Origin of the sequence: Pantoea phyllosphaerae (assembly GCF_051025595.1) — a bacterium.
Classification (GTDB): domain Bacteria; phylum Pseudomonadota; class Gammaproteobacteria; order Enterobacterales; family Enterobacteriaceae; genus Pantoea.
In genome coordinates this window covers 1-91,606 of sequence record NZ_JBPFDE010000017.1, presented here as the reverse complement: position 1 = coordinate 91,606, position 91,606 = coordinate 1, and the positions used below count along the sequence as shown (strand labels likewise).

The following is a 91,606-nucleotide window of genomic DNA, read 5'->3' as shown; positions in this document are numbered from 1 at the left end:
TCGTTAGCTCAGTTGGTAGAGCAGTTGACTTTTAATCAATTGGTCGCAGGTTCGAATCCTGCACGACCCACCATCTTTAACGCAGGCTTCAGGTTTGCGGGTTGTAAGCCCCGAGCGGGTCGTTAGCTCAGTTGGTAGAGCAGTTGACTTTTAATCAATTGGTCGCAGGTTCGAATCCTGCACGACCCACCAATTCAGAAAGAAGCGCCCAATGGGCGCTTTTTTCGTTTTTACGCTGTGTCGTTCTTAAAGCCATTCCTTAGTCATACTGGTGCGGGGCTAACGGGTCTGAAGAGCAAAGCGTCCGAGCCAGGATGGCGAGGCCGACCTACAGGGATGTAGGTCTTCTTTGCGATCGGACCCGTTAGCCCTGCGCCACGCACGCTCTCTAAAGCAACTCCGCCAAAACCCTCAACCAAAACTTTAACGCGTTTCGCATCTATTTCACTTTCGCAGGCGCCAGATTCTCCCAGATATGCATCACCGCGTAGCTGCGCCACGGACGCCACTGCTGCGAACGCGCCTCCGCCTCGGCGGGCTTCAGGCCGCCCAGATTATTACGAATGGCGATATCTTCCTTGGGGAAGGCGTCCGGCCAGCGCAGGGCGCGCATCGCAATATAGTGTGCCGTCCAGGGGCCAATGCCCGGCAGCGCCACCAGCTGCTTCATCACCGTCTCCGGCGACTGCGTGGCGTTAAAGCGCAGCGAACCTGCGGCGCACGCCTGCGCAAAGGCGATAATGGCGCGCGAGCGCGCGCTCACGATGCCGAGCGGCGCCACGTCGTCCACCATCAGGCTGGCGACGCGATCCGGCAGCGCGGCGTAGCGCGTCAGATCGGCAAAAGGAGTCACGCAGGGCTCGCCAAAGGCGGCGGCAAAACGGCTGCTCACGGTGGTTGCGGCCTTCACCGTCACCTGCTGCCCGATAATGGCGCGCACGCCAAGCTCAAAGGCATCAAATGCGCCTGGCACGCGCAATCCCGGATTGCGCGCCAGGCTCGGCGCCAGCAGCGCATCCTGCGCCAGCCGGGCGGCGATAAGCTGTGGCTGCGCGTTAAGATCGAAAAGATCGCGCAGGCGGCGCAGCAGCAGCGGCAGCACCGGCGTCAGCGAGATGGAAAAGGTCAGCTGCAGCGCGCACTTCTGCGGCAGATGTGACACGCTAATCCAGCCGCGACAGCGGCCCAGCGCCACGGTGCGCCGGTAGGCACCATCCTGCACCGCCTCGACCTCTTTCATCAGATGGGTCTGTAAAAAAGCCAGCATCGCCTCCCAGTCGTAGGGCGGACGATAGACCATCAGCAGAGAGGTGCTGTCGCCCGGCTGCGCGCGCGTCGAGGCGCTAACGCCCTTGCGCAGCGCGCTCGGCGTCATACGGTAGCGCGCCTGAAACACATCGTTAAAGCGGCGCAGGCTGCTAAAACCGCTGGCATAGGCCACATCGGTCACCGGCAGCTGCGTCTCCGTCAGCAGCTGCTTCGCCAGCAGCATGCGCCGCGTCTGCTTCAGCTCCAGCGGCGACACCCCCAGCTCCTGCTGCACGATGCGGCGCAGCTGGCGCAGGCTAACGCCAAACTCAGCGGCAATCGCCTCCAGTCCTTCGTTTTCCTCCAGCATGCCCTCCTCAATGCGCTGAATCAGCCTGTCCGCCACGCGGTGAGGCTGATCGACCGGCGCGTTGCCCGGCGCCAGCTCGGGGCGACAGCGCAAGCAGGGGCGGAAATGGGCCTTCTCCGCCGCTTCGGCGCTGGCGAAAAACAGACAGTTCTTCTGCTGCGGCGCTTTCACCGGGCAGACAGGGCGACAGTAAATGCCGGTCGAAGTAACGCCGACGAAAAACACCCCGTCAAAACGGGTATCGCGTGAGGTGAGCGCCTGATAAGCAATCTCAGGATCGAACATAGTGACTCCTGCAAATAAACAGAGCCTATACCCGCTTTCTGATGCAGACTCGCTGTTTTCGGACAGCAAAGCAGTTTAGTCTGATGGCCGAAAACGGCCAGCGCGCCGTGGCCAAAATGCGACAATAACGGATGTCTCAAACAGGGAGAACAACATCATGTATCACTACAAACTTGTCTCCACGCCGGTGGGCGAGCTGAAACTGGTGGCGAGCGATCGCGGACTCGCAGGCATACTCTGGAAAAACGATGACCCGCACGGCGCGCGCTTTCTGCCGCAGACGCACGACGAATCACATCCGCTTCTGCTCGAGGCGGAACGCCAGCTGCGGGAGTACTTTGCCGGCGAGCGCCGCTGCTTTACGCTGCCGCTCGATTTCGTCGGCACCGAATTTCAGAAAAAAGTGTGGAACGCGCTGATGACGATCCCCTTCGGCGAAACGCGCAGCTACAGCGAAATCGCCCGTCAGATCGGCCATCCGCAGGCGGTGCGCGCGGTCGGCGCGGCGAACGGCAGAAATCCAGTCTCTATCGTCGCGCCTTGCCATCGCGTCATCGGCGCCAATGGCAAGCTGACCGGTTTTGCTGGTGGTCTGGAGGTCAAAGCCTTCCTGCTGGATCTGGAGATGCCGCAAAAGGCGGTCGTGCTGCCGCTATTCGCCGAGGAGCCTTCACCGCCGCACGCCTAAAAAAGAGCACGACACCGCCGCGCGTTTCCGCTATCGTGTTTAGCATATAAAACACGATGGCGGAGTGAACGTCCTTTTTCGCCGTCTTAAGCAATTTTCGTTCATTTGATAAAACGAGAGCGGTGTGATGAGTGCTTTATTCGATACAGACAGCGTGGCCTGGCCCTTTCCCGCAAAACCTGCGCGTCTCAGCGACGATGAAAAAGAATGTTACCTGAGTAAAATCAAAAGGCTGCTTAAAGAGCGCGACGCGGTTATCGTGGCGCATTACTACACCGACCCGGAAATCCAGGCGCTGGCGGAAGCGACCGGCGGCTGCGTGGCGGACTCGCTGGAAATGGCGCGCTTCGGCAGCGCGCATCCAGCGTCGACGCTGCTGGTGGCGGGCGTGCGTTTTATGGGCGAAACCGCCAAAATCCTCAGCCCGGAGAAAACCGTGCTGATGCCAACGCTGCAGGCGGAGTGCTCGCTCGACCTCGGCTGCCCCATCGACGAATTTAACGCCTTCTGCGACGCCCATCCCGACCGTACCGTGGTGGTCTACGCCAACACCTCGGCGGCGGTCAAAGCGCGCGCCGACTGGGTGGTCACCTCCAGCATCGCGGTAGAGCTGATCGACCATCTCGACAGCCTGGATGAAAAAATCATCTGGGCGCCGGATCGCCATCTTGGCCGCTATGTCACGCAGAAAACCGGTGCGGACGTGCTCTGCTGGCAGGGTGCCTGCATCGTCCATGACGAATTCAAAACCCAGGCGCTGCTGCGCATGAAAGCGCTCTATCCCGACGCGGCGGTGCTGGTGCATCCCGAATCGCCGCAGGCGGTGGTCGATCTTGCCGACGCGGTCGGCTCCACCAGCCAGCTGATCCAGGCGGCGCAGCAGCTGCCGCATCCGCAGATGATCGTGGCGACCGATCGCGGCATCTTTTACAAAATGCAGCAGGCGGTGCCGGGAAAAACGCTGCTGGAAGCGCCGACCGCAGGCGAAGGGGCGACCTGCCGCAGCTGCGCGCACTGCCCGTGGATGGCGATGAACGGCCTGAAAGCTATCGCCGAGGGTCTGGAGCAGGGCGGCGCACAGCATGAAATAGAGGTTGATGCCGCGCTGCGCGAGGCGGCATTATTGCCGCTCAACCGCATGCTCGCTTTCGCTGCGGATCTCAAACTGAAGGTAAAAGGGAACGCCTGAGGAACCAATGATGGATTTTTTCAGCACAAGCAATATCCTGGTCCATATCCCGCTCGGCGCAGGCGGCTACGATCTCTCCTGGATTGAGGCCATCGGCACGCTGGCGGGTCTGCTCTGCATCTGGCTCGCCAGCCTGGAGAAAGTGATTAACTATCCGTTCGGCCTGATTAACGTCACGCTGTTCGCCGCCATCTTCTTCCAGATCCAGCTCTACGCCAGCCTGCTGCTGCAGATCTTCTTTTTCGTCGCCAACGTCTATGGCTGGTACGCCTGGAGCCGGCAGACCGACGATCGCCAGGCGGCGCTGAAAATCCGCTGGCTGCCGCTGCCGAAGGCGCTGGGATGGGGCGCGGTCTGCGTCGTCGCCGTTGCGCTAATGACGCGCTATATCGACCCGGTCTTCGCCTTCCTGACGCAGACCGCCGTGTCGCTGATGAACGCGCTCGGCCTGCAGGTGGCGATGCCGACGCTGCAGCCCGACGCCTTCCCGTTCTGGGACGCCAGCATGATGGTGCTCTCCATTGTGGCGATGATCCTGATGACGCGTAAATATGTCGAGAACTGGCTGCTGTGGGTGGTTATTGACGTGATCAGCGTGATGATCTTCGCGCGCCAGGGCGTCTACGCCATGGCGCTGGAATATCTGATTCTGACGCTGATCGCACTCAACGGCTCGCGCCTGTGGATCGCCAGCGCACGGCAGCACGGCTCGCGCGCGCTGGCGCGTCAGTGATGGTGCGCCTCTTCACCGTGATGATGATGGTGATACGCCGTCGCTGAGCCGCCGTCGACGCCCAGCTCGCAGTCGGGCGTGGCGCACGGCTGATACTCCATCTGCACTGTGGCGTGCCCAACTTGATACTTCTGGTGCAGATAGCTGTGGATGCGCTGCAGCAGCGCATCGTGGTCGTATGGCGGGATCACATGCACATGCAGCGTCACCACCGGCTTCTCGCCGACCTGCCAGACGTGCACATGGTGCACGTTGCGCACCTCTGGAATGTTCAGCGTCAGGTCGCGCGTCAGCTTCTGCACATCGATCACCTCCGGCGCGCCCTCCAGCAGTTCGTGCAGGCTCTCGCGCAGCAGCGACCAGGCGCTGCGCAGCACCAGCAGCGACACCAGCAGCGACAGAATCGGGTCGATGGGCGTCCAGCCGGTATAGAGGATAATCAGCGCGGCGACAATCGCGCCCACCGAACCCAGCAGATCGCCCATCACGTGCAGCGCGGCGGCGCGCACGTTGAGGTTTTTCTCTTCGCTGCCGTGGTGCAGCAGCCAGAACGACAGCATATTGGCCAGCAGGCCCGCAACCGCGATGCCGAGCATCAGGCCGCCGGTCACCGGCTGCGGCTGGTAAAAGCGACGCAGCGCCTCCCAGACGATGAGCGCGGTAATCACCAGCAGGGCGATGGCGTTGACGAAGGCCGCCAGCGTGGTAAGGCGCAGCAGCCCGAAGGTATGACGGGCGTTGGGCTTGCGCTGGGCGAACTGCACCGCCAGCAGCGCCATCAGCAGCGCGGCGGCGTCGGTAAGCATGTGCCCGGCATCGGCCAGCAGTGCCAGCGAGCCGGAAATCCAGCCGCCGACCGCCTCCGCCAGCATAAAGAGTGCCGTCACGGCGAATGCGGCCGCGAGGCGTTTGCGATTGCCCGCCGGCGCGCTGTGAGCGTGGTTATGAGCCATAAGAGTCCAGTTTTATCAGTAACCTGTTGGTGAGTAATAGTAGCAAATCCCATTCATCCGGCGCGTCCTGCTGCGCGTTGGCCCGATCCGCCAGCCGCTGGCTGAGTTCGGCGCCTTGCTCCAGGCCGATAAGCAGCCAGCTTCCCTTCATGCGGTGCGCTGCTTCCGCCAGCTGCGGCCAGTCGCGCGCCGCGCGCGCCGCCGTGATACGCGACACGTCGTTGTTCAGCGTGTCGCGCAGCGTCTGGCTAAGCCGCGCCAGAAACTTCTCGCTGCTCTGCGCCAGCTGGCGCAGGTTGCTATCCAGCGGCGCCAGCGGATCCCGATCGAAATGCGCCAGCAGCGCGGCGAGATCGCCTAGCTGCACCGGCTTAATCAGCACGCGCTCGTTCGCCTGTAGCGGCAGGCTGAGCAGCTGCGCGTCGGCGGAGCAGAGCACCCGCATCGCCGCTCGCTGACGCTGACGATCGCGGCGACGCAGCAGCCGCAGCAGCAGCTGGCCATCCGGACGCGGCATCATCTGATCGATAAACAGCAGATCGTAGGGGTGTTCAGCATCTGCGCGCAGCAGGGCGCGCCCGTCGGCAAAGCACTCCGCCTCGACGGCGAAGCGCGCCAGCTGCTGCTGCAGCACCATCAGATTGGCCGGATGGTCGTCGACGATGGCGCAGCGCAGCGCGGCGTAGCGGGGCAGCACGGCGCTCTCCTGCGGCGCAGCCTCGCAGCGCTCCAGCGGCAGCGTTACCGTGACTTCGGTGCCGTGGCCGGGCTGTGAGCGCAGCGCGATATCGCCACCCATGCGCTGCACAATCTCCCGGCAGATAAACAGCCCCAGGCCGCTGCCCTGCACCGACACCTTTTTGCCCGACGGCGCCTGATACCAGGGATCGAACAGCTTTGGCTGCTCTTCCGGCGGAATGCCGCTGCCGCTGTCGCGCAGGGTGAAAATCAGCTGCTCATCGACGGCGAGCGTCAGGCGTATTTCGCCCTGGACGGTAAACTTTAGCGCGTTGGTCATCAGGTTATTGATCACCTGCTGTAGTCGATCCGCGTCGATCAGCACGCGATCGGGCAGCGGCGTGAGCGCCTCGACGATCAGCGTCGGGCCGCCGGTGCGCATCAGCGGATGGTAAAAGCGCTGCTGCTGCGCCAGCCACGGCTCCAGCGCCAGCGGACGCGGCGCGAGGGTAAAGCTGTTGCTCTCGATGCGCGCATGATCCTGCAGATCGTTGAGCAGCGTCAGCAGCGAGCGGGCGCTGCTGTAGACCAGCGACAGGTTGGCGGAGCGCGCTTTTTCCAGCTCCAGCAGCCCGAGGATCGCCTGCATCGGCGTGCGCAGCTCATGGCTGACGGTGGCGAGGAACTGGCTTTTCATCGCGTTGGCGCGCTCGGCCTGCTGACGCTGAAGGCGTTCGCGCCGCTGCTGCCAGTAGCGGCGCGCCAGCAGCAGCAGCAGTACAACGATGGCGGCGCCCGCCGCAGCCAGCACCAGCTGAGGCAGGGCGCGCATCGTCATCGCATTGCCTGGCTGCGGCGGCGTCAGCCAGCCGTCGCGCATCTGCCGCTGCGTATCGATGGGTATCTGCTGCAGTGCACGGTTGATGAGCGGCCGCAGCAGCGGCTGGTCGGCGGCGACGCCCAGCGCCACCGGCCAGGCGATATCGCTGGCGGCGAAGGCGAGACGCAGCCGATCGCCGTAGCGCGCGGCGATGCGCCAGCGCGCCGACAGCACGTTATCCGCCAGCGCGTCAATCTGCCCGTTCGCCAGCGCGTCGTACAGGCTGGCGCGATCGGCAAACACCTGCGGCGTCACCTCGGGCGGCAGCAGCCGCGTCGCGACGTCATCGCGCAGTATGCCGACCCGCTTGCCCGCCAGATCGTGCCAGCGGCTGAAGCTGGCGTCGCGGCGGCTGTAGATGCCCCACAGGGCGCGCCAGACCGGCAGCGTGGCGTTTTGCGCCGCGTCGCCGCTGAGCGGCTGCGTCAGCCGCAGCATCACCTGACGCTGCGCCAGCAGTTCGTCCGCCTGCTGCGGGCCAGCGACCCAGCGCGGCGCGAAGCGCACGCCGCTGCTCTGCGCGATGGCGTTAAGCAGATCGACGCTGTAGCCGCGCGCCGCGCCGTTGCCGTCACGGTAGCTCCAGGGAGCGTTATCGCTCTCCGCGGCATAGTCGATCACCGGATGGGCGCTCAGCCAGGCGCGCTCCGCCGCGCTCAGCATCAGGGTTTGCGTATCCTGATAGCGCGGCAGCGGGGCGCCCCAGCGCGACTGCAGGCTGGTCGCCAGTTCGGCGGGCAGCTGGCGCAGGCTCAGGTTGAGCCAGTCAATCAGCGCGGCGTCGCGGGCGAAGGCGCGCAGCGTCAGCTGGCCGACATCCAGCTGCGAGGCGATCTGGTAAATCTCGCCCTGCTGCAGCTGACTGAGCAGAAAGCTGGCGCTGATCTCATCCGCCACCACGTAGTCGTTTTGCTGATTAAGCAGCGTCGAAATCGCCTGCAGATCGTTGCTGTAGGTGCGCCAGCGGTGCTTCTGCGCCACCGTCGCCGGCAGCTGCGCCAGCGTGACCTGGCTGATGGCGAGCTGGGCGTTCTCGCTGTTGAACATCACGGCGCGCGCGTTGCGCTGGCTGCGATAGATGCGCAGCGGACTGCTGAACCAGCTTTCGCTGTGCAGCACGCCCGCCGGTAGCGGGTTCGGCAGCGCGCCCAGCGCAAAATCGATCTGGCCGCTCTGCAGCGCCGCCATTAGCTGCGCGCGATCGGCGAACAGCCTGAGCGCGAAGCGGGCGCCGGTGAGCTGATGCAGTGCGGCCAGCGCGTCGGCGTCAAGGCCATAGAGCTCGTCACCGACGCGCATCGTCCAGGGCGCGTTGCTCTCCTCCAGCAGGCCGACGCGCAGCGTCTTGCCCTGCATCGCGTCGGCGCCGCTGACCGGCATCATCATCGGCAGATCCAGGCTGCTGACGGGCCGCAGTTCGGCCCAGGTCAGGGGGGGCGTCAGAAAGAGCAACAGCAGCAGCAGGAAGCGCCTCACTGCTGCGCTTTCCACAGGTCAGCCAGCTCCACCACCGAGCGCGCGCCGGTTTTTTCCAGAATGTTCTTTTTATGGGTGCTGACGGTTTTATTGCTGATATGCAGCTGCTCAGCAATCTGCAGATTTGAGAGGCCCGTAGCCAGCAGCGCCAGCACCTGCTGCTCTTTGCTGGTGAGCGGCAGGGCGGAGGCGGTCACTTCAGGCGGGAAGGCGAGCTGACCGCCCAGCACCGCGAGGATCGCGCTCAGCAGCTGCTCCATACGCTGGCTTTTAACCACGTAGCCCGCCGCGCCCAGCGCCTGCGCGCTGCGCACATAGTGGCTGCTCTGCTGTGCCGAATAGATCAGCACGGGGATCTGTGGAAAATGGATTTTAAGGCGGCGCAGGATTTCCAGCCCGTCGCCGTCCGGCAGGCCGATGTCCAGCACGATAATGTCGGTGGGCTGCGTCAGCAGCTGGCGCGCCTGCTGTTCGCTGGCGGCGGAACGTAAAAGGATGGAGAAGGGGGCGCGATCGAGCGCCGCTTCCAGCGCCACTTCGACCAGTGGATGATCGTCTATTAACAACAGCGAGGCCATGAACGTTTCCTGACAGAATTCATTGCCCCAGCATAGCGGAAGTTAACCCAGAGAAAAATAATGGAGAGCCGAAGCTCTCCAGAGGATATTACTGCGAGGTGCCGTCCGTTTTGCGGTCGACGGTGCCGCCGCCCTCTTTGGTTTGCACCTTGCTGTTAATATCGGGGCATTTGCCGTCTTTGCACTGGCTATTCTGGTCCATCTCATTGGCGGACATATTGCTGCCGCTGGTGCTGCCGCCGTTGGCCGCAGGATTGGTGTTGGTGCCGGTATTATTGATATTGCTGTTGTCGACGTTATTCGGCGGCAGATTCTGTTTTGCGCCGCCCGCTGCCGCGCCTGCTTCAGCCGCCTGGTTAGCCGTGCCATTGTTGTCGGCCATTGCCGCGCCGCTGCCTAAAGTCATTGCTGCCGTCAGAAAGATAAGTGCAAACTTATTCATCATTATGCTCCTGTAATCAATGATAGCTGCTGTTTTGAACCCGATGCTGTAGTTTGACGTAAAGCGATTCCGGCGAAATTTAATTTCACCCAAAGGTCGTCCGGAAGAGATAAATAATGTAAGCGAAGCGTTCCTCAGTGCTTACATATAAAAGCCTAGCTGAGAACCCTATAAATGCAAATCTCATGCAAGCCTCTAAGAGGCGTCCTGAATTTACACTCCGGGCGCAACGGGATAAATTGGTTGGGTTGTGCCCGACGCGCGTTGGGCCAGGAATAAATGGAATGATTTATGAATTACCAGAATGATGATTTACGTATTCGGGATATTAAAGAGCTGCTGCCTCCCGTTGCGCTGCTGGAAAAGTTCCCCGCTACCGATAATGCCGCGCGCACCGTTGCTCGCGCGCGCGACGCTATCCATCAGATTTTGCAGGGCGATGACGATCGTCTGCTGGTGGTGATCGGCCCCTGTTCAATTCACGATCCGCAGGCGGCGAAGGAATACGCTTCGCGCCTGCTGGCGCTGCGCGACGAGCTGAAAGGCGAGCTGGAAGTGGTGATGCGCGTCTATTTTGAAAAGCCGCGCACCACCGTCGGCTGGAAAGGGCTGATCAACGATCCCTATATGGACGGCAGCTTCCAGCTGAATGACGGCCTGCGCCTGGCGCGCCAGCTGCTGCTGGAGATCAACGACAGCGGCCTGCCGGCGGCGGGCGAGTTTCTCGATATGATCACGCCGCAGTATGTGGCGGACCTGATGAGCTGGGGCGCTATCGGCGCGCGCACCACCGAGTCGCAGGTGCATCGCGAGCTGGCGTCAGGGCTCTCCTGTCCGGTCGGCTTTAAGAACGGCACCGACGGCACCATCAAGGTGGCGATTGACGCCATCAACGCCGCCGGTTCGCCGCACTGTTTCCTGTCGGTGACCAAGTATGGTCATTCGGCGATTGTCGAAACCAGCGGCAATGCGGACTGCCATATTATTCTGCGCGGCGGCAAAGAGCCTAACTACAGCGCGCAGCACGTTAGCGCGGTGAAAAGCGGGCTGGAGAAGGCGGGTCTGCCGCCGCAGGTGATGATCGACTTCAGCCACGCCAACAGCAGCAAGCAGTATCAGAAGCAGCTGGACGTCGCGGATGACGTGTCGGCGCAGATTTCCGGCGGCGAGCGCGGCGTGATCGGCGTGATGATCGAGAGCCACCTGGTCGAGGGCAACCAGAGCCTGGAGAGCGGCGAGCCGCTGGTCTATGGCAAGAGCATCACCGACGCCTGCATCGGCTGGGCTGACACCGACAAGGTGCTGCGCCAGCTGGCTGCTGCGGTGAAACAGCGCCGCGGCTGATTAAAAGCGAAGGACAGCAAGGTGCTGACGTGGCAAGCATGGACCGATCGCAAAGTCCATTGCATCCATGCTCGCTCGGCCCGCGCGGATACGCACCTCATCCCTGAGGTGCGCCCGTAAACGGGCCAATGCGCTGCGTTGTTCAAAAACGCTCCTGGCGTTTTTGTCCATGGCGCGGGACGCTTTGCTCTTTGGTCCATGCTTGCCGCGTTTTGAATGCCGTGCGTCTTTATAGTGTTCAACATTCAATTCGCAGCCATAAAAAAGGCCAGACAGTGTCTGGCCTTTTTACCTTTCAGCTTGCGCTTACTTTGCTTTACCCTGGTTCGCGACGGCGGCGGCTTTCGCTGCAATCTCGTCGGCATCGCCCAGATAGTAGTGTTTGATTGGTTTGAAATTCTCGTCGAACTCATACACCAGCGGTACGCCGGTCGGGATGTTCAGCTCAAGGATCTCATCTTCGCTCATGTTGTCGAGGTATTTCACCAGCGCGCGCAGGGAGTTGCCGTGCGCCGCGATGATCACTTTCTCACCGCTCTTGATGCGCGGCAGAATGCTCTCGTTCCAGTAAGGGATAACGCGATCGATGGTCAGCGCCAGGCTCTCGGTGGTCGGCAGCTGCTCAGCGCTCAGCTTCGCATAGCGCGGGTCGTGGCCAGGGAAACGCTCGTCGTTGCGATCCAGCTCCGGCGGCGTCACCGCGAAGCCGCGACGCCACTGTTTCACCTGATCGTCGCCATATTTGGCCGCGGTTTCCGCTTTATCGAGCCCCTGCAGCGCACCGTAGTGACGCTCGTTCAGACGCCAGGATTTCTCTACCGGCAGCCAGGCCTGATCCAGCTCATCCAGAACATTCCACAGCGTGTGAATGGCGCGTTTCAGTACGGAGGTGTAAGCGAAATCAAAGACGAAACCTTCTTTTTTCAGCAGCTGACCGGCTGCTTTGGCTTCGGTACGACCTTTATCAGAAAGATCCACGTCATACCATCCGGTAAAGCGGTTTTCCTGGTTCCACTGACTTTCGCCGTGGCGGACCAGAACCAGCTTAGTTACGGCCATAGTTAACTCCTTAACTCTTTGATGTTTCTACGATAATGGAAACCTTGCTGCAACCAACCCGGCGCGCGCGCCCGGCGGCACATGGATAGCGCCATACCATAGCGGAAAACGGCGCAGGGTGTAAGCCTGTCGGCGACGCACTGCGCGTTTTTCAGGCGGCTCAGCGCGGCGTAAAGCGGTAGCGCGTCACCGACTCCCAGCGCTCGCCCGGCTGCAGCCAGCATGAGGGCTGGGGCCACTCAGGATGATTCGGCGAATCGGGTAAAAATTCGCTCTCCAGCGCAATGCCCTGGAAAGCAGTATAGCTTTCCTGTTCCCGCGCGCGCGTTCCCGCCAGATAGTTGCCGGTATAGAACTGCAGCGCGGGCGCGGCGGTGGTCACGGTCAGCTGCAGTTCGCCGTCGGCAGACCAGAGGTGCGCGGCGGGCTGGCTGGCGTCACCGGCGCTGTCGAGCAGAAAGGCGTGATCGTAACCCTTCACGGCCTGCTGGTCGGCGTCGGCGAGAAAATCCTGCGCCACAATTTTGCCTGCGCGAAAATCGAAGCTGGTGCCCGCCACCGCTTTCAGCGGCGCGCTGGGAATGCCCTCGCTGTCGACAGGCAGATACTGTTCGGCCAGCAGTTGTAAGCGATGCTGGCGCGCGTCGCCATGATGCGCATCAAGATTAAAGTAGGCGTGGTTGGTGAGATTGACCGGACAGGGCCGATCGACCTCTGCCTGATAGCTGATCGACAGGCAGTTGTCGTCGTCCAGCTCATAGCGCACCTGCGCCAGCAGGTTGCCGGGATAGCCCTGGTCGCCATCCGGCGAGTCCAGGCGGTAAACCACGCTGCTCTCGCTCTGGCTGACGATCTGCCAGCGGCGCTTGTCAAAGCCCTGCGGCCCGCCGTGCAGCTGGTGCTCGCCCTGATTCGCCGCAAGCTGAATCGCCTGCTGCGTCAGCGTCGCCTGGCTGATGCGGTTGGCGTAGCGTCCGATGGTGGCGCCGAGATAGGCGTCCTGGTGCAGATAGTCAGACGGCGTGGCGCAGCCGAGCAGGGTTTCGCGCACGCTGCCGTCGCGCATCGGCACGCGCGCCGACAGCCAGGTGGCGCCCCAGTCCATAAAGGTCGCGACCATGCCGCTGGCGTTGCGCAGCACGGTAATGCGCCAGGGCTGACCGTCTGGCGCATGTGAATTCACGTCGCTTAGCATTGGCCCGCTCCTTCTGAGGCGGTGCAAACGTAAAAGGTCTCTTTGATGCCCGTTTTCGCTTCGTATTTTTCCGCCACCGCGGCTTTCACGCGATCCACCAGATCGAACGGCATCAGCGCCACCACGCAGCCGCCGAAGCCACCGCCGGTCATGCGCACGCCGCCGCGATCGCCGATCTCCGCCTTGACGATCTCGACCAGCGCGTCGATCGGCGGCACGGTGATTTCGAAGTCGTCGCGCATTGAGGCGTGCGATTCCGCCATCAGCTCGCCCATGCGTTTCAGGTCGCCTTTGCTCAGCGCGTCGGCCGCCTCCAGCGTGCGGGCGTTCTCCGTCAACACGTGACGCACGCGTTTCGCGACCTGCGGATCCAGCTCATGCTCCACCGCTTTGAACTGAGCGATATCCACGTCGCGCAGCGCTGGCTGAGCGAAGAAGCGCGCGCCGGTTTCGCACTGCTCGCGGCGCGTGTTGTATTCGCTGCCGACCAGATTACGGCGGAAGTTGGAGTTGATAATCACCACCGCGACCTCTTTCGGCATTGAAACCGGACGGGTGCCGAGGGTGCGGCAGTCGAGCAGCATGGCGTGATCTTTCTTGCCCAGCGCGGAGATCAGCTGATCCATGATGCCGCAGTTGCAGCCCACGAACTGGTTCTCCGCCTCCTGACCGTTGACGGCGATGGCCGCGCCGTCGAGCTTCAGGTGATAGAGCTGCTGAAACACGGTGCCGACCGCCACTTCCAGCGACGCCGACGAACTGAGGCCCGCGCCCTGCGGCACGTCGCCGGCGATGACCATATCAACCCCGCCGAAGCTGGCGTCGCGCTGCTGCAGGTGTTTCACCACGCCACGCACGTAGTTGGCCCACATTGGCTCTTTCACGCTGAGGATCGGCGCGTCGAGCGAGAAGCTGTCCTGTTGATTATCGTAATCCACCGCCACAACGCGCACCTGACGGTCGTCGCGCTTCGCGCAGGCGATAACGGTCTGGTAGTCGATGGCGCACGGCAGCACGAAGCCATCGTTGTAGTCAGTGTGTTCCCCAATCAGGTTCACGCGGCCCGGCGCCTGAATGGTGTGGGTTGGCGCATAGCCGAAGGTCTCGTTGAAAATCTGCTGCGTGGTGGTTTTTAACATTGTTGTGCCTCGCGGAAATGAATATCGCTAACGGCACGCAGACGCTCTGCCGCCTGTTCCGCCGTTAGATCGCGTTGGGTTTCAGCCAGCATTTCGTAGCCGACCATAAATTTGCGAACCGTAGCCGAGCGCAGCAGCGGCGGGTAGAAGTGCGCGTGCAGCTGCCAGTGGTCGTTTTCTTCGCCGTTGAACGGCGCGCCGTGCCAGCCCATGGAGTAGGGGAAAGAGCACTGGAACAGGTTGTCGTAGCGGCTGGTCAGCTGCTTAAGCGCCTTCGCCAGATCTGCGCTCTGTTCTGGCGAAAGATCGTTGAGGCGCTTGATATGGGCTTTCGGCAGCAGCAGCGTTTCGAACGGCCAGGCCGCCCACCAGGGCACCACTGCGAGCCAGTGCTCGGTCTCGACCACGGTGCGGCTGCCGTCGCTCAGTTCGCGCGCGGCGTAATCCACCAGCATCGGCGAGCGGTGCGCGGCATAGTAGGCGCGCTGATGCTCATCTTCGCGCTGCGCCTCGTTAGGCAGGAAACTGTTGGCCCATACCTGGCCGTGAGGATGGGGATTGGAGCAGCCCATCGCCGCGCCCTTGTTTTCAAAAACCTGCACCCAGGGATAGTGCTGGCCGAGCTCGGCGGTCTGCCCCTGCCAGGTTTTTACCACCTCTTCCAGCGCGGGCAGCGACATTTCCGGCAGCGTTTTGCTGTGATCGGGCGAGAAGCAGATCACCCGGCTGGTGCCGCGCGCGCTTTCGCAGCGCATCAGCACGTCGCGGCTCTCCGGCGCTTCCGGCGTATCGGTCATCAGCGCGGCGAAATCGTTAGTGAAAACGTAAGTGCCTTTATAATCGGGGTTTTTGTCGCCGGTGACGCGCGTGTTGCCCGCGCAGAGAAAGCAGTCGGGATCGTGCGCCGGCAGCGTCTCTTGCGAAGGGGTTTCCTGCGCGCCCTGCCAGGGACGTTTGGCACGGTGGGGCGAAACGAGGATCCACTGATCGATCAGCGGATTGTAACGGCGATGCGGATGATCGACCGGATTAAATTTTTCCATGTTGAGTCCTGGTTAACGTCAAAAAGCCAGACAGGCAGGGTTAAAAAGTAGCACATCATCGCGCGGTAAAGCGTGATCAAGTCTGGATAAATGGAATCGTTTACACAAGCTGAAAATTCTTATTCAAAGCCTTTTTCTTGAGAAGAAGAGGGTGAAAAGGGCAGAACAATGGTAGCGGTTACATCTTCAGGCTAACGAGGGAAAGCGGACGCCGCCTGGCGGCGTCGCGAATGTTAATCCAGACGCGCCTGCTGACAGGCGTAGCCCTCGGCGGCAGGTACAAAGCTGAGTCGATGGGTGATGCAGCGCGGCGCGTCTTCCGCGTGGTGCGAAACGAACAGCAGCTGGGTGCGCCCTTCGCCGATCAGAATATCGACGAAGCGGCGCACCAGCTGGCGATTGATGGGATCCAGTCCCTGCAGCGGTTCGTCAAGGATCAGCAGCGCCGGATGCTTCACCAGCGCGCGGGCGATCAGCACCAGCCGCTGCTGGCCCCAGGAGAGGCTATGGAAGGGCGCGTCGGCCAGCGCGTTATCCATACCGAGCAGCGCCAGCCACTGCCGCGCCAGCGCCTTCTGCCGCTCCGACGCCGCCTGATAGAGGCCGATGGAGTCGAAGAAGCCGGAGAGGATAACGGTGCGCACGTTGACGCTGACGCGATATTCCAGATGCAGGCTGCTGCTGACGTAGCCGATATGCTGTTTGATATCCCAGATGGTTTCACCGCTGCCGCGTTTAATGCCGAACAGCCAGAGATCGTTGCTGTAGCCCTGAGGATGATCGCCGGTCACCAGGCTCAGCAGCGTCGATTTTCCGGCGCCGTTCGGCCCGACAATCTGCCAGTGTTCGCCTGCATTGACCTGCCAGTTCAGCCCGTTGATTATCGCCTTGTCGTTGTAACAGACCATGCCGTTGCGCAGGATGACGCGCGGCGTATCCTGCGCCAGCGTCGGCAGCTGGTCGGGCGTATCCGCTTCCGGCAGGGCCATGCCCTCCAGCCGTTCGCTGTGCGCCAGCTGCGCCACCAGCGCTTCCGCCAGGATCGCCTCGCGCGCGCCAACGTGGGTCAGGGTGCACTCCGCCAGCACGCCGACCTGCTGAATAAAATCGGGGATGTCGTCAAAGCGGTTAAGCACCAGCACCAGCGCGACGTCGGGCTGCTGCAGGTTCGCCAGCGTCTCCGTCAGGCTGGCGCGCGAGGCGACGTCGAGGCCTTCGAAAGGCTCGTCGAGGATCAGCAGGTCGGGCTGTTTCATCAGCGCCTGGCAGAGCAGCACCTTGCGCGTCTCGCCGGTTGAAAGGTATTTAAAGCGCCGATCGAGCAGGTAGCCGATGGCGAAGCGCTCCGCCAGCGCCAGCGCGCGCGCCGCGTCCTGGACATCATCCTGGATAATCTCCAGCGCGGTGCGGCCGGTATCGGTTTCGCCTTCGCTCAGCAGATCGGTGTTGTTGCGTTCCCATTCGTCGGCGACCAGCTTTTGCAACTGTTCCAGCGACAGGCGCGTCGGGCGCGCGAACCGGCTGGAGAATTCCCCTTTTTCCGGCGCCAGCTCGCCCGCCAGCGCGCGCGCCAGCGACGATTTGCCGCTGCCGTTGGCACCGACGAAGGCCCAGCTCTGGCCGCCCGTCAGTCGCAGATCGTTCAGGTTGAGTAATCGGGTGTCGCTAAGACGAAACGTGCCTTGCGAAATTTGCAATAATGCCATGATCTGTTCCACTTTATGCACTGTAATACCGGGTTGTACCCAGTGCCGTCAGGGAAGTCAAATCATGGCGCGCAGGTCAGAGCAGCGTAGCGATAATCGCGTGTTCGGCATTAAAACTTGCCGTGACGGCGTCGCCCGGCTGCAGATTCTGCTGCTGCACCTGCTGGTTAGCGAGGGTGGCGCAGAGCGTTTCGCCGCTCGGCAGCGTCATCAGCACTTCGCTCATCTGCTCGCCGGGTTCAATCTGGCTCACCTGCGCGCGCAGCTGGTTATCCGCCTGTGACGCCTCCCGGCTGACCTGAATCCATGGCGCTTTGATCAGCACCAGCACCTCTTTGCCCGCCTCAAGCTGCAGGCGCGCCACGCTGCGCTCGGTCAGCGCCACGCTAAGCTGGGTGTCGCCATCGGCGAGCCGCACCTGGAGATGCTGCACCACGTGCTGCTGGTCATGGGCCACTACGGTGCCGAACAGCTGGTTGCGCGCGCTGGTCTGCAGGGAGAAGCGCGCGATAGTCGCCAGCAGACTGTCGAGCGGCACGGCGTCGTTTTGCAGCGCGTCGAACGCCTTTTGCTGAATCTGCTCCAGCAGCTGAAACAGCTGGATAAGCCGCTCGCCGTAGCGCGTCAGCTGTGCGCCGCCGCCGCCTTTGCCACCGGTCACGCGCTCGACCAGCGTGTCGTCAGCCAGCTGGTTCATCTCATTGATCGCGTCCCAGGCGCTTTTGTAGCTGATGCCCGCCAGCTTCGCGCCCTGGCTGATGGAGCCGGTTTCGCGGATGCGTTTCAGTAGCGCGATACGGCGCGGATCGGCGAACAGCTTCTGCTGCAGCCGGATGGAGAGGGAAAGTTCAGCCTGCATGGTGGCGTCTCCAGAACGTGTGAATGCCACGATCATAGCGGGGAGCAACGTAAAAAGTAAAAGCACGAAAAGGGCAGTGCGTTTTTTTCCTCAGACGTTACAATCACTTTTTTGCTTTGCTGAGTGAGACTTCCATGCTGGAACTGTTAAAAAGCCTTGCTGTAGCGGTGATTATGGTGCCGGTGGTGATGGCGATTATGCTGGGCCTGATTTATGGCCTGGGCGAGGTGTTCAACGTCATCTCGAAATTTGGCCGCCGCGAACACGCTTCACGCTCTACCCGTTAATTCCCTGACGCCCGCCTGAGCGGGCGTTTTTATTGGGATTGCGCTAACGCGAGCGAGAAGGCTCGATCGCAAAGACGCAAAAACGGCATCCCTGCCAGCTCGACCCGCGACATCCTTGTCGCGGGACGCTTTGCTCTTCGAGCCATCTCGCCCGCGCGCTGGCTCTGTTTGCCCACCGACGCCCGCCTGAGCGGGCGTTTTTATTGCGCCTGCTCAACCTTCTCCGTCTCCTGCCGATAATTTTTATTACGCCATCCTGCGCGCGTTGTATCATTGGCTACACAACGCATAACTGGAGAATACCCATGTCATTTCAACCCTGTCGCTGGGGCCTTGCTGCCGCGCTGAGCATCACGCTGGCCGGTCAGGCCGCCGCCGCTGAGAAAGTCACCGTCTTCGCCGCCGCGTCGTTGACCAACGCGCTGCAGGAGATTGCGACGCAGTATAAAAAGAAAACCGACGTCGAGGTGGTGTCGTCGTTTGCCTCCTCCTCTACGCTGGCGCGTCAGATTGAGCAGGGCGCGCCCGCCGATCTCTTTATCTCAGCGGACCAGCAGTGGATGGATGACGCCGTCGCCAAAAAGAGCATGGAGGAGGCCACGCGCGTGACCCTGCTCGGCAACGAACTGGTGCTGGTGGCGCCGCGCGGCGACAGCGCGAAGCCCGTTACGCTGAATCAGCAGACCGACTGGAAAAGCCTGTTGAAAGGCGAGCGTCTGGCGGTCGGCGATCCCGATCATGTGCCTGCGGGCATTTACGCGCAGGAAGCGCTGCAAACGCTGGGCGCCTGGGAGCAGGTTTCGCCCTCGCTGGCGCGCGCCAATAACGTACGCGCCGCGCTGGCGCTGGTCGAGCGCAATGAGACGCCCTACGGTATCGTCTACGGATCGGACGCAGTAGCCAGCAGCAAAGTGCAGGTTGTCGGCACTTTCCCGGCTGCCAGCCACAAGCCGGTGGAATATCCGATGGCGATAGTCAAGGCGCATAACAACGCTGCGGTGAAGGCGTTTTATGACTACCTGAAAGGGCCGGAAGCGGCCGCGGTGTTCAAACAGTACGGATTCTCTCCAAAAGCATGATACTCAGCGATCCCGAATGGCAGGCAGTGATGCTTAGCCTGAAAGTCTCCAGCATCGCGGTGCTGTTCAGCCTGCCGTTTGGCATCCTTATGGCCTGGATCCTGGTGCGCTGCCAGTTTCCAGGCAAATCGCTGCTCGACAGCCTTATTCATCTGCCGCTGGTGTTGCCGCCGGTGGTGGTGGGCTATCTGCTGCTGATCGGCCTGGGTCGACGCGGCATAATTGGCCAGTATCTCTACGACTGGTTCGGCTTTAGCTTCGCCTTTAGCTGGCGCGGCGCGGCGCTCGCCTCCGCTGCCATCGCCTTTCCGCTGATGGTGCGCGCCATCCGGCTGGCGCTGGAGGCGGTGGATATGCGGCTGGAGCAGGCGGCGCGCACGCTCGGCGCCGGGCGCTGGCGCGTCTTTTTCACCATCACGCTGCCGCTGACGCTGCCCGGCATTATTGTCGGCACCGTGCTGGCCTTCGCCCGCTCGCTGGGCGAGTTCGGCGCTACCATTACTTTCGTTTCCAATATTCCGCAGGAGACGCGCACGCTGCCGCTGGCGATGTTCACCCTGATTGAAACGCCAGGCGCAGAGGGCGCGGCGGCGCGGCTCTGCGCTATCGCCATTGCGCTGGCGCTGCTGTCGCTGCTCCTCTCCGAATGGCTGGCGCGCTGGGGCCGTAAAAGGATGGGTGCCTGATGCTGACGCTGAACTTTTCGCAGCGGCTGGGTGAGCACCAGCTCGATATCGACGCGCAGATCCCAGCGAAGGGGATTACTGCGGTATTCGGCGTCTCCGGCGCCGGCAAGACATCGCTGATCAACGCCATCAGCGGGCTGACGCAGCCGCAGCGCGGCACGATTGCGCTTAACGGGCGTGTGCTGCTCGACGTGGAGAAGAGGGTGATGTTGCCGCCGGAAAAACGCCGCGTCGGCTATGTGTTTCAGGATGCGCGGCTGTTTCCGCACTATCGCGTGCGCGGCAATCTGCACTACGGCATGTCGCCCGCGATGAAAGGGCAGTTCGACGCGCTGGTAGCGCTGCTGGGGCTGGAAAAGCTGCTGGATCGTTTTCCGCTGTCGCTCTCCGGCGGTGAAAAGCAGCGCGTCGCCATTGGCCGCGCGCTGCTGAGCGCGCCCGATATTCTGCTGATGGACGAGCCGCTCGCCTCGCTCGATCTGCCGCGCAAGCGCGAGCTGATGCCCTATCTGCAGAAGCTGGCGAAGCAGGTCGAAATCCCGGTGCTCTACGTCACCCACAGCCTTGATGAAATTTTGCAGCTGGCGGAAAACGTGCTGGTGCTCGATCGCGGCGGCGTCAAAGCGTTCGGCCCGCTGGAAAAAGTCTGGAGCAGCAGCGCGATGCGCCCCTGGCTGCCGGTAAGCGAGCTGACCAGCGTGCTGCGCGTGCAGGTGCTGGAGCATCATCCCGACTATCCCATGAGCGCGCTGTCGCTCGGCGACCAGCATATCTGGGTGAGCCGGGTTAACTATCCGGTGAAAACCCCGCTGCGCATCCGTATTGCCTCGGCGGACGTCTCGCTGGCGCTGCAGCCGCCGCAGCACAGCTCGATACGCAATATCCTGCCAGCGCAGGTGGTGGAGCTGCTGGAGGTGGGCGATCAGGTCGAGGTGCGTCTGCGCATCGGCGTCAGCGAACTCTGGGCGCGCATTTCGCCCTGGGCGCGGGATGAGCTGGGCATTCGGCCCGATCAGTGGCTCTATGCCCAGATTAAAAGCGTATCGGTTGCCGCCTGATTAAAGCAGCTGCTGCGCAATCACCTCGGCGATGCCCGGCTCAAGGTTGGTGCCGATCACCCGTTTCGCGCGCGCCTTGATCGCCTCGTCCGCATTGCCCATCGCCACGCCCAGCCCGACGGCCTCCAGCATGCTCAGATCGTTATAGTTGTCGCCGAAGGCGATGACTTCCTGCATGGAGAAGCCGAGCGAGGCGACCCACTCCGCCAGCCGCTTGCCTTTGCTGTTGCCGCGCTGCGCGATATCCACCTGATCGTGCCACGACCATTCGCACGCCAGCCCCAGCTCCGCTTCCACACGCGTCGCAAACTGCTGCAGTTCGGCCCTGTTTTCATGGGAAAGCGCGAACTTCCAGATCGCCTGCGCGTCGCGCGCCGCTTGCGCCAGGTCCGGCACCTGAACAAACAGCGGGCGCTGATGCGGCGGCAGTGATTCTGCCCATTTCAGGGTGCGTATTACGTGGCCGGTCGGCGTCTGATAGAGCATCGCATCGTCGACGTAGAGCAGGCCGTGAATCTGGTGTTCCTCCAGCATCTCAATCACGCGCAGCGCCTGGTCTTTATCCAGCGGGTCGGCAGCCAGCACCTTTTTCGCCTGATAATCATACAAATAGGTGCCGTTGCAGCAGATTGCGGGTGTGTCGAGTTCCAGCGCCTGATAAAAAGGGTGAATGGCGCAGTGGTGACGGCCGGTGACGATAGCCACCTTGACGCCCGCCTGACGGGCACGCTTCAGCGCCTCGATGGACTGGGGCAGGATGGTTTTCGCGGGCGTCAGCAGGGTGCCGTCAAGGTCGAGGGCGATTACGCGATAGCTCATGACTTATTCCGTGTGAAAGCATTGAGGCACCGAGTCTACACCCGGGCGCGGGCCTGAGACAAAAAGCAGGGCACAAATGATTCCGGCGCACCGTGGCAAAACAGGCTACAGTGAGCCACAGACAAAAAACTGACAGGCTGCGAACAAGGAGAATGCATGAAACAAGTCGTTTATACCGCCAGTCCCGAGAGCCAGCAGATCCACGCGTGGCGGTTAGATGAAGAGGGCGCACTTTCGCTGTTGCAGGTGACGGACGTCTCCGGCCAGGTTCAGCCAATGGTGGTCAGCCCGAAGAAAGATTTTCTCTACGTCGGCGTGCGCCCGAACTTTCGCGTGCTGGCGTTCCGCATTGCCGCCGACGGCACCCTGAGCGAAGCGGGCGATGCGCCGCTGCCGGGCAGTCCGACCCATATTTCCACCGATCGCGCCGGTAACTTTCTGTTTTGCGGCTCCTATAATGACGCCTGCGTCAGCGTCAGCCCGATTGGCGATGACGGCCTGCCACAGGCACCGTCACAGGTGATCCGCGAGCTGGAGGGCTGTCACTCCGCCAATATCGACAACGCCAACCAGACGCTGTTCGTGCCGGCGCTGAAGCAGGATCGCATCTGCCTTTACTCCCTGAGCGCCGACGGCACCCTGGCGCCGCGCGAGCAGGCGCAGGTCAACACGGTAGAGGGCGCGGGCCCGCGTCATATGGCGTTTCATCCTAACGGCAGCTACGCCTACTGCGTCAACGAACTCGACAGCACCGTCGACGTCTGGGCGCTGAGCAACACGCGCGGTGACGTTGAGCGCGTGCAGTCGCTGGACATGATGCCGCCGGGCTTTAGCGAAACGCGCTGGGCGGCGGATATTCATCTGACCCCCAATGGCCGCTTCCTGTACGCCTGCGATCGCACCAGCAGCACCATTACGGTATTCAGCGTCAGCGAAGATGGCGGCTTGCTCGCTATCGAGGGCTACCAGCCGACGGAAACCCAGCCGCGCGGCTTCAATATCGATCACAGCGGGCGTTATCTGGTGGCGGCAGGTCAGAAATCGCACCATATCGAAGTGTACCGCATCAGCGAGCCGCAGGGACTGCTGACTCCGCTGGCGCGCTATGCGGTGGGCCAGGGACCGATGTGGGTAGTGATCCACCCGCTCGATTAGGAAGAGTGCGCAGGCGCAGCGGGGGCGCGGCCCCGCTGCTTTAGCGAAAAAGCAGGACACTGCTCTGAGATCAATATCGAGCTTTTCTGGCTGTGACAGGATAGGCGGATCTTTTTTTCGGAGTCAGGAACGATGAAGAAGAAAAACCGCACGTCTACCCCGCACGATGCTACGTTCCGGCAGTTTCTTACTCAGCCGGAAATCGCCCGCGATTTTATGTTGATCCACCTTCCGCCTGAACTGCGCGACGTCTGCGATCTCAACACGCTAAAGCTGGAGTCCGGCTCTTTTGTCGAGGATGACCTGCGTCAGTATTTTAGCGATGTGCTCTACAGCCTGAAAACCCTCGCGGGTGATGACAGCTATGTTCATGTTCTGATTGAGCACCAGTCTACGCCGGATAAACATATGGCATTCAGGCTGCTGCGTTATGCGGTAGCTGCTATGCAGCGCCATCTGGATGCCGGCCATAAAAAATTGCCGCTGGTGATACCGGTGCTGTTTTACGTGGGCTAGCGCAGCCCCTATCCCTGGTCAACCTGCTGGCTGGATGAGTTTAGCGATCCGGCACTGGCGGCAAGGCTCTACGGCACCGCTTTTCCACTGGTGGACGTCACCGTCATTCCTGACGAAGAGATTGCCGGTCATCGCACCATGGCTGCGCTGACGCTGCTGCAAAAGCACATTCATCAGCGCGATTTAGGCGAGATGCTGGACAAGCTGGCGTCTATCCTGCTGGCCGGTTATCTCTCTTCATCGCAGTTAATATCGCTGGTACACTATATTCTTCAGGCTGGCGAAGCCTCGGACGGCAAAGTTTTTGTTCGCGAACTGGCACAGCGGATGCCGCAACAGGGGGACGAATTGATGACCATTGCAGAACAGCTTAAACAGGAAGGTCTTGAAAAAGGTATGCAGCTTGGCCGTCAGGAAGGCCGTAACCAGGGTAAACTGGAAGTCGCTCGACGCCTGCTGGAGATGGGCATGCCCAGCGAGTCGATACAGGAAGCGACCGGCCTGAGCGAGGCGGAGCTGGCGCAAATCTGCCATTAATCGCTGGCGTAGCGGCGTCGCCTTTCGCGCGCCGCCTTCAGGCTCCGTTACGAATAGTTTACCGTGATGCTGGCGCTCGCCAGCGCATGAAAATGCACGTTAAAGCCGACCATCGCGCCGCTCGCCTCGGCGTCCACCTCGATTGTGTCAACATCCAGCGCATGCACGGTAAAAATATAGCGATGGCTTTCGCCCTGCGGCGGCGCCGCGCCGCCGTAGCCGGCTTTGCCAAAATCGGTGCGCGTCTGCAGCGCCCCCGGCGGCAGCGTCGCCAGGCCGGAACCGGCGCCTTGCTCCAGCAGTTGGGTGCTGGCGGGAATATTCACCACCACCCAGTGCCACCAGCCGGAGCCGGTCGGCGCATCGGGATCGTAGCAGGTTACTACGAAGCTTTTGGTGCCTTCCGGCGCATCGTCCCACGCCAGATGCGGGGAGATATTGTCGCCCTGATAGCCCATGCCGTTAAACACCTGGCGCTCCGGCATCTTGTCGCCGTCGTTAAAATCATTGCTGTAAACGCGCATCTTCTCTCCTCGGTTGTGATAAACCTTCAGTATCAACGTCTTCCATCTTAGCGAAAAAAGACGACGGTTCCAGCCGTTAGCGACAATCAGGCGCTAAAGTGCGCCTCCCGCGTCAGCGCTTCCGCAATCGCCTCGGTCAGCTGGCGCAGCGCCTGCGGCGTGATGATATAGGGCGGCATCAGGTAGATCAGACGGCCAAACGGACGGATCCAGACGCCGCGCTCGACAAAAAAACGCTGCAGCGCGGCCATATTGACCGGACGGTGCGTCTCAATCACGCCGATTGCGCCCAGCACGCGCACATCCGCTACCTGCGGCGCGGCGCGCAGCGGCATCAGCTCTTCGCGCAGCTGCCGTTCGATGCGCGCCACCTGCTGCGGCCAGTGGCCTTCGTTAAGCAGAGAGAGGCTCTCTGCGGCCACGGCGCACGCCAGCGGATTGCCCATAAAGGTCGGCCCGTGCATAAAACAGCCCGCCGGGCTGTCGCTGATGCCGTCGGCGACGCGGCGCGTAGCGAGGGTCGCCGCCAGCGTCATCATACCGCCGGTCAGCGCCTTGCCGACGCAGAGAATATCGGGCGTCACTGCTGCATGCTCGCAGGCGAAAAGCTTGCCGCTACGGCCGAAGCCGGTGGCGATCTCATCGGCAATCAGCAGCAGATCATAGCGATCGCAGCACTCGCGCACCCGCTGCAGATAGCGCGGATGATAGAAGCGCATGCCGCCCGCGCCCTGTACGATCGGCTCGAGTATCACCGCCGCAAGCCTGGCGTGATGCAGTTCGATCAGGCGGACAAAGTCATCCGCATCGCGCTCGTCCCAGTCATCATTAAAGCCGCACTGCGGCGCCGCGGCAAAGTGGTGCTCCGGCAAGTAGCCGCGCCACAGGCTGTGCATCGAATTATCGGGATCGCAGACCGACATCGCCGCAAAGGTGTCGCCGTGATAGCCCCGCGCCAGCGTCAGAAACTGCTGGCGCGTTTCGCCGCGTCCGAGCCAGTACTGCATCGCCATCTTCATCGCCACTTCCACCGCGACCGAGCCGGAATCGGCGAGGAACACGCACTCCAGCGCGGCGGGCGTCATCGCCACCAGCTGGCGGCAGAGCGCGACAGCGGCAGGATGCGTAATACCGCCGAACATCACATGCGACATCTGCGCCATCTGATCCTGCATTGCCTTATTGAGACGCGGATGGTTGTAGCCGTGGATTGCCGCCCACCAGGAGGACATGCCGTCCACCAGCTCGCGGCCGTCCGCCAGCTGCAGCTGCGTGCCCTGCGCCGCGACTATTGGGTAGCAGGGCAGCGGATCGCGCATTGAGGTATAGGGATGCCAGATGTGCTGGCGGTCGAATTCAGCGTCCTGAGAGGTAAACATGGTAGTTGTAAACCAAAATAAAAAGATTTAGTTTACAAGTATAACCACGTTAACTGTCGGGATGACACCCTTTTTTGGAGTAGGCAATGGCACAACACTGGACGCTGGCGCAGGCGCAGGCGCTGTTTGATAAACCCTTTCTTGAGCTGATGTTTGAGGCGCAGCAGGTTCACCGCCAGCATTTCGACCCGCGCCAGGTGCAGGTCAGCACGCTGCTGTCGATCAAAACCGGTGCCTGCCCGGAGGACTGCAAATACTGCCCGCAAAGCGCCCGCTATAAAACCGGCCTGGCGTCCGAACGGCTGATGGAGGTGCAGGAGGTGCTGGCGTCGGCGCGCAAAGCGAAAGCGGCGGGATCGAGCCGCTTCTGCATGGGGGCGGCGTGGAAGAACCCCAACGACCGCGATATGCCTTACCTGGAGCAGATGGTGCAGGGCGTGAAGGCGCTGGGAATGGAGACCTGCATGACGCTCGGCACGCTAAGCGAGCAACAGGCGCAGCGCCTGGCGGGCGCCGGGCTCGATTTTTACAACCATAACCTCGACACCTCGCCGGAATTTTACGGCAGCATCATCACCACGCGCTCCTATCAGGAGCGGCTGGATACGCTCGGCAAAGTGCGCGATGCCGGTATCAAAGTCTGCTCGGGCGGCATCGTCGGGCTGGGCGAAACCGTCAGCGATCGCGCCGGGCTGCTGGTGCAGCTGGCGAACCTGCCGACGCCGCCGGAGAGCGTGCCGATCAATATGCTGGTCAAGGTCAAAGGCACGCCGCTGGCAGATAACGACGACGTCGAGCCGTTTGACTTTATTCGCACCATCGCCGTGGCGCGCATCATGATGCCGACCTCGCACGTGCGCCTTTCGGCGGGCCGTGAACAGATGAGTGAGCAGACCCAGGCGATGTGCTTTATGGCAGGCGCCAACTCGATTTTCTACGGCTGCAAACTGCTCACCACGCCGAACCCGGAAGAGGACAAAGACCTGCTGCTGTTCCGCAAGCTGGGCCTCAATCCTGAACATACCCACACCACGCACGGCGATAACGAACAGCAGCAGCAGCTGAGCGAGCAGCTGTTCCATGCCGACACCGAACAGTTCTACAACGCGGCGCTGTAATGAGCTTCTCCACGCGTATGGCGCAGGCGCTGGAGGCGCGCCGCGCCGCTGACGGCTGGCGGCAGCGGCGGCGGGTCGCGCGCAACGATACCCGCACGCTGCAGGTCGCGGGCAAAACCTACCGCCACTTCTCCAGCAACGACTATCTCGGCCTGAGCCAGCATCCGGCGGTGCTCGCCGGCTGGCATCAGGGCGCGCCGGGCGCCGGCGCGTCGGGACACGTCACAGGCTACAGCAGCCGCCACGCCGAGCTGGAGGCGCAGCTCGCCGACTGGCTCGGCTACGCGCGCGCGCTGCTGTTTATCTCCGGCTTCGCCGCTAATCAGGCGATCGTGCATCTGCTGGCGCAGAAGCAGGATCGCATTATCGCCGATAAGCTGGCGCACGCGTCGCTGCTCGATGCGGCGGGCCATACGCCCGCCGCGCTGCGCCGCTTTCACCATAACGATGTTGAGAGCCTGATGCAGCGGCTGGCGTCGCCGTGCAGTGGCGAAACCCTGGTGATCACCGAAGGGATCTTCAGCATGGACGGCGACAGCGCGCCGCTGGGGGCGATCGCTGCCGCCACGCGTGGCGCCGACGGCTGGCTGCTGGTGGATGACGCCCACGGCATCGGCGTGGTGGGCGAGCAGGGGCGCGGCAGCTGCTGGCGGCAGGGCGTGAAGCCGGAGCTGCTGGTAGTGACCTTCGGCAAAGCCTTTGGCGTCAGCGGCGCGGCGCTGCTGTGCGATGACGCGACCGCTGACTATTTCCTGCAGTTCTCGCGCCACCTCATCTACTCGACGGCAATGCCGCCCGCCCAGGCGAGCGCGCTGCTGGCGGCGCTGCACGAGATTCAGGGCGGGGACGCGCTGCGTCAGCGGCTCAGCGACAATATTCAGCGCTTTCGCCGCGGCGCGGCGGGCTTGCCCTGGTCGCTGATGCCGTCGGAAAGCGCAATCCAGCCGCTGATCGTCGGCGAAAATGGCGCCGCGCTGGCGCTGTCGCAGCGGCTGGCGCAGGCGGGCTGCTGGGTCAGCGCCATCCGGCCGCCGACGGTGCCGCCCGGCACCGCGCGGCTGCGCATTACCCTGACCGCCGCCCACCAGGCGGATGATATCGACGTACTGCTGGAGGCGCTGCATGACGCTGCAGGTTAACAAAGCGGCGGTGGCGCGCGCCTTCGGCCGCGCGGCGGGCCACTACGAACAGCACGCCGAGCTGCAGCGCCGCTGCGGCGATGCGCTGCTGGCGCTGGCGCCGCCGCTGGCCGCTGGCGACCTGCTCGATGCGGGCTGCGGCACCGGCTGGTACAGCCGTCTCTGGCAGCAGCGCGGGCAGCGCGTCGTGGCGCTCGATCTCTCGCCGCAGATGCTGCGGCAGGCGCGCAGCCTTGATGCGGCGAGCGGCTATCTGGCGGGCGACATCGACGCCTTGCCGCTGGCGAGCAGGAGCGTTGACTGCGTCTGGAGCAATCTGGCGGTGCAGTGGAGCAGCGACTTGCGCACCGCGCTGCAACAGTTCGCCCGCGTGCTGCGCCCTGACGGCGTTATGCTCTTCTCGACGCTGCTGGCCGACTCGCTGCAGGAGGTGCACGACGCCTGGCGGCCACTCAGCCTCGGGGAGCATGCTAATCGCTTTCTGACCGAGGCGCAGGTGCGCGCGGCGGGCGCCGGGCTCAACCTGCGCTTTATCCGTCAGACGCAGGTGATGCATTTTCCCAACGCCCTGAGCGCAATGCGATCGCTAAAGGGCATCGGCGCCACGCATCTGCACCAGGGCCGGGAGGGCGCGCCGCTGACGCGGCAGCGGCTGGCCCAGCTTGAGGCGCTGTGGCCGCGCGATGCGCAGGGCTGTCGCCTGACCTATCAACTGCTTTTTGGAGTGACGCAACGATGAAATGGTTTATTACCGGCACCGACACCGAGGTGGGCAAAACGGTCGCCAGCGGCGCGCTGCTGCAGGCGGCGGGCGCGGCGGGCTATCGCACTGCCGGCTATAAGCCGGTCGCCTCCGGCTGCGACGTCACGCCGGAAGGCGTGCGCAACGGCGACGCGCTGGCGCTGCAGCGCTACAGCAGCCTGACGCTGCGCTATGAACAGGTTAATCCGCTTGCGTTTATCGAGCCGACCGCGCCACATATTGTCAGCGCAGAAGAGGGCAGGCCCATCGCGTTTGAAAAGCTTTCACAGGGGCTGCGCGCGCTGGAGGCGCAGGCGGATTGGGTGCTGGTAGAGGGCGCAGGCGGCTGGTACACGCCGCTGTCGGAGACGCAGACCTATGCCGACTGGGTGGCGGAGGAGCAGCTTCCGGTGATCCTGGTGGTCGGAGTCAAGCTGGGCTGCATCAACCACGCCATGCTGACCGCCGATGCGGTGCTGGCGCGCAAGCTGCGGCTGGCAGGCTGGATCGCCAACGATATCGAGCCGCCGGGTAAGCGACATCACGCCTATATGGCGACCCTGAAACAGCGCATTCCCGCGCCGTTTCTCGGCGAAATTCCCTGGCTGCCCGATTCGGCGGCGCAGGCGGACTGCGGCCGCTTTATCACGCTGCCGCGCTAGCGTTCAGCTCACCGTCAGCCACTTATTGACGGTGAGATCGTCCAGCTGCGCTACGCGCCCCTGTGCGACGTTGCGGCCGCGATGCAGCAGCAAAAAGTAGTCGGCGACGCGGCGGATCAGGGAGACGCGCTGCTCCAGCAGCAGCACGGTCAGGCCGTAATCGAGATTCAGGCGGCGAATCAGGTTGCCCATCTCCTCTTCCAGCCACGGCGACATGCCGTCGGTCGGCTCGTCGAGGATCAGCAATCTGGGCCGCAGCACCAGCGCGCGCGCCAGCGCCAGCTGCTGCTGCTGATCTATGGGCAGCTCGCCGCTGCGCTGCTGCCGCAGCGAGTAGAGCGCCGGAAAGAGATCGAACACCATCTCAGGGATGACGTGCGGTTTGTCGCTCTGACCGCTGCCCGCCAGCAGGGCGATCAGCAGGTTATCCTCTACGCTCATCTGCGAGAAGATATGGCGCCCCTGCGGCACATAGCCGATCCCCATGCGCGCACGCTGTTCGGCCGGCTGCAGCAGCAGATCGCGCGGCGGAGCGCCATCTTCCTGCCAGGTCATCGATCCACTGTTAATCGGCAGGCGTCCCATTATGCAGTTCACCAGCGTGGTCTTGCCCATGCCCGGGCGGCCCAGCACGCCAGTGCAGGTGCCGGGCGGCAGGTCGAGATCCACATCCCACAGGATATGGTTCTGCCCGTAAAACTGATTCACCGAACGTAAACTCAGCATCTGACTCTCCTCTTACAGATCTTGCCTGAATGCTTCCGCTCTTTGACGTCTGGCAAACAAGTCTCATCGGTGGCGGTTGCGCGCATGTCGCCATGCCTGACTTTCCCCAACCCTCTCGCTGGACGCTGCAATTACCGGGCCAGAATGACTTTTCCGGCCAGGAAGCGTTGTCAGAGTGCCGTTGGCCCGAAAAAGATGAAAAATGCTTAACAATTGCATCGGGTAATCAGAGCGCTGCACTTTCACGGTGCTGATGGCTTAACGTTTCTGGTGCAACGGGGCTGCGGCATGGCAGCTTGTTGAATTTAGCTGGTCTTAAACGCGGTCGCGGCTGGGCGAAAATTCAGCGGCGGGCTGAAAAAGCATAGTTAACCGCCACGTTTGCGACAGGAATTTAAGCGGAAAAATTTTTTTTTCACGCGGGCGGCTTAAGAACAAAAAATTATGCACAGCCGATGGCGAAAGGGCTGCCTTTAGTTATCCACCATTCCTGTGGATAACCTTGTGTATTAGACAGTGAAAACAGAGCGCAAGCGAGGAAACACGCGGCCTGGTTACATAATGCTGAGAAACTGGGCTTTTGCCTTATAGTTTTACAAATCAGATAGTTAATAAAAAACAAGCCTGCGAATTTTCTGCGCCGTAACAGAGCTGAAATTTAATGACGGTCTCTTGACAAATGTTATAAATCCGCTTCGGCTGGGGATAACCTTGCGCAACAGCGAAAATGTTGTGGCGTTGTTACAGCCAACGCGAAACCACGCCGCGTCAGCCTCTCACTGTGCCGCGTTACTGTTGATTTATCCAGTATTATTTTCTGGCAAAATCGCCAATGCAGAGTAAAATGACTCGGCTAGCCGCCGCATTCTTCAGCAGGAACCGCATCTCATGAGTAAAGTCTTTAAACTAAATTCCGCTTTTCAGCCTTCCGGCGACCAGCCAGAGGCGATTCGTCGCCTCAAAGAGGGGCTGGAGGATGGCCTTGCCCATCAGACGCTGCTCGGCGTAACCGGCTCCGGCAAGACCTTTACCGTTGCCAACGTGATTGCCGATCTTAACCGGCCTGCGATGGTGCTGGCACCGAACAAAACCCTGGCGGCGCAGCTCTACGGCGAGATGAAGGAGTTTTTTCCCGACAACGCGGTGGAGTTCTTTGTCTCCTATTACGACTACTATCAGCCAGAAGCCTATGTGCCGAGCTCCGACACCTTTATCGAAAAAGACGCCTCGGTAAACGAACATATCGAGCAGATGCGGCTTTCGGCCACCAAGGCGCTGCTGGAGCGTCGCGACGTAATCGTGGTGGCGTCGGTTTCCGCTATTTACGGCCTGGGCGATCCCGATCTCTATCTGAAAATGATGCTGCACCTGACGCGCGGCATGCTGATCGACCAGCGCAGCATTCTGCGCCGTCTGGCGGAGCTGCAGTATACGCGCAACGACCAGGCGTTTCAGCGCGGCACCTTCCGCGTGCGCGGCGAAGTGATCGATATTTTCCCGGCGGAGTCGGAAGATACCGCGCTGCGCGTTGAGCTGTTTGATGAAGAGGTCGAGCGGCTGTCGCTGTTCGATCCGCTCACCGGGCAAATCTTGTCTACCGTGCCGCGCTTTACTATCTATCCCAAAACGCACTACGTGACGCCGCGCGAACGTATTCTGCAGGCGATGGAAGATATCAAAGTGGAGCTGGCGGATCGCCGCCGGGTGCTGCTGGAGAACAATAAGCTGCTGGAAGAGCAGCGCCTGACGCAGCGCACCCAGTTCGATCTGGAGATGATGAACGAGCTGGGCTACTGCTCAGGCATCGAAAACTACTCGCGCTACCTCTCCGGGCGCGGGCCGGGCCAGCCGCCGCCGACGCTGTTTGACTACCTGCCCGCCGACGGTTTGCTGATCGTCGATGAATCTCACGTCACCATTCCGCAAATCGGTGGGATGTATAAGGGCGACCGCGCGCGTAAGGAGACGCTGGTGGAGTACGGTTTCCGCCTGCCTTCCGCGCTCGATAACCGTCCGATGAAGTTCGAAGAGTTTGAGGCGCTGGCGCCGCAGACCATTTACGTTTCGGCCACGCCGGGCAACTACGAGCTGGAAAAATCGGGCGGCGAGGTGATCGATCAGGTGGTGCGTCCGACTGGCCTGCTCGATCCGCTGCTGGAGGTGCGTCCGGTGGCGACGCAGGTGGACGATCTGCTGTCGGAGATCCGCAAACGCGTCACCCTCAACGAGCGCGTGCTGGTGACGACGCTGACCAAGCGTATGGCGGAAGATCTCACCGAGTATCTGGAAGAGCATGGCGAGAAGGTGCGCTACCTGCACTCCGATATCGATACCGTCGAGCGTATGGAGATCATCCGCGATCTGCGTCTTGGCGAGTTTGACGTGCTGGTGGGGATCAACCTGCTGCGCGAAGGGCTGGATATGCCGGAAGTGTCGCTGGTGGCGATCCTCGATGCGGATAAAGAGGGCTTCCTGCGTTCAGAACGCTCGCTGATCCAGACCATCGGGCGCGCGGCGCGTAACGTTAACGGCAAAGCGATCCTCTACGCCGACAAGATCACCAACTCCATGGCGCGCGCCATTGAAGAGACTGAACGCCGTCGCGAGAAGCAGCAGAAGTACAACGAGGAAAAAGGCATTGTGCCGCAGGGGCTCAACAAGAAGATCACCGATATTCTTGAGTTGGGCCAGAACGTCATCAAGACGCGCGGCAAGGCCAAAGCCAGCAGCCGCGGCGCCGCCGAGGCGGATGCCAGCTATCTGGCGCTGACGCCGCAGGCGTTGCAGAAGAAGATCCACGAGCTGGAGTCGCAGATGCAGCAGCACGCGCAGAACCTGGAGTTCGAAGAGGCGGCAAACGTGCGCGACAAGCTGCATCAGCTGCGCGAACTTTTTATCGCCGCCTCGTAGCGGCTTAGCTGAACCGCTGAATGGCGTGTTCCAGCGCCAGGCGCAGCAGCTGGCGGTCGTGACGATAGGGAATATCGGCGGCCTCCAGCGGCTCGCGTACAATCAGGCGGTTCTCCACGCCAGCGGTGTCGGCGGCGGGGCTGACCACCACCGCGTCAATCACCCGCTTGCCGATATATTTCTCCATCATTGCCAGCTTATCCGCCACCGTCAGGCTGGCGGCGGCGGGACTCAGCTCGCGTCCCAGATTGCCGATAAACACCATGGTGGCGGGCGTACGGCGCAGCGCGCGCGCCATCTCCTCCATCAGCAGGCTCGGCATCAGGCTGGTGTAAAAGCTGCCGGGGCCGATCAGAATCAGGTCCGCTTCGGCAATCGCCTCCAGCGCCTCGCGGGTCGGCGCCACGTTCGGGTGCAGCATCAGCTCTTGCGGCGGCTGGGTCATGGCGTCGATATCGGTTTCGCCGTAAACCATATTGCCTTCGCTGTCTAAGGCCACCAGATCGACCGGCTGCTCCGACATCGGGATCAGGAAGGCGTCGACCTTGAGCAGGTTGCGAATGATATTGATCGCCTCCAGCGGCCGGACGCTGAGGTGATCCAGCGCTTTGAGCATCAGGTTGCCCAGGTTGTGGCCGGCGAGCTCGCCGTTGCCAGCAAAGCGATACTCAAACATCGCCGACGCGACGCTTGGCTCAGTAATCAGCTGGTTGATGCAGTTGCGCATATCGCCCCAGGCGATGCCGCCTTCGGAACGGCGTATGCGTCCGGTAGAGCCGCCGTTATCGGTGGTAGTGACAATGCCGGTCAGGCGCGAGCCGAGCGGCGACAGGGCGGACATTACGCGCCCCAGCCCGTGTCCGCCGCCCAGCGCCACCACGCGATCGAGGTCTGCCAAAGTTCGGTTCATATTTCCTCTTTATACCCGCTGCCGTCTTGCCGTACCGGCGTTCTTTTCTGCGGGTGATGTTAACCTTAATGCCGCGAAAATGCGGCGAAAAAACGTTATGTATCAATATATATAGCGAAATTAGTGGATGGCAGAGCGGCAAAATTCGCGCTACCATTTGCCAACCATGTCGTCCATGTGGGCGACATACACTCAAAGCCTGAACGCCTAAGTCAAACGATAGGGGGTTCAGGCCGCAGCCGACGCGCTGCCAGGGTGCAGAAAGAAATGCCTGCATCTCCCGTATTTGGAAAAGGTGTTCTGGTGTCACAATTTACTGATGCATTTGCACGTCGGTTTTATTACCTGCGTCTCTCGGTGACGGATGTCTGTAACTTCCGCTGCACCTACTGCCTGCCCGATGGCTACAAGCCGCAGGGCGTGAGCAACAAAAGCTTTCTCTCGCTCGATGAAATTCGACGCGTCACGCGCGCCTTCGCCGCGGCCGGCACTGAAAAAGTGCGCCTGACCGGCGGCGAGCCGTCGCTGCGTCGCGATTTTACCGACATTATCGCCGCCGTGCGGGAAAATCGCGCCATTCGGCAGATCGCTGTCACCACCAACGGCTATCGGCTGGCGCGCGACGTCGGCGCGTGGCGCGCTGCCGGGCTCACCGCGCTGAACGTCAGCGTAGACAGTCTCGACGCGCGCCAGTTCCACGCCATCACCGGACAGGACAAGTTCCATCAGGTAATGGCGGGCATCGATGCCGCCTTCGACGCGGGCTTCCAGCAGGTCAAAGTCAACAGCGTGCTGATGCGCGACCTCAACAGCCGCAGCCTGCAAACCTTTCTTGACTGGATCCGCACGCGCCCGATTCAGCTACGATTTATCGAGCTGATGGAGACGGGCGAGGGCGGCGCGCTGTTCCGCGACCAGCACGTTTCTGGCGCCCTGATCCGCGACCAGCTGATCGCCCAGGGCTGGCAGCGCCGCGAGCGCGGCCGCAGCGACGGCCCGGCGCAGGTCTTTTACCATCCAGACTACGTCGGCGAGATCGGCCTGATTATGCCCTATTCGCGCGATTTCTGCGCCAGCTGCAACCGTCTGCGCGTCTCGGCGCACGGCAACCTGCACCTCTGCCTGTTCGGCGACAGCGGCGTGCCGCTGCGCGATCTTTTAACCTCTGACGATCAGCAGGCGGAGCTGCAGGCGCGCATCGCGCACAGCCTGGGCGCCAAGAAGCAGACGCACTTCCTGCATCAGGGCAATACCGGCATCACGCAGAACCTTTCCTTCATCGGCGGTTAATCTCAGGAGCGAGTCAATGGGCAAATCTACGGGTGAATTTATTCCGGTCAACCTGGCGGTGCTGACCGTTTCCGACCGGCGCGACGCCAGCAGCGACACCTCCGGCGACTATCTGCGCGGCGCGGCGCACGAAGCCGGGCACGTGGTGGTGGATCACGCCATCGTCGGCGAAGATCGCTACCGCATTCGCGCCATCGTGTCGCGCTGGATCGCCAGCCTGGATGTCCAGGTGGTGGTGATCAACGGCGGCACGGGGTTCAATGCGAAAAACATCACGCCAGAGGCGATTGAGCCGCTGTTCGACCGCAAAATAGAGGGCTTCGGCGAGCTGTTTCGCATGTTCTCCTGGGAGGATATCGGCGGCTCGACGCTGCAGTCGCGCGCCGTCGCCGGCATCGCCAACGGCACGCTGATCTTCGCGATGCCCGGTTCCACCAGCGCCTGCGAGAGCGCCTGGGAGCGCATTATCGCCGACCAGATCGACGCCCGGACCGGCCCCTGTAATTTCGTCTCACATTTAAAGAAGCTGTAAGCCATGCAACTGACACATATTAACGCCGCGGGCGAAGCCCATATGGTCGACGTCTCCGCCAAGGCGGAAACGGTGCGCGAGGCGCGCGCGGAAGCGCTGGTGCTGATGGCCGCCGAAACGCTGCAGATGATCGTCGACGGCAGCCACCACAAAGGCGACGTCTTCGCCACGGCGCGCATCGCCGGCATTCAGGCCGCCAAACGCACCTGGGAGCTGATTCCGCTCTGCCATCCGCTGATGCTGAGCAAGGTTGAAGTCAATCTGGCAGCCGAGCCGGAGCATCAGCGCGTGCGCATCACCTCGCTCTGCCGCCTGAGCGGCAAAACCGGCGTCGAAATGGAGGCGCTGACCGCCGCGTCGGTGGCGGCGCTGACCATTTACGACATGTGTAAAGCGGTGCAGAAAGATATCGTTATCGACCAGCTGCGCCTGCTGAGCAAAAGCGGCGGCAAGTCCGGCGATTTTCAGGCGGTGGCCCATGATTAAGGTGCTGTTTTTCGCACAGGTGCGCGAGCTGGTGGGCACCAGCGCGCTGGAGGTGCCGGCTGACTTTCCCGACGTGGCGACGCTGCGCGACACGCTGGCGCAAAAAGGCGATCGCTGGGCGCTGGCGCTCGACTCAAGCAAACTGCTGGCCGCCGTCAATCAGACGCTGGTGCCGATGTCCCATGCGCTGAAGGCGGGCGATGAAGTGGCCTTTTTCCCGCCGGTCACGGGAGGTTGAGATGACAACGCAGATCCGCGTTGGCGCGGCGCCCTTCAGTATGGCCGACGAATACGCCTGGCTCTCAACCTCCGACGCCGACGGCGCAGTGGTGACCTTTACCGGCAAAGTGCGCAATCATAACCTGGGCGACAGCGTCGCCGCGCTCACCCTTGAGCACTATCCGGGGATGACGGAAAAAGCGCTGCAGGAAATCGTCGACGAGGCGCGTCACCGCTGGCCGCTCCAGCGCGTCAGCGTGATCCACCGCATCGGCGAGCTTTTTCCCGGCGATGAGATCGTATTCGTCGGCGTCACCAGCGCGCACCGCGGCAGCGCCTTCGCCGCCGCGGAATTTATCATGGACTACCTGAAAACCCGCGCCCCCTTCTGGAAGCGCGAAGCCACCGAACAGGGCGATCGCTGGGTGGACGCCCGCGACAGCGACCATCAGGCCGCGCAGCGCTGGGATTAAGGCTTACTGAGCTGCTCCGCCGGACCGAAATGGGTCTGGCCGTGAGCGTGCTCGCCGCCGCCTGAAACGCGTTTCAGCTGGATCACCTCGCCGCGCTGCCAGGCGTTAGCGCCCGGCAGCACCGGCTGGGTGACGATATCGGCGCGTGACGCCCGCAGCTTGCGGCTGTCGATATCAAAACGTTTGTCGCGATCCGCCAGCAGGCGATTGTCAAGCTGACCGTCGGCGGTAAAGCCCATCATCAGCGCCGGAATGCCAATCGGCAGAGTTTTGTCGCGATCGGTATGCCAGGTGTGCCAGGTTTTGCCGTAGGTGTTGGCGATGCGCGCCATCAGCGCGTGATCCGCCGCCTGTGGCAGACCTGGCGCAATCAGCGTGCCCGATTTCACCTCGTAGTCGTGGCTGTGCCACAGCTTTTTCTCTTCCGGCGGCAGGCTCTGATAGAGCCGCGCGCTAATGATATACTCCACCCCCATCAGCCGCGCGTCTTTGGTATTGCCGTCGTAAATCACCGCCTGCATCACGTCGTCGTTCAGCACCGTCACATAGTGGTGCGCCTCCATCTGGCCGTTCTGATCGCCACTGTAGAAGTGAAAGCCGTCGAGATAGGTATTAATCGCCTCGATGGGCGGACGCGACTGCAGCAGGTCTGCGCCGGTGGCGAGCGCTTTCATTTTTGCCGAGGTGGGCGCGCCGGGGGAGGCGACCTGCGCGGGCGTGTTATTTGCGCCGCAGCCGCTGAGCAGCAGGGCAAAGGCGGCACCGAGCCAGAGTTTTTGCATAACTATTTCCTTTTACGCGAGAAAACCTCAGCCTGGCTGAGAAACGCCGATACGCAAGCGCGACGGCAGCGCGGGAATTTACGCCTCGTCTGATGGTTTGTCCGCGCTTCGGTGCTAAGGTAAGGGTTTTGTTTTCCTGCAAGGACCGCTATGTCAGTTTCCGCATCGCTCAAATCGTTCTCGCTGCTCGCCGTGCTGGTGCTGGCGGGGTGTGGCACCAAAAAAACGCCCGAGGCGCCGGTGCGTCAGCCGGCCGACGTCAAGGCGCAAATTCAGCGTCTGCTGCCCGCGCACGTCAGCGACAAACCGGGCTGGGCCACCGATATCTATACCTCGTTCCGCACCCAGCAGATCGACCCCAGCGTCAGCAATCTGTGCGCCGCCATCGCCGTCGCGGATCAGGAGTCGAACTTCAGCGCCGAGGCGGCGGTGCCCGGCCTGCCGAAAATCGCCTGGGGCGAGATTGACCGCCGCGCGGCGAAGGTGCACGTGCCGGCGTTCCTGGTGCGCACCGCGCTGATGATTAAATCCTCTAACGGCGAAAGTTATGCGGCGCGGCTCGACAAAGTGCGCAGCGAAAAAGAGCTGAGCGCCATTTTCGACGATTTTATTGATATGGTGCCGATGGGGCAGACGCTGTTCGGCAATCTGAATCCGATTCATACCGGCGGTCCGATGCAGGTCAGCATCAGCTTCGCCGAGGCGCACGCCAAAGGCTATCCCTGGCCGATCGACGGCTCGATCCGCCGCGAGGTCTTTACCCGTCACGGCGGCATGTACTTCGGCATTATGCATCTGCTGGGCTATCCGGCGGACTACAGCAAGCCGATCTACCGCTTCGCCGACTTTAACGCGGGCTGGTACGCCAGCCGCAACGCGGCCTTTCAGGCGGCAGTGGCGCGCGCGACCGGCATGAAGCTGGCGCTCGACGGCGACCTGATCCTCTATGGCTCAGACAAAGCGGGCGCCACCGAGCTGGCGGTGCGCACCCTGGCGAAGCAGATCGACATGAGCGACAGCGCCATCCGGCGCGATTTAGAGAAAGGGGAGCAGGCGAGCTTCAGCGACAGCACGCTCTGGAAGCAGGTCTTCGCGCTGGCGGATAAGATGGCTGGCCGCCCGCTGCCGCGCGAGATGCTGCCGGGCATTAAGCTGGAGAGCCCGAAAATCACCCGCAATCTCACCACGGCCTGGTTCGCGCAGCGCGTTGACAGCCGCTATCAGCAATGTTTATCGCGCCGCTGAGGCGCGCATTGTGGGGCAGTTAAGCCATGCTGTGCCACAATTAGGCATATCCGTCGGCTTGCCGACGCCTTTTCACTTACATGAGGTGCATCATGGATCGATATCCACGCAATGATTCTCTGGTGCAGCCCGCGACGAGCGGGTTGCAGGCTTTTATGGCGCAGGTTTACGGCTGGATGACCTGCGGTCTGCTGCTCACCGCCTTCGTCTCCTGGTATGCGGCGGGCAACGAGCGCATCATGTTCTTTATCTTTTCTAACCGCATGACCTTCTTCGGCCTGATCATCGCCCAGCTGGCGGTGGTGTTCGTGCTCTCCGGCATGGTGCATCGTCTGAGCGGGGCGCTGGCGACCGGGCTGTTTATGCTCTATTCGGTGCTGACCGGCCTGACCATGGCCAGCATTTTTCTCGCCTACACCTACACCTCCATCGCCAGCACCTTCTTCGTGACGGCGGGGATGTTCGGCGCCATGAGCTTCTACGGCTACACCACCAAACGCGACCTGAGCCGCTTCGGCAGCCTGCTGTTTATGGCGCTGATCGGCATTTTGCTGGCGTCGCTGGTGAATTTCTGGCTGAAGAGCCCGGCACTGATGTGGGCAATTACCTATATCGGCGTGGTGGTGTTCGTGGGGCTGACCGCCTATGACACCCAGCAGCTGCGTCAGATGGGGGAGCAGATTGACGTGCGCGATCGCGAGTCGCTGCGCCGCTATTCGATTATGGGGGCCCTGAAGCTCTATCTCGACTTCATCAACCTCTTCCTGCTGCTGCTGCGCATCTTCGGCAACCGTCGCTAGGAAATAAGGGGCGCCATCCCGGCAGGGATGGCGCGTCTGTTCGCTACGAACTCTTCTGCAGTTTCTGTTCATTCCTGGCGCGCAGATGCTTCGCGCGGCTCTCCAGCATCAGATAGAGCACCAGCGCCAGCAGCAGCGGCAAAATAAAGTAAAGCACGCGATAGGCGAGCAGCGCCGCAATAATGGTGCCGTGCGAGGCGTGCTGTCCGCTCAGCAGCGCCAGGAACACCGCCTCCAGCACGCCGATCCCGGCCGGAATATGAATAATCACCCCCGCAATGCTGCTGATCAGCAGTACGCCGAGCACGATGGGGTAATCGACCTGCCGCGCCAGCAGTAGCCAGATGATTGCGCCCATCACCAGCCAGTTGGCGGAGGAGACCGCAAACTGAAACAGCGCCATGCGCAGCGACGGCAGCTGCAGCGTCTGACGCCGGATGGTCCACTTGCGGCGCTTTGAAAAGGCGCAGGCCCAGAGAAAAATCGCCACCACCGCCAGCAGCACCACGCCGATAATGCGCAGCGTGGTCTCGCCGATAAACCAGCCGCCGGGGATCGGCACCATGCCCGCGCTAAAGACGATGCCCGCCAGCAGGATATAGCCGAGCCAGTTGGTGGCGATGCTGAGCGAGAAAATGCGCGTGATGGTGGCGCTGTCCAGCCCCAGCCGCGAATAGAGCCGGTAGCGCATCGCCACGCCGCCGACCCAGGTGCTGAGCGTCAGGTTGAAGGCGTAGCAGATAAAGGAGACCAGCATCACCTGCCGCTTCGCCAGCTTATGGCCGCAGTAGGCGCGGCCGATCAGGTCATAGCAGCCGTAGGTGAGGTAGCTGACGATCACCAGCGCGACCGCACTCAGCACCGCCAGCCGGTTATAGTTGACGATAACGTTGTAGACATCTTCCCAGTTCACTTTGCGGGCGTAGATCACCAGCAGCACAATTACCGCGATGAAAAAGAGCCAGGTCAGCACCTTCTTCGCCCGCTTCCATTTAAGATGTTTTTCCGCCATCAGGATTTCGCCCCTTCATTGTCTGTTTCGACACGGTCCTGCGTTTCCATTTCTGGCTGAACCGGCGGGTCAACCTGCGCAATCAGCGGCGTATGCGCGGGCAGCCAGCCGGCGATAGCCGGGAAATGGCGTAAGAAGTGAAACACCACCACGCTTTTGGTGAGCTGCCACCAGTTGCGCGGCGGCAGGCGATCTTCCTGCACGCGCTGGCAGTCCTTCGCCAGCAGCTGCTCCAGGTTATCGCGCAGCGTCTGGTTAAAGTCGCGATCGTAGATAATCAGATTGGCTTCGAGATTGAGCGACAGGCTCAGCGGATCGAGGTTGCTGGAGCCGACGGTGGACCACTGGCGATCCTGCACCGCCACCTTGCCGTGCAGCGGGCGGCGGATATATTCGTAGACCTCGACGCCGGCATCCACCAGATAATTATAGAGCAGTTCCGCGCCGACTTTGACGATCGGCATATCGGGTTCGCCCTGCACGATCAGCCTGACCCGCACGCCGCGCTGCGCCGCGCTGCGCATCTCGCGCAGCAGGCGATAGCCCGGGAAAAAGTAGGCGTTGGCGATAATCACATCCTCTTTCGCGGTGTGCAGCATATCGAGATAGTGCTTTTCGATATCGTCGCGGTGGTCATCGTTGTCGCGATAGACAAACAGCACCTGCGCGTTGCCGGGCGCGGCGTTGACCGCCGGGCGATGCGAGCGGCCGCCCCACCAGCGGCGCGTCACCGCTTCGCTGCCCATCGCCTCGCGCACGTAGCGGGTGATATCCTCGACGATGGGGCCTTTGACCTCGACGGCATAATCCTGCTTCGCCTCGGGGCCGTAGCTGGTGTTGTGCTCGGCGGAGAAGTTAATGCCGCCGACAAAAGAGATGACGTCGTCGACCACCACAATTTTCCGGTGCAGGCGGCGGAAGACGTTGGTGCGCATCCCCAGCACCAGCGGACGCGGATCGTAATAGATAAAGCGCACGCCTTCCGCCGTCAGGCTGTTGACGAATGTGTCGGAGAGATCCGGCGAGCCGTAGCCATCCACCATCACCTCAATCTTCACGCCGCGCTGGGCGGCGGCCAGCAGCTCGCGGTGCAGCGCGTTGCCGACCTCATCCTCAAACAGGATAAAGGTTTCCAGCATCACGCTGCGCTCGGCGCGCTGGATCGCGCCGAACACGCGTGGGAAAAATTCTTCGCCGTTTTCCAGCAGACGCAGACTGTTGCCTTCTCGCCATTCAAAATTCATAGGTGGATCTCCACGGCGAGCGGGGCGTGATCCGACAGGTGCGACCAGGGCTTGCGCGGCAGCGCCCAGGGATGACTGACCGTAGCGTTGCGGACGTAAATACGATCGAGCCGCAGCAGTGGGAAGCGGGCAGGGAAGGTGCGCGCCGGGCGACCGTGTTTCATGCTGAAAACCTCTTTGAGTCCTGCGCCATGCTTCAGAATGTGATTGGCGCGCAGCTGCCAGTCGTTGAAGTCGCCCGCGACCACCAGCGGCGCGTCCTGCGGCAGCGAGGCCACCATCTCGCACATCATCTTCATCTGGGCGTGGCGGTGCGCCTCTTTCAGACCCAGATGCACGCAGATAACGTGCAGGGTGCCGTGCGGCTCTGGCAGGCTGATTTTGCAGTGCAACATGCCGCGGTTTTCACTTCCTGCAACAGAAATATCGCGATTTTCGTACTCCTGAATGGGAAACCGTGACAAAATCGCGTTCCCGTGGTGTCCCTCTGGATAAACGGCGTTGCGGCCATAGGCAAAGTCGTTCCACATGGTGTCGGCGAGAAACTCGTAGTGCGGCGTGTCTGGCCAGTTCTCGTGGTGCAGCGGGTGTACGGCATGTGTGCCCATCACCTCCTGCAAAAAAACGATATCGGCTGAGGTGGCACGCACCGCTTCGCGCAGTTCCGGCAGAATGAAGCGACGGTTAAAGGTAGTAAATCCCTTATGGGTATTGATCGTCAGGACTTTAAGGGAAAATCCTTGCTTGGTTTGTGGCATACTCTCGACGCACTCCTTTTCATCAGCAACAAAAGTAAAGTGTAGTCTTTGTCACAAACGGGTGCGGTCAAGGAGGGAAATTTAGGGCGTTATCCGAAAATTGCTTTACATTGAGGAAACCGTTACCGGCCTGTGCCGGTTGCACTTGGGCGACCTGTTGGGTCTGCCAGGAGAAAAGAATGAAATGGTCTAATCGTGTTCAAATCATCACTGGACAAACCTGCGTGCATATTGCCATGCACGCGCTGGTGATTGCCGCGCTGATCTGGGGCTGGAAGCACAAAGCTCTGATCGAAGTGTGCAGCACGCTGGTAGCCGCCTATGCCGTGGTGTTTATCGCCATGCTGGTCCTGCAGCGTAGTGTTCGTTTGCGTCGCATCGGTGATTATCTTGAAGAAGCGACTACCACCTACTATTTTGGCGCGGCGATGATGACGCTGTTTATCGTCTCGCGCTACATTCACAACGCCCTGCTGATCGGTATGCTGGGCGTGGTGATGCTGGTAGGGCCGGCGCTGGTTTCGCTGCTGGCGAAAGAGCCGGCAGGGCGCATCCAGAAGAAGCGCAGCTAAGCTTCCGGGTTCGCTATCAGGGGCTGCCGCAAGGCGGCCCTTGTTATTTCTGCCTTTCTCGCACCCCGCGACGAAAGCTGCTACACTGCCTGCCTTACGCATCGTAGTTTGTGCCCTTTTCACACGTTAGCCCTCGGCTGGCGCCACTTTCCCTCCTGAAAACTACACCGTGAATCACGGTCAGGGCGGACCGGAGTAACACACTTAATGTCTTTTGACTCTCTCGGCCTGAGCGCCGATATTTTGCGTGCGGTCGCTGAACAGGGCTACCGTGAACCTACGCCTATCCAGCGCCAGGCGATCCCGGTGGTGCTTTCCGGGCGCGATCTGCTGGCCAGCGCGCAGACCGGTACCGGCAAGACCGCCGGCTTTACGCTGCCGCTGCTGCAAAAACTCTCTACTCAGGCTGCCACGGGCCGCGGTCGCCGTCCGGTGCGCGCCCTGATCCTGACCCCGACGCGCGAACTCGCCGCCCAGATCGGCGAAAACGTGCGCGACTACAGCAAATACCTGTCGCTGCGTTCGCTGGTGGTGTTTGGCGGCGTCAGCATCAACCCGCAGATGATGAAACTGCGCGGCGGCGTCGATATTCTGGTCGCCACGCCGGGCCGCCTGCTCGATCTGGAACACCAGAACGCGGTCGACCTCTCGCAGATTGAAGTGCTGGTGCTGGACGAAGCGGATCGCATGCTCGACATGGGCTTTATCCACGATATCCGCCGCGTGCTGGCCAAACTGCCGGCGAAGCGTCAGAACCTGCTCTTCTCCGCAACCTTCTCCGACGACATTAAAACGCTGGCGGAAAAACTGCTGCACAACCCGGAGCAGGTCGAAGTGGCGCGCCGCAACACCGCCTCCGAGCAGGTATCGCAGCAGGTGCATTTCGTCGACAAGAAGCGCAAGCGGGAACTGCTCTCGCAGCTGATCGGCGAAGGCAACTGGCAGCAGGTGCTGGTGTTTACCCGCACCAAGCACGGCGCCAACCACCTGGCGGAACAGCTGAATAAAGATGGCATCACCGCGGCGGCGATCCACGGCAATAAAAGCCAGGGCGCCCGTACCCGCGCGCTGGCCGATTTTAAAACCGGCGCGATCCGCGTGCTGGTGGCAACCGACATCGCCGCGCGCGGCCTTGATATCGAAGAGCTGCCGCACGTGGTGAACTATGAACTGCCGAACGTGGCGGAAGATTACGTGCACCGTATCGGCCGTACCGGCCGCGCCGCCGCCACCGGCGCCGCGCTCTCCCTGGTCTGCGTGGATGAGCACAAGCTGCTGCGCGATATCGAGCGCCTGCTGAAGCGCGAGATCCCGCGTATGGCGGTGCCGGGCTACGAGCCGGATCCGAGCATCAAGGCGGAGCCGATTCAGAACGGTCGCGGTCAGCAACAGCAGCCGCGCGGCCGCGGTCGCGGCCAGGGCGGCGCGCCCTCATCTGCACGTCCGCAGGGCGACAAACGCGCGCCGCAGCCGCGCCGTCAGGGCCAGCCTGCACAGGGCGACAGGCCTGCGCGTCCGTCGCGTCGTCCGGCTGCGAAGAAAACCGGAACCGCGTAACGCCATGCGGGTGTTGCTTGCCCCGATGGAGGGCGTGCTGGATTCGCTGGTGCGCGAGCTGCTGAGCGAGGTCAACGATTACGACCTCTGCGTCACCGAGTTTTTGCGCGTGGTGGATCAGCTGCTGCCGGTAAAATCGTTTTACCGGCTCTGTCCCGAGCTGCGCAATCACAGCCGCACGCCTTCGGGCACGCGGGTGCGTTTGCAGCTGCTCGGTCAGCATCCTGAATGGCTGGCGGAGAACGCGGCGCGCGCCGCCGAGCTGGGTTCCTGGGGCGTCGATCTTAACTGCGGCTGCCCTTCGAAGCTGGTGAACGGCAGCGGCGGCGGCGCCACGCTGCTGAAAGATCCCGAGCTGATCTATCGCGGCGCGAAAGCGATGCGCGAGGCGGTGCCGTCGCATCTGCCGGTCACGGTGAAAGTGCGCCTCGGCTGGGATTCCGGCGAGCGGCGCTTTGAAATCGCCGACGCGGTGCAGCAGGCGGGCGCCAGCGAGCTGGTGGTGCACGGCCGCACCAAAGAGGATGGCTACCGCGCCGAGGCGATTAACTGGCAGGCGATCGGCGAGATCCGTCAGCGGCTGCGCATTCCGGTGGTGGCGAACGGCGAGATTTGGGACTGGCAGAGCGCGCAGGCGTGTCTGAACGCCACCGGCTGCGATGCGGTGATGATTGGCCGCGGCGCGCTTAACGTGCCGAACCTCAGCCGGGTGGTGAAGTACAACGACGCGCCGATGGCCTGGCCGGAGGTGGTGGCGCTGCTGCAGAAATATACGCGGCTGGAGAAGCAGGGCGACACCGGCCTCTATCACGTCGCGCGCATCAAGCAGTGGCTCGGCTACCTGCGCAAAGCCTATCCGCAGGCCGACGGCCTGTTCACCGACATCCGCGCGCTGAAGCACTCCTCGGCTATTGCCGAGGTAATTGATAATATATTAATTTCTAATAATTGAATAAACTTTTTAAACTCTTATTCATCCTATTTATGGTATGAGTATTTTACTAGCTCTCATTTTTATCTCTTTGCTTTTATACTATATATTGAATAATGTACTACCAATATATTTAGGTGAGTATTTATGCCTTCCACTATTGTTGGTTATTCTTAAGGAGGCGAATCCCGACATCAATCTATGACCTATCCATCTAACATCAATAACTTTTTCACCTGATTTTTCATTTAGTAGTAATAGATAGCCCATGAACTTTATCCATTGAGATAAAGTTAATAAATGTGTGCCATAAGCATGAATTGAGCGGCCGCTATCATAAATATTTAAATTCATGTTCCAGGCGTGTGAGAGCTCATAAGATAAATCAATGCTTTTGCTTGAACGTTTTTTTGATAAAAAATCTATCATTGGTAAATGATAAATGGTTCCATTTACGTTTATTTTTGATAATACAGATAATTCTTCAGAAGCATCTAAAGAAGATATTATTTCTTCTATCTTTTCATGATTCAAATTTTTCTTGCTTACCTCAATGGTTATTCTTTCTGACGAAAAAGGACTGTCTTTATATTTGCTAAAATAAAAAAATACATGATGGTGCGAGGCTAGTATTGGATCTAGTCTCGATAAGGAAATAATGTCATTAACAGGAGATCTTGAGTTGACTGTATTCATTATTTCACCTTAATTCCTGCTAAGGATTGATAAAGTTCAAGTGCGTATTGATCTGTCATTCCAGATATGAAATCGATAATAAGATGAGCTCTAAGGTTCCATTCTGTAAATTTTTCGTGTTTTTTTATTTCCAACTGTTCTTTATAAGATTTTACACATTTTTTGGGTAATGTTCTGCTTAGTCTGGCTGCAACCTTACTAGCATTGCTTTTTTCATCATTAATTAATTTCAAAAATTCATCAGCTTTTAATTCTAAAATAGGAGTGTAGCAGTTCAGTAATCCTGTAAGGATACTATGGCCTGACAACTCTATTAATTCAACATCGGAGTTATTGAATATATGCTCTCTGGTAAATTTTTTCACCAGGCAAAGGAGGAAAAGAATGTCTTCGCTTTCTAAATCTTCTTTCAGAAGCGGTGAGTGAAAACCAAACTGCATAATTAAGCAAAAGTTCTCAGAGAAAATGGACGCTGCTTTTTCGACCAGTTTTGACGATAGCTTAGTTTTAAATTCAGTAAAGGCCGATATTTTGTGATTTGTTCTAATCCCTTTGCAGATTTGGACAATGTCAAATATATCCTGATTTTTAAGTATAGATGGTGGAGTATGAGTTGTAATATATTCAAAGAAGTCTTTTTCGGTGACAACTTTATTTTCTATTCCATCGTCAATATCACTTGTGCAATAAGAGATATCATCTGCTGCTTCCATTATAAAGGTCAGAGGATGCCTTCCGTTTTCAGGCATTCCTAGTTCATCCCAAACTTTTTCTACAATTTCCTGTTCGGTTGAAAAGTACCCGAGTTTAGATGTTAGATGGTTACTTTTGTTTTTGGAGTAATTTTTCCCACCATGAGTGTACTTTAAAGAAGCTGCAATCTGTGTAAAAGTAAAGTTTAGACCTGTTAGTCCATCCTCACCTTGAAGTTTTGTGGCAATCCGCAATGCTTGCGGATTGCCATCAAACAAAATAAAATCTTTTATAGATAATTTATCTTTTACGCAATCGCATATATTTTCTTTACCATTGGTTAATCCTGCCTTAGCAATTATATTGCTAAGGCGTACATCATTTTGAAACCATTCTGAAATGGTTGACTCACCAAAATGGCCAAAAGGAGGGTTACCAATGTCATGCATAAGGCAAGTTGTTTCAACAACAGTATTGATAGATATTTCATTATCTATCCAAAATTTCATGTCTTCATTTTTATTTTCATTTTGTTTGATTTTTTTTGTGATGGCATGAGAAATATATGCTCCAATGTGAGCCACCTCTAATGAGTGTGACAATCGGCTTCTTACAGCTGAGTTGCTTTCAAGAGAAAATACTTGTGCTTTTTGTTGCAGTCGTCTGAACGGTGCTGAATATATTAATCTGCCTTTATCACTAAGAAATGCATCAAATAATTCATATTTTGATCTGTTATCGACTTTTTTTGAGGTTATTAATCTAGATAAAGTGCAGGTTGCCATAAGTTACCTATTTAAACAGGGTTGATGTTTACAATTTCATGATACAATAAAAAAAAGATATGTTTCTATTAATAAATGACTTCCAATAATATTTTTTTAAGCCTATCCGCAGGCAGACGGCCTGTTCACCGACATTCGCGTGCTAAAACACTCCGCCGCTATCGCCGAGGCGATCGACCGACAGGCCCTCTCCCTGACCCTGTGACAAAAATTCAGGCGACCCGTTAGCAGGCTAAGCGTATAGTGAAAGCCATTTTTCACAACAAGCCAGCCTGCTATGTCTGATGTCGCGGTACTGACTAACGGTCAACTCAACAAACGCATTCTCTCTGTTCTGATCTTCACCTTCTTCTGCTATCTCTCCGTGGGGCTGCCGCTGGCGGTGCTACCGGGCTTCGTGCATAACCAGCTCGGCTTTAGCTCGTTTGTGGCGGGGCTGATTATCAGCCTGCAATATTTCGCCACGCTGCTGAGCCGTCCGCAGTCGGGCCGGCTGGCGGATCGCCTGGGGCCGAAGCGGGTGGTGATGCTCGGCACGCTGCTCTGCGGCATGAGCGGCGTAATGACCATTATCGCCGCCCTGTGCCGCGACTGGCCGCTGGTCAGCCTGCTGCTGCTGGCGGCTGGACGCCTGTTTCTCGGCGTCGGCGAAAGCTTCAGCAGCACCGGCTCCACGCTGTGGGGCATGAACATCGTCGGGCCGCTGCAGACCGCGCGCGTCATCTCCTGGAACGGCGTCGCCACTTACCTGGCGATGGCGATCGGCGCGCCGCTCGGCGTGATGCTGAACCAGGGAATGGGCATCAGCGGCTTTGCTGGCCTGGTGGCGCTGATGGGCGTTGTCGGTTATCTGCTGGCGAGCCGCAAACCGGCGGTCGAGGTGAGTCAGGGACAGCGCATTCCGTTTCATCGCGTTTTTTCGCGCGTCTGGCTGTTCGGCCTGGCGCTCGGCTTCGGCACCATCGGCTTCGGCGTTATCTCAACCTTTATTACCCTCTACTTCGCCAGCCGCGGCTGGGGCGGCGCCGCCTTCGCGCTGTCGCTGTTTAGCCTTGGCTTCGTGCTGTTCCGCCTGCTGTTCAGCCGCGCCATTACCCGCTTCGGCGGGCTGCGCGTCGCTATCGTCTCTCTGCTGCTGGAGTGCGCCGGGCTGCTAATTATCTGGCAGGCGGAGAGCAGCCTGCTGGTGGATCTCGGCGCGCTGCTGACCGGCTGCGGCTTTTCGCTGATTTTCCCGGCGCTGGGCGTAGAGGCGGTGAAGCAGGTGGAGCGGCAGGATCAGGGCTCGGCGCTCGGCGTCTACTCGGCATTTCTCGATCTGGGACTCGGCCTGACCGGCCCGGTGGCGGGGCTGCTGATTGGCTACTGGGGCATGCAGTCGGTCTACCTGGCGGCGGCGATAATGGTGCTGGGCGCCTTCGCCATTACGCTGCGCCTGATGCAGCGCGACAGCGGCGCGGCGTAACACCGCGCCGACGGCCACTAGAACTGCGAGAAGAGGGCGTAGAGTCCGGCGGCCAGCAATACGGAAACCGGCAGCGTCAGGATCCAGGCCATCGCCAGATTGCGCAGCGTGGCGAGCTGCAGGCCGGAGCGGTTGGCCGCCATGCTGCCCGCTACGCCGGACGAGAGCACATGGGTGGTGGAGACCGGCAGGCCGAAGCTGTCCGCCGCGCCGATGGTCGCCATCGCCACCAGCTCCGCGCTGGCGCCCTGGGCGTAGTTAAGGTGGGTTTTGCCGATGCGTTCGCCCACGGTCACCACGATGCGGCGCCAGCCGACCATGGTGCCGAGCCCCAGCGCAATCGCCACCACCACCTTCACCCACATCGGAATAAAGCGCGTGGCGCTGTCCAGCTCCTGCTTGATCGCCGTCAGATTGCGCTGCGTCTCTTCCGGCATCGCCACTTTATTGGTCTGGATATGCTTAATCGACTCCGAGGTCAGGTACATCTGGTTGCGGGTATTCGACACCGCCTGCGCCGGAATATTCTCCATGGAGCCGTAGCGGCGGATCTGCTCGCTGATATCGCCTAGCGTCAGCGCCAGCGCGGGCAGCACGTTGGGGTTCATCTGATTGGTGCGCACATAGTCGGTCAGCACGTCGCGCGCTACCGGCGGGCGGGCGCTGGCGGGCTGGAGCTGCAGCAGCTGGTGTTCCGTCACCTGGGCCAGCGCCGCCACGCGCGGGATCTGATCCGGCGGCAGCGAACGGTTCAGCGCATAGGCGATCGGCATGGTGCCCACCAGAATCAGCATAATCAGCCCCATGCCTTTCTGGCCGTCGTTGGAGCCGTGGGCGAAGGAGACGCCGGTGCAGGTCAGGATCAGCAGGCCGCGGATCCAGACCGGCGGTGGCTCGCTGCTTTGTGGCGCTTCATAGAGATCGCGGTTGCGAATAAACGCCTTCATCGCCAGCAGCAGCAGCGCGGCGCAGACAAACCCCACCAGCGGCGAGAGGATCAGCGAATAGCCGATCTTAATCGCCTGATCCCAGGCCACGCCGCTCATGCCGCTGCGGCCGTGCAGCAGCGCATTGGCGACGCCCACGCCGATAATCGACCCGATCAGCGTATGGGAAGAGGAGGAGGGCAGGCCGAGATACCAGGTGCCCAGGTTCCAGATAATGGCGGAGAAGAGCAGCGCATAGATCATGGCGAAGCCGCCGCCGCTGCTGGTCTGCAAAATCAGCTCGACCGGCAGCAGCGAGATAATGCCGAACGCCACCACGCCGCTGGAGAGCAGCACGCCAAGAAAGTTGCAGAGCCCGGACCAGACCACCGCGACGCCGGGCGTTAGCGAGTGGGTGTAGATCACCGTCGCCACCGCGTTGGCGGTGTCGTGAAAGCCGTTAACGAACTCAAACCCCAGCGCGATCACCAGCGCCAGGCCGAGCAGAAAGAAAGGAACGTAGCTGGTGACCGGCGTGTCGGTCTCCTGCACGTCGCTGAATAAGTTGAACCCGGCAAAAGAGAGCCCGGCGACCAGCAGGATAAGAAACAGCGGTTTTGAAAAGCGGTTACGCTTGCCAGTCAGGTTGGGACGCCCGGCAACCGATGGGGATGACGATAAGCTGTTTTCGCTCATAAACACCTCGGTGGGTAGTGGCGGGCGCGCCCTGTCCGCACCCATTACTGGCAGGGATACGCGCTTTATATGACAGAACAATGATGTTGCCTGGTCGCTGTCATTATTCTGTCATCACTCTGCATCAGGCTGTGGATCTGGTCCGCTCTGATAGTTACGCCATCCATGGTTTCTGAGCTCTTGCTTGCGCCTGATAAACCCGATTTCGACGACGAGGTCGCCGGTTTAATCCACGGCTACCTGATGTCGCCCGACGCGCCGCCGCGCCGCCTGAACGCGCGCGAAGCGGTGCGGGCCGGAGAGCGCCCGCGCCGCGACGGCGAGTTTCTCTGGCTGCATATCAACCTCAATCACGCTCGCGCCCAGCACTGGGTTCAGAGCCATTTTCAGGTTGATGAAGATTTCTTCGAAGAGATCCATTCCGCCTCGTCGCGCACCCGGCTGGCGGAGCAGGGGGAGGCGCTGATGGCGATCCTTAACGACGTCACCTTTAGTAAAGAAGAGCCCAGCGCGCAGAACGCCACGCTCTGGATCTGGTGCCGTCGCCAGCTGCTGGTCAGCGCGCGCTATCGTCAGGTCGCGATGATCGAACGCATGCACCAGCGCCTGCAGTCGTGCGCCTTTCGCAACGCCGAGGAGATGCTGCTCAGCCTGCTGGGCGAGCAGGAGCGGCAGCTTGAGCAGGTGGTGCGGCGCACCAGCCTGGCGGTGGACGCGATTGAGGAGCGGCTGCTCAGCCCGGCGATCAAGGCGAACCGCAGCGAGCTGGGGCAGCTGCGCCGCATGCTGCTGCGCATCCAGCGCCTGCTGGCGCCAGAGCCCGCCGCGCTGTTTCGCCTGCTGAATCGTCCGCCCGCCTGGCTGAACCGCGATACCCTGCGCGAGCTGCGCGCCTTTACCGAGGAGTTCAGCGTGGTGCTTAACGACCTCGCCAGCCTGATGGAGCGCATCCGGCTGCTGCAGGAGGAGATCGCCGCGCGCCTGATGGAGCAGAGCAACCGCACGCTGTTTCTGTTAACCGTGATTACCGTGCTGGCGCTGCCGATCAATATCGTCGCCGGCTTCTTCGGCATGAACGTCGGTGGCATCCCGCTGGCGGGCAATCCGCACGGCTTTTTGATTCTGGTGCTGGTGGTGCTGGCGTTTACCGTTGTGGCGGGCTGGCTGGCGCTGAGAAGGCCGCGGAGGTGAGGGGCCGTACCTGAAAATTACGTCTGACGACGCGCTTCAAACCAGGGCGTAATCAGCATGTGGGGGATAGCCAGCGCGGCAAGGGCGGCGAACAGCGAGCGCATGCCTGCGCTGTCTGCAGGCTGCATTATAAAGAGCGTTGCGGTGCCCAGCACAATCGCCCCGCTCAAAACAGGCCAGACGGCACGCAGATAGCCGCCATAGCTGGCGCAGCTTAACTGCTCGCGCCGCAGCCGAGTTTGCGGCAGCGCATGCAGAATAAGAAAGCCCAGCGAAAATCCAACCAGCGGGGGAAGGACCAGCAGAGCCACCATTCCAGCCACCAGGCGTCTGTCGCGGCGAAGAACACCGGCGATCGCCAGCGCAGTGGCGCAGATTCCCCCTACGAAAGCCATGCCTGAAATGGCTGCGTCAGGTATGGATGAGCTTAGTCCCGCCTGACGCAGAATAGTGTCGTACGCGGACAGGTGAAGGGCGGCGGGCGCTGCTATCATGCTGACGCCACGGGCCAGGCGTTCCGTTATCGTGCCCTGTGGAGCATCCTCCAGTGCAAAATGGCAGGCCGAGGCCAGAAGAAATCCCGGCAGCGCCACGGCCGGATCCCAGTGCCACCAGAGCAAGCAGAGCACAATGACCAGCCCATAGCCAGCCAGAAACAGCTGCTGACGATCGCGCTTTACCACCGCCAGATCGCTGGCGCCGTGCGCCATGCCGATAATGCCTGTGGACGCTACCGCAAAAGCCAGCTGCACGAAGAGTGGGCTCAGAGAGGCCGCCAGTGCGGCTCCCCCGAGCAGCCACCTGCCGATCCGCAGCCCCTGGCTCATTAGCGCAGCGCACCCGGCTGCTTGCCGTTGCGCAACGCTTTTTCCAGGTTCGCTGCCGCATAAAAGGCGTAAAACACCTTAGCGATGATATCCAGAACTAAAAATGCCCATACAGAGGTCGGATCGGTGATGATTTTAAGGCCCTCCGGCCCGACCAGAAACACGATGGGATAGATAAACCATACCAGGGTGAGTAGCGCCACGTTTTTGTTATAGGCCGCCGCCAGCGCGTTCCCGCGTGCTGCCGCCATCGCACGCAGCGGTCCCCATAGCAGGTAGATTACACCCAGAAAAGCCGCGCAGGACCAGAGATACCAGATCCACTTCGCTGTCGCGGTCTCAGCCAGCGAGGAGATCAACCCGGTAATGATCATCATGACATCCAGCACGATAATGGCAGTAAGAAAGCCGCCCATCTCGCCCGGCTTCCCCTGCTCGTGAAAAGCCAGCATCACCAGCCCGGCAAGTAAAATCGGCGTGGTAATACTCCAGTCAGCGTAGCGCGCCAGATAGACCGTGCTGCCGTTGTCTGACAGCAGGTTGCCGAATCCAAATGCCATCGCCAGGTAGGCGGTAGCGGCAATAAAGGGCACCGCCGCGTGCATCAGGGTATGGTGACGAGCGGGAAAATTTTTGCCCCCCGTCGCGTAAATAACCAGCGACGCAATGGCCATGACTGAGAAGCCGATTAAAAATGCGGTTTGATCCATGTTAATTTCTCCTGTATTGCGACGCTGTCGTGGCGACAGCTGCGCTGCCATAGATAAAATTTGAAATCAGGTTCTATTCCGTCAGGGAATAAGGTCAAAGTATATGAAATAATAGACAGCACGCTAATTTCACCGTCTCGATTTTTTTTGAGCGATATACGATGAAACAAATTATCGGCTCGGTTAAGGGATGCGCTTGCCAGCAGGGGGTTATATTGTAAATGTCTGTTCTTTTACGTTTCGCTGTTATAACTTTACTTGTCCTTTTTATCGGCCAGGTAGAAGTTAATATGCATCTTTATCAGCAACTTATAAATAATCCCCTCTCAGGATATGCACAATGCATAAATAAAGAAAAGCGCGTTAATTATATTTACCGGCTAGACATTGCATTCACCTGTGCTATGAAAAGGAAAAAGAGAGGGGGGCAATTGGGGGCAGGCATAAAAGAAGAAGAAGCCACGGGTGCCAGACATAAGGCGAAAGGGCAAAGCAAGCCTAAGCGCTGCTGCGTTTAGTCATTAAGTTGTTTAATTAAGGATCGCTGGCGGAAGGCTAAATAAAACGGAATAAGCGTCAAAGAGGGAATGATATCCCGTAAGCCAATAAAAAAACCCGCTAAAAGCGGGTTTTTAACGGTGGCCGGGGATAATACTACGAAGGATTATTAACCGGAGCCGGAGCCGGAGCCGGAGCAACAGGCTGCGCCTGCGATGCAGCATTCGGATCGACCATGTTCGCGCCCTGCGGCGTCACCGGCGTCATCGGCGCTTCTTTCGGCTGCGCGTTCGGCGCTTCCGGCACTTCCGTTGGCGCAGTCTGCACGCTGTCGGCAACGCCGTTCACTTTAGTCGGCATACCGGTACGGCTCTGAATCGCCGCGTTGACCTGATCCTGGCTGACGCTGGCGTCGGTGATCACTTTGGTCACCGCAGAGGTCAGGGTGATCGGCACCACTTCGCGCGAGTTGAACTGCTCTTCGGTGGTCGAGAGCGGGTTGTGCACCTCTACGTAGCGCGAACCGTCCGGCTCCACCGTCGCTTTAACCGGCTGGTCGATAAACTGCACGCGCGTGCCGACCGGCACGTTCTCAAACAGCCATTTGATATCGTCGGCGCGCAGGCGCACGCAGCCGTGGCTGACGCGCAGGCCGATACCGAAGTTAGCGTTGGTGCCGTGGATGGCGTACAGACGACCGATATAGAGCGCATAAAGGCCCATCGGGTTGTCCGGACCGGCCGGGAAGACCTCCGGCAGGTTCTCGCCGCGCGAGGCGTACTCCGCGTGCATCGCTTTGGTCGGCGTCCAGGTCGGGCCCGCTTTCTTGCGCTGTACCGAAGTCGTCCAGTTAATCGGCGTGTCTTTGCCTAGCTCGCCGATACCGATCGGCAGCACCACAACGGTTTTGGTGCCTTTCGGATAGTAGTAAAGACGCATCTCCGCGCTGTTGATCACAATGCCTTCGCGCGGGGCGTCAGGCAGGATCAGCTGCTGCGGAATGATCATTTTTTTGCCAGCCTGCGGCAGGTAGACGTCCATGCCCGGGTTGGCTTCCAGCATATTGCTGAGGCCCATCTGGTACTGCGCTGCAAAGGCTTCCAGCGGCAGTTTGTTGTCCTGAGGGACGGTAATCTCAATATTTTGCCCAACCAGACGGCTGTTGGCGGCTGGTAAAGGGTAAACCACAGCGAAGGCGGACTGACTGAATGCAGCCAGCGCCAGAGCCATTGAAGCGAACGCGCGAATCATTTTCATATTTTACAAGTCGTTATGGCCTGTTAGCAGGCTTGTCAGTTTATCGAACCCGTACCGGTCAGCGTGGCCGGCTGCACATTATATGGGCATTGTTTCGATGTTGTGAATCAGGATTTTAGCAGCCATCGCAGACTTTAGGTATCCAGCTGTGTTATCGGGCCTCCCTGCCGCGATAACAAAGCCGGTCAGGGCTGCCATAAGGTCACTTCGCCGCTCAGCTTGCGATTGAGAAAAAAAGCGGCGCTGATCAGGGCCAGATGGGTCAGCGCCTGCGGCGTATTGCCCAGCGCGCGGCCGTGACTGTCGAACTCCTCGGCGTACAGGCCCAGCGGATTGGCATAGCTCAGCAGCTTCTCAAACTCGAAGTGCGCCTCGTGGATGCGTCCGGCGCGCGCCAGGCACTCCACATACCAGAAAGAGCAGGCGCCGAAAGAGCCCTCCGAACCGGTCAGCCCGTCGGCAGGCGTCTCATCAATATTGTAGCGGCGCACCATGCCGTCGCTCACCAGCTCGCGCTTGATGGCGTCGAGCGTCGACAACCACTCGGGATCGGTCGCGCCGACAAAGCGCACCAGCGGCATCAGCAGCATCGAGGCGTCGAGATGGTCGCCGTGGCGCGTCGAGACGAAATGGCCGCGCTCGGCGTTCCAGAAGTTTTGCCAGATATCGGCGCGGATCTCGCTGCGCGCGCTGTCCCAGCGGGCGTAGGGCATCGGCAGCGATCGCTTCATGCCGAGGCGCAGCGCACGGTCCAGCGCCACCCAGCACATCAGGCGTGAGTGAAGGAAATGCTCAGGTTCGCCACGCATCTCCCAGATACCGGCGTCGGGCTGGTTCCAGCTTTCGCACACCATATCGATCATCTGCGACACGTGCTGCCAGCCGCGCTCTGAGATCGCCTCGCCATACTTGTTCGCCAGGTAGACCGCATCCATCAGCTCGCCGTAAATATCGAGCTGCGTCTGCTGCCAGGCGTCGTTGCCGATGCGCACCGGCCGCGAGTCGGCGTAGCCGGAGAGGTTAAGCAGTTCCATCTCATGCAGCTCAACGCCGCTGTCGAGGCGATACATCACCTGCAGGCGCATCTCGTCGTGGTGGCTGTTCTCCACGCAGCGGCCCACCCAGCGGGTAAAATGTTTCGCCTCGTCGACGTAGCCGAGGCGCATCAGCGCGTACATGCTGAAGGAGGCGTCGCGGATCCAGGAGGCGCGATAGTCCCAGTTGCGCTCGCCGCCCAGCTCTTCCGGCAGGCCGAAGGTGGCGGCGGCGGCAATCGAACCGTGCTGGCTGGAGGTCAGCAGCTTTAGCGCCAGCGCCGAGCGCTGCACCATCTCCTGCCAGCGTCCGCTGTAGGTGCTTTTTTTGCTCCAGCGACGCCAGTAGTTGATGGTCTCTTCAAAGCAGATTTCCGTGGCGACGTCGCCGATGCGCGCGTCTTCCTGGTTGCCGAATTCAAATTCGACGTGCTCGCCCGACTGGAGTTCAAAGCGTGCCGTCGCCGCGTCCGCCTCACAGGTCAGCGGCACGGTGGCGGCGAGCCGCAGCGTCGGCTGGTTCTCGGCATAAAAGTCGATACAGTCGCCTGCGGCCTGCGCGCGGGTTTCGGCGCGGGCGTAGTCGTGACGCGGCGCGCAGCGCATGTTAAACCAGGCGCTGCCGCGCACCATTTTGATACGGCGCACCAGGCGCGGCTGCTTTTTGGCGTCGTCGCAGATCGGCATATAGTCGGTGATCTCCGCGACCCCCTCCGCACCCAGCCAGCGCGTCTGCAGAATATTAGTATCCGGCAGATAGAGCTGCTGGCGCCGCACATTTTCCCACTCCGGCGCCAGCGAAAAAAGCCCGGCGTCGTCACTGTCGAGCAGCGCGGCGAACACCGACGGGCTGTCGAGCGCCGGCCAGCAGAGATAGTCAATGGTGCCGTCGTTGGCGATCAGCGCGCAGGTGCGCAGATCGCCAATGATGCCGTGATCCTCGATCGGGCGTTTTATCGTGCTCATCCTCATCTCCGTAGCGGGCAATCTGTTAACTATAGACAAAGCGGCAAAAGCGGCTGCGGCTGGACATAGCGGGATTGCTTCTATACTTCAGCTTACCCGATACCCTGAGGAGGCACTCATGACCACACCAAAGAACAACGTCGCCGTTGTTACCGCATCAGACTCCGGCATTGGCCGCGCCAGCGCGCTGATGCTGGCGGAGCAAGGCTACGATCTTGGCATCACCTGGCGTTCCGATGAAGAGGGGGCGCAAGAGACGGCGCGCCTGGTGCGCGACAAAGGCCGCCGCGCAGAAATCATTCACCTCGACCTTGCCGATCCGCAGGAGGGGGGCCGATCGCTTTCGGCGCTCATCGACAAGCTGGGCCGCATCGACGCGCTGGTCAACAACGCAGGCGCGAACGCCAAATCGCCCTTCCTCGACACGCCGTTTGAGGAGTGGCGCAAGGTCTTCAGCGTCGATGTCGACGGTGCCTTTGTCTGCGGGCAGATTGCCGCGCGCAAAATGGTGGAGCAGGGCGACGGCGGGCGCATTATCAACATTACCTCGGTGCATGAGCATACGCCGCTGCCCGACGCTGTCGCCTACACGGCGGCGAAGCACGCTATGGGCGGCCTGACCAAATCGATGGCAATCAGCCTGATCAAACACAATATTCTGGTGAACTCGGTGGCGCCAGGCGCCATCGCCACCCCGATGAACAAGATGGGCGACGGCGACGCGCAGAAGATTAAGACGCCGGAGATCCCGATTGGACGGCCGGGCGACGTGCGTGAAATCGCCAGCCTGGTGGCCTGGCTCTGTTCAGAGTGGGCCAGCTACACCACCGGACAATCCTTTATCGTCGACGGCGGCTTTATGCTGGCCAATCCGCAGTTTTACGGCGGAAAAGATATCTAACCGGCGCGGCGGGTGTTCCAGCGACGGATCACCCAGCGCAGCGCGAAGGCGAAGAGCACCGCCGCTGCCAGCCACAGCACCGGTTTCAGGTGCTGGTCGAGCTTATGCAGCCACGGGGTGATAACGCCGCCGGCAAAGTAGCCCAGGGCGACGAAAATCGTCGCCCAGATCGCCGCGCCGATAATATTGAGCAGCAGAAACTTAAGCGGCTTCAGGTGGCTGGCGCCGATAATGATCGGGCCGATAATGCGAAAGCCGTACATAAAGCGCACGCCGATCACGAACAGGCTGGGATGGCGCTGGATGAGCCGGTTGGCTTTACGCACCTTGTCCTGATGTTTTTTCAGCTTGCGCAGAATTTTTGTGCCGTAGCGACGGCCGATCCAGTAGAGCAGCTCATCGCCGATCACGCCGCCAGCCATCGCCGCCAGCACCACGCCGACAAAGTTGAGCAACCCCTCATGCGCCGCCACGCCGCCCAGCAGCGTAAAGGTTTCCCCCTCGGCGATACAGCCAATCAGCAGCGCCAGATAGCCATATTGCGTAATTAATCCGTTGATATCGAAATGCAAAAGTAAACTCCCTGTTCAGTCAGCGATGCATACATTCTATACCGCTTCGGCCAATCCTTCAGGCAGCCGGCTCGTCTGATCACAATTTTTCGTCGGATCCCCTGGCGCTGCCTACAAAAGCAGCAATGCCGTTTATACTTCAAAGAATGCTGCCTGAGGGATCGGCGACGCGGATTCTGGGCGGCCTTTCGCATCTGCGAGGTGATGATATGAATCATGTCTGGGGTCTTATGGCGCATCCCGATCGGGAAATGCGCGATATCAAGCAAGAGAATGAAAGCGTTTCGCACCATTACACCCACCACGTCCTGCTCATGGCGGCGATCCCGGTGATCTGCGCCTTTATCGGCACGACGCAGCTGGGCTGGAATCTGGGGGAAGGGCAGTTTGTTCAGCTCAACCTGTTAACCGGCATTGCGCTTGGCGTGCTCTTTTACCTGGTAATACTGGGCGGCGTAGCGGTGATGGGCCGCGTTATTCACTGGATGGCGCGCGACTACCCGCAGCGGCCCAGCGTGCAGCGCTGTACGGTGTTTGCTGGCTATGTCGCCACGCCGCTGTTTCTGAGCGGCATTGTGGCGCTCTATCCGCTGGTCTGGCTCTGCGTGCTGGCGGGCGCGCTGGCGCTGGTCTATACCGGCTATCTGCTCTATATCGGCATTCCGCTGTTTCTGAATATTGACCGTGAAGAGAGCCTGCGATTTTCCGGCTCGACGCTGGCGATTGGCGTGCTGGTATTTGAAGTGCTGCTGGCGCTGACCGTGGTGCTGTGGGGCTACGGGCCGCGGCTGTTCTAACCCTCCGGCCAACCGCGCCAGCGGCGGATAACGCGCTCCGCCGCGCAAAGCGTCCTGCGACAGCCATGTCCAGGACGTTTTTTTAACGCCCGGAAACATTCTCGCCAGGAAATTTCTTACGCTTCCGCGTATTATGCTGCTGCCAGCCTCCGCGTGGTCGGCTCTGCGGCGGGCGGCCTGTGTAAAACACGGCGTACTATCTTAATCGGTCTTTTTATAAGATGCCTGTAACCATTCGCTATTCACTGCTTTCGCTGGCGCTGCTGTTCGGCGGCCAGGCGGCTATCGCGCCCGCGCAGGCGGCTACGTCACTCTCTCAGCTCGCGCCGGTCGCCGAGCCGCAAATCGCCTCCGGCAGCGCAATGATCGTCGATCTCAACACCGGCAAGGTGCTCTTCTCCAGCCACCCCAACCGCGTACGGCCTATCGCCTCCATCACCAAGCTGATGACGGTGATGGTGGCGCTGGATGCGAAGCAGCCGCTCGATGAGCGAATTTCGGTAGATATCAGCCACACGCCAGAGATGCGCGGCGTCTTTTCCCGCGTCAAGCTCAACAGCGAGATCAGCCGCCGCAATATGATGCTGCTGGCGCTGATGTCGTCGGAAAACCGCGCGGCGGCCAGCCTGGCACATCACTATCCTGGCGGCTACGACGCCTTTATCCGCGCCATGAACGCCAAGGCGCGCGCGCTGGGCATGACCCATACGCGCTACGTCGAGCCGACCGGCCTGTCGACGCAGAACGTCTCCAGCGCGGAAGACCTGGTTAAGCTGCTGCGCGCCACGCGCGACTATCCGCTGCTGGGCGAGCTGAGCACCACCAAAGAACAGACCGCGGTCTTCACCCATCCCAGCTATGCGCTGCCGTTCCGCAACACCAACCATCTGGTCTATAAAAACAACTGGCGCATCCAGCTCACCAAAACCGGCTATACCGACGAAGCGGGCCACTGCCTGGCGATGCGCACCACGATCAATAACCGGCCGGTGGCGCTGGTGGTGCTCGACGCCTTCGGCAAATATACCCACTTCGCCGACGCCAACCGTCTGCGCGACTGGCTGGAAACCGGCAAGGCTGCGCCGGTGCCGGCGGCGGCGCTCGCCTATAAAAAGCAGAAGGCGGGGCTGGTGGTGAACAACGTCCACGGCGCGGCGGTAGTGGAATAACCCTTTACCGGCGTCCGCGCGCGGACGCCGCAACCTGTTCAACGATAACGGCCAGCATTCCTATAGTTTCCCGGTGCGCCTGGCCCTAAACTACGCGCCAACGCGATGGTCGTTCGCCTGAATTTGTGCTGGAACCCCTATATGTTTACGTTACGCCTCTTTTTACCGCTGCTGATGCTGCTGACGGCGACGCTGTTCCCCGTCTGCGGTATGGCAGACGACGACGCGGCCGATGCCGCGCAGCAAGCTGACGCCGCGCCCAAAGTGAACGCGGCGGTTGAGCTGCCGAAAATGCAGAAGGTCCTCGACAAGATCAAAGGTCAGGTGTCGGGGCAGACCAACGAAAACCAGCTGACGCAGCTTAACGAACTGGCGCTGGAGCTGTCGGGCAACGCCGATACGCTCGCGCAGGCGCTGCAGCCGCAGCGTCAGCAGCTCGACGCGCAGCTGGCGGTGCTGGGCCCTGCGCCAAAAGCGGACAGCGGCGTGAAAGAGACGCCAGAAGTGACCCGCAAGCGCAGTTCGCTGGAGGCGCAAAAGAGCAAGCTGGACGATCAGATCAAGCAGGCGGAAGGGATTAAGAACAGCGCCCTGATGCTTTCGTCGCAGATCACCAACCTGCGCCGCGATCTGATGAAAACCCAGCTGGCGCTGAACTCCGGCAGTATTCTCGGTCCGCGCTTCTGGGCGCCGCTCTTTGTAAAGCAGGATCTCGACAACGAGAAGATCGACGGCTTCCTGCAGGATTTGCAGGATACCGCCGCGCTGTCGTGGGAGCCAGGCTACCGTTTCGGCACCGTCGCCTGGCTGCTGGCGGCAATACTGGTGATGACGCTGGGGCGCCGCTACAGCGAAGAGTTTCTCGCCTGGATCAGCATCCACAAGATGCCGGAAGGGCGGCTGCGCCGCAGCTTCCTCGCGGCGGCGATCGCCCTGACCACGCTGGCGGCGGTGGTGCTGACCTTTAACTTCACCGCGCTGGCGTTCGCGCGCCGCGATGAGGTCTCCGGCGACGTGCAGGATTTCGTGTTCAGCCTGGTGAAGCTCAGCGTCTTCTGCGGTCTGATCGCCGGTCTGGGGCGCGCCTTTCTCTCTACGCGTCGCCCGAGCTGGCGTCTGCCCGCCATCTCCAACCGGGTGGCGACGGCGCTGAAGCCATTCCCGCCGATTACCGCCGCGCTGGTGTTTATTTTTCAGACGGTAGAGAACTTTAACTACACCGTCGGCACCAGCCTGAACACCACCATTTTCGCCAACGGCCTGACGGCGCTGCTCATCGGCAGCACCGCGCTGGCGATCAGCATGCGCACCAACCGTGTGCGCCGCCGCATGGTGCAGGAGGGCAATGCGCCGGAAGCGCGCTCAACGCTGGTAGGGCTGATTCAGATGGCGCTGACGCTGACGGCGGTCGCCATTCTGCTGTCGCTGATTATCGGCTACGTCACCCTGGCGCGCTTCCTGAGTTACGAGGTGGTGTGGTGCGGCATTCTGTTCGGATCCTTCTACTTTCTCAGCCATCTGATCAATGACGGCTGCGAAAGCCTCTTTTCCGTCAACAGCCTGACCGGCCGACGGCTGCAAACCTCGCTCAATATCGACGAGCGCCACCTGCAGCAGGCGGCGACGCTGCTGGCCGCGCTGGGCAAAACCCTGCTGATCGGCATTGTCGCGCTGGCGCTGCTTAACGGCACCTTCGCCTCGTCGACGCCAATCGAGCTGCTGCAGAAGGCGATTGAGTTCTGGGGCGGAAAAGGGCTGGAGTCGCTGAACATCGTGCCGGCGCACATGGTCAACGCGATTATCTGTTTGGTGGTGGGCATCTACGTGCTGCGCAGCGTGCGCCGCTGGCTCGATAACGATTTCCTGCCGAAGACCACCATGGATGCCGGCATGCGCGTATCGCTGATCACGCTGTTCAGCAATATCGGCTACGTGCTGGTGATCCTGCTGACGCTGTCGATAATGGGCCTGCAGTGGAACAAGCTGGCGTGGATCGTCAGCGCGCTGTCGGTGGGTATCGGTTTCGGCCTGCAGGAGATTGTGAAGAACTTTATCTCTGGCCTGATCCTGCTGACCGAGCGGCCGGTGAAGGTGGGCGATCTGGTCACTATCAGCGGTATTGAGGGCGATATCCGCCGTATCAACGTGCGCGCCACCGAGATCCAGCTAGGCGACAAGTCGACGGTGATCGTGCCGAACTCGCAGTTTATCTCGCAGAACGTGCGCAACGCCACCATGGGCAACGCGCAGGGCGTGGTGACCATTACGCTGACTTTCCCGCTCAATATCGATCCGGTGCGGGTGCGCGAGCTGCTGCTCGAGGTCTATAACGAGAATGAACGTATTCTCGATACGCCGGAGCCGTCGGTCTCCTTTAAGGATCTGACAGCGCAGGGCATCATCCTGAGCGTGACCGGCAACGTCGCCAGCCAGCGGCAGATTTCGGGCGCGAAGAGTGACCTGCTGTTCGATATTCTGACGCGCCTGCGCAAAGAGGGCATCGTGCTGTCGACGCCGCAGACCATGATTATCGAGCGCCGCCAGCAGATGGCGCAGCAGGCGGACGAACCGCTGCCGTAATTCACACGCAAAAAAGGCTTCCAGCAGGAAGCCTTTTTTATCCTCTGTTCAGAGCGCTTCCACCCGGCTAAATCGCTTGCCGTCAGGGCTAAGGGTGCGGACCTTTACCGAACCGGCGACGGAGGGGCGCTCGTCAGGCGAGTAGCGCCGCCAGCTGGCGCCGTTATCGGTACTGTATTCGAGCGCCAGCCCTGGCAGGGCAACGTTCATTTCCAGTACGCCGTCGACGATTCTGGCGCCCGGCTGCGGCAGGTGCCAGGCGATGCCAGCGCGCTCAAGCTTCGCCAGTTCGCGCTGCCCCAGCAGGCTGGCGAAGCGCTGCCACTCTTTTCGCAAAAGATGTTGATCGACCCACTGCGTTTTGCCGCCGATAAATTCGCGGCCGGGCTGGTAATCAAGCTCCCACTCGGCGCGATGCCAGGCGCGTTCGGCCGCCGCCAGCAGCCGGGGATAGAGCATATATTCCATTTCGGCATCCGTGCGCACCGTTTCGCTCCACAGCTGAGTAGAGAGGCCGTAAGCGCCGGGCCAGGGCTTGTCGGATTTGGCGCTGAAGAACTGGCCGTCACGGTCTACGGAGGTTTCCGCATTTTGAGGCAGGTTGTCTGGCGCGAAGCTAAACACCTTCCGCTCATCGCTGTAGCGTGTACCCCAGTAGTAGCCGCGCTCAAGAGGATTCACTTCGCTGGGGAAATCGAGGTAGAGATAATCGGGGCTGGAGACTACGACATCGTAACCTTTTTGCGCCCAGTCGGCTGCGCTATCGTATCCGCCCCAGTAGAGCGTATCCCAGAAATTAACCGCAACGCGCGAGGTAGCGAAAGCCTTTGCGTCTTCTGCGTCTTTCAATCCATCCTGCCAGGCCTGCATGCCGGCAATGCCGTGCTGGCTGACCAGCTGACTTACTTTCAGCGCGAAGTGGCTCGGCAGATGTTCAAGATCTTTTACCGTGCCCGCCTTCACCAGGGCCTGACAGGCGGCAGATTTAGCCCAGGGTTTATCTTGTTTGCTCCAGTCCTGAATGCCGGTGCCGGGCTTCGGTGCTCTGCTGTCGCTGTAGCCTGCGCCAAAGCGGATATTTTTAGCCTCGTCGCCGCCAAAGTGCCAGGTTGAGAGCGGCTGACCCGCTTCGCGATGCATCGCCTGAAATTCACTGATGATCTTATCGACGAAGCGGGTGGACGATTCGAGGCAGGGATTGAGATAGCTGGTGCGATCGTACAGCTGCACGGAGGTCGTACTGGAGCTGTCTGTAGGATCCTGCAGGCGAAACTCCTGAGCGCCTGCCGTATCGCCCGCCTGCATCAAACGTAGATAGCGCGCTTCCATTGAGATTACGGCCGCCCGCGCATGGGCGGGCATATCGATCTCCGGTATGACGGTGATATGGCGGGCGCTGGCGTAGCGGACTATCTCAATGTAGTCGGCGCGGCTAAAGTAGCCGCTGCCGTTATTGTCGCTGAACGGACCGGAGCCAAGCTGCGGCAGCAGGCAGCGCTGTTCGCTCAGATCGTGGCAGCGTTTGCCGCCGACCTCAGTCAGTTCTGGCAAGCCAGGAATTTCAATACGCCAGCCTTCGTCATCGCTGAGATGAAAGTGGAAGCGGTTCATTTTCCAGGCGGCCATCTCATCCAGTAAACGTAATACGGCCGCTTTACTGTGGAAGTTGCGCGCCACGTCCAGAAATGCGCCGCGGTAGGCAAAGCGCGGCGCGTCGCTGGCCGTCAGCGTGGCGATGTGCGGCGCGCCCTGCGCAGGCAGCAGCGACAGAATCGACATTGCGCCGTAGAACAGTCCGGCAGGATCAAAGGCGATAATCTGCGCGCCACGCTTTTTGATCTCCAGCTTATATGCGCCGGAGCGAGCCAGCGCGCCGCTAAACGCGTCGGCCCGAACGTCTCCCTTGATCGCATAGCCAGTCGGGTTTTCCGGGGCATTGAGCCGGGCGAAACGATGGCTGAGCGCCGTGCGGCTCTCCGCGCTAAGGCCGTTGAGCTCCAGAGCGATACCGCGGCTGAGATCGGCATCCGCCTCATGCACCTCTAATTTGAGCGGCGTGGGGGTAATCTGCCCGCGTAGCGCCGCGACGGGCAGGGCGGTGATGTCGCGGTTTTTATCAAAGCGGCTGGCAGGCTGCATCAGCACGTTCTGGTCGTCGGCGGTGCGCTTCCACTGCGCGTCAAACGGCTTGACGAATCGCGTTAGATCCTCGGTATCGGTGCTGTGGATGATTTTGGGCGCAGCATCGCCAGCGGTGACATACCAGCGCGGCATAACGTCGGTGATAAAAAGCTGCCAGTACTCATTGATAATCGGAATCGATATCGACTCGCCAGCAGCGATACCTTTAAATTTGCTGGTGGGCTCCAGCCGGGTTAAGTCGCCGACCAGATGCGTCATTTTGAACTGTTCGTTATCAACGCGCAGCGTCTGATGGACGTTGCTCATGTAGATCGCCCAGTTTTTGCTGGTTAGCGCAGGGCCGTTATTGGTCAGCGTAATGGTGGCGCGGTTGCAGGCGGCCCAGTCAGCGCCAAGCGCGGCGCAATCGACGCCGTGGCTTGCCGCCTGGTTATCCGTCACCTTATAGCTGACGCCGAATGCGCTGATTTGATCGACGATCTGCTGGTCTGGCGTACTGCTGTAGGCCGTCAGGCTAAGCAGGCTGACGGCTATCGCGCTAAGTGTTGCTGTTTTCTTCATCTTCTGTCCTTAGACGTTATGGGCCGACAGGCCTCAGAGCAGAGTAAAAGGCGCTATCACCATAAATTTCACATCATGTTCATCCTGGAAGATATTGCCGTAGCCGCCGCTGTAGCTGGGAAGGCTGGAGTGATTGTCGTAGCGGGTATAGTGAAGTTTGAACTGCGTGTCTCTGGCGCGACCTTGCTGGATGACATAGGCCAGGTCGAGATTCCAGGCCGACTCGCGCAGGCGCTGGCGTTGGTCGAAAGCAGGATTGCCTGATGGCCTGGCGTCCCAGCCCCAGGCGTAAGAGGTGCCAACTTTCCAGCCTTCAAGGCGCCAGGGCGCAAGATCCAGCATGACGCCTGCGAACAGCGCTTTTTCGCCATTGGCGTTCCAGTCAGAACGGGCATCCCACCAGATATCGAGACGTCCGTTGGAGCTGGCATAGCCGGGCGTCATGCGCTGTAAAAAGAAGCCCTGATTGCCTTCCGCCTTGACCCAGGTGCCTTCCAGCCGCAGATCAACCGGCCCCAGGGTGTAGCCGAACGTCATCGCCTGCAGCCAGGCCAGTCCGTCATAGACGCTGTTGACGCTGTTTGCGCCGCCGTCAGCTTTATCGCGCGCGCCGTAAAACTGATAGCTGGTGCGCAGCTCGTTGCCCGCCAGCGGAAGGTGCCAGGCAAGTTTGCTGAAATATTGATCCATATAATGCGCGGCCTGACCAAATGCGCCCTCCAGCGATAGCCTGTTGCTAAAGGCATATTTGGCACCGATGGAGTGCAGATAGCTGACGCCGGTTTTACCATCGGCCTGACGAAAGTTATACAGGCGCGTATACCAGGGAGCTTTATATTTATCGCTCCACATATAGGAAAGAGAGAGTGCGCCAGCCTCTGCAAAATCATATTTCGCGCCCGCTTCTATGCCGCGATAGGTGCCAGGCAGAAAACTCCAGTGAGGGGCCAGCAAGGTTTGACCGGTCGGCTGAATATAACCTGCGTGAAGCCAGTAGTGGTTATATTTCCCTTTCAGCGCCGCTTTATAAATGCTGGCGCCGTTTTTATCGCCGCTCCATTTTTCATCCCAGCGCGTGCGCGCATCGCTAAAACCTATTTCATTGGGCGCCGCAGGACCGCCGTTAAACATTTCTAACGCGCCGAAAACGCCGACATCGACACCGATGATGTCGGCCGCAAAGCCCGACTGAAAATCCAGCGCGGCGTTAAGGGTCGCGTGATGAAGATTTTGTTGGTATTTGCCGTAATGCGGGCTGTCGATTAGCAGATCTTTTCTGTCGCGCTGACGCTGCCAGTAATAAAGCGTTCCTGTAAGTGAGGAAGCTTCAATAAAGCCGGTTGCCGGAGCAGGCGAGGCTGAAACAGACGTGTTGAAGATAAGAAAGAGAAAAATAAAATGCATGACGCAGTTTTTATAAGAGGCAGCCATAATAATTCCTTCCTGGAATAAAAATAAGAAATAGCCTGCTTTAGATTCGTGCTGATACTATTTTTCGCGGCGCGAATTATCAATTAATGGGGAGGGTTGCTGTGAGCGAGGGCACAAAATAAAAAGGGTTAAAACAGGCAGCCATGTTAAATATATGTATTTTTTCGGGCTTTTTTTTTCCAGTTTCACACATTGATAACGGCGGGAAGAGAACGTTAATTTATCGCACAGAATAAGTTGTCGCGTATCAGCTGACGGCATTAAATAAGCCTCTGGCATGAGGCTTATCGAGAAAAGTAATAGCTAAGGCTGCTTCACCGCCCAGCCTTTTCGCTTGCTGGTTTTGCCAATCCCCGGATTAAAGGTATTGGTGGGATCGAGCCGACGGTAGAAGTCCGCCAGCTGCGGCTTCGCGCGATAGAGATGGCCGACGTTATGCTCCGCCGGATATTCTGCGCCGCGCGCCGCTAAAAGCGCCAGCATCTGCTCTTTCAGCGCATGCGCATCCACCCCTTTTTTCACAATGTAATCCTGATGGAAAACGTGGCAGAAGAAGTGGCCATAATAGAGGCGATGGCTGAGCGACCGGGTGATGTCCGGCGGCAGGGTTTCAAACCAGTCGCGATCGTTGCGGCGCAGCGCGATATCGAGCGCCAGGATATCCTCTACCTCGTCGGCGTGCACCGCGTGATAGCGCACCGCCGCGCCCGCCGCGGCGAAACGGTGTAGAAAGGCGTGCGCGCCCTCTTTGCCTTCGCACTCGAAAAAGGCGCCGCCGCCCTCGCGAAAATAGTCTTTCAGATAGTCGCGCGCCTCCTCGACGCCCGCGCCGGACATCTTCAGCAGCAGGTGATGCGCATATTTATCGCGATACTGCTTCATGCGCTTCGGCAGATGGGCCGGGAAGAGGGCGCTGACGCGCTGCAGCAGGCGATCGGTCAGGTGCGGCTTAACGAAGCTCAGCTTCGCCAGCCAGGCGTCGACGCGGCCCTTCAGGGTAAAAAACAGCGGCATCTTATCGGTGCCCAGCTTGTCGATCATCAGAAAGGTGTCTTTGCCGTAGACCTCGGCGATGTCGTAAATATCGCGATGCATATATTCGGCCGCCACCGGCAGATGGTTGAAGTGGGCGAGAATATGGCGGCGAATATCGCTCAGCACCGCTGGATCGTTGGTGCCGATATAGAACACCTGCTGCTGCGGTTCGCAGGGGAAGGTGTCCAGCCGTACCGCGAACACCGCCAGCTTGCCCGCGCAGCCGGAGGCTTCAAACAGTCGGCGCGCATCGGCGTTGAAGCGCGCTGGCGTATCGGCATCAACCTGCCGCACGCGGTCGGCATAGTCAGGGTCGGAGGCGTGACGTCCGTCGTGCTGCACATCCTCCGCTCGCCAGCGCTCATCGTCCAGCCGACCGAGAATCTCTTCCGGCGACGCGCCGAGATTGATGCCGAGATGGTTCACCAGCTTCAGCTTGCCCTGCTCGTCCACCTGAGCGAACAGCGCCATCTCGCTGTAGGCCGGGCCGCGTTTAATCAGCGAACCGCCGGAGTTATTGCAGACGCCCCCCAGCACCGAGGCGCCGATGCAGGAGGAGCCGATCACCGAATGGGGCTCGCGATTAAGCGGCTTCAGCGTTTTCTCCAGCTGGTAAAGGGTGCTGCCGGGAAAGGCGAGCACCTGTTTGCCGTCGTCGATCAGCTGCAGCTTATCGAGACGCCGCGTGCTGATAATCACCACCGGTCGATCGTAGTCGTTGCCGCTGGGCGTCGATCCCTCCGTCAGACCGGTATTGGCCGCCTGCATCAGGATAACGGCGTCGGCGCTGACCAGGGTTTGCAGCACGCGCCACAGCTCCAGCAGGGTGCCGGGAAAGACCACCGCCAGCGCCTCGCCTTCGCCGGAGCGAAAGCCTTTGCGGTAGCGCGCGGTCTGCTCCCGATCGGTAAGCAGGTGGGAGGGGCCAACGTGGCGGCGCAGATCGGAGAGTAAAGCGGAATGAGACGCTGGATGGATCATGTGCAATTCCCTTGTCATTACATGGCGCCATTACTGTAGCACGTCAGGGAAAAGCACGGCGCAGTGTGACGCTGGCGGCTACCTGCTATCCTCAACTTGTGGCACACTGCCGCCTGTTTATTCGATATTGCGCAGTTACTTAAGAGAACCCGACCTGATGAAATGGATTTACTCTGTTAGTCTCGCTGTCTCACTCGCTCTGCAACCCGCGCTGGCCGACGAGCTGACGGGACCGCATCCCATGAACGCGCAGGCGCGCGACGCTTTCGTTAATCAACTCCTGACCAAAATGACGCTGGACGAAAAAATCGGCCAGCTCAGGCTGATTAGCGTGGGGCCGGACACCCCGAAATCGGCAGTGCGCGACATGATAGAGAAAGGTCAGGTCGGCGCGATTTTCAATACCGTGACACGTCAGGATATTCGCGCCATGCAGGATCAGGTGATGCAGCTCAACCGCCTGAAAATTCCGCTGTTTTTCGCCTATGACGTGGTGCACGGCCAGCGCACCATTTTCCCTATCCCGCTGGGGCTCGCCGCCAGCTGGGATCTCGACGCCGTCAGCGAGGTCGGGCGCGTCTCAGCCTATGAAGCCGCCGACGACGGGCTGAACATGACCTGGGCGCCGATGGTGGACGTCAGCCGCGAACCGCGCTGGGGCCGCATCTCCGAAGGGTTCGGCGAAGACACCTGGCTCTCTTCGCAGATGGGCAGCACCATGGTGAAGGCGATGCAGGGCAAAAGCCCCGCCGATCGCTATGCGGTCATGACCAGCGTCAAACACTTCGCCGCCTATGGCGGCATTGAGGGCGGCCGCGACTACAACACCGTGGACATGAGCTCGCAGCGCCTGTTCCAGGACTATCTGCCGCCCTATAAAGCTTCGCTCGACGCCGGCAGCGGCGGCGTGATGGTGGCGCTTAACTCGCTTAACGGCGTGCCCGCCACCGCCGACGGCTGGCTGCTGAAAACGGTGCTGCGCGACCAGTGGAAATTTAAAGGCATCACCATCAGCGACCACGGCGCGATCAAAGAGCTGCTCAAGCACGGCGTGGCGACCGATCCTGAAGATGCGGTGCGCGTCGCCCTGAAGTCGGGCATCGATATGAGCATGAGCGACGAATACTACAGCAAATATCTGCCGGGCCTGGTGAAGCGCGGCGCGGTGAGCATGGCGGAGATTGACGACGCGGCGCGCCACGTGCTGAACGTCAAATATGATATGGGGCTGTTCAACGATCCTTATAGCCATCTCGGCCCGAAAGAGAGCGATCCCCAGGATACCAACGCCGAAAGCCGCCTGCACCGCGCCGAAGCGCGCGACGTGGCGCGGAAAAGCATCGTTCTGCTGAAAAACCGGCTGGAGACCCTGCCGCTGAAGCGCGCTGGCACCATTGCGCTGATTGGGCCGCTGGCGGATAGCCAGCGCGATATTATGGGCAGCTGGTCGGCCGCGGGCGTGGCGAAGCAGTCGGTGAGCCTGCTGCAGGGCATGCGTAATGCCACTGCGGGTAAAGCGACGCTGCTCTACGCGAAAGGCGCCAACATCAGCGACAACAAGGGCATTCAGGCCTTCCTCAACCTCTACGAGCAGGCGGTGTCGGTGGACGCGCGCTCGCCGCAGGCGCTGATCGACGAGGCGGTGGAGAAGGCGAAACAGGCGGACGTCATTGTCGCGGCGGTCGGCGAGGCGCAGGGGATGGCGCATGAGGCCTCCAGCCGTAGCGAACTCTCTATTCCAGCCAGCCAGCAGAAGCTGCTGGCGGCGCTGAAGGCCACCGGCAAACCGCTGGTAATCGTACTGATGAACGGCCGACCGCTGACGCTGGTCAATGAAGATCGCATGGCGGACGCGCTGCTGGAAACCTGGTTTAGCGGCACTGAAGGCGGCAACGCCATCGCCGACGTGCTGTTCGGCGACTACAACCCGTCCGGCAAGCTGCCGATCACCTTCCCGCGCTCGGTGGGGCAGATCCCGCTCTACTACAACCATCTGCCGACCGGCCGTCCCTATAACTTCGCTAAGCCGAACAAGTACACCTCGCACTACTATGATTCGGTAAACGGCCCGCTCTATCCGTTTGGCTATGGGCTGAGCTACACCCGCTTTAGCGTCTCGCCGGTGAAAATGTCGGCGGCCACGATGCCGCGCAACGGCACGGTCAAGGCGAGCGTAACGGTGACCAATACCGGCGATCGCGACGGGGCGACGGTGGTGCAGATGTACCTGAACGATCCGGTTGCCTCAATGAGCCGTCCGGTAAAAGAGCTGCGCGGCTTTAAGCGGATTATGCTTAAAGCGGGCGAATCGCAGACGGTCAGCTTTAAGATCGACGTGGACGCGCTGAAGTTCTGGAACCAGCAGATGCAGCAGGTGGCAGAGCCAGGCAAGTTCAACGTGATGATCGGGCTTGATTCGGTACGCACCCAGAACGCGCAGTTCGACTATCTCTGACGCTGCACGACACGCCTCTCCCGACCTGGCGGCCGGGAGAGGTGGCACACCAGGTTAACCGCAACCTTATGAACAGCATTCGCAACCGTATCCAGAACCAGATTTTCCGCGTTAACGGCCTGGCGCTCAATGAGTTTGATATTTCGCAGCCGCCCGGCGATCCCGGCCTCTTCGGCCCCGACAGCGTGATCTGGCGCGTGCACGGCGACTTTCCCGCTATGCTGTGCGGCGGTATCAGCGCCTTGCTGTTACAGATGCTGCATCCTTCCGCGCTGGCAGGCGTCTGGGATCACTCCAACTTTCGCCAGGATATGATGGGCCGCCTGCGGCGCACCAGCCAGTTCATTGCCGTAACCACCTTCGGCAATCGTCACGATGCCCGCCTGCTGATTGAGCGCATTAAAAACATTCATCTGCGCGTCAGCGGCATCGACAATTACGGCCAGCCCTACGCCGCCAGCGACCCGCATCTCCTCACCTGGGTGCACGTCGCCGAAACCAGCGCCTTTCTCGCCGCGCATCTGCGCTTTAAAAATCCGCGGCTCAGCCTGGGGGAGCAGGATCGCTACTACCAGGAAGCGGCGCTGATTGCCGAGGCGCTGGGGGCCACCGGCGTGCCGAAAAGCGTCGAGGCGGTGGGGCGTTACCTGCAGGATATGCGCGGGGAGCTGCGCTATGACGAGCGCACCGCCGAGGTGACGCGCCTGCTGCGCGCGGCGCCTGCGCCAGGCTGGCAGGCGAAGCCGGCGATGAAGGTCATGCTGAATTCGGGCATGGCGCTGCTGCCCGGCTGGGCGCAGCAGATGTCCGGCTACCGCTTCAGCCCGCTGTCGCGCGCGCTGCTCGACGCCGAGATGCGGCTGCTGGCAAAAACCCTGCGCTGGTCAATTACGCGCGGCGCATACCATCGCGCGATGCTGCGCATGGGACGCCAGCCTTAACGCTTTCTTAACCTTTTCTGCAGGCAGGCCTGTCGACGCTGCGCCGCCGCTTAACAGCGCGGCAGCGGGAAAGATAAACGAAGATTAATGATGAAATTCGTCGTGCGGCCGCGTATAGCTGCGCGGCGTGCGCCTCAGCCGCTGCTGCACGGCACGACGCTGCTGCAGGTGGTGCGCCAGCAGGCCGAGTCCGGCACCGATGGCAGCCAGCGACAGCAGGTCAGAGAGGAGATCGACCGGCAGCGCGATAAGCGCCCCCAGGCCGACCGCCATCAGCGTGGCCGCCAGCGTAGGCGAGGTATGGCGATAGAGAAGCCAGAGAAAAAGCGCGAAAACCGCCAGCTCATGCCAGGTGAAACCGGTAACGGGCTGCATCATGCATCTCCGATAAAAAAGGTCACTCGACCTTAGCACGCGGCTGCGCCTCAGAAACGCGAATAGCGTTTCACCATCCGGACCGCCCACGCTTTAGCGGCGCTGCGCTTTTCCGCGCCGCGCCGCGTGCGCCGCTTTACTTTTGCTTACCCTTGCGCGGGCGCACTGCGCCGACTTTGAGAGTTTTACCCTTGTCTCACGTGGCGGCAGTAAGGATCCTGCTCTAATCTCGGGGAAATGGATCCCTAAGCTTTGTCGAGGCGCTATGACTTACCAACCTCTGATTGCTGAGGTCCACAATCAGCAACATACACTGACGGCGATTGTCGAACAGGATGAGCGCACCGCTTATTTCTACATCTGGCCGACAGATCTGTTCCGCAGCCAGTATGCGGTGCGCGGCTGCTGGCTGCGCAACCTGTTGCCGGCGCCGGCGCAGGAAGATCGCGCGGCGATGGAGCAGGGCATTGCGCCACTGCTCAGCGCCGAGTATTGCCGCACGCTGGAAGCGGAGCCGCCGCTCGATCCGGCGGGCCTGCAGGTGCTGTGGGAGCCGAGCGATGACGGCGCGGCGCTGTGGTATTACGGCCAGCTGCTGGCGGTGATCCCCGGCTGGAGCCTCTACCAGGATAAGCAGGTCAGCTTCTCTGCTGGCTGCATCAAAAAAAACCGGCTGACCGCGCCGCTCGGCTCCGCCTCCACCAACGACTACTACGCGCGCGCGGAGCATCAGCGTCAGTTCTGGCGCGACTGGCACGACGGCAATGAGTGGGATCGGGTGCAGCAGGCGCTGCTGCAGCGCTATCAGGCGCAGTTTGGCGAGTCGATGAAGTATTACGCCATCGATCAGGGCAGCTGGCCGCCGATGGCGATCTCCCAGCACTGGCATCAGGGCGTGTGGTATTTCCTCACCCTCGGCATGAGCATTCGCCCGATGCCGCAGGTGGACTATCTGTTTGACGAACTGGCGCCGCAGTATCGCCGCGTCGAGCTGGCGATGGCGGTGGATGGCGAAGTGATGACTGAAGGCAACGCGGTGCAGATGGCGAGCGCGCTGGCGGAGTTCGCCCATCTCCCCTGGGCGCGCCTCACCTGGCTGGGCGAAGGCCATACGCTGGCGTCGGAGGTGGCGCCGGTCGGCTTTGAAAGCTTCCTGCTGGCCAACGCGCTGGCGGACGACAGCGCCCAGTTTAACCTGCCGAAGCGCGACGGCGATCGGCCTAACCTGCTGTGGGCAACGCCGATCACCGAGGCGGAGCGCCAGTTTGCGCAGGCGGATGAGCTGGGCGGTCAGCAGCTGGCGGAGCTGCTGATGGCGGCGGGCAATAACCATATCTTCCGTCCGCGCCAGCAGGTAGTGGAGAGCGAAATCTGACGGCGGCGCGCTGTTTGCCCGGCGCGCTACCTGGTCGTTAGCGACTAAATAATCACCTTTCTCAACGAGTTGTTAAATTTGTGATCTCGCGCATCTCAAGTTAGCTTTTGCCGCGCCGTTAACCCTGATCAGGCAATCGCGCCGTTTCTGCCAGGGGAAAGCAGATGCTAAAAACAACACAATCCCGCTTTACTGCGGTTCTTGTACTCTTTTTTCTCGTTTTGATGCTGATCACCGTGGTGGTGATTAAACAATTTATCGCGCCGCAGCTGACCGCTAACCAGAGCCAACTGGTGCGCTATCAGGTTGACGCGCTGGCGACCGGTATCGTGGAACAGATGAACCGCGTGCAGGCGCAGCAGCGCGCTATTACCGAAGCCGCGAGCGTTATGGAGAGTTCCGCCATCGACCAGATGCTGCCGGCGCTGGTAAACCAGTATCAGGACAGCAACGTCTTTGGCGGCGGCATCTGGCCGCTGCCTAACCGCCGCGATCCGGCGAAAGAGAAAGACAGCAGCTTCTTTGCGCGCAATGCCAGCAACCAGCTACAGGTCAACACCTACTGGAACTCTGACGCCGCCGACAAATACTGGGAGCAACCCTGGTACAAAGACGGCATGGCCGCGCCGAAAGGGCAGTGCGCCTGGGCGAAAGCCTACCAGGATGCCGCCAGTCCGCAGCCGCGCACCAACTGCGCCATGGCGATCTATCGCGACGGCACCGTCTGGGGCGTTGCCACCATCGACGTCACCCTCGGCTTTTTCAACCATCTGGCGAAAGAGATGGGCGACGCTATTCAGGGACGCGTGCTGATCGTCGAGGCCGACGGCAAAGTCGTGGGCAATGCCGCGCTGGTGGATGGTACGCCGAAGCTGGAAAACCTGACCGATCTGCAGCTGCCGATGGCGGCGCCGCTAAAAGGTCTGCTGAGCAGCGCGGGCACGCAGCCTACCGAGACGACCTTTGACGGAGAGGATGGCGAACACACGCTGTTCCTGCAGGCGATTCCGGGCAGCCCGTGGTATCTGGCCAGCGACGTGCCGACCAGCCTGCTCACCGCGCAGACGCACGACATGCTGACGCGCCTTGGCCTGGTGCAGATCCCGCTGGCAATCGTGCTGCTGCTGGTGCTGCTGGGCTTTATTCGTTCAATGATGAAGCGTCTTAACGCGCTGCACAGCAATATCGACGCGCTGGCGCAGGGCGGGGCCGATCTGACCCAGCGTTTGCCGACCAGCAACAGCCCGGAGTTCAACGCCGTGGCGCAGAGCTTCAACAACTTTATCGGCTATCTGCAGGGGCTGATGCGTCAGGTCGGCGACAGCGCGCTGGCGATCACCGCCGCATCGCGCGAGATCGCCAGCGGCAACGCCAACCTCTCGTCACGCACCGAAGATCAGGCCAGCTCAATCGTCGAAACCGCTGCCTCTATGGAGCAACTGACCGGCACGGTGCGCCAGAATGCCGATAACGCCACCCACGCCAACCAGCTGGCGGGCAATGCGTCGCAGGTGGCGGCGCGCGGTACGGAAGTGGTGCGTCAGGTGGTAAGCACCATGGGCGAGATCCATCACTCGTCACGTAAAGTGGTCGATATCATCAGCGTTATCGACAGCATCGCCTTCCAGACCAACATCCTGGCGCTCAACGCCGCGGTAGAGGCCGCGCGGGCAGGCGAGCAGGGCCGCGGCTTCGCGGTGGTCGCCTCTGAGGTGCGCAATCTGGCACAGCGTTCGGCCAACTCGGCGCGCGAAATCAAAAAGCTGATTGAGGAGTCGGTGGCCAACATCGATGCCGGCAGCCAGCTGGTGGAGCAGGCGGGTGAGACCATGGATGAACTGATGCAGGGCGTCAGCAGCGTCACCACGTTGATGAGCGAAATCATGTCCGCCAGCCGCGAGCAGAGCATGGGCATTGAGCAGGTGAACGTGGCGATCACTCAGCTCGACGGTACCACGCAGCAGAACGCCGCGCTGGTGGAGCAGGTTTCCGCCGCCGCCCAGGCGATGGAAGAGCAGAGCGTGCAGCTGGAGCAGGTGGTGCAGAGCTTCCGCCTGTAAGCGTCATCCACGGGCTCGCGCAGGCGAGCCCGTTTTTTTGCGGCAAACCGCACAAATTCACGCGGCATGAAACGGCAGGGATGTGCCAGAATAGTCAGAGTTATCTTAAGGAATCCTCATGTCTGCTATCGAAGTTATTCTCGTCGACTATCTCGATCGTCCCACCGGTAAAATGGAAAAGCTGGAAGTGCATGAGAAGGGACTGCTGCATCGCGCGGTCACGGTCTACGTATTTAATTCGTCTGGCGAACTGCTGCTGCAGCGCCGCGCCAGCGGCAAATACCACTGCGGCGGGCTGTGGAGCAACACCACCTGCGGGCACCCCTGTCCGGCGGAGCCAACGCAGCAGGCAGCGGAGCGCCGCCTGTACGAGGAGATGGGGCTGGCGCTGTCGCTGACGCCGGTCTTTGAGCTGAGCTACAATCTGCCGCTCAGCAACGGCCTGATCGAGCATGAGTATGGCCATGTCTATTTCGCCGTCAGCGATGAGCCACCGACGCCCGACCCCCAGGAAGCGGACGACTGGCGCTATCTCTCGGTGAGCGACATCCAGCGCGCGATGCTTGAGGAGCCGCAGCAGTTTACGCCCTGGTTTCTCTACACCTTTCCACGCATCCCCGCCTATTTAAATGCGTTGAGTATGCCGGCATAAAGACGCACCGTCTGTAGAACTTCTTACAGCTGGCACTTTGCCTGCAAGCGGAAGAGAGAGGCCGAAGAGCAAAGCGTCCCGCCTCAGGAAGAGGCGGGACGAGCTGGCAGGGATGCCGCTTTTGCGTCTTTGCGATCGGCCCCTCTCTTCCGCGTTAGCACTCAGCCCGACCGAGTTTTTTAACGTCCGGCAAAATCTTCCGCGTCCACATCGTAGCCCGACGGCTCCCAGCGGATCGCCAGCAGCGCCAGCAGACCGGCCAGCGGCGCCAGGAAAATCACCCAGAAAACGCCGGTGCCCAGCGCGGCGACCAGCACCGGAAACAGAAACAGCGAAACGGTTGAGCTGCCGCGCATCAGCGTCTGGTTAAAACCGACGCCGACGCCGCGCAGCGAAGTGGGGTAGCTGAGTGACGCAAAGGTCATGGTATGCGAACCGGGGCCAAAACCCTGACCAAATAAGAACAGCGCCAGCATCGCGATGGCGATGCCCGCCTCCTGACCGCCTTCGGGACGCCCAATCAGCGCCAGTCCCAGCAGCGCCACGCACTGGCAGGCGTAGCCTGTCACCGACATCTTCCACGCGCCCAGACGCGGCACCAGGCGTACCGCCAGCACACCGCCAACAAAGGCGAACAGCAAATTGAGCGCCAGCGACACCAGAATCGTGGTCAGCATCGACTGCGCGAAAAAGCTGGTGATGATCACCGGCAGGCCAAAGGCCACCGCGTTATAGGCGAAGGAAGAGGCGACGGAGATAATGGTCGCCAGCAGCGTGCGGCGCAGGTAGACGCCGCGCAGCAGCGCGCCGTAGTTGCGCCAGCTGGCGCGGCGCGCAGGCTGGACAGGCGCCGCTGACGCCTCCTCCGCCACCTGAGCGTTGATATTCCAGCCGCTGCGCAAAATGGCGGCCGCGCCTTTCAGATCGCCCTGACTGGCCGCCCAGACCGGCGACTCGCTCATATAGCGGCTGCGGATAGCGATAATAATCAGCGCCGGCACCGCGCCGAAGCCGAGGATCAGGCGCCACAGCCAGCCGGTGTGGCTCTCCGGCAGCACCGCGTAGAGCAGCAGCACCAGCAGATAGGAGATGCTGATTGCCGCATACCAGGTAGGACACCACATCGCCACGCTGGCCGCCTTGTTGCCCTTGCCGCGCAGGCGGGAAAACTCGGCGAGAAACGCCATCGCCACAGGCAGATCGATACCGACACCCAGCCCCATCACAAAGCGCGCACCGCCCAGCACATACTCGTTAGGCGCGAAGGCGCAGGCGAGCGCTGCCACCACGAAAAAGAACATATCCGCCATAAAAACGCGATAGCGGCCGATCTTATCGGTGAGGTAGCCGCCGATCAGCGCGCCGACAATGGCACCAAAGGTAATCGCCGAGGCGACCATGCCGGTGCCGGTTGGGGAAAGGTTAAACTCGCGCGTCACATCCTTGATGCCGAACGCCAGCGCGCCAAGATCGTAAGCATCGAGAAACACCCCGCCCAGCGCGATTGCCACCACGATACGCGCGTTATTGCGCGCGCCATCGCCGCTGTTGATCAGGCGCGAGACGTCAGCCGCGCTGCGGATCCACTCCGTTTCCCCTTCGGGCCGGTTCCCTGTTAACGCCACGTGGGCGGAAGATGAAGTCATGTCGGTCATAATGTTGTCTGTAATTATTGTGAGTGAATGGACAGCTTACCGTCCAGACGTCTGGACGTAAATTCTTTTCAGTTATAACCAGGCCGATAACAGTATGAAAAAGTTGAGGCGCGACACTTCACGCTTCAGGCAATGTATTTCGCGATGCAGGACGAAACGACTATTCTCTATAAGCACCTCACAAATAACCGAATTAAAGGAACACCTCATGGCAAGGTCTGGTTTTCTGGCATTGACGGCAGCCGCGCTGCTGCTGGCAACAGGCGCGGCGCAGGCCGCCGATCCCGTGCGCGTAGGTTCGAAAATCGATACGGAAGGTTCGCTGCTGGGCAATGTCATCCTGCAGGTGCTGGAAAAGCACGGCGTGAAAACGGTGAATAAAATCCAGCTCGGCAACACCCAGGTGGTGCGCGGCGCCATTACCGCCGGTGAACTGGACATCTATCCCGAATATACCGGCAACGGCGCGTTCTTTTTTAACGATGAAAAAGACGCCGCCTGGAAAAATGCGCGTCAGGGCTATGAGAAGGTGAAAAAGCTCGACGCCGACAAAAATCAGCTGGTGTGGCTGACGCCTGCGCCAGCGAATAACACCTGGACCATCGCGGTGCGTCAGGATGTCGCCCAGCAGAACAAGCTCAGCTCGCTTGACGATCTCAGCAGCTACCTGAAAAAAGGCGGCACCTTCAAGCTGGCGGCCTCGGCGGAATTTATCGAGCGCGGCGACGCTCTGCCAGCCTTTGAAAAAGCCTATGGCTTTAAGCTAAAACAGAGCCAGCTGCTCTCGCTGGCGGGCGGCGACACGGCGGTAACCATTAAGGCGGCGGCGCAGCAAACCTCCGGCGTCAATGCGGCGATGGCCTACGGCACCGACGGCCCGGTGGCGGCGCTGGGTCTGCAAACCCTGAGCGACCCTCGAGGCGTACAGCCAATTTATGCGCCGACGCCGGTCATCCGCGCCGCGGTGCTGAAAGCCTATCCCGACATCGAAAGCTGGCTGAAGCCGGTCTTCAGCAAACTGGATGAGAAAACCCTGCAGCAGCTCAACGCGAAGATCGCGGTCGAAGGCCAGGACGCCAGCAGCGTGGCGAGCGAATGGCTGCAGCAGCAGAAGCTGCTGTAAACCATGGCGCTATCGCGGGATGCGATGCTGGCCGCGCGCCGCCAGCCGGTTGCGCTGCTGCTGCTGTTGCTGCTAAGCCTGGCGCTCTACTGGCTGCCCTTTCTCAGCTATGCGCCGAACCGGCTGGTTTCCGGCGAGCCGCTGATGCTCGGCCAGGTCAGCGACGCAGGCTGGCTGGCGCTGCCGCTGGCGGCGCTCTGGCTGCTGCTGTGGGCGCGCCCGACGCGCCCGGCACTGGCGCTGATGCTGATCGCCTGCGACGCGCTGCTGACCGGCATGGTCTGGCTGAGCGGGCATGAGGCGGCGCGGCTGGCGGCGCAGGGCAGTGCGCTGGCGCGCACCAGCTTTGGCGGCGGCCTGTGGCTGGCGTGCGGCGTCACGCTGCTGCTGGGTGCGGAGCTGGCGCGCACGCTGACGCGCAATAGCCTCTGGCGCCTGCTGCTCAATCTGCAGATCTGGCTGCTGCCGCTGCTGATGCTCTTCAGCGGCGAGCTGAACACGCTGTCGCTGCTGAAAGAGTACGCCAACCGCCACGCAGTGTTTGACGCGGCGCTGGCGCGCCATCTGGCGCTGCTCAGCGGCACGCTGCTGCCTGCGCTGCTCATCGGCCTGCCGCTCGGCATCCTGCTGCACCGGCGTCCGGCGTGGCAGAGCGGCGTTTTCAGCGTGCTGAACGTTATTCAAACTGTGCCATCGGTGGCGCTGTTCGGCCTGCTGATCGCGCCGCTGGCCGGGCTGGCGAGCGCCTTTCCCTGGCTGAAAAGCTGGGGCGTCAGCGGCATCGGCATGGCGCCGGCGCTGATCGCGCTGACGCTCTATGCGCTGCTGCCGCTGGTGCGCAGCGTGGTGGCCGGGCTGCAGCAGGTGCCGCGCGACGTGCGCGAAAGCGCGCGCGGTATGGGCATGGGCCAGCTGCAGCGCTTTTTTGCCGTCGACGTGCCGCTGGCGCTGCCGGTCTGGCTCGCCGGGCTGCGCGTGGTGGTGGTGCAGACGCTGGGCATGGCGGTGATCGCTGCGCTGATCGGCGCAGGCGGCTTCGGCGCCATTATTTTTCAGGGACTGCTCAGCAGCGCGCTCAATTTGGTGCTGCTGGGGGTGATCCCGGTGATTGCGCTGGCGGTCGTGATTGACGCGCTGTTCCGCCTGCTGATTTCCCTGCTGGAGAGAACCCATGATTCACTTTAACGGCGTCAGTAAGCACTTCGCCGGCAAAGCGGCGGTGAAGGATCTATCGCTGCAGATAGGCGAGGGCGAGTTTAGCGTGCTGCTCGGCACCTCGGGCTCCGGCAAATCGACCACGCTGAAGATGATCAACCGCCTGGTGGAGTTCGACGAGGGCGAAATCCTGTTCGCGGGCGAGTCGATCCGACGGCTTGACGCGCGCGACTTGCGTCGGCGCATGGGCTACGCCATTCAGTCTATCGGTCTGTTTCCCCACTGGACGGTGGAAAAAAATATCGCCACCGTGCCTGCGCTGCTCGGCTGGCCGAAAGCCCGCATCCGCGCACGGGTTGAGGAGCTGCTGGCGCTGCTCAGTCTGGATACGCATCTGGCGCGGCGTCTGCCGCATCAGCTTTCCGGTGGCCAGCAGCAGCGCGTCGGCGTGGCGCGGGCGCTGGCGGCGGACCCGGAAGTGCTGCTGATGGATGAACCCTTCGGCGCGCTCGATCCGGTCACGCGCGGCGCGCTGCAGCAGGAGATGCTGCGTATTCACCGCCTGTCGGGCCGCACCATCGTGCTGGTGACGCACGACATCGACGAGGCGCTGACGCTGGCGGATAACATCGTGCTGATGGATCAAGGGGAGATTGTGCAGCAGGGCAAGCCCGCCGTGCTGCTGACGCAGCCAAAAAACGATTTTGTGCAGGACTTCTTCGGCAGAAGCGAGCTGGGCGTGCGTCTGCTCTCGCTCGGGCAGGTCGGCAATGCGGCGCGGCGCGGCGAGTGGCTGGAGGGCGAGCCGCTGGCAGCCGCGCAGTCGCTGCGCGAAGCGCTGTCGCAGTTTATCGCCCGGCGCGCCGATAAGCTGCCGGTGGTGGATGAGCGCCAGCAGCCGCTGGGCGTGCTCTACTTCAGCGATCTGCTGACCCTGCGCGAGGGGCAATAATGCGCTGGCTAAAGGATCCGCTGCTGTGGCTGGTCATCCTGTTTGTGGCGCTGCTGCTTGGTCTGCCCTACAGCGGGCCGCTTTTCGCCTGGTGGTTTCCGGAGCAGGCGCGGCCACTCTACCAGCAGGAGAGCTTTCTCCGGCTGGCGCTGGCGCATCTGTTTCTGGTGGTGACCGCCAGCGCGCTGGCGCTGCTGGTTGGCGTCGGCAGCGGAGTGCTGGTGACGCGGCGCGCAGGGCGGCGCTTTCGGCCGCTGGTCGAAACCATCGTGGCGGCCGGACAGACCGTTCCGCCGGTCGCGGTGCTGGCGATCGCCGTACCGGTGATGGGCTTCGGTGCCTGGCCTGCGGTAGTCGCGCTGCTGCTATACGGCCTGCTGCCGATTTTACAGGGCACGCTGGCCGGACTCGATAGCGTGCCCGCCAGCAGTCGGGAGATCGCCGACGGCGTCGGCATGAGCCCATGGCAGCGTTTGTGGCAGGTAGAGCTGGCGCTGGCTGCGCCGGTGATCCTGGCTGGGGTGCGCACCTCGGTTATCGTCAATATCGGCACGGCAGCCATCGCCTCAACCGTCGGCGCGGAGAGTCTCGGTTCGCCCGTTATCATCGGACTAAGCGGCTTTAACACCGCCTATGTGATTCAGGGCGCGCTGCTGGTGGCGCTGCTGGCGATTGTCAGCGATCGCCTGTTTGAGCGTCTGCAGCGCTGGCTTAGCGTGAGTGGAGAATAAGGGTATAGCCGACCAGCATCAGCCCGCCGGTGCCGCCGACGGCCATAATGAAAAACAGCGTTGCAAAGAAGATTTTTTGCCAGTTCATGCAGAAACCTGAGTAGAGCCTGAAAGGCGGGGATAATAACGCGGGCAGGGCGAGGCGAAAAGGGCCCTGCGTGCGTTTTACTGAAAGCGCGTCTCGTGGGCGCGAATGGCATATCCCTGTTCCTGCCAGTGCGTCAGCTGTTCCTGTTGGCGACGCGTAAGCTTTTTGCCGGTCCAGACAAAAATAGTTTGACCGGGAAAAAGCTCGGGGCGCGGCAGGTCGAGCGGCTCTGCCAGCACGTCAAGCCGCCATCCCTCCTGGGAGAGCCGCCAGGCTTCCAGCCAGATGCGGGTGCGATCTTCTACCGCCCAGCCAAGGATCAGCGCATCTTTGCCCGCTTTTTTACGACTGCCAGCCAGACAGAAGGCGACATAGTCAATCAGCGCGCCGTCCAGCAGGCTGCTCATGACGCGCGCCGTATTCTGATCCAGACCGAGTTTCTGCCGTACCGGCATAATGACGTGATCGATAAGCGGATCAACAGGGTTTTCACGCCCGAGCGCAGCGATCTTGGCGCGCAGCTTCGACGGTTTGACGTGGCGCAGCACGCTCATCAGCTCTTCCTGGAGGTTAACCCAGCCGTCATGCACGTTCACGCTCTCGCCTTCAAGCAGCGCTTTGACTTTGCCTACCGGCACGCCGCTTTCGATCCAGCGTTTAATTTCTTCGATGCGCTGCACATCCTCGTCATCAAACTGACGATGTCCACCCTCCGATCGCTGCGGCTTTAATAAGCCATAACGTCGTTGCCACGCACGCAGCGTGACCGGGTTTATTCCACAGCGTTCGGCAACGTCACCGATACTGTAAAAGGCCATAACTTCCCCAAACTTCCTGACTGCGATCTAATAACCTTAACCAACCCGATCAACTTGTACAAATGTTTTTTAAGTGTACAAGTTGACGCAGGCGCAAGTTTCACGCTATATCTCATTTACGAGATTAAAATCCCATATATGAGAAACGCATGATGCTGATGGAAAGGACTGAACAACGCCTTGCGGCTCGCCTGGCAGAGCTCCGCGTTCAGAACGGCTGGTCGCTGGATGAACTCGCCACGGCGACCGGCATCAGCCGGGCGTCATTGTCGCGTATTGAGCGCGGCGAAACCAGCCCGACGGCTGCCTTATTGAATCGCCTGTGCGTCGCTTATGGTCTTACCATGTCGCGGCTGTTAAGTGAAGTGGAAGAGGCGGTCAATCTGCTGCTGACGCCGGAGCAGCAGCCGGTCTGGCGCGACGACGCCAGCGGCTTCGTGCGGCGCAACGTCTCGCCGCCGGCGGCCCACTTTCGCGCAGAGCTGGTGGAGGGACAACTGCGGCCGGGTGCGCGCATCGATTACGATGCGCCGCCTGTTCAGGGGCTGGAGCAGCATATCTGGCTGCAGCAGGGCGGCCTGACTATCACCATGGACGAGCAGCGCTGGACCTTACAGAACGGCGACTGCCTGCGTTTTCATCTGACCGGTCGCTCGGCGTTCGAGGCGCATCTCACCGACGGCGCGCGCTATGTGCTGGTGGTGTGCAAACCATGACGACTTATGAATGGATTGACGCCGAGCAAGCGCGCAGCGATCGGCACTCTCTCTGCGAGCTGCTGCAGGCGTGCGTGGCGGACGGGGCCAGCATCGGCTTTACCGATCCGCATGACCATGCGGCGATGGAGGATTTCTGGCAGCAGCGCGTAGCCAGCCTCGCCACCGGCGAGAACGAACTTATCGTTGCGCGCCAGCATGAGCGGGTGATCGGCACGCTAACCCTGAGCGCCGCCGTGATGCCCAACGGCCGCCATCGCGCGGAGATAAACAAGCTGCTGGTGCATCCCGCCGCTCGCCGTCAGGGCATTGGGCGCCAGCTGATGCAGCTGGCCGAGCGGCGCGCGCAGGTGCTGGGCAAAACGCTGCTGGTGCTGGACACCCGCAGCGGCGACGTCGCCACGCAGCTCTATCTTTCGCTTGGCTGGCAGATCGCCGGCTCGATTCCGGGCTACGCCGAATCGATCGCGGGCGAGCTGGAGGCGACGACGGTGATGTTTAAGCCGCTGCCGGCTCACGGCAGCGCATAGCTGACCGGCGTCACCGCTCGCCGGTCAATCTGCCTGCCTAGCGCGCGAACGGCGCTCTTCAGCGGGCAGAGGGTGCCCACCGGCGTCACGCGGCATCCCGCCTGCCGCCACTCCGCGCGCAGCAGCGGATGCGCAGCGTCGATCGGCTGCAGACGACGCAGGTCATCCAGGCTTTGCGCCTGAAAATAGAGGCGCAGAAAGCGCTCACCGCTGGCGTTGTTGCGCCAGCGCTCCAGCACAAGACTGCCGCCGGGCGGGATATTGCCGCGTGCGTAGCCGGGCAGCGTCCAGCTAAAGCCCATCAGGGTGCGAACCATCGCGATATTGGTGTCATGCGCCACCAGCAGCAGCCAGCGCGCATTTGGCGCGGCGTCGCGGCCCTCAGCGGCCTCCAGCAGGGCGTTGAGCAGAATCGAGCCGCGCCTTTGCGCGCTGTAGAGCACATCGTTGCTGAGGTCGTAGTTCGCCGTCAGCAGCGGCAGAATGGCGCTGATCTGCGCCGAGCGGGTGATATGGCCCCAGGCGATCTGGCTGAACGGCAGGTTCTCGCTCCAGGCGAGGCGCAGCGTCTCCGCCATGCTCGCCATCACGCTCAGGCCGGCGATATAGCTATGACCGCCTTTGCTCTGGCGGATCTGCCACGGCCGATCGAACAGCGCGCAGTGGGCGTCGGAGAGGCATACCGCCTGCTTCAGCGCCTGAATGGCGGGCTGTAGCGCCCGCTGGCGCGCGGCCAGGTCGCCCGCCTTCGCCTCGACCGCCGCCCGCTGCTGTGCGGGATCGGTCGCCGTCGCGGCGAAGGCGTCGGTCTGGAACAGCGGATCGGCATCGCCCGCCACGTGATGCACCGGCACGCCGCAGCCGGGAAAGGCGCCGTCGACCAGCGCTTCGGCGGTGGCGCGGGTGCGCTGTTTTGGGCTGGCGCGCACGTAAATATCCTGCGGCTGCGGGCAACCGGCCGTCAGCAGGCCGAGCTGGCGATAATGTTCGCCCTCCCAGCGCCCTTTATTGACTACCGCCGCGTAGCCGTGGCCGGTCAGCTCGCCGTCGCGCGTGCTCCATACTGTCCAGGGGCGCTGCGTGGCGGCCTCGATCTCTTTGCGGTTGCCGGGCGTAGGCGGACGCACGCCGTGGCGGCTCAGCTCAACCACCCGCTCCAGCTGATACGTCGACTGCGCGGCAGCCTGCGCTGTCCAGAGCAGCAGGGCGCAGAGCGCGGCAAAGGCGCGGCGGGATAAAAACATCTCTTCTTCCTTATGATGAGAACAGCGATGATGCGACACCATAGCGCTGAAGCCCCGCCGCTGGCTACGGCAGGATTTTTCCGTGGCGCCATTCTTCGAGACGGCACGAAAAAATGCGGCCCAAAGCTGACGCTGGCGGATTACTGTGTAAAAATACAGGCCATTTTCACCCGGTGGTAGACGACTATGGCCCTGACAGCAGCAATAAAAAGCCAGATAGCGCAGTGGTATAAGGCGCTACAGCAGCAGGTGCCGGACTTTATTCCCCGCGCGCCGCAGCGCCAGATGATCGCCGACGTGGCGAAGTGCCTGGCGGGCGATGACGCGCGTCATCTGGCCATTGAAGCGCCGACCGGCGTTGGCAAAACCCTCTCTTACCTGATCCCCGGCATCGCGGCGAGCCGCGCCGAAGAGAAAACCCTGGTTGTCAGCACCGCCAACGTGGCGCTCCAGGATCAGATTTTTAGCAAAGATCTGCCGCTGCTGAAAAAGATCATTCCCGATCTTACCTTTACCGCCGCCTTCGGGCGTGGGCGCTACGTCTGTCCGCGCAATCTGGCAGCGCTGGCCGCCAGCGACGACCAGCAGGGCGATCTGCTGCTCTATCTCGACGACGAGGCGGTAAGCAGCACGCAGGAGGAGCAGACGCAGTGCGGCCGCCTGGAGAAGTCGCTCAGCAGCTACGCCTGGGACGGACTGCGCGATCACAGCGAAGAGAATATCAGCGACAGCCTGTGGCAGCGTCTCTCAACCGACAAGGCGAGCTGCCTCGGCGCGCACTGCCGCTGGTATCGCGAATGCCCCTTCTTTGTCGCCCGTCGCGAAATTGAGCAGGTGGATGTGGTGGTGGCTAACCATGCGCTGGTGATGGCGGCGATGGAGAACGAGTCGGTTCTGCCGCCGCCGAAGCACCTGATGCTGGTGCTGGATGAAGGCCACCATCTGCCGGAGGTGGCGCGCGACGCGCTGGAGATGAGTGCCGACATTACGCCCGGCTGGAGCAGCCTGCAGCTCGATCTCTTCGTGCGGCTGGTAGAGGGCATTATGACGCAGATGCGCCCGAAATCGCCGCCGCCGCTCAGCAATCCGGAGCGCCTCAGGGCGCACTGCGAGGAGCTGCGCGAGCTGCTGACGACGCTGAGCCAGGCGCTCAATCCGCTGCTGCCCGCCGACAACCAGCCGGGGGAGTTTCGCTTTGTGCTCGGCGAACTGCCTGAAGAGCTGCTGGCGCTCTGCGCGCGCCTGTTTAAGCTGAGCGACGCGCTGCGCGGCCTGGCGGAAGGATTGATCAACGCCCTCAGCGAACAGACCGGCAGCGTCGACCTGATGCGTCTGCACCGCAATCTGCTGCAGCTTAACCGGCAGTTCGGCTGGTTCGAATCGGTCAGCAAGCTGTGGCGGCTGGCGGCGATGCCGAAAGCTTCGGGCGCGCCGGTGTCGAAGTGGATCACACGCGAGCTGCGCGAGGGCCAGGCGCATCTGCTGTTTCACTGCGCCGGCATTCGCGTCAGCGATCAGCTGGAGAAGCTGCTGTGGCGCAAAATCCCTCATGTGGTGGTGACGTCCGCTACGCTGCGCTCGCTTAACAGCTTCAGCCGCCTGCAGGAGATGTCGGGCCTGAGCGAGAAAGCCGGCGACCGATTTGTGGCGCTCGACTCGCCCTTTAATCATGTCGAGCAGGGCAAGCTGGTGATCCCGCAGATGCGCTATGAGCCGCTGCTGGCTAACGAAGCGGAGCATATCGCCGAAATGGCGGCCTTTTTCCGCCAGCAGATGAAAGAGGAGAAGCACAAGGGGGTGCTGGTGCTGTTCGCCAGCGGCCGCGCAATGCAGCAATTTGTCGCCCAGTTGCCCGAGCTACGGCTGACCATGCTGGTGCAGGGCGATCAGCCGCGCTCGCGCCTGGTGGAGCTGCACCGTAAACGGGTGGCGAAGGGCGAGACCAGTATTCTGGTGGGCCTGCAGTCGTTCGCGGAAGGGCTGGATTTGAAAGGCGAGCTGCTGAGCCAGGTGCATATTCACAAAATCGCTTTTCCGCCGGTGGACAGTCCGGTAATTTTGACTGAAGGCGAATGGCTCAAGAGCCTGAACCGCTATCCGTTTGAGGTGCAGAGTTTGCCGAGCGCCTCCTTTACGCTGATTCAGCAGGTCGGCCGCCTGATCCGTAGCCATCAGTGCTACGGGGAGATTGTCATATATGACCGTCGGCTGCTGAGCAAAACCTACGGCAGCCGCCTGCTGGCCGCGCTGCCGGTCTTTCCGATCGAGCAGCCTGAGGCGCCCGCCGCGCTGAAGGTGAAACGTGCGCCGGCGCTGGCGGGTAATAAACGGCGCCCCACCCGACGGCCAGCGGCAAAGCGTTAACCCCTGACTCATTTTTGGCCGCCGCCTGGCGCGGCCCCTGACCGGAAGCGAAGAATGGAACTGAACAAAGTGATTAAAGAGATCGGACGCGGCAAAAATCACGCGCGCCATCTCGACCTCGCCACTGCGCAGGCGCTTTATACGGCGATGCTGGCGGAGGAAGTGCCGGAGCTGGAGCTGGGCGGTATTCTCATCGCGCTGCGCATCAAGGGCGAAGGGGAAGAGGAGATGCGCGGTTTCTATCAGGCGATGCAGGCGCGCATGATGTCGCTGCAGGCGCCCGCGCAGCGTCCACAGCCGGTGGTTATCCCCAGCTACAACGGCGCGCGGCGTCAGGGTAACCTGACGCCGCTGCTGGCGCTGTTGCTCAATCGGCTGGGCTTTCCGGTGCTGGTGCACGGCGTCAGCGACGATCCGACGCGCGTCACCAGCGAGGCGGTATTCGCCGCGCTCGGCATTGCGGCAGTGACCACGCAGCAGCAGGCGCAGGCGACGCTGGACCAGGGCGGCCTCGCCTTTATCACCATCGATCATCTCTGTCCGCCGATGGCGAAGCAGCTTTCGCTGCGCTGGCGGATGGGGGTGCGCAGCAGCGCCCATACGCTGGTGAAGCTGGCGACGCCGTTCGGCGAACGCGACGCGCTGCGTCTCTCCAGCGTATCGCATCCGGAATATGTGCCGCGCGTGGCGAAATTCTTTAGCGATATCGACGCCCCCGCCATTCTGCTCAACGGCACGGAAGGCGAAGTCTACGCCAGTCCGCTGCGCTGTCCGGCGATCAGCTTTATTCCCGGTGCAGGAGGCGGAGCGGAAGTGTGGGTTGAGCGCCAGCCGGAAGCGGCGCCGGAGCTGCCGGCGGATAAATCGGCCGAAGCGACCGCGCGCTGGACGGAAAGAGTGCTGAAGGGGGAGCTTCCGGTACCGCAGGCGCTGCGTCTGCAACTCGCCTGCTGCCTGCGCGCCAGCGGAGAGAGCGCGTCGCTGGAGGCGGGCCTGGCACGCCTCAGCGCTGCCGGATATTAAGTTAGCCTTGCGGCAGCGCCTGTTCGACCAGGCGCTGCCAGAACGTCACGCCCAGCGGGATGAGCGCGTCGTTAAAGTCATACTCGGCATTGTGCAGCGGCGCAGAAGGCGTCGCGCCATCGGCGCCCAGCCAGAAATAGGCGCCAGGACAGACATCAAGCATGCAGGCAAAATCTTCTGAGGCCATGGAGGGATTGACCTGCCAGTGGACCTGCTCTTCGCCCAGCATCTGCTGCGCCGCCATGCGGACCTGCTCAGCGGGGTCGGCGTGGTTAGCGGTAACCGGATAGCCAGGAAACCAGTGAATCGCGCCGCTGACGCCGAACGGGCGCGGCAGGGTAGTGACAAATTCCTCGATCAGACCGCGCACCTTGTTGCGTACGTCGGTCTGCAAACATCGCACCGTACCGCGCAGCACCAGGGTCTCCGGAATGACGTTAATCGCTTCACCGCCGTGGATCTGCGTGACGCTGACCACCGCCGAGGCGAGCGGCGAGAGGCGACGCGACGGAATGGTTTGCAGCGCCAGAATCAGTTCGGCGGCCACCACCATCGGATCGGCGCCGCTTTCCGGCATCGCCGCGTGGCAGCTCTTGCCGGTCAGGGTAATTTCAAACGAGTCGAGTGATGCCATCATCGCGCCGGGGTTGACTGCCAGCGATCCCACCGGCAAGCCCGGCCAGTTATGCAGCGCATAGACTGCATCCATGGGGAAGCGCTGAAACAGGCCTTCCTCGACCATTTTGCGCGCGCCGCCCAGATTCTCCTCGGCGGGCTGAAAGATAAAGTGCACCGTGCCGCGAAAGCGACGCGTGGCCGCCAGCTGCAGCGCCGCCGCCAGCAGTATCGAGGTATGGCCGTCGTGGCCGCAGGCGTGCATCACGCCCTGACGCGCAGAGCGCCATTGCGGGCAGCCTTTTTCGGTGATGGGCAGGGCGTCCATATCGGCGCGCAGCCCGATAACCGGGCCGTCGCCGTTGCGCAGCGTGCCAACCACGCCAGTGCCAGCCAGCCCGCGATGCACCTGCAATCCCGCCATCTCCAGCTCCTGCGCCACCAGATCGCTGGTTTTGTGCTCCTGATAACCGAGTTCCGGTTCGCGGTGCAGCTGATGACGCCAGTGTTGGGCTTTGTCGAGCAGGGCAGGGGATAGGGTCATGCGGGATCGCGCTCCTGTAGTGATGAGTCTCCACTTTAGTGGCAAGGCGCAGGCGCGTCTATCTTCCGGACTGGGAATTTGGCTATAGGTCAGAACCAAAGGGAATAAGGGGCAGCAGGGCGCCTGGCGGCGGCGCGGGTTTCGTTCGCTCGGCTGTAGCGCAGGTTTCGTTCGCCTCTCAGGCGGACAGTTTCATTTCGCCCGCTGCGGGCGACCGAGCAGGGCCGGTGGGCGCCGGCCCTGCACCCGCGCCCCGGGCCAGCT

Annotated in this window: 81 protein-coding genes, 1 tRNA gene, 1 pseudogene and 1 riboswitch; of the genes and pseudogenes, 46 read left to right on the top strand and 37 right to left on the bottom strand. The window is 61.1% G+C overall.

The window, feature by feature from the left end:
- Positions 1 to 116: 116 nt before the first annotated feature.
- A tRNA-Lys gene (locus tag ACR6A7_RS18760) sits at positions 117 to 192 on the top strand.
- A gap of 247 nt (positions 193 to 439) precedes the next feature.
- Here ACR6A7_RS18760 and ACR6A7_RS18755 read toward each other — a convergent pair.
- On the bottom strand, positions 440 to 1,903 hold the full coding sequence (locus tag ACR6A7_RS18755; protein WP_434126772.1) for an AlkA N-terminal domain-containing protein: 1,464 nt from the start codon (positions 1,901 to 1,903) through the stop codon (positions 440 to 442).
- A 157-nt stretch (positions 1,904 to 2,060) separates the two neighbouring features.
- On the opposite strand from ACR6A7_RS18755, the gene ACR6A7_RS18750 reads away from it, so the two are divergent.
- From ACR6A7_RS18750 to pnuC, 3 genes are all read left to right on the top strand, one after another.
- A complete protein-coding gene (locus ACR6A7_RS18750) occupies positions 2,061 to 2,591 on the top strand; it encodes a methylated-DNA--[protein]-cysteine S-methyltransferase (RefSeq protein WP_434126770.1) in 531 nt (176 codons plus the stop codon).
- A gap of 127 nt (positions 2,592 to 2,718) precedes the next feature.
- Positions 2,719 to 3,780: a quinolinate synthase NadA gene (gene nadA / locus ACR6A7_RS18745; RefSeq protein WP_434126777.1), complete on the top strand. Its 1,062-nt coding sequence runs from the start codon at positions 2,719 to 2,721 to the stop codon at positions 3,778 to 3,780.
- 10 nt (positions 3,781 to 3,790) lie between these two features.
- Positions 3,791 to 4,513, top strand: a complete 723-nt coding sequence (gene pnuC, locus ACR6A7_RS18740) for a nicotinamide riboside transporter PnuC (protein ID WP_434126768.1) — start codon at positions 3,791 to 3,793, stop codon at positions 4,511 to 4,513.
- Here the strand turns inward: pnuC and zitB are convergent.
- From zitB to ACR6A7_RS18720, 4 genes are all read right to left on the bottom strand, one after another.
- Entirely contained in the window at positions 4,507 to 5,466 is a 960-nt protein-coding gene (gene zitB / locus ACR6A7_RS18735) for a CDF family zinc transporter ZitB (protein WP_434126766.1), read from the bottom strand. The two genes, pnuC and zitB, sit on opposite strands and share 7 nt — an antisense overlap.
- Complete coding sequence (locus ACR6A7_RS18730; protein ID WP_434126765.1) at positions 5,456 to 8,515, bottom strand: ATP-binding protein; 3,060 nt, start codon at positions 8,513 to 8,515, stop codon at positions 5,456 to 5,458. The genes zitB and ACR6A7_RS18730 overlap by 11 nt, the downstream gene beginning before the upstream one ends.
- On the bottom strand, positions 8,497 to 9,078 hold the full coding sequence (locus tag ACR6A7_RS18725) for a response regulator (protein WP_434126763.1): 582 nt from the start codon (positions 9,076 to 9,078) through the stop codon (positions 8,497 to 8,499). The genes ACR6A7_RS18730 and ACR6A7_RS18725 overlap by 19 nt, the downstream gene beginning before the upstream one ends.
- Positions 9,079 to 9,166: 88 nt before the next feature.
- Positions 9,167 to 9,523: a protein YbgS gene (locus tag ACR6A7_RS18720; protein ID WP_434126761.1), complete on the bottom strand. Its 357-nt coding sequence runs from the start codon at positions 9,521 to 9,523 to the stop codon at positions 9,167 to 9,169.
- Positions 9,524 to 9,811: 288 nt separating this feature from the next.
- Between ACR6A7_RS18720 and aroG the strand changes: the two genes are divergently transcribed.
- The gene (gene aroG / locus ACR6A7_RS18715; protein WP_434126759.1) at positions 9,812 to 10,864 is read left to right on the top strand and encodes a 3-deoxy-7-phosphoheptulonate synthase AroG; all 1,053 of its coding nucleotides are present in this window, start codon (positions 9,812 to 9,814) and stop codon (positions 10,862 to 10,864) included.
- A gap of 306 nt (positions 10,865 to 11,170) precedes the next feature.
- On the opposite strand, the gene gpmA is transcribed toward aroG, so the two are convergent.
- From gpmA to modE, 6 genes are all read right to left on the bottom strand, one after another.
- A complete protein-coding gene (gene gpmA / locus ACR6A7_RS18710; protein WP_033751646.1) occupies positions 11,171 to 11,923 on the bottom strand; it encodes a 2,3-diphosphoglycerate-dependent phosphoglycerate mutase in 753 nt (250 codons plus the stop codon).
- A 160-nt stretch (positions 11,924 to 12,083) separates the two neighbouring features.
- Positions 12,084 to 13,118, bottom strand: coding sequence for a galactose-1-epimerase (gene galM / locus ACR6A7_RS18705; protein ID WP_434126757.1), 1,035 nt, complete (start codon positions 13,116 to 13,118; stop codon positions 12,084 to 12,086).
- Entirely contained in the window at positions 13,112 to 14,257 is a 1,146-nt protein-coding gene (galK, locus tag ACR6A7_RS18700; RefSeq protein WP_434126755.1) for a galactokinase, read from the bottom strand. The genes galM and galK overlap by 7 nt, the downstream gene beginning before the upstream one ends.
- The gene (gene galT / locus ACR6A7_RS18695) at positions 14,251 to 15,300 is read right to left on the bottom strand and encodes a galactose-1-phosphate uridylyltransferase (protein ID WP_434126754.1); all 1,050 of its coding nucleotides are present in this window, start codon (positions 15,298 to 15,300) and stop codon (positions 14,251 to 14,253) included. Before galT ends, galK begins: the two co-directional genes overlap by 7 nt.
- 233 nt (positions 15,301 to 15,533) lie before the next feature.
- Positions 15,534 to 17,006 (bottom strand): molybdate ABC transporter ATP-binding protein ModF, encoded by a 1,473-nt coding sequence (gene modF / locus ACR6A7_RS18690; RefSeq protein WP_434126752.1) that lies wholly within the window; start codon positions 17,004 to 17,006, stop codon positions 15,534 to 15,536.
- A gap of 76 nt (positions 17,007 to 17,082) precedes the next feature.
- The gene (gene modE, locus ACR6A7_RS18685) at positions 17,083 to 17,865 is read right to left on the bottom strand and encodes a molybdenum-dependent transcriptional regulator (protein ID WP_434126750.1); all 783 of its coding nucleotides are present in this window, start codon (positions 17,863 to 17,865) and stop codon (positions 17,083 to 17,085) included.
- 134 nt (positions 17,866 to 17,999) lie between these two features.
- Between modE and ACR6A7_RS18680 the strand changes: the two genes are divergently transcribed.
- From ACR6A7_RS18680 to modC, 4 genes are all read left to right on the top strand, one after another.
- Complete coding sequence (locus tag ACR6A7_RS18680) at positions 18,000 to 18,152, top strand: AcrZ family multidrug efflux pump-associated protein (protein WP_033751635.1); 153 nt, start codon at positions 18,000 to 18,002, stop codon at positions 18,150 to 18,152.
- Positions 18,153 to 18,457: 305 nt separating this feature from the next.
- Positions 18,458 to 19,231, top strand: coding sequence for a molybdate ABC transporter substrate-binding protein (gene modA, locus ACR6A7_RS18675; RefSeq protein ID WP_434126748.1), 774 nt, complete (start codon positions 18,458 to 18,460; stop codon positions 19,229 to 19,231).
- Positions 19,228 to 19,917 carry a molybdate ABC transporter permease subunit gene (gene modB, locus ACR6A7_RS18670; protein ID WP_434126747.1) on the top strand — a complete coding sequence of 230 codons (690 nt, stop codon included), beginning with the start codon at positions 19,228 to 19,230 and terminating at the stop codon, positions 19,915 to 19,917. Before modA ends, modB begins: the two co-directional genes overlap by 4 nt.
- Positions 19,917 to 20,975, top strand: coding sequence for a molybdenum ABC transporter ATP-binding protein ModC (modC, locus tag ACR6A7_RS18665; RefSeq protein ID WP_434126745.1), 1,059 nt, complete (start codon positions 19,917 to 19,919; stop codon positions 20,973 to 20,975). Before modB ends, modC begins: the two co-directional genes overlap by 1 nt.
- On the opposite strand, the gene ACR6A7_RS18660 is transcribed toward modC, so the two are convergent.
- On the bottom strand, positions 20,976 to 21,794 hold the full coding sequence (locus ACR6A7_RS18660) for a pyridoxal phosphatase (protein ID WP_434126743.1): 819 nt from the start codon (positions 21,792 to 21,794) through the stop codon (positions 20,976 to 20,978).
- A 156-nt stretch (positions 21,795 to 21,950) separates the two neighbouring features.
- Here ACR6A7_RS18660 and pgl point away from each other — a divergent pair, with 156 nt between their 5' ends.
- Both pgl and ACR6A7_RS18650 read left to right on the top strand, forming a co-directional pair.
- On the top strand, positions 21,951 to 22,949 hold the full coding sequence (gene pgl / locus ACR6A7_RS18655) for a 6-phosphogluconolactonase (RefSeq protein ID WP_434126741.1): 999 nt from the start codon (positions 21,951 to 21,953) through the stop codon (positions 22,947 to 22,949).
- 132 nt (positions 22,950 to 23,081) lie between these two features.
- Positions 23,082 to 24,002 (top strand): annotated as a pseudogene (locus ACR6A7_RS18650) (Rpn family recombination-promoting nuclease/putative transposase).
- Positions 24,003 to 24,049: 47 nt separating this feature from the next.
- On the opposite strand, the gene ACR6A7_RS18645 reads toward ACR6A7_RS18650, so the two are convergent.
- Complete coding sequence (locus tag ACR6A7_RS18645; protein ID WP_434126740.1) at positions 24,050 to 24,526, bottom strand: kinase inhibitor; 477 nt, start codon at positions 24,524 to 24,526, stop codon at positions 24,050 to 24,052.
- A gap of 86 nt (positions 24,527 to 24,612) precedes the next feature.
- A complete protein-coding gene (gene bioA / locus ACR6A7_RS18640) occupies positions 24,613 to 25,905 on the bottom strand; it encodes an adenosylmethionine--8-amino-7-oxononanoate transaminase (protein ID WP_434126739.1) in 1,293 nt (430 codons plus the stop codon).
- Between the two features lie 86 nt (positions 25,906 to 25,991).
- On the opposite strand from bioA, the gene bioB reads away from it, so the two are divergent.
- From bioB to bioD, 4 genes are read left to right on the top strand one after another with little or no spacing between them, the layout of a single operon-like run.
- Positions 25,992 to 27,023, top strand: a complete 1,032-nt coding sequence (gene bioB / locus ACR6A7_RS18635; RefSeq protein WP_434126737.1) for a biotin synthase BioB — start codon at positions 25,992 to 25,994, stop codon at positions 27,021 to 27,023.
- On the top strand, positions 27,023 to 28,162 hold the full coding sequence (locus ACR6A7_RS18630) for an 8-amino-7-oxononanoate synthase (protein WP_434126736.1): 1,140 nt from the start codon (positions 27,023 to 27,025) through the stop codon (positions 28,160 to 28,162). Before bioB ends, ACR6A7_RS18630 begins: the two co-directional genes overlap by 1 nt.
- Positions 28,146 to 28,901 carry a malonyl-ACP O-methyltransferase BioC gene (bioC, locus tag ACR6A7_RS18625; RefSeq protein ID WP_434126734.1) on the top strand — a complete coding sequence of 252 codons (756 nt, stop codon included), beginning with the start codon at positions 28,146 to 28,148 and terminating at the stop codon, positions 28,899 to 28,901. Before ACR6A7_RS18630 ends, bioC begins: the two co-directional genes overlap by 17 nt.
- Positions 28,898 to 29,566, top strand: a complete 669-nt coding sequence (bioD, locus tag ACR6A7_RS18620) for a dethiobiotin synthase (protein WP_434126733.1) — start codon at positions 28,898 to 28,900, stop codon at positions 29,564 to 29,566. The genes bioC and bioD overlap by 4 nt, the downstream gene beginning before the upstream one ends.
- Before the next feature lie 3 nt (positions 29,567 to 29,569).
- Here the strand turns inward: bioD and ACR6A7_RS18615 are convergent, their stop codons facing one another.
- Positions 29,570 to 30,292 (bottom strand): ABC transporter ATP-binding protein, encoded by a 723-nt coding sequence (locus ACR6A7_RS18615; protein ID WP_434126731.1) that lies wholly within the window; start codon positions 30,290 to 30,292, stop codon positions 29,570 to 29,572.
- 888 nt (positions 30,293 to 31,180) lie between these two features.
- On the opposite strand from ACR6A7_RS18615, the gene uvrB reads away from it, so the two are divergent.
- Entirely contained in the window at positions 31,181 to 33,202 is a 2,022-nt protein-coding gene (gene uvrB, locus ACR6A7_RS18610; RefSeq protein ID WP_434126729.1) for an excinuclease ABC subunit UvrB, read from the top strand.
- A 4-nt stretch (positions 33,203 to 33,206) separates the two neighbouring features.
- Here uvrB and ACR6A7_RS18605 read toward each other — a convergent pair whose 3' ends face one another.
- Positions 33,207 to 34,112 (bottom strand): gluconeogenesis factor YvcK family protein, encoded by a 906-nt coding sequence (locus ACR6A7_RS18605; protein ID WP_434126727.1) that lies wholly within the window; start codon positions 34,110 to 34,112, stop codon positions 33,207 to 33,209.
- A 179-nt stretch (positions 34,113 to 34,291) separates the two neighbouring features.
- Positions 34,292 to 34,426, top strand: a riboswitch (molybdenum cofactor riboswitch).
- Here ACR6A7_RS18605 and moaA point away from each other — a divergent pair.
- The 5 genes from moaA to moaE all read left to right on the top strand — a co-directional run bounded on the left by moaA (position 34,416) and on the right by moaE (position 37,112).
- A complete protein-coding gene (gene moaA, locus ACR6A7_RS18600; RefSeq protein WP_434126725.1) occupies positions 34,416 to 35,402 on the top strand; it encodes a GTP 3',8-cyclase MoaA in 987 nt (328 codons plus the stop codon). It overlaps the preceding riboswitch by 11 nt.
- Before the next feature lie 16 nt (positions 35,403 to 35,418).
- Entirely contained in the window at positions 35,419 to 35,934 is a 516-nt protein-coding gene (moaB, locus tag ACR6A7_RS18595) for a molybdenum cofactor biosynthesis protein B (protein ID WP_434126724.1), read from the top strand.
- 3 nt (positions 35,935 to 35,937) lie between these two features.
- Entirely contained in the window at positions 35,938 to 36,420 is a 483-nt protein-coding gene (gene moaC / locus ACR6A7_RS18590; RefSeq protein ID WP_434126722.1) for a cyclic pyranopterin monophosphate synthase MoaC, read from the top strand.
- Complete coding sequence (gene moaD / locus ACR6A7_RS18585; RefSeq protein ID WP_434126720.1) at positions 36,413 to 36,658, top strand: molybdopterin synthase sulfur carrier subunit; 246 nt, start codon at positions 36,413 to 36,415, stop codon at positions 36,656 to 36,658. Before moaC ends, moaD begins: the two co-directional genes overlap by 8 nt.
- A 1-nt stretch (position 36,659) precedes the next feature.
- Entirely contained in the window at positions 36,660 to 37,112 is a 453-nt protein-coding gene (gene moaE / locus ACR6A7_RS18580; protein WP_434126718.1) for a molybdopterin synthase catalytic subunit MoaE, read from the top strand.
- On the opposite strand, the gene ACR6A7_RS18575 is transcribed toward moaE, so the two are convergent.
- Positions 37,109 to 37,894, bottom strand: a complete 786-nt coding sequence (locus ACR6A7_RS18575; RefSeq protein ID WP_434126716.1) for an OBAP family protein — start codon at positions 37,892 to 37,894, stop codon at positions 37,109 to 37,111. The genes moaE and ACR6A7_RS18575 overlap by 4 nt on opposite strands.
- Positions 37,895 to 38,044: 150 nt before the next feature.
- On the opposite strand from ACR6A7_RS18575, the gene ACR6A7_RS18570 reads away from it, so the two are divergent.
- Together ACR6A7_RS18570 and ACR6A7_RS18565 are read left to right on the top strand one after the other, a co-directional pair.
- Complete coding sequence (locus tag ACR6A7_RS18570; protein ID WP_434126715.1) at positions 38,045 to 39,139, top strand: DUF1615 domain-containing protein; 1,095 nt, start codon at positions 38,045 to 38,047, stop codon at positions 39,137 to 39,139.
- A gap of 92 nt (positions 39,140 to 39,231) precedes the next feature.
- Positions 39,232 to 39,939, top strand: a complete 708-nt coding sequence (locus ACR6A7_RS18565) for a Bax inhibitor-1/YccA family protein (RefSeq protein WP_434126713.1) — start codon at positions 39,232 to 39,234, stop codon at positions 39,937 to 39,939.
- Between the two features lie 43 nt (positions 39,940 to 39,982).
- Here the strand turns inward: ACR6A7_RS18565 and ACR6A7_RS18560 are convergent, their stop codons facing one another.
- Genes ACR6A7_RS18560 through ACR6A7_RS18550 form a run of 3 tightly spaced genes read right to left on the bottom strand, consistent with a single transcriptional unit; the run spans position 39,983 to position 42,953 of the window.
- Entirely contained in the window at positions 39,983 to 40,951 is a 969-nt protein-coding gene (locus ACR6A7_RS18560) for a lysylphosphatidylglycerol synthase domain-containing protein (protein ID WP_434126711.1), read from the bottom strand.
- Complete coding sequence (gene clsB / locus ACR6A7_RS18555) at positions 40,951 to 42,195, bottom strand: cardiolipin synthase ClsB (RefSeq protein ID WP_434126710.1); 1,245 nt, start codon at positions 42,193 to 42,195, stop codon at positions 40,951 to 40,953. Before clsB ends, ACR6A7_RS18560 begins: the two co-directional genes overlap by 1 nt.
- Positions 42,192 to 42,953 (bottom strand): endonuclease/exonuclease/phosphatase family protein, encoded by a 762-nt coding sequence (locus ACR6A7_RS18550; RefSeq protein WP_434126708.1) that lies wholly within the window; start codon positions 42,951 to 42,953, stop codon positions 42,192 to 42,194. The genes clsB and ACR6A7_RS18550 overlap by 4 nt, the downstream gene beginning before the upstream one ends.
- A gap of 179 nt (positions 42,954 to 43,132) precedes the next feature.
- On the opposite strand from ACR6A7_RS18550, the gene ACR6A7_RS18545 reads away from it, so the two are divergent.
- The 3 genes from ACR6A7_RS18545 (at position 43,133) to dusC (ending at position 46,034) form a co-directional block, all read left to right on the top strand.
- Positions 43,133 to 43,525, top strand: a complete 393-nt coding sequence (locus tag ACR6A7_RS18545) for a YbhQ family protein (RefSeq protein WP_033751562.1) — start codon at positions 43,133 to 43,135, stop codon at positions 43,523 to 43,525.
- 207 nt (positions 43,526 to 43,732) lie between these two features.
- Positions 43,733 to 45,082 carry an ATP-dependent RNA helicase RhlE gene (gene rhlE / locus ACR6A7_RS18540; protein WP_434126706.1) on the top strand — a complete coding sequence of 450 codons (1,350 nt, stop codon included), beginning with the start codon at positions 43,733 to 43,735 and terminating at the stop codon, positions 45,080 to 45,082.
- A 4-nt stretch (positions 45,083 to 45,086) separates the two neighbouring features.
- Positions 45,087 to 46,034, top strand: a complete 948-nt coding sequence (gene dusC, locus ACR6A7_RS18535; RefSeq protein WP_434126705.1) for a tRNA dihydrouridine(16) synthase DusC — start codon at positions 45,087 to 45,089, stop codon at positions 46,032 to 46,034.
- An 81-nt stretch (positions 46,035 to 46,115) separates the two neighbouring features.
- On the opposite strand, the gene ACR6A7_RS18530 is transcribed toward dusC, so the two are convergent.
- Both ACR6A7_RS18530 and dgt read right to left on the bottom strand, forming a co-directional pair.
- Positions 46,116 to 46,709, bottom strand: a complete 594-nt coding sequence (locus ACR6A7_RS18530; protein WP_434126703.1) for a primase 1D-like protein — start codon at positions 46,707 to 46,709, stop codon at positions 46,116 to 46,118.
- The gene (gene dgt, locus ACR6A7_RS18525; RefSeq protein WP_434126701.1) at positions 46,709 to 48,187 is read right to left on the bottom strand and encodes a dGTPase; all 1,479 of its coding nucleotides are present in this window, start codon (positions 48,185 to 48,187) and stop codon (positions 46,709 to 46,711) included. The genes ACR6A7_RS18530 and dgt overlap by 1 nt, the downstream gene beginning before the upstream one ends.
- Positions 48,188 to 48,464: 277 nt before the next feature.
- Between dgt and ACR6A7_RS18520 the strand changes: the two genes are divergently transcribed.
- Complete coding sequence (locus tag ACR6A7_RS18520) at positions 48,465 to 49,652, top strand: MFS transporter (protein WP_434126700.1); 1,188 nt, start codon at positions 48,465 to 48,467, stop codon at positions 49,650 to 49,652.
- A gap of 17 nt (positions 49,653 to 49,669) precedes the next feature.
- On the opposite strand, the gene ACR6A7_RS18515 is transcribed toward ACR6A7_RS18520, so the two are convergent.
- A complete protein-coding gene (locus ACR6A7_RS18515; RefSeq protein ID WP_434126699.1) occupies positions 49,670 to 51,274 on the bottom strand; it encodes an inorganic phosphate transporter in 1,605 nt (534 codons plus the stop codon).
- Between the two features lie 165 nt (positions 51,275 to 51,439).
- Here ACR6A7_RS18515 and ACR6A7_RS18510 point away from each other — a divergent pair, with 165 nt between their 5' ends.
- Positions 51,440 to 52,465, top strand: a complete 1,026-nt coding sequence (locus ACR6A7_RS18510; protein WP_434126698.1) for a transporter — start codon at positions 51,440 to 51,442, stop codon at positions 52,463 to 52,465.
- Positions 52,466 to 52,482: 17 nt separating this feature from the next.
- Here the strand turns inward: ACR6A7_RS18510 and ACR6A7_RS18505 are convergent, their stop codons facing one another.
- On the bottom strand, positions 52,483 to 53,292 hold the full coding sequence (locus ACR6A7_RS18505; protein WP_434126697.1) for a Brp/Blh family beta-carotene 15,15'-dioxygenase: 810 nt from the start codon (positions 53,290 to 53,292) through the stop codon (positions 52,483 to 52,485).
- Complete coding sequence (locus tag ACR6A7_RS18500) at positions 53,292 to 54,002, bottom strand: bacteriorhodopsin (protein WP_434126696.1); 711 nt, start codon at positions 54,000 to 54,002, stop codon at positions 53,292 to 53,294. The genes ACR6A7_RS18505 and ACR6A7_RS18500 overlap by 1 nt, the downstream gene beginning before the upstream one ends.
- A 221-nt stretch (positions 54,003 to 54,223) precedes the next feature.
- Between ACR6A7_RS18500 and ACR6A7_RS18495 the strand changes: the two genes are divergently transcribed.
- Positions 54,224 to 54,520 (top strand): hypothetical protein, encoded by a 297-nt coding sequence (locus ACR6A7_RS18495; protein ID WP_434126694.1) that lies wholly within the window; start codon positions 54,224 to 54,226, stop codon positions 54,518 to 54,520.
- Positions 54,521 to 54,656: 136 nt separating this feature from the next.
- Here ACR6A7_RS18495 and ACR6A7_RS18490 read toward each other — a convergent pair whose 3' ends face one another.
- A complete protein-coding gene (locus ACR6A7_RS18490) occupies positions 54,657 to 55,757 on the bottom strand; it encodes a L,D-transpeptidase family protein (RefSeq protein WP_434126693.1) in 1,101 nt (366 codons plus the stop codon).
- A gap of 185 nt (positions 55,758 to 55,942) precedes the next feature.
- A complete protein-coding gene (locus tag ACR6A7_RS18485) occupies positions 55,943 to 57,757 on the bottom strand; it encodes a glycoside hydrolase family 15 protein (protein ID WP_434126691.1) in 1,815 nt (604 codons plus the stop codon).
- A 118-nt stretch (positions 57,758 to 57,875) separates the two neighbouring features.
- Between ACR6A7_RS18485 and ACR6A7_RS18480 the strand changes: the two genes are divergently transcribed.
- Positions 57,876 to 58,658, top strand: a complete 783-nt coding sequence (locus ACR6A7_RS18480) for an SDR family oxidoreductase (protein WP_434126689.1) — start codon at positions 57,876 to 57,878, stop codon at positions 58,656 to 58,658.
- On the opposite strand, the gene ACR6A7_RS18475 is transcribed toward ACR6A7_RS18480, so the two are convergent.
- A complete protein-coding gene (locus tag ACR6A7_RS18475; protein ID WP_434126687.1) occupies positions 58,655 to 59,230 on the bottom strand; it encodes a DedA family protein in 576 nt (191 codons plus the stop codon). The two genes, ACR6A7_RS18480 and ACR6A7_RS18475, sit on opposite strands and share 4 nt — an antisense overlap.
- Before the next feature lie 209 nt (positions 59,231 to 59,439).
- Between ACR6A7_RS18475 and ACR6A7_RS18470 the strand changes: the two genes are divergently transcribed.
- The 3 genes from ACR6A7_RS18470 to ACR6A7_RS18460 all read left to right on the top strand — a co-directional run bounded on the left by ACR6A7_RS18470 (position 59,440) and on the right by ACR6A7_RS18460 (position 63,776).
- Entirely contained in the window at positions 59,440 to 60,027 is a 588-nt protein-coding gene (locus ACR6A7_RS18470; RefSeq protein WP_434126685.1) for a Yip1 family protein, read from the top strand.
- A 221-nt stretch (positions 60,028 to 60,248) separates the two neighbouring features.
- Positions 60,249 to 61,196 carry a D-alanyl-D-alanine endopeptidase gene (gene pbpG, locus ACR6A7_RS18465; RefSeq protein WP_434126683.1) on the top strand — a complete coding sequence of 316 codons (948 nt, stop codon included), beginning with the start codon at positions 60,249 to 60,251 and terminating at the stop codon, positions 61,194 to 61,196.
- Between the two features lie 141 nt (positions 61,197 to 61,337).
- Entirely contained in the window at positions 61,338 to 63,776 is a 2,439-nt protein-coding gene (locus ACR6A7_RS18460; protein WP_434126681.1) for a DUF3772 domain-containing protein, read from the top strand.
- Positions 63,777 to 63,824: 48 nt separating this feature from the next.
- Here ACR6A7_RS18460 and ACR6A7_RS18455 read toward each other — a convergent pair whose 3' ends face one another.
- From ACR6A7_RS18455 to dld, 3 genes are all read right to left on the bottom strand, one after another.
- Positions 63,825 to 66,479, bottom strand: coding sequence for a beta-N-acetylhexosaminidase (locus ACR6A7_RS18455; RefSeq protein ID WP_434126679.1), 2,655 nt, complete (start codon positions 66,477 to 66,479; stop codon positions 63,825 to 63,827).
- A 33-nt stretch (positions 66,480 to 66,512) separates the two neighbouring features.
- Positions 66,513 to 67,883, bottom strand: coding sequence for a chitoporin ChiP (gene chiP / locus ACR6A7_RS18450; RefSeq protein ID WP_434126775.1), 1,371 nt, complete (start codon positions 67,881 to 67,883; stop codon positions 66,513 to 66,515).
- Positions 67,884 to 68,213: 330 nt separating this feature from the next.
- Positions 68,214 to 69,926, bottom strand: a complete 1,713-nt coding sequence (gene dld / locus ACR6A7_RS18445) for a D-lactate dehydrogenase (protein ID WP_434126678.1) — start codon at positions 69,924 to 69,926, stop codon at positions 68,214 to 68,216.
- Positions 69,927 to 70,083: 157 nt separating this feature from the next.
- Here dld and bglX point away from each other — a divergent pair, with 157 nt between their 5' ends.
- The gene (gene bglX, locus ACR6A7_RS18440) at positions 70,084 to 72,381 is read left to right on the top strand and encodes a beta-glucosidase BglX (RefSeq protein ID WP_434126676.1); all 2,298 of its coding nucleotides are present in this window, start codon (positions 70,084 to 70,086) and stop codon (positions 72,379 to 72,381) included.
- A gap of 68 nt (positions 72,382 to 72,449) precedes the next feature.
- A complete protein-coding gene (locus tag ACR6A7_RS18435) occupies positions 72,450 to 73,322 on the top strand; it encodes an oxygenase MpaB family protein (protein ID WP_434126674.1) in 873 nt (290 codons plus the stop codon).
- 84 nt (positions 73,323 to 73,406) lie between these two features.
- Here the strand turns inward: ACR6A7_RS18435 and ACR6A7_RS18430 are convergent, their stop codons facing one another.
- Positions 73,407 to 73,700, bottom strand: a complete 294-nt coding sequence (locus ACR6A7_RS18430; protein ID WP_434126672.1) for a hypothetical protein — start codon at positions 73,698 to 73,700, stop codon at positions 73,407 to 73,409.
- Between the two features lie 262 nt (positions 73,701 to 73,962).
- Between ACR6A7_RS18430 and ACR6A7_RS18425 the strand changes: the two genes are divergently transcribed.
- The 3 genes from ACR6A7_RS18425 (at position 73,963) to idi (ending at position 77,784) form a co-directional block, all read left to right on the top strand.
- The gene (locus ACR6A7_RS18425) at positions 73,963 to 75,072 is read left to right on the top strand and encodes a suppressor of fused domain protein (protein ID WP_434126669.1); all 1,110 of its coding nucleotides are present in this window, start codon (positions 73,963 to 73,965) and stop codon (positions 75,070 to 75,072) included.
- 164 nt (positions 75,073 to 75,236) lie between these two features.
- The gene (locus ACR6A7_RS18420; protein ID WP_434126667.1) at positions 75,237 to 77,132 is read left to right on the top strand and encodes a methyl-accepting chemotaxis protein; all 1,896 of its coding nucleotides are present in this window, start codon (positions 75,237 to 75,239) and stop codon (positions 77,130 to 77,132) included.
- Between the two features lie 118 nt (positions 77,133 to 77,250).
- Entirely contained in the window at positions 77,251 to 77,784 is a 534-nt protein-coding gene (idi, locus tag ACR6A7_RS18415) for an isopentenyl-diphosphate Delta-isomerase (protein WP_434126665.1), read from the top strand.
- A gap of 179 nt (positions 77,785 to 77,963) precedes the next feature.
- Here the strand turns inward: idi and ACR6A7_RS18410 are convergent, their stop codons facing one another.
- Positions 77,964 to 79,439: an MFS transporter gene (locus ACR6A7_RS18410; RefSeq protein WP_434126663.1), complete on the bottom strand. Its 1,476-nt coding sequence runs from the start codon at positions 79,437 to 79,439 to the stop codon at positions 77,964 to 77,966.
- Between the two features lie 208 nt (positions 79,440 to 79,647).
- Between ACR6A7_RS18410 and osmF the strand changes: the two genes are divergently transcribed.
- The 4 genes from osmF to ACR6A7_RS18390 are packed head-to-tail and all read left to right on the top strand — an operon-like array spanning position 79,648 to position 83,400.
- Entirely contained in the window at positions 79,648 to 80,562 is a 915-nt protein-coding gene (osmF, locus tag ACR6A7_RS18405) for a glycine betaine ABC transporter substrate-binding protein OsmF (protein WP_434126661.1), read from the top strand.
- A 3-nt stretch (positions 80,563 to 80,565) separates the two neighbouring features.
- Positions 80,566 to 81,747 carry an ABC transporter permease gene (locus tag ACR6A7_RS18400; protein WP_434126659.1) on the top strand — a complete coding sequence of 394 codons (1,182 nt, stop codon included), beginning with the start codon at positions 80,566 to 80,568 and terminating at the stop codon, positions 81,745 to 81,747.
- The gene (locus ACR6A7_RS18395; protein WP_434126657.1) at positions 81,734 to 82,669 is read left to right on the top strand and encodes an ABC transporter ATP-binding protein; all 936 of its coding nucleotides are present in this window, start codon (positions 81,734 to 81,736) and stop codon (positions 82,667 to 82,669) included. The genes ACR6A7_RS18400 and ACR6A7_RS18395 overlap by 14 nt, the downstream gene beginning before the upstream one ends.
- The gene (locus tag ACR6A7_RS18390) at positions 82,669 to 83,400 is read left to right on the top strand and encodes an ABC transporter permease (protein WP_434126656.1); all 732 of its coding nucleotides are present in this window, start codon (positions 82,669 to 82,671) and stop codon (positions 83,398 to 83,400) included. The genes ACR6A7_RS18395 and ACR6A7_RS18390 overlap by 1 nt, the downstream gene beginning before the upstream one ends.
- Here the strand turns inward: ACR6A7_RS18390 and ACR6A7_RS21150 are convergent.
- Together ACR6A7_RS21150 and ACR6A7_RS18385 are read right to left on the bottom strand one after the other, a co-directional pair.
- The gene (locus tag ACR6A7_RS21150) at positions 83,381 to 83,488 is read right to left on the bottom strand and encodes a hypothetical protein (protein ID WP_491565906.1); all 108 of its coding nucleotides are present in this window, start codon (positions 83,486 to 83,488) and stop codon (positions 83,381 to 83,383) included. The genes ACR6A7_RS18390 and ACR6A7_RS21150 overlap by 20 nt on opposite strands.
- Before the next feature lie 77 nt (positions 83,489 to 83,565).
- The gene (locus ACR6A7_RS18385; RefSeq protein ID WP_434126655.1) at positions 83,566 to 84,306 is read right to left on the bottom strand and encodes a MerR family transcriptional regulator; all 741 of its coding nucleotides are present in this window, start codon (positions 84,304 to 84,306) and stop codon (positions 83,566 to 83,568) included.
- Between the two features lie 152 nt (positions 84,307 to 84,458).
- Between ACR6A7_RS18385 and ACR6A7_RS18380 the strand changes: the two genes are divergently transcribed.
- Positions 84,459 to 85,022, top strand: coding sequence for a helix-turn-helix domain-containing protein (locus ACR6A7_RS18380; protein WP_434126774.1), 564 nt, complete (start codon positions 84,459 to 84,461; stop codon positions 85,020 to 85,022).
- Entirely contained in the window at positions 85,019 to 85,552 is a 534-nt protein-coding gene (locus tag ACR6A7_RS18375) for a GNAT family N-acetyltransferase (RefSeq protein WP_434126654.1), read from the top strand. The genes ACR6A7_RS18380 and ACR6A7_RS18375 overlap by 4 nt, the downstream gene beginning before the upstream one ends.
- On the opposite strand, the gene ACR6A7_RS18370 is transcribed toward ACR6A7_RS18375, so the two are convergent.
- Positions 85,537 to 86,796: a histidine-type phosphatase gene (locus ACR6A7_RS18370; protein WP_434126653.1), complete on the bottom strand. Its 1,260-nt coding sequence runs from the start codon at positions 86,794 to 86,796 to the stop codon at positions 85,537 to 85,539. The genes ACR6A7_RS18375 and ACR6A7_RS18370 overlap by 16 nt on opposite strands.
- A 186-nt stretch (positions 86,797 to 86,982) precedes the next feature.
- Between ACR6A7_RS18370 and dinG the strand changes: the two genes are divergently transcribed.
- Both dinG and ybiB read left to right on the top strand, forming a co-directional pair.
- Positions 86,983 to 89,160 carry an ATP-dependent DNA helicase DinG gene (dinG, locus tag ACR6A7_RS18365; RefSeq protein WP_434126651.1) on the top strand — a complete coding sequence of 726 codons (2,178 nt, stop codon included), beginning with the start codon at positions 86,983 to 86,985 and terminating at the stop codon, positions 89,158 to 89,160.
- Between the two features lie 54 nt (positions 89,161 to 89,214).
- Positions 89,215 to 90,183: a DNA-binding protein YbiB gene (ybiB, locus tag ACR6A7_RS18360; protein ID WP_434126649.1), complete on the top strand. Its 969-nt coding sequence runs from the start codon at positions 89,215 to 89,217 to the stop codon at positions 90,181 to 90,183.
- A gap of 1 nt (position 90,184) precedes the next feature.
- On the opposite strand, the gene ACR6A7_RS18355 is transcribed toward ybiB, so the two are convergent.
- A complete protein-coding gene (locus ACR6A7_RS18355) occupies positions 90,185 to 91,342 on the bottom strand; it encodes a M20 aminoacylase family protein (protein ID WP_434126647.1) in 1,158 nt (385 codons plus the stop codon).
- Positions 91,343 to 91,606 lie beyond the last annotated feature (264 nt).

What these genes read in the sequence shown, in the direction of transcription:
- ACR6A7_RS18470 (WP_434126685.1), top strand. Translation starts at nt 59,440, where the DNA reads ATGAATCATGTCTGGGGTCTTATGGCGCATCCCGATCGGGAAATGCGC.
- ACR6A7_RS18400 (WP_434126659.1), top strand. Translation starts at nt 80,566, where the DNA reads ATGGCGCTATCGCGGGATGCGATGCTGGCCGCGCGCCGCCAGCCGGTT.
- bioD (WP_434126733.1), top strand. Translation starts at nt 28,898, where the DNA reads ATGAAATGGTTTATTACCGGCACCGACACCGAGGTGGGCAAAACGGTC.
- osmF (WP_434126661.1), top strand. Translation starts at nt 79,648, where the DNA reads ATGGCAAGGTCTGGTTTTCTGGCATTGACGGCAGCCGCGCTGCTGCTG.
- modC (WP_434126745.1), top strand. Translation starts at nt 19,917, where the DNA reads ATGCTGACGCTGAACTTTTCGCAGCGGCTGGGTGAGCACCAGCTCGAT.
- rhlE (WP_434126706.1), top strand. Translation starts at nt 43,733, where the DNA reads ATGTCTTTTGACTCTCTCGGCCTGAGCGCCGATATTTTGCGTGCGGTC.
- pgl (WP_434126741.1), top strand. Translation starts at nt 21,951, where the DNA reads ATGAAACAAGTCGTTTATACCGCCAGTCCCGAGAGCCAGCAGATCCAC.
- zitB (WP_434126766.1), bottom strand. Translation starts at nt 5,466, where the DNA reads ATGGCTCATAACCACGCTCACAGCGCGCCGGCGGGCAATCGCAAACGC.
- ACR6A7_RS18410 (WP_434126663.1), bottom strand. Translation starts at nt 79,439, where the DNA reads ATGACCGACATGACTTCATCTTCCGCCCACGTGGCGTTAACAGGGAAC.
- uvrB (WP_434126729.1), top strand. Translation starts at nt 31,181, where the DNA reads ATGAGTAAAGTCTTTAAACTAAATTCCGCTTTTCAGCCTTCCGGCGAC.
- galM (WP_434126757.1), bottom strand. Translation starts at nt 13,118, where the DNA reads ATGCTAAGCGACGTGAATTCACATGCGCCAGACGGTCAGCCCTGGCGC.
- pbpG (WP_434126683.1), top strand. Translation starts at nt 60,249, where the DNA reads ATGCCTGTAACCATTCGCTATTCACTGCTTTCGCTGGCGCTGCTGTTC.
- ACR6A7_RS18425 (WP_434126669.1), top strand. Translation starts at nt 73,963, where the DNA reads ATGACTTACCAACCTCTGATTGCTGAGGTCCACAATCAGCAACATACA.
- ACR6A7_RS18615 (WP_434126731.1), bottom strand. Translation starts at nt 30,292, where the DNA reads ATGCTGAGTTTACGTTCGGTGAATCAGTTTTACGGGCAGAACCATATC.
- ACR6A7_RS18355 (WP_434126647.1), bottom strand. Translation starts at nt 91,342, where the DNA reads ATGACCCTATCCCCTGCCCTGCTCGACAAAGCCCAACACTGGCGTCAT.
- ACR6A7_RS18480 (WP_434126689.1), top strand. Translation starts at nt 57,876, where the DNA reads ATGACCACACCAAAGAACAACGTCGCCGTTGTTACCGCATCAGACTCC.
- nadA (WP_434126777.1), top strand. Translation starts at nt 2,719, where the DNA reads ATGAGTGCTTTATTCGATACAGACAGCGTGGCCTGGCCCTTTCCCGCA.
- ACR6A7_RS18485 (WP_434126691.1), bottom strand. Translation starts at nt 57,757, where the DNA reads ATGAGCACGATAAAACGCCCGATCGAGGATCACGGCATCATTGGCGAT.
- ACR6A7_RS18430 (WP_434126672.1), bottom strand. Translation starts at nt 73,700, where the DNA reads ATGATGCAGCCCGTTACCGGTTTCACCTGGCATGAGCTGGCGGTTTTC.
- modA (WP_434126748.1), top strand. Translation starts at nt 18,458, where the DNA reads ATGTCATTTCAACCCTGTCGCTGGGGCCTTGCTGCCGCGCTGAGCATC.
- ACR6A7_RS18505 (WP_434126697.1), bottom strand. Translation starts at nt 53,292, where the DNA reads ATGAGCCAGGGGCTGCGGATCGGCAGGTGGCTGCTCGGGGGAGCCGCA.
- modB (WP_434126747.1), top strand. Translation starts at nt 19,228, where the DNA reads ATGATACTCAGCGATCCCGAATGGCAGGCAGTGATGCTTAGCCTGAAA.
- gpmA (WP_033751646.1), bottom strand. Translation starts at nt 11,923, where the DNA reads ATGGCCGTAACTAAGCTGGTTCTGGTCCGCCACGGCGAAAGTCAGTGG.
- dld (WP_434126678.1), bottom strand. Translation starts at nt 69,926, where the DNA reads ATGATCCATCCAGCGTCTCATTCCGCTTTACTCTCCGATCTGCGCCGC.
- ACR6A7_RS18385 (WP_434126655.1), bottom strand. Translation starts at nt 84,306, where the DNA reads ATGGCCTTTTACAGTATCGGTGACGTTGCCGAACGCTGTGGAATAAAC.
- ACR6A7_RS18660 (WP_434126743.1), bottom strand. Translation starts at nt 21,794, where the DNA reads ATGAGCTATCGCGTAATCGCCCTCGACCTTGACGGCACCCTGCTGACG.
- ACR6A7_RS18680 (WP_033751635.1), top strand. Translation starts at nt 18,000, where the DNA reads ATGCTGGAACTGTTAAAAAGCCTTGCTGTAGCGGTGATTATGGTGCCG.
- idi (WP_434126665.1), top strand. Translation starts at nt 77,251, where the DNA reads ATGTCTGCTATCGAAGTTATTCTCGTCGACTATCTCGATCGTCCCACC.
- ACR6A7_RS18550 (WP_434126708.1), bottom strand. Translation starts at nt 42,953, where the DNA reads ATGCCACAAACCAAGCAAGGATTTTCCCTTAAAGTCCTGACGATCAAT.
- clsB (WP_434126710.1), bottom strand. Translation starts at nt 42,195, where the DNA reads ATGAATTTTGAATGGCGAGAAGGCAACAGTCTGCGTCTGCTGGAAAAC.
- ACR6A7_RS18390 (WP_434126656.1), top strand. Translation starts at nt 82,669, where the DNA reads ATGCGCTGGCTAAAGGATCCGCTGCTGTGGCTGGTCATCCTGTTTGTG.
- ACR6A7_RS21150 (WP_491565906.1), bottom strand. Translation starts at nt 83,488, where the DNA reads ATGAACTGGCAAAAAATCTTCTTTGCAACGCTGTTTTTCATTATGGCC.
- galK (WP_434126755.1), bottom strand. Translation starts at nt 14,257, where the DNA reads ATGTTAAAAACCACCACGCAGCAGATTTTCAACGAGACCTTCGGCTAT.
- moaD (WP_434126720.1), top strand. Translation starts at nt 36,413, where the DNA reads ATGATTAAGGTGCTGTTTTTCGCACAGGTGCGCGAGCTGGTGGGCACC.
- moaC (WP_434126722.1), top strand. Translation starts at nt 35,938, where the DNA reads ATGCAACTGACACATATTAACGCCGCGGGCGAAGCCCATATGGTCGAC.
- ACR6A7_RS18605 (WP_434126727.1), bottom strand. Translation starts at nt 34,112, where the DNA reads ATGAACCGAACTTTGGCAGACCTCGATCGCGTGGTGGCGCTGGGCGGC.
- ACR6A7_RS18510 (WP_434126698.1), top strand. Translation starts at nt 51,440, where the DNA reads ATGGTTTCTGAGCTCTTGCTTGCGCCTGATAAACCCGATTTCGACGAC.
- ACR6A7_RS18725 (WP_434126763.1), bottom strand. Translation starts at nt 9,078, where the DNA reads ATGGCCTCGCTGTTGTTAATAGACGATCATCCACTGGTCGAAGTGGCG.
- ACR6A7_RS18545 (WP_033751562.1), top strand. Translation starts at nt 43,133, where the DNA reads ATGAAATGGTCTAATCGTGTTCAAATCATCACTGGACAAACCTGCGTG.
- ACR6A7_RS18490 (WP_434126693.1), bottom strand. Translation starts at nt 55,757, where the DNA reads ATGAAAATGATTCGCGCGTTCGCTTCAATGGCTCTGGCGCTGGCTGCA.
- bioA (WP_434126739.1), bottom strand. Translation starts at nt 25,905, where the DNA reads ATGTTTACCTCTCAGGACGCTGAATTCGACCGCCAGCACATCTGGCAT.
- bioB (WP_434126737.1), top strand. Translation starts at nt 25,992, where the DNA reads ATGGCACAACACTGGACGCTGGCGCAGGCGCAGGCGCTGTTTGATAAA.
- ACR6A7_RS18645 (WP_434126740.1), bottom strand. Translation starts at nt 24,526, where the DNA reads ATGCGCGTTTACAGCAATGATTTTAACGACGGCGACAAGATGCCGGAG.
- ACR6A7_RS18500 (WP_434126696.1), bottom strand. Translation starts at nt 54,002, where the DNA reads ATGGATCAAACCGCATTTTTAATCGGCTTCTCAGTCATGGCCATTGCG.
- ACR6A7_RS18560 (WP_434126711.1), bottom strand. Translation starts at nt 40,951, where the DNA reads ATGGCGGAAAAACATCTTAAATGGAAGCGGGCGAAGAAGGTGCTGACC.
- ACR6A7_RS18370 (WP_434126653.1), bottom strand. Translation starts at nt 86,796, where the DNA reads ATGTTTTTATCCCGCCGCGCCTTTGCCGCGCTCTGCGCCCTGCTGCTC.
- aroG (WP_434126759.1), top strand. Translation starts at nt 9,812, where the DNA reads ATGAATTACCAGAATGATGATTTACGTATTCGGGATATTAAAGAGCTG.
- ACR6A7_RS18495 (WP_434126694.1), top strand. Translation starts at nt 54,224, where the DNA reads ATGTCTGTTCTTTTACGTTTCGCTGTTATAACTTTACTTGTCCTTTTT.
- ACR6A7_RS18380 (WP_434126774.1), top strand. Translation starts at nt 84,459, where the DNA reads ATGCTGATGGAAAGGACTGAACAACGCCTTGCGGCTCGCCTGGCAGAG.
- ACR6A7_RS18435 (WP_434126674.1), top strand. Translation starts at nt 72,450, where the DNA reads ATGAACAGCATTCGCAACCGTATCCAGAACCAGATTTTCCGCGTTAAC.
- ACR6A7_RS18750 (WP_434126770.1), top strand. Translation starts at nt 2,061, where the DNA reads ATGTATCACTACAAACTTGTCTCCACGCCGGTGGGCGAGCTGAAACTG.
- ACR6A7_RS18455 (WP_434126679.1), bottom strand. Translation starts at nt 66,479, where the DNA reads ATGAAGAAAACAGCAACACTTAGCGCGATAGCCGTCAGCCTGCTTAGC.
- ACR6A7_RS18420 (WP_434126667.1), top strand. Translation starts at nt 75,237, where the DNA reads ATGCTAAAAACAACACAATCCCGCTTTACTGCGGTTCTTGTACTCTTT.
- ACR6A7_RS18575 (WP_434126716.1), bottom strand. Translation starts at nt 37,894, where the DNA reads ATGCAAAAACTCTGGCTCGGTGCCGCCTTTGCCCTGCTGCTCAGCGGC.
- ACR6A7_RS18375 (WP_434126654.1), top strand. Translation starts at nt 85,019, where the DNA reads ATGACGACTTATGAATGGATTGACGCCGAGCAAGCGCGCAGCGATCGG.
- ACR6A7_RS18720 (WP_434126761.1), bottom strand. Translation starts at nt 9,523, where the DNA reads ATGATGAATAAGTTTGCACTTATCTTTCTGACGGCAGCAATGACTTTA.
- chiP (WP_434126775.1), bottom strand. Translation starts at nt 67,883, where the DNA reads ATGCATTTTATTTTTCTCTTTCTTATCTTCAACACGTCTGTTTCAGCC.
- ACR6A7_RS18630 (WP_434126736.1), top strand. Translation starts at nt 27,023, where the DNA reads ATGAGCTTCTCCACGCGTATGGCGCAGGCGCTGGAGGCGCGCCGCGCC.
- ACR6A7_RS18565 (WP_434126713.1), top strand. Translation starts at nt 39,232, where the DNA reads ATGGATCGATATCCACGCAATGATTCTCTGGTGCAGCCCGCGACGAGC.
- bioC (WP_434126734.1), top strand. Translation starts at nt 28,146, where the DNA reads ATGACGCTGCAGGTTAACAAAGCGGCGGTGGCGCGCGCCTTCGGCCGC.
- galT (WP_434126754.1), bottom strand. Translation starts at nt 15,300, where the DNA reads ATGGAAAAATTTAATCCGGTCGATCATCCGCATCGCCGTTACAATCCG.
- bglX (WP_434126676.1), top strand. Translation starts at nt 70,084, where the DNA reads ATGAAATGGATTTACTCTGTTAGTCTCGCTGTCTCACTCGCTCTGCAA.
- ACR6A7_RS18395 (WP_434126657.1), top strand. Translation starts at nt 81,734, where the DNA reads ATGATTCACTTTAACGGCGTCAGTAAGCACTTCGCCGGCAAAGCGGCG.
- ACR6A7_RS18460 (WP_434126681.1), top strand. Translation starts at nt 61,338, where the DNA reads ATGTTTACGTTACGCCTCTTTTTACCGCTGCTGATGCTGCTGACGGCG.
- dgt (WP_434126701.1), bottom strand. Translation starts at nt 48,187, where the DNA reads ATGGCAACCTGCACTTTATCTAGATTAATAACCTCAAAAAAAGTCGAT.
- modF (WP_434126752.1), bottom strand. Translation starts at nt 17,006, where the DNA reads ATGGCATTATTGCAAATTTCGCAAGGCACGTTTCGTCTTAGCGACACC.
- dinG (WP_434126651.1), top strand. Translation starts at nt 86,983, where the DNA reads ATGGCCCTGACAGCAGCAATAAAAAGCCAGATAGCGCAGTGGTATAAG.
- ACR6A7_RS18515 (WP_434126699.1), bottom strand. Translation starts at nt 51,274, where the DNA reads ATGAGCGAAAACAGCTTATCGTCATCCCCATCGGTTGCCGGGCGTCCC.
- ACR6A7_RS18570 (WP_434126715.1), top strand. Translation starts at nt 38,045, where the DNA reads ATGTCAGTTTCCGCATCGCTCAAATCGTTCTCGCTGCTCGCCGTGCTG.
- moaB (WP_434126724.1), top strand. Translation starts at nt 35,419, where the DNA reads ATGGGCAAATCTACGGGTGAATTTATTCCGGTCAACCTGGCGGTGCTG.
- pnuC (WP_434126768.1), top strand. Translation starts at nt 3,791, where the DNA reads ATGGATTTTTTCAGCACAAGCAATATCCTGGTCCATATCCCGCTCGGC.
- ACR6A7_RS18530 (WP_434126703.1), bottom strand. Translation starts at nt 46,709, where the DNA reads ATGAATACAGTCAACTCAAGATCTCCTGTTAATGACATTATTTCCTTA.
- ACR6A7_RS18520 (WP_434126700.1), top strand. Translation starts at nt 48,465, where the DNA reads ATGTCTGATGTCGCGGTACTGACTAACGGTCAACTCAACAAACGCATT.
- moaE (WP_434126718.1), top strand. Translation starts at nt 36,660, where the DNA reads ATGACAACGCAGATCCGCGTTGGCGCGGCGCCCTTCAGTATGGCCGAC.
- ybiB (WP_434126649.1), top strand. Translation starts at nt 89,215, where the DNA reads ATGGAACTGAACAAAGTGATTAAAGAGATCGGACGCGGCAAAAATCAC.
- ACR6A7_RS18755 (WP_434126772.1), bottom strand. Translation starts at nt 1,903, where the DNA reads ATGTTCGATCCTGAGATTGCTTATCAGGCGCTCACCTCACGCGATACC.
- modE (WP_434126750.1), bottom strand. Translation starts at nt 17,865, where the DNA reads ATGCAGGCTGAACTTTCCCTCTCCATCCGGCTGCAGCAGAAGCTGTTC.
- dusC (WP_434126705.1), top strand. Translation starts at nt 45,087, where the DNA reads ATGCGGGTGTTGCTTGCCCCGATGGAGGGCGTGCTGGATTCGCTGGTG.